The organism is Mycolicibacterium helvum, from assembly GCF_010731895.1.
GTDB classification, from domain to species: domain Bacteria; phylum Actinomycetota; class Actinomycetes; order Mycobacteriales; family Mycobacteriaceae; genus Mycobacterium; species Mycobacterium helvum.
In genome coordinates, this window is sequence record NZ_AP022596.1 from 4,129,111 (window position 1) to 4,244,453 (window position 115,343).

A 115,343-nucleotide genomic window follows, 5' to 3' on the forward strand; every position below is an offset into this window, starting at 1 on the left:
TCTTCGACCACGTTCCCAGTGGGGGCGATGCCTACCTACTCAAGAACGTCATCCATGACTGGGCGGACGACAAAGCATTGCAGATCCTGCGCAATGTGCGGGCGGCAGCCAAGCCGGGAGCCACCGTGCTGCTGGTCGAGATGGTCGTTCGCGAGAATGGCCGCGACGGCCCGGAGAACTGGGTGGATCTGGAGATGCTGCTGAATTTGGGATCCCGCGAGCGAACCGCGCAGGAGTACCGGAATCTGCTGCAGCAAAACGGCTTCCGGATGACCCGGGTGGTGCCGACCGCCTCACCGCTCAGTGTGGTCGAGGCTGTCGTCGACGATGCGTCACCGGGCTAGGCGGTGGCGCTGATGGATATCGCAACCATGCCGCGCGGCGGGTTCGACGCCTCATGGCTGGACCGGCGCCTGCAAACCGACCGGCCGGAATACCTCGACCGCGACGACGTCGACGATCGCGTCAAGCGGCAGGTGATCTGGTCGCTTGACTGGATGGGCCGGATCCTGCGCGATCACGACCACCTCGCCGCCCGGGCCCTGCCGCTGGTCGCAGGCATCGGCGACCCGAAGATTCTGGAACTGGGCGCCGGCCACGGCGCGTTGTCGCGCGCGGTACTGAAAATGCACTCCACCGCGCAGGTTACGGTGACCGACATCGATCCGGTGTCGGTCTCGAATATCGCTGCCGGCGACCTGGGCCGTCATCCGCGCGCCGCCGTGCGTAGGGTCGACGCCACCGACATCGATGCCCCCGACCGGTCCTACGACCTCGCTTTGTTCGCCCTGTCGTTTCATCACCTGCGGCCCGCCCAGGCGGCCCGGGTGTTGACCGAAGGAACCCGGGTGGCGGACAAGCTGGTGGTGTGCGACCTGCGTCGGCCACCGGCCCCGGTGCACGTGCTCCGGCTGGTGTCGATGCTGCCCTTCGTCTTCCTGCCATTCGCTCACGACGGCTTGATCAGCTCGTTGCGCGCGTACAGCCCCTCGGCATTTCTGGCGTTGGCCGCGCACGCCGACCCGGCGATTCGCCTCGAGTTCAGCCGACTCGGGCGTAACCAGGTCGTCGTGGCGTCGAGGGTGACGTGAGGGCGGCGTCGACGGTGGCGGCGCTGGGCCGGGCCGCCTGGGCCGGGGTGGACCCGGAAGGATTCTTCCGCCGCCACGCGTCCGACAGAAAGCCGTTCGGAGTGCGGTTCCCCGGACTCGGCGAGGTGCTGTTCTTCTCGACCGCAGACGGTGCGCGCGACATACTGACCGCTCCGGGCTCTCAGTGCCGGGCGCCACTGCCCAACCCGATCGAACCGGTCGTCGGACAGAACTCGCTGATCCTGCTGTCCGGTGAGGCTCATCGGCGGGCCAGAAGCATCCTGACGCCCCCGTTTCGCGGTGAACTCGTGCGCTGCTACGCCGATGTGATCGCCGAGGTTACCAACGGCGAGATCGCGGGCCTGCAACCCGGCGAACAGTTGCTGGTCGGCCAAGCGGCCCAGCGCATCACCCTGGATGTAGTGATCCGCGTGGTGTTCGGCGTGACGGACAGCGCCCGCCGCAGTGAGTATGCCCGGGTGACAACGCAATTACTACGATCCGGCAGCGCGGCGCTGATGCTGGTGCCGTGGTTGCGCCGAGATATCGCTGGGCGGGGTCCGTGGGCGCGGCTGGTTTCCTTTCGCGCGGAGCTCGACCGGTTGCTGTCAGATCAGATCGAAGAGCGAAGGCGCAGCGGCGAACACGGCGGCGATGTACTAGGCCTGATCCTCGCCGCTACCGACGAGGTCGGCAGCCTGCCCGGCGACGAAGTGCTGCGTGACCAACTGCGGACAATGCTCGCTGCCGGGCACGAAACCAGCTCGACCTCGTTGGCGTGGGCACTGTTCCACATTCACCGTGACGACAGGATCCGCGGACGAGTCATCGAGGAGTTGGCGACGGCGGCCACGCCGGCGGAGATCGCTACGCTGCCTTATCTGGGCGCGGTGATCCACGAGACGCTGCGCATGCATCCGACGGTGCCGATCGTGTTACGTCGGCTCACTGCACCGCTGACGGTGGACGGCGTTGTCTGCTCGGCCGGTGATGTGGTGGGAATCGCCTTGCCCGCATTGCATTTCAACCCCCGGATGTGGAGCGATCCGGAGTCCTTCGTGCCGGAGCGGTTCCTGGACGCCAAGCCGTCACCATTTCAGTACGCGCCGTTCGGCGGCGGGTACCGTCGTTGCATCGGTGCGGCCTTCGCGCATAACGAGTTGGCGGTGGCGATCGGCACCGTTATGAAAACACTCGACTTGCGGCTGCCGGCGCACCAACGCGGCAGCCTGCCGCGAGCGGTGCCCCGCGGCATTGCCACCAAGCTCAGTCGCGAGATCACCTTGGATGTGATCGCGCGACGGTGATCACTGGCGATAGGTCGCCAGAAACTGCCCGATTCGCTCGATGGTGGATCCCAGTTCGTCGGCATGGGGCAGGGTCACGATCCGGATGTGGTCGGGCTCGGGCCAACTGAGGCCCGTCCCAGGGATGATATGAATCTTCTCCTGCAGCAACAGATCGAGGACGAACTGCTCGTCATCGCGGATCGGGTACACGCTGAGGTCGATCTTCGGAAAGGCATACAGCGCGCCTCTGGGCTTGACGCACGAGACACCTGGAATCGCGTTGAGGGCGACCCACGCGCGGTCGCGTTGCTCGTGCAATCTACCAACGGGCAGAGTGAGGTCGATGTCCGACTTCTCGGCATCCAGCGCAATCCGAATCGCCTGTTGGGCCGGCACATTCGCGCAGCGGCGCAATCCAGCCACGGTCGCCAGGCCGTCGAGGTAGCTCGTGGCGTGGTCGGTCGGTCCCGACACCGCAAGCCAGCCGGCGCGAAACCCCGCACAGCGGTACGCCTTGGACAGACCGTTGAAGGTCAGACAGAGCAGATCCGGCGCCAGGGACGCTGTCACGGTGTGCGTGGCGTCGTCGTACAGGATCTTGTCGTAGATCTCGTCCGAGCAGACGACGAGGTTGTGTTCCCGTGCGATCTCGAGGATCTCGGTCAGTACTTCGGGCGGGTACACCGCGCCAGTGGGATTGTTGGGGTTGATGATCACAATCGCGCGCGTTCGGGCGGTGACCTTCGCCGCGATATCGGCGACGTCGGGGTACCAGTCCGATGATTCGTCGCAACGATAGTGAACGGCGCGGCCACCGTTGACGTTGACTGCGGCGGTCCAGACCGGGAAGTCGGGCGCGGGCACCAGGACTTCGTCGCGATCTTCGAGCAGCGCGGTCATCGCCATCGTGATCAATTCGGAGGCGCCATTGCCGAGGAACACGTTCTCGACGTGGACATCCGGGACAGCACGGGCCGAGTAGTACTGCGTGACGGCGTGCCGCGTCGACAGCAGCCCTTTGGGCCCGGTGTAGCCGGCCGATGCGGCCAACGTTGCGGCGATCTCGCTAACCAGTTCGGCGGGTGCCTCGAAACCGAACGGATGCGGATCGCCGGCATCCAGTCGCATGACATGGTGTCCAGCCATTTCCAGCCGGGCCGCCGCTTCGGCGATCGGGCCCGGGGTTTCGTGCGACAGGTTGGACAGCCTGCTCGACTGCGCGAACTTCATGCGGTTCCTTTCCCGCTGGAAGCATCGCAGACGGCGGTGCGCTAAGTGCGGTTAAGCGATGGCCGATGTGCTCGCCGGTTGTCTGCCGGTCAAATTCGCAGGTCATCTGGGGTGGTGAACCTATTAACGAGGGCGTCAGAAGCCTAATGCCCAGTTCCTGCCCTGATCAATTAATCAGTGGGTGTTGCCCCGCCTGCGAACAGGGGAGCGTTTGCGGTTTCCTCGTCGGGGCTAGCCGGAGAGGCGACAAGAAGCGCGGGTAGATCTGGTGCGCTTTCGAGTCCCGTTGGTCGGTAATCGCCGGTCAGCGGGCCATCCGGCGCTAATATCTACTCGCTGTGCGGGGGAGCCGTGCGCCGCACGGAAGAGCGCTACGAGGGAAGGCTGGCCTGCCATTGAACTGGCCGTTCGTTGCCCGGTCGGCGGAGATCCACCAAGCGATGGACGCCGTCGACAACTCGTCTTTCAGCGGCGTCGTTTTCGTCGGGGAGGCCGGTGTCGGTAAGACCGCGCTGGCACGTCAGGTAGCTGAACGGTTCAGCGGCCGCGGGATGCGGACCCATTTCGTCCTGGGGACTCAGACATCTCGGGACGTGCCGCTGGCGGCCTTCGCGGGCATCGTGCAGATCCCGGGTGCACTTGAACCGATCCGCCTGCTCGCCGCGGCCCACGCCGCGCTCGACGACGTGGAGAACCTGCTGCTGGTCGTCGATGACGCGCATTTGCTCGATCCGCTTTCGGCGATCGTCGTGCACCAGCTCGCCGTGCGCGGGGCGGCCACGCTGATCGTCACCATGCGCACGGAAACCGAGGTCCCCGACGCCATCACCGCGTTGTGGAAAGACCAGTACCTTCGCCGCATCGAGGTCGGCGCGTTCTCGCACGCCGACACCGGGCGGCTGCTCACCGAGACGTTGGGTGGCCCCGTCTCCGGCACCGTCGTCGACCAGCTTTACGAGTTGTCGGCGGGCAGTCCGCTGCTGTTGCGTGGCCTGATGGACACCGCGGTGGACGACGGTGCGCTCACCGACGACACGGGCCGGTGGCGGCTCACCCATTCGCCGCGGCTTAGCTCAGATATCGAGGAACTGCTGGAGTCTCGGGTTCGCGGCCTGCCGCCAAACGAGCGTGACGTTCTCGAAATCGTCGCAGCCGCAGAAGTTCTGGACTGGAACGCGCTCCGGTCGATGTGTGATATCGACGCGATCAGCGATGCTGAACGTCACGCTGTCATCCACGTGATCAGCGACCCGCTACGCATGCGTGTTCAGGTGGCGCACCCGGTACTGGCTGACGTCGTGCGCAAGAACTGCGGTGTGGCGCGGCTGCGGCAGATCAACACGTCTCTGGCGCAGAAGTTTTGGTCGCTGGTCGGTGATTCGGACCCGAATGCGGCGCGGGACCCGCGGCTGGTCATCGAACTCGCCCGGCTGATGATGAACAGTGATGCGACACCGGACGTCAGCCTGGTGATTGATGCCGCCGAGAGTGCGATGACGATGTCCAGTCTCGCGCTCGCCGAACAGCTGGCGCGGTTCGCCTACGAGCATGGCGGGGGATTGCGCGCGGCCATCGCGCTTGCTGATGCGCTGGGCTGGCAGGGTTTCAACGAGCAGGCTGAAGAGCTCTTGGCGTCCTTCGATCCGCGCGACGAGGTCATGCTTGTGCGTTGGGGGTGCCTGCGGGCCACCAACCTGTTCTTCGGCTGCGGGCAGCGAGTGGAAGCCGAGGAGGTATTGGGCACCGTCCGCTCCCGCGTCACCCTTCCCGCCCTGCGCAGCTACGCGCTGGCGGTCGAGGCGTCCATCGCCTACTTCGCTGCCGACCTCGACACCGCCGACGCGGCAAGCGCGGCCGTCATCTCCGATCCGGACGCGATGCCGATGGCAGTTCTGTGGGCGGCAGTCCCGGCCGCGGCGTCCGCGAACCTCCGAGGTCGGCCCGAGGTGCTGGCGGCCGCGGCCAGCCGTGGCGCCGACGCCGCACTGCACTGTGCGTCCGGGCCACACCAATACGCCATCTCGTTGTCGGAGGCGCTCTCGGCGCTCAACCGCGGTGACATCGCCGCCGCCGCGGCGATCGTCGACCGGCAGCAGGCCCAGGCTCACGGGGCCCCGCACGCCGAGGCCATCGTCGCCGCAATGGCAGGCCGCGTGCAGCTTGCGGCCGGGCACCCGCAGGCCGCCTGCGACTGGCTGCAGCGTGCGTTGTCCGCGATGGTGTCCACCCTGTCTGGTGGCTGGGTGCCTCTGGTTGCGGCCTGGACCGTCCAGGCCGAGGTACTGCGCGGTGACAGCGGTGCGGCCGCCCGAGCACTGAGCATGGCCGAAGGCGCGTGGGGACCCGCGGTGGAAGTGTTCCGGCCATTGCTCGAGCTGGCCAGGGCGTATCTCGGCGCCGCCACCGGCGCGACCGCCGAAGCCCACAGCGCGATCGAGCGGGCCGCGGAAGCCGCCCACCGCTCCGGTGGCACCACCGGCGAGCTGGAAGCGCTCTATACCGGCTTGCGGTTCGGGATGGAACCCGACGTTGCCCGATTCAAAGCCCTTGCAGAACAATTGAATACGCCTATTGCCACGCTTGCGGCGGAGCAGGCGCAAGCGGTCACGACCGGCGACGGGGAAGGCCTCGACCGGGTGGCCACTGAATGGGAATCCCTAGGGATGGCGGCGCATGCGGCCGACGCCTTCGCTGCCGCGGCGCTGGCACACCGGCGAGCGGGCGCACGGCTGTCGGGGCTTCAATCCTCGACGCGGGCGCACTGGCTGGTCAGTACCTTCGGGCTGCATACTCCTGCGACGGCAGCCGGCGGAGTTCCGTTGCCGCTCAGCGGTCGTGAGCGTGAGATCGCGACCCTGGTCGCGGACGGGCTGACAAACCGGCAAATCGCCGAACGGCTGGTGGTATCGATCCGCACCGTTGAAGGCCACCTCTACCGGGTGTTCAAACAGCTCGGAATCAACGAACGCGAGCAGCTGATCCGTCTGATGCGCAACGCCGATCCTGACACACCGGTAAACGGCTAGCGGTGGGAAAACTCCGGGTTCTCAACCGGTGTCGATGATTGGTCCTCGTCCTTCGACGTGGCGGATTGGGCTTGGACAGGATGGGAAAACAGTGGGTCCATGAAGTGTCCCCTTTCAGGCACAGGCTGATTCGAACTGGCCGCCACTGGCCATCGGCAGTTCGTTGAACGGATCACAGATGTTCACGACGCGTGACATGCACGGCGCCGCTTGGATCATCCACGTGACATTGGCCTGCTGGCAACGCTCGTCGATGTTGGCGAGCGCCGAAAATCCAGCGCAGTCAAAGAACGTCACTCGGGTCATATCGAGAGTCAGGAGCTTGCAGTTGCCTGCCCGGCGGAATACATAGTCACTGAGTTGCTGGGCCGTGCACATGTCGACGTTGCCGGCGACGGTGATCCGAACGTCAGTGGTGCTCAGCCATTCGGTGACGAGTTGCAGTGGACTTCGGGTTCCGCCGTCGATAGGCGAACCGGACATAGAAGAAGACATTGAGTCGGCTCCAAGTGAGCACTAGAAGGAAAGCAAAAGCTTCTGTGGAACACGCACGAAAGGCTTCGCATAGCGGGTGGGAGGCACACCGCTCGCCTGCGACGAATACCGCGGCTGGAAAGTCAACCTTCGGCCAGCTTACACCTCGGGCGCCGATTCGCGTACTGGCTCAGGTGCAGGGGGCGTCGCCAGGCGTGTAGAACGTCGAGCCGTCGGGGGCGAAACAAGGCTCTCGTCCAGCCGCGGCTTGGGCTGCTGCATCGAGCGGGTCGGCGAAAGTGATGCCGGGACCGACCTCGACATTCGGGCCGACGACGACGTTGGGGCCGAACACGTCATCGGCGTGAGCCGACGGGGCCAACAGCAGCGCCGCGGCCGTCATCCCGGCGGCGAACAGTGTCTTCATCTGCTTAGTTGTAGTCGAAAGCGCGGCGGGATTTGCGTTTCTCCGCATCAATTCCGGTGTATCTGGGCGCATGGCACCGAAGACGATGTCTCTTGTCACGATTTTCCTCACTGGTGCTGCGGCCGCTGCGATCGCGGGCGCTCCGCCGGCCGGAGCCGAACCGGGTTGCGTCAACCCAGATGGCAGCCCCTGCGGGGTAGCCACCGCTGGTCCGAATGGCGCTTCCGGCAGCATTCCGTACCTGGGTTGCGCTACGGTCGACAGATAGGCCGAAATCCGGCTAGCCCCAACGGTTCTCGCTGACGAACTCGGCGAGCGGGCGGCCGAACGTCCACTCGTCGATCTCCAGAGCGGGCCGATCGGGGAAGTCGGGTACCGGACCAAGGCACAGGATCGCCACCGGCTCGGCGTCGACCGGCATTTCGAGTAGTTCGCCGAGGCGCCGCGGATCGAAGATCGAGACCCAGCCCATGCCGAGACCTTCGGCGCGGGCGGCAAGCCACATGTTCTGAATGGCGCACGACACCGAGGCCAGGTCCATGTGGGGCATCGTGCGTCGGCCGAAGACGTGCTCGTCGCGGTCATCACCGAGGGCGACCACCAGCAGTTCGGCGCAGTCGAGGATGCCTTCGACCTTCAGCGCCAGGAACTCCGCGGATCGCGTGCCCAAGGCAGCCGCCGTCTGCTGACGTTCCTCGTCGACCAGGGCGTGAATCGTGCGCCGTAGACCGTCGTCGGTGATCCGCAGGAACCGCCAGGGCTGCATCAGACCAACACTGGGGGCGGCATGAGCGGCCGCGAGTAGCCGGGCCAGCACCGTTTCGGGCACCGTGGCGCCGGGGCTGAACCTGCGCATGTCCCTGCGTTCGTTGATCACCCGGTAGATGGCTCGGCGTTCCGCGGCGGTGAACGCGTGGTCGGTCACCGGGTCATCCTAAAGAGCGGCACGGAGCGGTAACGACGGGCGCGGTCTACCAGATCAGCCGGGTGCTGACAGCTACTCTGATAGTCCCGGTGGGGCAGCGTCGCCGCGCCGAGCAAGGGGGAATCATGTCGATGTCCCATGCGGCCGTTCTCAGCGGACCCACGTTGCCGCCCAGTCAAACCCTCGAGGTCAAGGCCGCCGACGGTACCCGCCTGCACACCGAGGTCTTCGGCCCCGATGACGGCTACCCGATCGTGCTGGCGCACGGCATCACCTGCGCCATCCGGGTCTGGCACGAACAGATCAATGACCTGTCGCGTGACTACCGGGTGATCGCCTACGACCATCGCGGGCATGGCCGTAGTGGGTTGGCCCCTCGGTCGTCGTACAGCCTCGGCCACCTCGCCAGTGATCTGGATGCCGTCCTGTCGGCCACCCTGCGACCGGGGGAGCGGGCCGTCATCGCCGGACACTCGATGGGCGGGATCGCGATCAGCGCCTGGTCCGACCGCTACCGGCACCGGGTTGCACAGCGTGCCGACGCCGTCGCCCTCATCAACACCACCACTGGTGACCTGCTCAAAGAGATCAACCTGTTGCGGGTGCCGCCCATGTTGGCCGGCGGCCGGTCGCTGGCCGCGCGCCAGGTGATCAGGGCGTTCGGCGGGGCACCGTTGGTACGGGGCGCCCAGCCCGGCAGCCGCTGGTTCGTCGCGATGATGGCCGTCGGCGCGGGGGCCGACCCTGCCGTCGCCGACCTCATCCATGAGCTCTTCGCCACCACCCCGGCGGCTGGGCGTGGGGCCTGGGCGCGCGTGCTTGTCGACGAGATGGGGCCCCGCCACATCGACCTCACCGGTCTGACCGTGCCGACCCTGGTCATCGGGAGCAGCAAAGACCGGTTGCTGCCGATGTGCCAAGCCCGCAAGATCGCCGACGCCGCCCCCAACCTGGTCGAACTGGTCGAGATGCCGGGCGGGCACTGCGCCATCCTGGAACACCCTGAGGCGGTCAACGCGCACCTGCGGACGCTGGCCGAATCAGTGTCCACGCAGCGGCGCATCAGCTCCTGAGGGTCGCGGCGACTTCGGCCGCCGCGCGCTGCCCGGAGCGCACCGCGCCATCCAGGAACCCCGTCCACTCATCGGCGGTCTCGGTGCCGGCCCAGTGCAACGGACCGACCGGCTCGCGCAGCAGCGGCCCGAATTCTGTCCACGCCCCCGGCGGCACCGCTGCCGTCGGCCCGCCGGCAGCGAAAGTCTCTGCGCCCCAACAATGGTCGAGGTACTCGATAGGGCTCTCGGCGTCGGGGCCGAACAACGCGGCGAATCCCTTGAGCGCGGCTTGGCGGCGCTGGTCCGGGGGCAGCGCGTCGAACCCGCGGGAGTCGACGAAGCCGAGCAGGACTCCTGGACCGTCGTCCCCGGGGCTGACATCGAAGGTGATGAACACCGGCCCCTGATCGGACAGCGCCTGACCGGACAGGTGTTTGTCCCGCCAGAATGGCCGGGAATAGGCGGCGTAGGCCTTGCTCAGGGCGCCCTGTGGCCAGCGTTGGGCCAGCTGCTGATAGCCGAGCGGCGGTGCGGGGGCGATGTCGATACCTTGGCGGTGCGCCGGCGGAATCGCCAGGATTGCGCGCCGTCCCTCGACCACACCACCTGAGGACATCACCGCCACCGCATCGTCGGACCACTCGATTCGGGAGACGACACAGTCGAGCCGGACCCGGTCACCCAACTCGGCAGCCATCTTGAGTGCGATCTGTTGAGTACCGCCGGGGAAGTGGTCCTGCTGGGCGCCGCCGACCACGTCGAGCATGCGATCCAGACCGCCCGCGGCCTTCACGTAGCGCACGGCGTGCAACATCGACACGTCGTCGGGCTCGGCGCCCCAGGTCACCCGCGCCATGATGGCCAACAGGTCCCGGGAGGAGGCGCTGGCGCCCACCGAGTGCAACCAGCCCGCCAACGTCGTGCCGTCGAGCTGTTTGGCTCTGGGGGCCTCCCACGGCCTCGTGATGTCGACGTCCCTGCCGAGCCGCCCGACCTGCCACTGGATCCGGGCGATGTCGAGCAGCTGAAACACCGACAGCCGGGGAACCGTGCCGCGGTACGACCGCACCTTGCCGCGCCACCGGATGACGTTGGCGCCGTCGCAGTAAGTCGGTTCGGTGGGGCAGCCGAGTTCCTTGGCCAGTGCCAGGACCTCGTCCTGGGTGGGGCCGACGAAGGTGCCGCCGAGGTCGACGGGAACGCCGGCCAGCGTCGTGGTGCTCGAACGTCCGCCGACGCGGTCGCGGCCCTCCAGCACCACGACGTCGAACCCGCTTTTTACCAGCTCACGCGCCGCCACCAGGCCTGCGAAGCCCGCGCCGACGACCACAACGTCATAACCCACCCCGCCCATGGTGCCCGTCCCGGCTTCTCAGCGGGCCAGTTCGTCGACGATCTCGGCCAGTGTGTCGATCGCGATCGGGCTCGACTCGCTCGCTGATCAGCCCGGCCATCTCCAGCCATTTGCCTTGTTTGGACATCGAATTCAGCTCCGGCTGCAGATCGCCCCAGCCGTGAATGTCCAGCACCGGGCGGTAGGCCGGGGTGGACCCGTAAAACGCCAGCAACCGCCGCGTCGCGTCGTGATCCTCGCCGGCCGACAGAATGATCTCGGGCACCACCGCGAACGACGACTCCGTGCGCCCCGCGGCGGCCAGGCCATCACGCGTCGCGCAACGCCCGCGCGCGGTCGACGGCATCGGTCGGCCCATACAGGGCAGTCATGACTTTCACGGCGTAATCACGCCTTCCGGGATTGAAAGCTCTAGGGTGCGACCGTCAACCAGTCCGCGAAGCCGGACGGATCGTGACGGCCCAGCGCACCGTGTTCGAACAGCCCCCAGCCTTCGGCCGACGAGTTGCCGTCGTGGCAGACCGCGCGTCCGACGTGGTCGATCACCCCGAAGGCCGAACGCCCGATGATCGCCGGGTCGTTCATGTCGTAGGTGAGCCGCTCGGCGAACTTCTCGCCCTTCCACACGCCGTGGATCCAATCCGAGTCGCCGCCGTAGCCGCCACCCACGTGGATCGGGCAGGGGAGCTTGGACTCCACATCAAACCGCAACGGCGCACCCTTGGCGTCGGTCGCCTCGATGGTTGCCCCGGTAGGGATGCGGGTGCCCGAGCGGTAATGGATCTTCACCCGCGGCCAGCCCAGCTGCTCGACCCGGCCGTCGCGCCAGATCCGGGTGCAGTCGTTGAGTGAACGGAAGCCGTCCGGGGCCTCCTGGATAATGACCACGATCGCGTAGTCCTCGAAGGCCATCGGCACGTACAGCCACCACATGCCCTCGAATGGGGGATCGGCCGGCCGTCCCGCAGGCTCGGCTTCCCCGATCGGACGGATGCCCCAGGACCGGTCGCGGCTGCCGATCCAGACCGACGGGTCGACGGTGATTTCCTCACCGTCAATGGCGATATGCCCCGCCCACGAACCCAATTGGGCGAACCGCTGCGCATCCAGCGTCACTCGATTGCCCTGACGCATGATGTGCGGCTGCTCTTGCACGACCGGGAACAGGCCTTCCCAGGTGAGGTCGACCGCCATGCCTTCGGTCTCCTCCATCACGATCCGCACCTTCTGCAGCGGCTCGATGACCTCGATGCGGTAGCTGTTGACGTGCTGGTTGAGCCGGTCCTGATCGATGGCATCGGACACGTGCACCGCGGTCTGCGTGTCACCACTTGCGCCGTATTTGCCGCCTCCGCGGCGGGCGACCAGCACGTAGGCGTCCTTGACCCCGAGGTTCGGGTAGTAGCCAAGGCCGGTGATTAGGAAGATGTCCCCGGTGCGGTCGTGGGCGTTGAAGTAGCTGCGGTCGTAGAAGTTTCGGTCCGATGATCCCGGCCAGGCGATCGGCAGCGGCGCCTGGTGGACGGGATATTCGTCGAGCGGTCCGAGCATTGGCGCCTATGCCTCCTCGATGAGCCGGCGCAGCAGGCCGGCGTGGTAGAACGTCGACTCGACGTCTTCAGGCTTCTCGATCTCGCCGAAGTGCACGCGCCGCGCACCGGTGCGCATGAACACACAGCACCAGATCACCCCGGAATAGACGTAGAACCATCTCAGGTCTCCGAGTTCGACGCCGGTCAGCTTCTGATAGGTGGCGCGAACGTCATCCTCGCGCATCACATCCGGCAGCCCGGGCATCCCGGCCAGTCCGGCAAGTTCCTGGAACACCATGTGCGCGAAGATGATCCACGCCACGTCCAACTCGCGCGGACCCAGCGTCGCCATCTCCCAGTCCAGCACCGCGACGGGACGGAAGTCTTCGTAGAGGACGTTGCCGACTCGCGAGTCACCCCACGCCAGGACTGTTTCTCCGGCAGCGACGTCGGCGGGGAAGTTGTCCTCCAGCCAGCCCAGGGCGGTCTCGACCAGCGGTGAGCGACCGATGTCGGGGACGGCGAATTCGTACCAGCCCTTGAGCCAGTTCAATTGACGGCGCAATGGCGTGTCGCCCTCGGGCACTGCCTCGGTGAGGAAGCCGAATGTGTCGGCCGCGTTGGGGATTGAGTGCAGTTTGGCCAGAACCTCGACGGTCGTATCCTGCAGTGTGCGCTGTTGTTCGACGGGCGCATCGGCAAACCAGTTGCCGCCGAAGGTGTACGGCATCACATCCGGCGGAACGATGCCCGAGGCGTGGTCCATCAGGAAGAAGGGAGCGCCGAGCACCGTGCCGGTCGAATCGATCCAGCGCACCTTCGGAACCGGCACGTCGGTCAGTTCCCCGACCAGCCGGATGACGTCGAACTGATGGTCCATCCGGTAGGTGATGAACACCGGAACGTCTTCCTCGGTGGGTGCCACCCGGGCCACCCACTTCTCTTCGACCTTCTCGCCGTCTTCTTCCCAGCGGCCGGTCAGGATGATCGTCTCCGACGACATGCCATTGGAGTCGATGCCGCTCTCGACGGTCACCTCCGGTTTCACGCCGCCGGGCATGACGGTGGACAGCCACTGCGAGAGCACCGCGGGAATGGTGCTGACGTCACGGCCGGATCGCTGTAACCGCTCGACGTCGGTTTCTACGGTCGGTTGGTTGGTCACCTTTGTCCTCTCCAACCCAATTACGATACGGTGGGTAGCGTTATGAAAGCAGACGCGTCTTCGCTTGACAAGACCGCGGTCCCGGGGCGGCCCCGCGATCCGCGTATCGACGCTGCCATATTGCGTGCGACCGCGGAGCTGCTTGTCGAAATCGGTTATCCGAATCTGACTTTGGCGGCGGTCGCCGAGCGGGCGGGGACGACGAAGACTGCCTTGTACCGGCGCTGGTCCAGTAAGGCGGAGCTGGTTCACGAAGCCGCCTTCCCAACCGCGCCCACCGCCCTGGCAACACCCGCGGGCGATATCGCCGCCGATGTGCGTGCCATGCTCGCCGCCACCCGTGACGTCTTCACCAGCCCGGTGGTGCGCGCCGCGCTGCCCGGTCTTATCGCCGATATGAGCGGCGACGCGGATCTGAACGCTCGGGTGATGGCCCGGTTCACCGACGTGTTCGCCGCGGTGCGTGATCGCCTGGTGGAGGCGGTGCACTGCCGCGAAGTTCACGCCGACGTCGACCCCGAACGGCTCATCGAACTGATCGGGGGTGCGACGATGATGCGGTTGTTATTACGCCCCGAAGACGTTCTCGACGCGAGCTGGGTAGACCAAACGGCGGCCATCCTGGTGCACGGGGTGGCGCTCTAAGCGGAGGTATGGGATGACAGGACGACTGGCCGGCCGAACTGCCATCGTCACCGGAGCCAGCCGCGGACTCGGCCGCGCGACCGCGCTGGCTCTGGCCGCGGAGGGGGCCGCGGTGGCGGTGGTGGCTCGAACTGAACAGCAGTGGGATGAACGGCTGCCGGGCACCATCGGCGAGACCGTTGCGGCCATCGAAGCCGCCGGCGGACGGGCCGTGGCGATCGCCGCCGACCTGCTCGAGCGCGATGACCTTCCTCGACTGGTCGCTGAAGTCCGCGGGGCCCTGGGGCCCATCACGATCCTGGTCAACAACGCCGCGTTCACCGCTCCGGGCCGCCCGCCCAAGCCTGACGCCGCATCAAAACAGGCCAAACCGAAGGGCGCACCGGGTGCGGCCAACGCCGACTGGCCCGGCTTCCTGGCGATCCCGCCGAGTGCTTATCGCCGGCACTTCGAGATCGGTGTCTTCGCCTCCTACGAGCTGATTCAGCTGGTGTGCCCGGATATGTTCTCCGCGGGCGTCGGCTCGATCATCAACGTGACGTCGGTGGCTTCCCGGGTACCAGGCGACGGACCGTACTCGAACTTCGCGGGCGGAGTGCTGCCCGGCTACGGCGGGTCCAAGGCAGCGCTGGAGCACCTGACCTGGTGTGCGGCTTACGATCTGCAACGGCACAACATCGCCGTCAATGCGTTGGCGCCGTCGCGCCCCATCCCGACACCGGGCCTCTCGTATTACCGCAATGACTTCGCCAGTGTGTCACCGGAGGACGAGTTTGCCTGCGCGGCAACCGAACTTGCGCTGGTCGATGCGAATGTCGTGACGGGCCGCACCATCGGGCACCTCGAAGTGCTCGACGGCAGTTTCGCGCCGTTCACGAACACCGCCTCCGCATTGGGCTAGCGGTGAATCGCAGCTGCGGGCGCTAGTGGATCTGACGCTTGTTGCGCTCGGCGACTTCACGCTGGCGGGCGGCGAGCTGCCCGGTGTCCACCGAAGCCGCGCCGGCCACCGCGCGTTCGGCCTTCAGTGCCGGCCCGGTGACGGCCTCGGCTCCGGTGCGATAGATCTCCTTGAGGCCCGCCATGGTCGGTGCGGGCACCTCCGCGATCTGGCCGGCGAGTTCGAGAGCATGCGGCAGAAGCTGTTCGTGGGCAACTACTTCGGTGACCAGTCCAATCCGTTCGGCGCGGTGCGCATCGACCACCTCGCCGGTCATCGACAGCCGCCGCGCCATCCCGGAACCGACCAGCCGCGGCAGCCGCGCCGTCATCCCGCCGCCGGGCAGGATCCCTACGCGGGCATGGGTGTCGGCGAAAACCGCACGCTCCGAGGCGATCAGGAAGTCACACGCCAGTGCGATCTCCAGCCCGCCGGTGAATGTCGCGCCGTTGACCGCGCCGACGACGGGCTTGCTCAACGCGACGATGGCGTTCATGCAGTTCATCTTGTCGAACCGGCCGAAGTAGTCCATGCCCAGGTTCTGCGCCTGCTTGAGGTCGACACCCGCGCAGAACGCCGGATCGGTGCCGGTGAGCACCACGGCACGGACCGAGTCGTCGGCATCAGCTTCGCCAAGTGCGGCGTATAGCGCCTCAAACAGCTCGGTGCTCAACGCGTTGCGGACCTCGGGGCGGTTCATCGTCAAGACCCGGACGGCGCCGTGGTCATCGCTGAGAAGGATCATCAATTCAGGAATCTAGCCGCATGGTCGACGAGGTCGAGCAGCGGCTGCGGTAGCGCACCGAGCGCGAACGTGATGGCCGCGGTGAGCGTGATCGTCGCGACGCTGAGCGAACTGGGCGTGATGACCTCCGGGGCGTCCTCGGGCGGATCGGTGAAGAACATCAGCACGATCACCCGCACGTAGAAGTATGCGGCGATCGCCGACGCGATGACACCCACCACCACCAGCGGGATGGCCCCACCTTGCCCGGCGGCCTTGAACACTGCGAACTTGCTGACGAACCCGCTGGTGAGCGGGATGCCGGCAAAGGCGAGCAGGAACAGTGAGAACACCACGCCGACAAGGGGATAGCGACGACCCAGCCCGGCCCAGCGGGCCATGTTGGACTCCTCGACACCGTTGACGTCACGGACGACGCTGACCACCGCGAAAGCGCCCAGCGTGGAGAACCCGTAGGCAAACAGATAGAACAGCGTGGCTGACAAGCCCGCGGGGTTGGCGGCAATCACCCCGGTCAGGATGAAACCGGCATGTGCGACAGCGGAATACGCGAGCATCCGTTTCACGTCGGTCTGGGTCACCGCGGTGACGGTGCCCACGGCCATGGTGAGGATGGCCACCGCCCACAGCACGGGCCGCCAGTCGTGGTTCAGGCCGGGGAGCGCGACGTAGAAGATGCGCAGCATGGCGCCGAAGGCGGCGACCTTGGTGGCCGCAGCCATGAAGGCGGTGATGGGAGTCGGTGCGCCTTGGTAGACGTCGGGGATCCAGGAGTGGAACGGGACGGCGCCGACCTTGAACAGCAAGCCGACCGCGACCAAGGAGCCACCGAGCAGGGCCAACGTCGTGTTGTCAGTGCTGGTGTCAATCGCGCGCGCGATACCGGTCAGGCTCAGCGTGCTGGCGTAGCCGTAGAGCAGGGCGATGCCGTACAGGAAGAATGCCGATGAGAAGGCGCCGAGGAGAAAGTACTTCAGAGCAGCTTCCTGAGACAGCAGCCGCCGCCGGCGGGCCAGCCCGCACATCAGGTACAGCGGCAGCGAGAACACTTCCAGGGCAACGAACATCGTCAGCAGGTCGTTGGCGGCGGGGAAGATCATCATGCCGCCGATGGCGAACATGGTCAGCGGAAAAACCTCGGTTTGCACCAATGCGGCCTTGGTGGCGATCTTCTCCGCGATGCTGCCCGGCACCGCCGAGGCGTCGGGGGTGAAAGCATCCAAACCCGCTGCGCTGTCGGACTCGGCTGGCACTCGTCGTTCCGCGATCAGCAGGACGCCCAGCACGCCGATCAGCAGAATGGTGCCCTGCAGGAACAGCGCGGGGGCATCGACGGCCACGGCGCCGACGACGACGGCCTGCCCGACCCCGCCATGCAGATCGCGGGCCAGTAGCACCACGGCGACGAAGGCGGCCACCAGGCCGGCCAGACTCAGGGTGACCTGGGTGGGATAGCGGCTCTTGCGCGGCAGGAAGGCTTCGACCAACACCCCGGCGACGGCCACCCCGAGGACGATCAACATCGGGGATAGCTGGGCGTATTCGATGCTGGGCGCGTTCATGGGCGTGTTCCCTCCGCGACGGTGGGTGCCGGGTCGGGTTGGTGAATCGACGTCAGGGTCGCGGTGACCGCGGGGTTGATGACGTCCAGGGCGATCTTGGGGTACACCCCGAGCCCGATCAGCAGCGCGATCAGCGGTGCCACCACGAGCAGCTCACGTGGACGCAGATCCCGAACCTTCTCGTTGCCGTCGGTGACCGATCCGGTCATCATCCGCTGATAGAGCCACAGGATGTAGATCGCCGAAAGGACCAGTGCGGCGGACGCGATCACGGCGAAGGCCGGGTAGCGGGTGAATGTGCCGATGAGAACCAGGAATTCACTGATGAACGGTGCCAGCCCGGGTAGCGACAGCGTCGCCAGACCTGCCACCAGGAACGTACCCGCCAAAATGGGTGCGACTTTCTGGATCCCGCCGTAGTCGGCGATGAGCCGGCTGCCGCGGCGGCTGACCAGGAATCCGGCGATCAAGAACAGTGCGGCCGTGGAGATGCCGTGGTTGACCATGTAGAGGGTGGACCCGGCCTGGCCCTGGCTGGTCATGACGAAGATGCCCAGAATGATGAAGCCGAAGTGGCTGATCGAGGTGTAGGCGATCAGCCGCATGACATCGGTCTGGCCGATGGCCAGGACGGCGCCGTAGACGATCCCGATAACCGCCAGCGCAATGATCAACGGCCGGAACAGCGTTGCCGAGTCAGGGAACAACGGCAGGCAGTAACGCAGCATCCCGAACGTGCCGACCTTGTCCATCACCGCCATCATCAACACCGCCGACGCGGGCGTGGCCTGCACTGCGGCATCCGGCAGCCAGCGATGGAACGGCCACAGCGGGGCCTTCACCGCGAACGCGAACATGAAGCCGAGGAACAGTGCGTTGGCGATGCCGGGGCTCATGGTGAACTTCCCGGTGGCGACGGCGTCGACGATGGCGCGGAAGTCGAATGTGCCGGCGTCGAACGCCTTACTCGCGGCGGTGACCACATAGAGCCCGATGACGGCGGCCAGCATGATCAACCCGCCGAACAGGTTGTACAGCAAGAACTTCACCGCGGCTTTGGACTTGTTCTCGGCGCCGAACCCGCCGATCAGGAAGTACATCGGGATCAACATGGCTTCGAAGAAGACGTAGAACAGCAGGATGTCGAGCGCGACCAGCGACATCATGACCATGCCCTCGACGGCCAGCATCAGCGCGATGTAACTGTGCGGTGCCCGGCCGGACAACCCGAGCCGGTCGTCGGCGTCGTTCCAGCCGGCGATCAGCAGCAGCGGCATCAGGACAGCGGTAAGCACCACCAGCGCCAGGGCGATACCGTCGATGCCGAGGATGTAACCCGTGCCGAATGACGGTATCCACGGATGGTTCTCGACGAATTGGAACTGCGTGCCCGCCGGGTCAAACCGCACGGCGAGCAGAAGCGACAGCGCCAGCACCGCCAGTGAGACGACCACCCCGGCGTACTTCGCGAACTTCCGTAACGAGGCGGGGAGCACGATGATCACCGCCGCGCCGACCACGGGGATCGCCCACAGCACCGTCAGCCAGGGCATGTTCGTCATGGTGCTCACCTCCACGCCGTGAACAGGACGACGGCGATCACCAGTGCCGTACCGGCCAGCATGGACAGGGCATAGGAGCGGGCGAACCCGGTCTGCACCTGACGTAGTCGCTCCGAGATGCGGCCGACTGCGTAGGCAAGCCCCTGCGTCACACCGTCGACGCCCTTCTCATCCACGACCACAAGGCCTTTGGTCAGCTCCTGGCCGCTGCGCATGAACGCCACCTCGTTAAACGCATCGCCGTAGAGATCGTTGCGTGCCGCGACGGTCAGCGCGGACACATCGAGCGGGGCGGTCTCGGGCACCTTGTGCATCGCGTATTGCCGGTAAGCCACCGCGATCCCGATGGCGACCACCCCCAGCGCGGTCATAGTGATGATCCAGGCCGGGATCATGTGTTCGGCCTCATGGCTGCCGACCACCGGTTCGAGCCAGTGTTGCAGCGTATTGCCGAGGGCCAGTAGGGCGCCGGCGCCGATCGAGCCGACAGCCAGCACGATCATCGGACCGGTCATTGTGGCGGGAGATTCGTGAGGGTGCGTATTGGGTTTCCAGCGGCGCTGGCCGAAGAACGTCAAGAGCATGACGCGCGTCATGTAGAAGGCGGTGATCCCGGCGCCCAGCAGCGCCGCGCCGCCCAGCAGAAAGCCTTTGACGCCACCGCTGTTGAATGCGGCTTCGATGATGGCGTCCTTGGAGAAGTATCCGGCGAACGGCGGCACGCCGATGATCGCCAGATAGCCGAGCCCGAAGGTGACGAAGGTGATGGGCAGCAGGGTGCGCAGGCCACCGTAGCGGCGCATATCGGTCTCGTCGTCCATCGCGTGCATAACCGAGCCGGCCCCCAGGAACAGGCCGGCCTTGAAGAAACCGTGGGTCAGCAGATGCATGATCGCCACCGCATAGCCGGCCGGCCCGAGCCCGGCGGCCAGCACCATATAACCGATCTGGGACATCGTGGACGCGGCGAGCGCTTTCTTGATGTCGTCCTTGGCGCAGCCGATGATCGCCCCGAACAACAGGGTGACCGCACCCACGGTGACGACGGCGATCTGAGCAGCAGGCGCGGCGTTGAAGATCGGGCCCGACCGGACGATGAGGTAGACACCGGCGGTGACCATGGTGGCGGCGTGGATCAGCGCCGACACCGGGGTGGGGCCTTCCATGGCGTCGCCGAGCCAGGACTGCAGCGGCACCTGCGCGCTTTTGCCGCAGGCACCCAGGAGCAGCAGCAAGCCGACAGCGGTGAGCGCGCCCTGACTCATGGCCGGCACTTCAGCGAACACGGTGGCGAAGGTGACCGAGCCGAGGCTGGCGAACAACACCATCAATGCGATGGCCAGGCCCATGTCGCCGACGCGGTTGACCACGAAAGCCTTCTTGGCAGCGGTAGCCGCCGACGGCTTGTGGGACCAGAACCCGATCAGCAGATACGACGCGAGCCCGACGCCTTCCCAGCCCATGTAGAGACCCAGATAGTTGTCGGCCAACACCAGCAGCAGCATTGCGGCCACGAACAGGTTGAGGTACCCGAAAAACCGCCTTCGGCCGGGATCGGACTTCATGTAGCCGATCGAGTAGATGTGGATGAGGGCACCCACCCCGGTGATCAGCAGTACGAAGCACATCGACAGGGCGTCGAGCTGAAGGCCGAAGTCCACCCGCAGGACGCCGACCGGCACCCAGGAGAACAGCACGTCGTGCACCACCCGGTCGTCGCCCGGCAGCCCGAGCAGATGGGTGAACAACACCGCCGCACAGCCAAAGGCGCCGAGCACGGCGGCACAGCCCAGAAGATGTCCCCACGCATTGGTGGCCTTGCCGCCCAGCAGCAGGACCACCGCCCCGGCCAGGGGCAGCGCAATGGTCAACCACACCAGTGTGTGCATCAGTGCCGCAACAGGTGGGCGTCGTCGACGTTAGCGCTGCGTCGGGTGCGGAAGATGGTCATGATGATCGCCAGACCGACCACCACCTCGCAGGCGGCCACCACCATGGTGAAGAACGCAACCACCTGACCGTCCAGCTGGCCGTGCATGCGAGAGAACGTCACAAACGCCAGATTCGCGGCGTTGAGCATCAACTCCACGCACATGAACATCACGATCGCATTGCGCCGCAACAACACCCCGGAGGCGCCGATCGTGAACAACAACGCCGACAGGTACAGGTAATTGGCCGGGTTCATCGTTGGCCGTTCCCGTTGTCGGGCCGCGCAAGGATTGTGCTCACCGACGATTCCTCCTTTGTGCCGTCGGGTAGTCGAGCGAGCGTGTTCACGGCGTTGTGCCGGGCGTACACCCCGGGACTGGGCAGCGGGGTAGCGCGGGCGCCGGTCTGGAAACGCTCGACGACCAACTCGCGCTGGGTCTTTCGCTGCTCGAAACGTTCCCGGTGCGCCAGGACCATCGCGCCCAGTGCCGCGGTGATCAGCAGCGCGCTGGTCAACTCGAATGCCCACAGATCGCGAGTGAAGATCAGCATTGCCAGACCCTGCACGTTGCCGCCCGCATTTGCCTCAGCCAGCCCGACGAATCCCGTCGTGGTCACCGTGCCGATCGCGGCGATCAGCAGAATGCCGAATCCCAGGCCGGCCACGATTGCCGCAACGCGTTGGCCCCGAATCGTTTCCACCAGCGACTCGGCCGAGTCGACGCCGATGAGCATCAGCACGAACAGGAACAGCATCATCACCGCGCCGGTGTAGACCACCACCTGCACGACTCCCAGGAACAGTGCGTCCTGCGCGACGTAGATCATTGCCAGCGCGATCATCGTCGTCGCGAGAAAGATCGCCGCATACACCGCCTTGGGGGCAGCGACGACGCCGATCGCACCCGAGACCGCGATGACGGCGAGGATCCAGAACACCACCGCCTCCGTTGTGGATGTGCGGCTGAGGGTTTCGGCCGCCAGCAGGGTCATGGTCACCCAGCCACCTCCTCGCTTGACCTATGCCCCGGGTCGCTGCGCTCCTGCCCGCCGGAAGGGGTGATCCGCCCCAGGTAGTAGTCGTCGTCGGTGGCTCCCGGTGCCATGGCGTGTGGCGGGGGGCGCATCCCAGGCTGCAGTGGTGCCAGCAGTTTGTCTTTGCCGTAGATCAGGTCGGAGCGGTTGTCGTCGGCCATTTCGTAGACGTTGGTCATGGTGAGCGCACGGGTGGGACAGGCCTCGATGCACAGTCCGCAGCCGATGCAGCGCAGGTAGTTGATCTGGTAAACCCGCCCATAGCGTTCGCCCGGGGAAAAGCGCTCATCCTCGGTGTTGTCCGCACCTTCGACGTAGATGGCGTCGGCAGGACACGCCCAGGCGCACAGTTCGCAGCCGATGCACTTCTCTAGCCCGTCGGGATAGCGGTTGAGCTGGTGGCGGCCGTGATAGCGCGGTGCGACCGGTCCGGGCTTCTCGGGATACTCCTCGGTGATGGGAGGTTTGAACATCGTCCCGAACGTCACGCCGAAACCCTTGATCGCATCGAGGAAGTTAGGCATCGGCTGTCTCCTTGCGTGATGCCGCCGTGCCGGGCAGCGGGGGTATCGGGAATGCCCGGGCATCCGCCGGTGGCGGTGGTGGCACGGTCTTGCGTTGGATGAGCCTGTGCCGCAGGGCGTTCGCCGCGAGCAGGACGAGTAACAGCGCAGCCGCCGCGATCACATTGGGAATGATGCCGACGTGGCCGGTGGTGTGCAGGATGGCCACGATCATGATCCAGACCAGCGAGACCGGGATGAGCAGCTTCCAGCCGAGTGCCATGAACTGGTCGTAGCGCAGCCGGGGCAAGGTGGCACGCAGCCACATGAAGATGAACAGGAAAGTCCACACTTTGGCCACGAACCAGATCAGCGGCCACCATCCGGTGTTGGCGCCGTCGATCAGGCTGATCGGCCACGGGGCATGCCAGCCACCGAGGAACAAGGTGGTGGCCAGAGCGGAGACGGTGGTCATGTTCACGTACTCGGCGAGCATGAACATCGCAAACTTCAGCGAGGAGTATTCGGTGTGAAAACCGCCCACCAGTTCGCCTTCGGCCTCAGGCAGGTCGAACGGGGCCCGGTTGGTTTCCCCGACCATTGACGTCACATACACCGCGAACGACGGCAGGAGCAGGAAGATGTACCAGGTGTGTTCCTGGGCGGCCACGATCCCCGACGTGGACATGGTGCCGGCGTAGAGGAACACCGCAGCGAATGACAGCGCCATGGCGATCTCATAGGAGATCACCTGCGCGCTTGAGCGCAACCCACCCAACAAGGGGTAGGTGGAGCCCGAGGACCAGCCCGCCAGCACGATGCCGTACACCCCGATCGAGGTGACCGCCAAGATGTAGAGCACCGCGACCGGGAGATCGGTGAGCTGCAACGGAGTCCGGTGCCCGAAGACCGAGACCACCGGACCCAGGGGAATCACCGCGAAGGCCAAGATCGCCGGGACCACCGAGATGACCGGGGCCATCAGATAGATGGGCTTGTCCACCCCGGTTGGCGTCAGCCCCTCCTTGAGGGCGAGTTTGATGCCGTCGGCCAGGGATTGCAGGATGCCCCACGGTCCGACCCGGTTGGGCCCGTACCGCATCTGCATGCGGCCCAGAATCTTGCGTTCGAGCAGGATCGCCACCAACACGGTAAGCAACAGGAAGGCGAAGACGGCGACCGCTTTAACGATGATCAGCCACCACGGATCCAGGCCGAACACCGTCATATCCGGAGGGATCATGCGCCGCTCCTCCTCATCGCTTCGCTCTGCATCGTCGCCGGCGGCCTCATGCGGTCCCCTCCCGCTCGATGCACACCACGGCACCCGTGGTGACTCCGAGTTGCTCGTGCACCGCGCTACCGGGTGAGTTCAGCGGCAGCCACACCACGCCATCGATCATGTCGGTGACAATCAGCGGCAGACTGATCGCGCCGCGGCCGGTCGACACGGTGACCACATCCCCGTCGGCCGCCCCGATCCCGGCTGCCGAAGCGGCAGACAACCGCACCACCGCTGGCCGCGCGGTGCCAGCCAGGTACGGCTCACCGTCTTGTAACCGGCCGGAGTCCAACAACAATCGCCACCCCGCCAAGACCGCCTCGCCGCGCTCCAACGGTGGCAGCTCCTTCGGCGCGACGGATGGGGGAGCGGCGCGATCGCCGTCCCACCGTCCCAGCGTCGCGATCTCGGCGCGGGCGTCCTCGGCGGTGCGGAACCCCAGGTCCACACCGAGTTCGTCGGCCATGATCTGCAGCACCCGCAGATCGGGGAAGGAGTTGGCAGGCAGTGCGGGTTCGAAGGGACGAAACCGGCCTTCCCAGTTCAGGAATGACCCGGCCTTCTCGACGACGGGGGCGATCGGGAACACCACGTCAGCCAGAGCCGTCACCGTGGACTCACGCAGTTCGAGGCTCACCACGAAGCCGGTCGACTCGATGGCCGCCAATGTGGCGTGCGGCTCGGGCAGGTCGGTCGGGTCCAGCCCGCCGATGAGCAGCGCGTCGAGCTCCCCGTCGGCCGCGGCGGACAGGATTGCGGTGGTATCGCGGCCCGGCTCCGCGGGAAGATCGTCGACATGCCATGCGGTTGTGAGCTGTTGGCGCGCAACAGCATCAGCTACAGGCCGTGCACCGGGCAACAGGTTGGGCAGGCAACCGGTATCCACGGCACCGCGGTCACCGGCCCGGCGGGGGATCCAGGCCAGCCGCGCACCAGTTTGGTGGGCGAGTCGGGCCACCGCCGACAGCGCGCCGCGGCTGGTAGCCAGACGTTCCCCGGCCAGGATGACGGCCGAGGACGGCAGTTCGGTGGCCAGGCCGTCGAGGGCAGCGGCCTCCTGCCCGGGTTCGGTCGGCACCACCCGGGCGGCCAGCTTGACCGATCCCGGCGAGGCGAACGGCGCGATCGTCACCACGCGCAGGCCGTGCTTGCGGACCGCCTTGCGCAGCCGCAGGAAGATGATCGGCGACTCCTCCTCGGGCTCGAACCCGACCAACACCACCACCGGGGCGGCCTGCAGATCGGCGTAGCCCACGTCACAGCGGCCCGCCACCGCAGCGGCCAGAAAATCCTGTTCCTCCACCGAGTGCGGCCGAGAACGGAAGTCGATATCGTTGGTGCCCAACGCTATCCGGGCGAACTTAGCGTAGGCGTAGGCGTCCTCGACCCCGACCCGGCCGCCCACCAGCACACCGGTCCGCCCCGATGTCAGCCCGGCGGCCGCCACCGCGATGGCCTCCGACCAGGACGCCGAGCGCAACGCGCCGTTCTCGTCGCGCACCAGCGGGGTGGTGAGGCGATCGCCGACGCGGGTGTAGGTGAACGCCCAGCGGCCCTTGTCGCAGTTCCACTCCTCGTTGACGTCGGGGTCGTCACCGGCCAGTCGGCGCAGCACCACGCCGCGGCGATGATCGGTGCGCTGAGCGCACCCCGACGCGCAGTGCTCGCACACACTGGGACTGGACACCAGGTCGAACGGGCGGGCCCGAAAGCGATACGCGGCACCGGTCAGTGCCCCGACCGGACAGATCTGCACGGTGTTACCGCTGTAGTAGGAGTCGAACGGCTGGCCCGGGGCGATGCCCACCTGCTGCTGTGCACCACGCTCCAGCAGCGAGATGAACGGATCCCCGGCGATCTGCTCGGAAAACCTTGTGCAGCGGGCACACAACACGCAGCGCTCCCGGTCCAGCAGGACCTCAGTGGACAGGTTGATCGGCTTGGGGAAGGTGCGTTTGATATCGGTGAAGCGCGTTTCGACCCGGCCGTTGGACATCGCCTGGTTCTGCAGCGGGCATTCACCGCCCTTGTCGCATACCGGGCAATCCAGCGGATGGTTGATCAGCAACAGTTCCATCACGCCGTGCTGGGCTTGGTCGGCGGCCTCGGAGGTGTATTGGGTGCGGACCACCATGCCTTCGGTCACCGTCGTGGTGCAGCTGGCCATCGGCTTGCGCTGGCCTTCCACCTCGACCAGACATTGCCGGCACGCCCCGACCGGATCCAGCAGCGGATGGTCACAGAACCGCGGGATCTGCACCCCCATCAATTCCGCGGCGCGAATCACCAGTGTGCCCTTGGGCACGGCGACGTCGACATCATCGATGACGAGATTGACCATCTCCACTGCGGGAGCTGCCGATGAGTCTGTATCTGAGGTCTGTGTCATCAGGCTCCCACGCCCTCCGGTGCGGCCAGCATCGAGGCGTACGGGTCGAACGGACAGCTGCCGCTCAGGTGAGCCTCGTATTCGGCGCGGAAATACTTGATCGACGAGATGATCGGCGAGGCGGCGCCATCACCCAACGCGCAGAACGATTTTCCGAAGATGGTGTCGGAGATGTCGAGCAGTTTGCCGATGTCCTCTTCGGTGCCGCGGCCGGTCTCGAGCCGTTCGTAGATCTGACTGAGCCAGTACGTCCCTTCGCGACACGGTGTGCACTTGCCACACGATTCGTGAGCATAGAACTGGGTCCAGCGCCGTACGGCACGCACCACACAGGTGGTTTCGTCGAAGATCTGCAAGGCCTTGGTGCCCAGCATCGACCCGACCGAGGCCATGCCTTCGTAATCCAATGGCACGTCGAGGTGTTCGGTCGTCAACAATGGGGTCGACGAGCCACCAGGGGTCCAGAACTTCAGTTCATGACCGGCGCGGACTCCGCCGGCGTACTCCAGCAACTCGCGCAGGGTGATGCCCAACGGCGCCTCGTACTGTCCGGGGTTGGTGACATGCCCCGATAGCGAATAGAGCGTGAAGCCAGGGGATTTCTCCGAACCCATGGACTTGAACCAGTCCACGCCGCCCAGCAGGATTGGCGGCACGCTGGCGATGGACTCGACGTTGTTCACCACAGTTGGGCAGGCATACAGTCCGGCGACGGCCGGAAACGGCGGACGCAGCCGGGGCTGGCCGCGGCGGCCTTCCAGCGAGTCCAGTAGCGCGGTCTCCTCACCACAGATGTAGGCACCCGCGCCGGCGTGCACGATGAGGTCCAGATCAAAACCCGAGCCCTGGATATCGGTGCCCAGATAGCCCGCCGCGTACGCTTCGGCCACCGCGGCCTGCAGTCGCCGGAGCACCGGCACCACTTCACCGCGCACATAGATGAAGGCGTGGCGGGCCCGGATGGCGTATGCGGCGATGATGGCGCCCTCAACCAGGAAATGGGGTGTGGTCAGAATCAGCGGAATGTCTTTGCAGGTGCCGGGTTCCGACTCATCGGCGTTGACCACCAGATACTTCGGCTTGGCGCCGGCCCCGGTCGCATCCTGCGGGATGAACGACCATTTGGTGCCGGTCGGAAAACCCGCCCCGCCGCGCCCGCGTAACCCGGACTCCTTGACCGTGGCGATGACGTCATCGGGTTTCATGCTCAGCGCAGTGCGCAACGCCTGATAACCATCATGGCGCACATAGGTTTCCAGCGTCCACGGTTCGGGCTCGTCCCAGAACCGGCTCAGCACCGGTGTCAGCGGGGTCGCAGGCGTCATGACCCCTCGCTTTCTCCGAACCGGGGTGCTGACATGCCGAGCTCGCGGGCCACCCGCAGACCGGCCAACGTCGCCCCGCCGGGTGCGCCGCCGCCGGGTGCGCTGTCCGCGGATAGCCCGGCCAGTGTTCGCGCGGTGTCCCGGAACGAGCAGACTTGGGCGCCGCGGGTGGCGTGCGGGACCCCACCGGAGCGGATCTGATCGACGAGTTGGCGGGCAGTGGTAGGGGTTTGGTTGTCGAAGAACTCCCAATTGACCATGATGACGGGGGCGTAATCACACGCGGCGTTGCACTCGATGTGCTCAAGCGTGATGCGTCCGTCGCTGGTGCTGTCCCCGGCATGGACACCGAGTTCGGTCTCCAGGACGTCCAGGATGGCGTCACCGCCCATGATGGCGCACAGCGTGTTGGTGCACACTCCGACCAGGTACTCGCCGGTTGGGGTGCGGCGGTACATCGAGTAGAAGGTGGCCACAGCAGCCACCTCGGCATCGGTCAGATCGAGTTGCCGCGCGCAGAAGGCGATTCCGGCTCCCGTGACATAGCCGTCCTCGGATTGAACCAGATGCAGCAGGGGCAGCAGCGCGGAGCGGGCCTGCGGGTAACGAGCGATGATCAGCGCCGCATCAGCGACCAGGCGTTGTTCCACCTCAGCTGGATAGCTGGTCGGACCGCCGATGGGCGGTCCGGGTTCGTCGGGCCGCGGGCCTAACACCAGATCGATGCTCACCTGTCGACACCTCCCATGACCGGATCGATGGACGCGACGGCAGCGATGACGTCGGCGACCATGCCGCCCTCGGACATCGCGGCCACCGCCTGCAGATTGGTGAAGCTCGGGTCTCGGTAGTGCACCCGGTACGGGCGGGTGCCGCCGTCGGAGACCATGTGCACCCCGAGCTCGCCACGCGGGGACTCCACCGCGATGTACACCTGGCCGGCAGGCACCCGGAAGCCCTCGGTGACCAATTTGAAGTGGTGGATCAGGCCCTCCATCGAAGTGCCCATGATCTTGGCGATATGCGCGGGGGAGTTGCCGAGCCCGTCGGGGCCAAGTTGCAGGTCGGCCGGCCAGGCCAGCTTCTTGTCATTGATCATCACCGGGCCCGGCTCCAGCCGCTCCAAACACTGGGTGACGATGCGTAGCGACTGGTGCATTTCGCCGACCCGGATCAGATACCGGCCATAGCAATCCGCTCCGGTGTCGGTGACGACGTCGAAATCATAAGTCTCATAGCCACAATAGGGTTGGGTCTTGCGCAGGTCATGCGGCAGGCCGGTGGAGCGCAATACCGGGCCGGTGATACCCAGCGCCATACAGCCGGTCAGATCCAGATAACCGATTCCCTGGGTGCGGGCTTTCCAGATGTAGTTCTGCGTCAACAGGTCTTCGAGTTCTCGCAATCGTCCGGGCAGAGTCTTGAGCAGGTTCCGCACTCGGTCTTCGCCGTCGTCGGGGAGGTCGGCGGCCAGTCCGCCGGGACGGATGTAGGCGTTGTTCATCCGCAGGCCGGTGATCGCCTCGAACACACTCAAGATGAGTTCCCGTTCGCGGAACCCGAAGAACATCGGCGTCATCGCCCCGAGTTCCATTCCACCGGTGGCCAACGCCACCAAATGACTGGAGATACGGTTGAGTTCCATCAGCATCACCCGAACCACGCTGGCCCTGGCCGGGACGTCGTCGGTGATGTCCAGAAGTTGTTCCACGCCAAGGCAGTAGGCGGTCTCGTTGAAGAACGGTGACAGATAGTCCATCCGGGTCACAAATGTGACGCCCTGAGTCCAGGTTCGATACTCCAGGTTCTTCTCGATCCCGGTGTGCAAAAATCCGATGCCGCACCGGGCTTCGGTGACCGTCTCGCCCTCGATCTCCAGGATCAACCGCAACACCCCGTGCGTCGAGGGGTGCTGTGGGCCCATGTTCACCACGATCCGTTCGCCGGCCTCGCCCTTGCGGGCCGCGGCGACGATTTCCTCCCAGTCCTGGCCGCCCAGGACGATGACGTTCTCTTCGGTACTCATCAGTGATACGACCTGCGCTCGTCGGGCGGGGGGATCTGGGCGCCGTGGTACTCGACCGGGACGCCACCCAGCGGGTAGTCCTTGCGCTGTGGGTGGCCCACCCAGTCGTCGGGCATCTCGATGCGGGTCAAACCGGGATGCCCGTCGAAGACGATGCCGAAGAAGTCGTAGGTCTCCCGCTCATGCCAGTCAGAAGTCGGATACACCGAAAACAGCGACGGCATATGCGGATCGGCGTCCGGACAGGCCACCTCGACCTGCACCCGCCGGTTGTGGGTGATCGACATCAACGGGTAGAACGCATGCAGTTCCCGGCCGCTGTCGTCCGGGTAATGCACACCCGATACACCACAACACAATTCGAATCGCAGACGCTCGTCATCACGCAGGGCCTGTGCGACGGCCGGCAGATGGTCACGGCGGATCTCCAGGGTCAGTTGGCCTCGGAAAACGACGACGCGTTCGACGGCGGCACTGAACGCATCCGGGCCCAACACTTCGGCCAGCCGGTCGACGAGTTCGTCAAAATAGCCGCCGTAGGGGCGCGGAGTGCTGCCGGGTAATGCGACTTCACGGACCAGTCGGCCGTACCCGGAGGTGTCGCCTGTGCCGTTGATGCCGAACATGCCGTGGCGAACACCGATGCGTTCCTCGCCGTTCGGGTCTTGCCCTCCGGTTACATTTCCCGGGTCGCTTCGCTCCTGCCCTCCGGTTCCATTTCCCGGGTCGCTTCGCTCCTGCCCTCCGGTCACCGCAGCAGCCCCTTCAGTTCCAGGGTGGTAGGGGCGGCCAGCGCTGCTTTTTCAGCCGCCGCGATGGCCTCCGCGCGGTGCACGCCCAGCGGCATCTCGGCGATCTTGGCGTGCAAGGCCAGGATCGCGTTCAGCAACATTTCGGGACGCGGCGGACACCCGGGGAGATAAATATCCACCGGCACCACGTGATCGACGCCCTGGACCACGGCGTAGTTGTTGAACATCCCGCCGCTGGAGGCGCACACCCCCATGGCCAACACCCATTTCGGCTCGGCCATCTGGTCATAGACCTGTCGCAGCACCGGGGCCATCTTCTGGCTCACGCGACCGGCCACGATCATCAGATCCGCCTGCCGCGGGGTGGCCGAAAACCGTTCCATGCCAAACCGGGCGATATCAAACCGCGGCGAAGCGGTGGCCATCATCTCGATGGCACAGCAGGCCAACCCGAACGTCGCCGGCCACAGCGACCCTTTGCGGACAAACCCGGCGACCTTTTCCACCGTCGACAACAGGATGCCGCCCGGCAGCTGCTCCTCTAATCCCATTCCAGGCCACCCCGGCGCCACACATACCCGTACGCCACGAACACCGTGCCCATGAATATCAGCATCTCTACCAGCGCGAATGTCCCCAACGCGTCAAACGAGACCGCCCATGGATAGAGGAACACGATCTCGATGTCGAACACGATGAACAACATCGCGGTCAGGTAGTACTTGATCGGGAACCGCTGACCGGCCGACTCCCCGGCCACCGGTTCGATCCCGCACTCGTAGGCCTCCAACTTGGCTCGGTTGAATCGCCGGGGGCCGATCACCAATGCGATCACCACCGACACGATCGCGAACCCCGCCGCGATCACCCCCAACACCAAGATGGGTGTGTAGAGACTCATAGGGCTGTGTCACTCCTCGCTTGGGCTGGAGATGTGAGCTACGACACAGCCTAGCGATCTTGAGACCTGCTGTCGCGATTTCGTTAGGATGGCTCGAAGAGCTGAACGCGGCCCCATCTCCCCCCGAGAGGGCAAGGGCGACAGCCTATTTGGCGTTTTAAATCACTGCGCTGGAGCGCGTAGCAAACCAACGACCGCGTCGCCCAGCCGGATCGGGTCGATCGGCTGCGGGACCGCTGCCTCCGCGCGCGACCAGTTGGCCAGCCACGCATCGTCGGGCCGGCCGGTCAGGACCAGCACCGGCGGGCAGTCGTCGATCTCGTCTTTGAGTTGTTTGGCAATGCCCATCCCGCCGACTGGGGCCGCCTCACCGTCGAGGATCACCAGATCGAATCCGCCGGCGTCCATCAGCTGAATCACCATGGGGCCGGTGGCGACGTCGGTGTAGGTCAGCTCCGGCAGTTCGGGATGGACGCGCTTGCCCAGTGCCAGGCGCACCTGCTCCCGGGTGCGGGCATTGCTGCTATACACCAGAACGTGCAGGGGCTGTGCACCGGAGCGAGACACGCCGCCGATGCTACTGCGAAAACGCCTGCCGCCTAGGGCGTTCGGCAGGTTCTATCAGGCCTTGGCAAAGACGACGTCGGCAAGCAGCGTGGTGGTTGCCGGCATCATCCCGGCCATATTGCCGCTTACGCCGAGTTTCGTGCGGTCGATCGTCGTCTGCGTCCGCAGGTGCACTGTGCCGTCGCCCAGCTGGTCGACGGTGACCGGCACGGACAGTGGCTCGGTCGTGCCCCGCACGGTCAGGGTGGCGCGCGCCGTGGCGGTGTTCGTGCCGGTGGCGTCCAGCCCCGTCACCTCGACGCGGATCACCGGATTCTGCTCGACGTCGAAGAAGTCGGCCGAGCGCAGGTGATCGTCGCGTTTCTTGATTCCGGTCTTCAGTGACGCCGCCCCGATGACGAGCTCGCCGGAGACCCCTCCGTTCGCAGTGATCTGGCCGGCACCGCGTACATCGGTGAACTCGCCGGTGACGGTTGCCAGGCCCCAGAATGTCTTGTTCTTGAACCGCACCGAGGACTGGGCGGGCACCAATTGCCATTGCCCGGCTGCGGTGGGGTCTGCCAGTAATGCCTGAACCGCCGTCATCCGATCTCCTTTTCCCAAGAACCCTTAGAGCAGCGGCGCCAAGTCGGCGGGATCGAGGTATTCGTCGATCCGCCTCATGAGGCCGTCGTCTCCAATCTTCACCACCAGGCATACCCGCAGGGCCAGCTGTTCACCACCGGCGGTGGTGCAATGCAGGATGTGCTGCTGTACGAAGCCGCCCTCGAACACCTGCCGGTCGAGCACTTCGTAGCGGCGATCGGTGGTGGCACCGACGTACCACCGGATCACCTTGCCTGCGCGCGCCTTGTCATTGTCACGCTCGTCGCCCTGGTGCCACACCGTGATGTCGTCGGACCACAGTGCTGTCACCGCCTCGACGTCGCCTGCTGCGATGGCGGCGAACAGCCGATCGGCAGCGTCGACGATCTGGTCGTGGGCGATCATCAGCGCGTCCCTTCGTCGGGTCGGTCGTATCCGGGATGGGCGATGGCCAACCGGTGACGGACCAAGGCTCGCAGGCTGGCCGTGATGTCGCCCGCGTGGTCGTCGAGGTCGCCGGCGCGGATCGCGGCGGCCAGGGCGTCTTCGTCGGGGAAGCCGAGTTGCCCCAGTGCGGCCAGCGGTTCGGCGGAGGTCTCGTCGAGCAGCTCCCGTTCGACGGTGCGCAGCACGTTGGCGGCGACGAGGGCATGGAAATTGACCGACCCAGTGGTGTTGGCCCTGACATCGCCCTCGAGGAATTCGGCGACGGCGGCGACCAGTTCGGCGGCCGTGGGCCGTCCGTTCAGCCCGGTCATGATGCCCCCTCCAGCAGGTCGAGGAGATCCCATTCGGTCTCGCAGACCCGCCGCCCGATCGCCGCGAGCTCGACCGAGCGGGTTTGGCCGCTCAGGTGACGTTCGGCCTGGAACCGGCAGATCACCCCCCAGCGCAGGGTGGCGACCACCAGCCACCAGCGCAGCGCCGCGCGGTCGACGCTGGCGCCACCGGCGTCCTCGTAGGCCGCGACGAAGTCGTCGATGCTGCCCAGACCGCCGGCGGCCATACTGGCCGGGGCACCGAAACGCCAGGCCCGGATGCAGAACCAGGCGAGGTCTTCATAGATTTCGCCGATATGGACCAGCTCCCAGTCCAGCACGGCCGCCAGGTCCGAGCCGTCCACGATCAGGTTGCCCATCCGGAAGTCCCCATGTACCAGCCGCAGGGGTGACGGCGGCGGCCGATGCTCCGTGAGCCACCGGAATGCCCACTCGAATGTCGCTGTGGTGTCGCCCATTTCGTCGAGGCGTTGCCGCCACTGCGCCAGGTCGTCCTGCTGGGCGAGACCGGGAGCGTCGGCTGCGCCGCGATGGATCGCGGCCAGCGCCTGGGCACACTGGCGCAGCAGCTTGGCCCGACCATTGTCATCGAGTTGGCGTTGAATGCGCCGGACGATGGTCTCACCGGTGATCTCGTTGCAGATCAGGAACGGATTGCCCAGTATCTCAACGGAATCAGAGGCGATCAGCACATCGGGCACCGCAGCGCCGGCCGCGGCGGCGGCCTTCTGGACGGCCGCCTCCAACTCCATGCCGGCGTGCACATCGTCGGGCGGCCCGGTGCGCAGGATCAGCGCGCGCCGCTGCGATCCGGTCACTGCGTCGAAGGCCCACGTGGTGCGGCTGGCGCCACCGGTCAGCGCGCGCAGGTTGTCGATTTCGGTGGCCGAACCGAGGAGGGGGCGCAGCAGCCCGGCCAGATCGGCGGATAGCGTCTGGGTGGCCACGTCAGTGGGCCGGCTTGCCGAACTTGAACATCCGTTGGGCCACCCGGCGCATCTGAATCTCCTCGGCTCCCTCGGTGATCCGGTAGCGGCGGTGGTGGCGATAGATGTGCTCGAAAGGCTCATGACGGCTGTAGCCGATGCCGCCGTGCACCTGCATGGCCCGGTCGGCCGCCTCGCACACCAGCCGATTGGCACGGTAGTTGGCCATCGACACCTTGTCGGACACCTCGAGGTGATGGTTGCGATCGAGTTCCCAGGCCGCGTAACGGACCAGCAGCCGAACCATTTGCGCCTCGGTCTGCAGTTCGACCAATGGCCACTGCACCGCCTGGTTGACCGAAAGTGGCTTACCGAACGTCACCCGCCTGCCCGCGTAATCCACCGCGCGGTCGATACAGTACTGGGCGGCGCCAAGGCTGCTGGCCGCTTGTCGAATCCGGTTCTCGTGCAGGAACGTCTGCGCGACTTGCAGCCCGTGATCGAGCTCGCCGAGCACCGCGTCGGCGGGCACTCGCACGTCGCGCAGTTCGACCTCAGCGTGGTCGGTGGGCATATTGAACGTCCACCAGTAGAACGGCACCTCGAAGCCCTTGGTATCGCAGGGGACCAGGAAGGCGGTGATGCCGCGGGCCTGGCCGGGCTCACCGGAGGTGCGGGCGAACACCAGATCGTGGGTGGCTCGGTGGACGCCGGTGTTCCAGCGTTTGGATCCGTTGATCAGCCAGTCCCCCCTTCCCGCACCGTCGCGCACTGCTGTGGTTTCCAGCCAGGTGGCGTCCGAGCCGTGGTCGGGTTCGGTGAGGCCGAACGCCATCGACCGCTTGCCGGTCAGCATCGCCTCGATCCACTCGCTCTTCTGTGCGTCGGTGCCGAACCGGTCCATCATGATGACCTGCGGGAAGTTACCGACGATCGACGATTCGTCCTGAAGGTCGTTGTGCAGTCCAAGCCCCTTGTGTGCCAAGTGCTCCCGGATCACAGCCATGTCCAGATTGCTGCCATCACGGCCGCCGAACTTCGATGGCAGCCCGTAACGCAGCCAGCCCGCCGCATCAGCGCGGCGGCGCATCTCGTCGAGCAGGTCCTCCCATTCCCGGCGCGGGATACCACCGTTCTCGACGTCCGTGCGGGCGAACTCGCGACGCTGGTCGAAATATTGCATGTGCTCACGCTCGAGCGGTTTGATCTCGGCCTCGATGAACGCGTCCATTTCCGCTAGCAGTGCCGGAAGGTGTTCGGGCAGAGTGAAATCCACGTTGATCTCCTTGCGTGTTAGAAACCGTAGAGCGTTTTCTTCCAGATGGTGGACAGGGTCGTGATGGCTTCGCTGTCCGACAGTCGCAGGCCGAGGCCGGCGCTGTCGGGACGCAGGCACACGGTGGTGAACTGCTCGAATAGCAGCGCGATCGCCAGCGCGGTGTGTTCAGGCTGCAGGCCGACCGCGTAGCCCTGTTCCTGGGCGCGTATCACCGATGCGGAGACGATGTCGATACCGAACTGGCGGAACTGATTCTGCAGGCCGGCAAATCGGGGCTCGGTGGCGGCGAGTTGATCCACCGCAACCATGACCCCGATGCTCTGCTTGAACATGTCCCAATAGGCGGTGACGACGGTGACGAAAAACCGGGTGTCGTCTGGGGATTCAGCCAGATGCAGGCGCAGGCCCGACGGCAGCACGACCTCGTGCAGGAAGGAGTCGGCCAGCGCGGCCAGCAGATCCTCTTTGTCGGTGTAGTAGCGATAGAAGACGGCCGGTGACCTACCGGCCGCCGAGGTGATGTCCACCAGCGTGGTTCCGTGAAAGCCTCGCTCGGCGAACAGTTTCCGGGCCGCATCTTCGATCGCCTGCCGGGTTTGACGACCTTTGGAGGTCAGTGCGCGCGGGCCGTCGCTGGCCCCGTCCGCTTTGTGCGAACGGCTGGACGGTTCCATGGTTGGCTCCCGTGTTTGCCGGCGAGAAAACTAAACCTGACGTTACTTTTTGTTCTGATGGTTGGCAAGACCATCACGGTCGGGTCATGCTGCTCGATCTGACGCAACGCTGGTGGATGCGGTTCGAGGTTCCTGGCAACGGTTCTTAACACCGTTGAGTAGGCTTGTCGGGTCGGGGAGGCTCTTGAACAGACTGGAGCTGCGCAAACATACAGCCAACATCGAAGGCCCTTCCCTTGTTACCAGCAGCGAGCACTACATCAGCCCTAAAGCCGCACTTCGAGGACGTTCAGTCCCATTACGACCTCTCCGACGACTTCTTTCAGCTCTTCCTCGACCCGACACGGACGTACAGTTGCGCATTCTTCGAGCACGACGATATGACGCTCCAGGAAGCGCAACTCGCGAAGATCGACTTGTCGCTGAGCAAACTTGGCCTGGAACCCGGAATGACCCTGCTGGACGTCGGCTGCGGTTGGGGTGCCACGATGCGCCGGGCGATCGAGAAATACGACGTCAACGTCGTCGGGCTGACGCTGAGCCGTAACCAGCAGGCACATGTGGAACGAGCCTTCGCCGAGATGGATACCAGCCGGGCCCGCCGGGTCTTGTTACAGGGTTGGGAGCAGTTCACCGAACCGGTGGACCGGATCGTGTCCATCGGGGCCTTCGAACACTTCGGGGCAGATCGCTACGACGCTTTCTTCGATTTTGCTTATGATGTGTTACCCGCAGACGGCGTGATGATGCTGCACACCATCGTGCAGATCCGGCGGGCCGACATGGAGGCCCGTGGGCTGCCCATCACGATGAGCCTGTTGAGATTCTTCAAGTTCCTTTCGGTGGAGATATTTCCCGGGGGCCATCTGCCGACCGCGGACCTGGTTGTGGAGCTTTCCGGAAAAGCTGGCTTCACAACCGATCTCGTGCAACCGCTGCAGCAGCACTACGCCAAGACCCTCGACTTCTGGGCGGCGGCGCTGGAATCGCGCCGGGACGAGGCCATTGCGATCCAGTCCGAAGAGGTCTACGACCGCTACATGAAGTATCTGACGGGGTGCGCGAACCTGTTCCGTGACAGCTACACCGACGTCTGCCAGTTCACTCTGACGAAGTAGCGCGCCGGCCGGCTCAGCACTGGCTCGCGCGCCACTTGTCCAGGGCTCGGCGCTCGCGTTTGGTCGGACGGCCCGCCCCGCGATCGCGGGCTGCCAGCGGCACCGCTGATGCCGGTGGCGGAGCGGGTGTTCGGTCCAGGTAACAGGTGGCGGCATCGACCGCTCCGACCCGCTTCTGGATGACCCGGACTACCTCGACAATCCGCGTTGTGTCGCCCACCCGGGCGCGCACCTCATCACCGGGCGACACCACCGTGGCGGGCTTGGCCACTCGATCGTTGACTCGTACGTGCCCACCCCGGCATGCCGCGGCTGCGTCCGGCCGGGTCTTCGTCAGCCGGACCGCCCATAACCACCGATCCACGCGGGTCGAGTCCATGAAGTCCAGCCGATCCAGATCAGTTCAGGATCCGGTCGCCAGCACGCAGCAGCGCGCTGGGTAGATCGTGACCGATCAACGATCGCGCGACGGCCGCGGCACGGATAGCGGCCTCCAGGTCGATATCGACGTCAATCCCACTGTCGCGCAACAGGTACACGAGGTCCTCGGTGGCGATGTTGCCGCTGGCGCCGGGTGCGAATGGACAACCGCCCAGGCCGCCGACCGACGAGTCGAGCCGCGTGACCCCTGTCGCGACTGCGGCGTATGCGCTAGCCAGTCCGGAGCCGCGGGTGTTGTGGAAGTGCGCACCCAGCGGTAGGTCGCCGATGCGGGGTTTCACCTGGTTCATCAGCGAGGTGACGCGCCCGGGGGTGGTGGTGCCGATGGTGTCGGCGATAGCCAGCCGGTCGACGCCGGATTCGCATGCGGCGTCGACGATGTCGAGCACCCGCTGGACAGGAGTCGGGCCGTCGAACGGGCAGTCCCAGGCGGTGGCGATGATCACCTCGACACTGACGTCGGAGTCGTGGGCGATCGCCACGATGTCCGCGATCTGCGCGGTGGCTTCGGCGCTGCTGCGCCCGACGTTGGCGCGGCTGTGCGCGTCAGCGGCTGATACCACGTATTCGAGCGAGTGCAGACCGGCCGCGATCGCGCGCTTGGCTCCGTTGGGGCTGGCTACCAGTGCAGAGAATTCGATGTCGGGGTAGTCGGCCAAGCGGGCCGCCAACTCCGGCGCGTCAGCCAGGGCGGGAACCTTCGACGGGGAGACGAATGCCGTCGCCTCCACTTCGCGCACCCCCGTGGCGGCGATGGCGTCCAGCAGTTCCAGCTTGGCCGACAACGGAATTGGCTCTTCGATCTGTAAACCGTCGCGCAGGGCGACCTCCCGGATCGTGACGTGTTCCACTGGCCCGCTCACAGCACCCCCTTGGACTCGAGGTCGGCGATCTTCTCGGCCGGCAGGCTCAGCAGGTCGCCGTAGACCTCGGCGTTGTGCTGACCGGGGCGTGATGATCCCGCCGATCGGATGGTGCCCGGCGACTCGGACAGTACCGGGACCACACCCGGACCCTTGACGTTGCGGTCGATGCGCTCGTCCCAGTGATCGGCGATCATGCCCCGTGATACCAGCTGTGGGTCGGTGACGACTTCGGCCACGGTGTTGATCGGACCGCTGATGACGCCGGCCTCACTCAGGGTGCTGATGATGTCGGCGGGCTCGCGGGCCGCCGCCCAGTCGCCGATGATCTTGTCGAGCTCGTCCTGATTGCGGCCGCGGGCAACGTGATTGACGAACCGGTCATCGTCGGCGAGTTCGGGTTGACTCATCGCCGTGCACAACCGGCGGAACACGGTGTCCTGGTTGGCGGCGATCACGACCCAGCTGCCGTCGGCGCTGCGATAGATATTGGACGGCGCGATACCGTCCAGTCGGGTGCCTGACGGGCCGCGGACCACACCGCCGATGTCGTAGTCGGGGATCGTCGACTCCTGCACCGCCAGGCAGGATTCGGTCAGTGCCGCATCGACGATCTGACCCTCACCGGTAACGGTGCGCCGGTACAGCGCGGCCAGCGCGCCCTGCGCGGCGAACATGCCGGCCAGGCTGTCACCGAGCGACAGGGCCAGCCGGGGTGGGGGACCGCCGGGGAAGCCGTTCATATGACGCAGCCCGCTGGCGGCCTCGGCGACCGAAGCGTAACCGGCCTTTTTGGCCTCCGGTCCGGTCTGCCCATAGCCGGACACCCGGACGAGGATGATGCCCCGATTGCGTTCGCGCAGAACGTCGTAACCGAGGCCCCACTTCTCCAGCGTGCCGGGCCGGAAGTTCTCGACGATAACGTCGGACCGCTCGACCAGGTCGAGGAACAGATCGCGGCCCCGGGCTTCGCGCAGGTTGAGGGTGACGGACTTCTTGTTGCGGGCGTGCACCGTCCAGAAGAAGTGGTGGCCGTCCAGCTCGGCCTGCCCCCAGGTGCGCAACGGGTCGGGGGCGCCCGGCGGCTCGATCTTGATCACCTCGGCGCCCATATCGCCCAGCAGCCGGCCCGCGAACGGTCCCGAGATCAGCGTGCCGACCTCGATCACCCGAATGCCGTCCAAAGGCCCGGTCGGCCGTGTCGTTTCTCGGGTCGCTTCGCTACTGCCCTCCGGAGCCATCTAGTCCGCCTTTGCGAAGTCGTGCCGAATCAGCCAGTCGGTGACGATCCCGACCGCCTGGCGCAGCGTCTCGCGCTGGTCTGGCCCGGAGTAGTAGTGGTTGGCGCCGGGGATCTCGTACATCTCCTTGTCAGGATGCCCGATCGCCCCGAACAGCCGCCGAGTGTGGCTGGGCGTGCAGGCGTCATCGGCCAGATTGCCGATCACCAGCGCGGGCACCGCGATGTCCGGGCCGGCCTTCACGGCGTCACCGTTGGCGTCGTCATAACTCCACTGTGACAGCCAGCTCCGCAGTGTGCAGAAACGTGCCAGCCCGACCGGGCTCATGTTGACCACTCGGGGATCGCCGAGGTAGCAGGTGCCAGGCGCGCGCTCGTTGGGGTCGACAGTCGGGTCCAACCAGCGCGGATCAGCCATGGTGCCGTGCACGACAAAGGCGAACTCGTCATCGGGCCTGCCTGACGCCTTCAGCTCGGCGAGCTTTTCTTTGACCCACGTGGTGATCCGCCGGTTCCGGGCAATCTGCGCCGCGTGATAGCGCTCCAGGAATTCCGGGGTGTAGGGCGGCTGGTTAGGGTTATCCGGGTTGTACAGGTCGAGTTCGGGATCCCGCTTGGTCGGGTCGCTTTCGTCGAGGATCGAGGCGTCCATCCACTCGGTCATGGTGCCGTGCCTGCTGATGTGTGCGGCCAGCAGCATGATGCCGTCGGCGGGCAACAGACCGAGCGTGGTCAGATCCGGACCGTCGCCCGACGGGCTTGCGGTGATCGTCGGGTGCTGCGCCTGCTGCTGGTAGAACACCGACAGCGAGCCGCCGCCACTCCACCCGGCCAGGACCACCTTGGAATAGCCAAGCCGGTTCTTGGCGTCCTTGATGCACTCGCCGAGATCCTCGACGACCTTCTCCATCAGCAGTGCCGAGTCCGTGCCGCGGAAGCGGCTGTTGCAATAGATGACGTGATGCCCCGCGCGCGCCAGTGCGTTGATCATCGGCAGGTAGGCGCCACCGCCGATCGGGTGCATGAACACCAGCACGGTATCCGCTTGCGTGGTCGGTTTCAGCAGGTAACTTTCCAGCACGACCAGCTCCGCCACCCCACCGTAGACATCGCGGACGGCCGAATTGTTCTGGTAGGCAATCAGATACGGGATGCGCTCGTAGGTCCGTTTGACCGGAGTGGCCATTAGTGTTGCCCCAGATCGTTGGCCAGAACTTCCGGTGAGGGAACCAACCGCTTGCGGGTGTCGATGGCGATGACCTGCCAATCCACATGGGCGAAGTCGTCGAATTTTCGTCTGGCCCGTTCGCGCGCCTTCTCCGGCGCACCGTGGTGCACGCCCTGCGGGGCGTGGCTGATCAGTCCGGGTGGCATCGGGATGCCGTAGAGGGAACCGCCGTGGAAGAACGCGATCTCGTCGAAGTCCACGTTGCGGTGATACCAGGGCGTGCGTTCGGTGCCGGGCACCGATTCGGCCGGCTTGGGCAGGAAGTTGCAGACGTACACCCCGGTCGCCTCCATGAACAGATGGACCATCGGCGGCAGGTGCACGCTGTCGGAGGTGATGACGTTGTAGTCGTCGATATTGAAGGTGAATGCATAGTTGTCGCCGCGCCAGCCCTCGACGTCGATCGGATTGTGCGGATAGATCAGGGTCGTGGTCTCGACGCCGTCGATTGGCCGGTGATAGAGGCGCACCTCATATTCACCGTCGCGGTGGGGGCCGTCGCCGTCGTCGATGGCGACCGGATCCGGGATGACCGCCTGCGACGGGTCGAAGGGCCAGTGCCGGCCGAGTGGGCCGGCCGGCGGCACCCGGAACTCGTCGGTGGCCTCGATGATCAGCCAGGTGCTTCCCGCTGGGTCTGTCCCCGAGTCGCTACGGTCCTGCCCCGAGGATGGATTTTGCCGCCACGTGCATGCCTTGGGTATGTAGATCCAGTCGCCGACGCGGTAGGAGAGCGGGCCGAACTCGGTTTCCAGAGTTCCGCTGCCCTGATGGACGAAGCAGAGCAGGTCACCGTCGATGTAGCGCACGTAGAACGGCATCTCCGCCTCACGCCGGCTCAACGAGATGCGGCAGTCAGGGTTGCTGAACAGCACCAGCGGCGCACCGGCCGGGTCGGTCATATCGCTCGGTTTGAGCTCGTTGGAGAGCACGTCGAGCGGCCGCAACGGGCCGCTGGCCCGAAATGTGGTGGGATCGTTGCGGCGGTAGATATTGGCCGTCCGGCCGGCGAATCCACCCCGGCCCAACTCGTCGTCTTTGAGGCCGTCCAGGTCGGCGTGCAGCCGCCGTGGAGTCGTGCCTTTGCGCAGGTGAGTGAAGGATTCCATGGAATCTCCCGAGATCGGCGTGGCGGTGCGGGCATGCAGAAAACTAAAAGTGACATTAGTTTTGGTTTGGCCCTCTGACAAGGCCGGAAACACGTATGTGTAACGTGGCGGACTTTCACAGGTTCAAGACGACGTGTTTTACTCAACCTTGAAATCCGAGTGCCGGGGTCATAGAAAGCTGGGTGGGTTTGTGAAGTCCTTGTTTGACAAGGTGCGCGGGTGGCCGCGCCGATTCGCGGTTGCCGCAATCGTGACGGCGGCCCTTCCGGGCCTGATCGGCCTCGTCGGGGGATCCGCAACTGCGGGCGCATTCTCGCGCCCCGGCTTACCAGTGGAATACCTGATGGTTCCGTCGCCCTCGATGGGGCATGACATCAAGATCCAGTTCCAGAGCGGTGGCCCTAACTCTCCTGCGGTCTACCTGCTCGACGGCCTGCGGGCCCAGGACGACTTCAACGGCTGGGACATCAACACCCAGGCGTTCGAGTGGTACTACCAGTCCGGTCTGTCGGTCGTCATGCCGGTCGGTGGCCAGTCCAGCTTCTACGCCGACTGGTACTCGCCGGCTTGCGGCAAGACCGGTTGCCAGACCTATAAGTGGGAGACCTTCCTGACCTCCGAGCTGCCGCAGTGGCTGGCCGCCAATCGGGACGTCAAGCCCACCGGTAGCGCCGTGATCGGTCTGTCGATGGCTGGTTCGGCATCGCTGATCCTGTCGGTCTACCACCCCCAGCAGTTCATCTACGCGGGTTCGATGTCCGGCTTCCTGAACCCCTCCGAGGGTTCGTGGCCGTTCCTGATCAACATCTCGATGGGTGATGCCGGCGGCTTCAAGGCCAATGACATGTGGGGCCCGACGCAGGATCCCAACAGCGGTTGGAAGCGCAACGACCCGATGGTCCAGATTCCGACCATCGTCGCCAATGGCACCCGCATCTGGATCTACTGCGGTAACGGCCAGCCCGATGAGCTGGGTGGCGGCGACCTGCCGGCCACCTTCCTCGAGGGCCTGACTATTCGCACCAACATCACCTTCCGCGACAACTATCTCGCCGCGGGCGGTAAGAACGGTGTGTTCAACTTCCCCGACAACGGCACCCACAACTGGGCCTACTGGGGTCGCGAGCTTCAGGCGATGAAGCCCGACCTGCAGAAGCACCTGGGCGCTGCCTAAACAGTTCAACGAAAAGCGGGTCGCCGGTCTCAGTGCCGGCGGCCCGCTTTTTTCGTTGTTGATGGGCTAGAACCCGCCGGCGACCCGCACCACCGCGCGGCCGGAGTACTTTCCCGCGCGCACGTGGTCGATGACCGCGACGACATCCTTGACGTCGATCTCGTGGGTGACGTCGTCGAGGTGGCGGGGTTTCAGGTCACCGCCCAGTCGTTCCCACAGCGCCCGGCGCGGGCCGATGGGCAGTTGCACCGAGTCGATGCCTAGCAGCGAGACACCGCGCAGGATGAACGGCATCACGGTGGTGCTGAGGCCCGGGCCACCCGTCAGACCGCTGGCTGCGACGGCGCCGCCGTATTTCAGTGTGCTGATCACATCGGCCAGGGTGGCTCCGCCGACACAGTCGACAGCGCCGGCCCAGCGGGTCTTGCCCAGTGGGCGCGGCTTGGCGTCGGGGTCCTCGGGCAGCCGGCCGATAACGTCGGTGGCGCCCAGCGCCTTGAGGTGCTTGGTGGCCTCTGCCTTGCCGGTAGATGCCACCACGTCGTAGCCGGCAGCGGCGAGGATGTCGACGCTGACGGATCCGACGCCGCCGGTCGCGCCGGTCACCACGATCGGACCATCCTGCGGCGTGACGCCGTGAGCGATGAGCGCTTCGACGCTCATCGCGGCGGTGAAGCCGGCTGTGCCGATCGCCGCGCCTTCCCGTGGCGTCAGCGCGCCGAGCGCGACAACTTGGTCGGCGGGCAGCCGGGCGTACTCGGCGTAGCCGCCGTGGTGTCCGGTGCCGATGTCGTAGCCGTGCGCCAAAACCTGGTCGCCGACCGCGAATTCGGGGGATCGGGATTCCACGACTTCACCGGTGAGGTCGATGCCGGGCACGATCGGATACTGCCGGACCACCCCGCCCCGCGGGGTCAACGCCAGCGCGTCCTTGTAGTTGACGCTGGAATAGGCGACCCGGATGGTTACGTCGCCGGGTGGCAGCTCGGCCGCGTCGAGAGTCTCGATCGCAGCGGTGATCTGATCGCCGTCCTGACGTGCCAGCAGTGCTGTGAAGGAATCCATAGCCAAGACGGTAGCCCCCGTCGACGCCACAGCGGCGATCTCTTGGGTAAGACCGGTAAACCCATTGCGTGCGGCGCTCAGCGCGGGAAGCATTGCCCAGCATGCTCATCCATCCCTGGGACGCCGCACGTGATGCCACCGAATGGCGGGACTGGTTGGCGACGACCGACCGGTTCGGCGTGCTCGCGGTCAACAATGTGGACGGCACTGGAGCCCCGCTGCTGCTGCCTACCCACTTCACCCTGGCCGCCGACGAACTGTTGATCCATCTGGCACGGCCCAATCCGGTCTGGCCGCACCTGGAGGCCGCCGTCGAGGTGCGGCTGGCGGTGATCGGTGACTACGCCTACATCCCGACGTACTGGCGGGCCAGGGCCGGCGGTCCTGACGAAGACGGGGTGCCCACCAGTTACTACGCTTCCGTTCAATTCGTTTGCCGTCCAACCATTGTCGACGATCCGCAGGGCAAGGTCGAGATCCTGACGAGCCAGCTCGACGACTTCCAGCCCGAGGGCCGTCATGCCGAAGTCGCCGTCGGGGAAGACCCCTACGGCCGGATGTTGCCGGGCATCCGCGGCGTGCGGCTTGCCGTGGTGCGGGTGGAGGCCAAGTTCAAATACGACGACGCCAATCCCATCGAGCATCGGCAGCGGGTCATCGGCAGTCTTGAGGAGCGCGACCGCGGGCTCGACGCCGGGGCCGCCGCCCAGCAGCGGCGGCGGCTGTCGATGATCGGCGACTGGCGCACCCGTCGCGACCAGTCCTGACCATTGTGCTGGCTTCCGCCGCGTGTCCGCGCGGCCGGCTGAGCCTCAGTCGTCGACAGAGTCGGCAAGGCGGTGCAGCAGGTCGGTGAGGACCAGTTGCTCTGCGGCGGACAGGATGGAAAACAGTTCGTGCGCGGCGGCGGTGTAGGCGGTCGCCCAGGTTTCGGCCTGGCGCCGCCCCGCGGTGGTGGTCTGCAACCGGGTGACCCGGCGATCCGAGTCGTCGGCGAAGCGCTCGACGAGACCCTCGCGGACAAGCGCGTCGATCAGCGTCGATGCGGTGCCTTGGGTGATGCCGACCGCGCGAGCCAGATCGGTGAGGCGCACCGGACCGCAGCGATTCACCTCGAAAAGGACCTTCGAGCGGGGGGTCGATACTCCCTGGTCGCCGAGTCGCTCGTCGAGGGCGCGGACGAGTGTCTTACCGGCGCGGCCGAACGCGTCGGCAAGTTCGACGGCCTGCTGACGGGAATCGGAGTCGCGGGCTGAGCTTGAAATCTGGCGTCACCTCCCAGGGTTGACAGGAGCCTATCGCGCCAGCAATATAGTTTGATATCGAACAATTCGATCTCAACCTATTTCGTGAGAATGGAGTGACTGGCATGCAACGCTTTCCGCTGGCCGGCTACAACGTCCATCGCGTCGGATTCGGCGCCATGCAGCTTCCCGGGCCGGGTGTATTCGGACCGCCGCGCGACCGCGAGCAGGCACTGGCCGTGCTGCGCCGGGCCGTCGATGCCGGCGTCGACCACATCGACACCTCACAGTTCTACGGCCCGGACGTGGCCAATGAGCTGATCCGGGAGGCGTTGCATCCCTATGCCGACACCCTGGCGCTGGTGAGCAAGGTCGGCGCCCGCCGCGACGACCAGGGAGGCTGGCTGCCCGACAACGATCCCCACCGGTTGCGTGCGGGCATCGAGGAGAACCTGCGCACCCTCGGCGTCGACCGGCTGGCCGCGGTCAACCTACGGGTGATGGAGTCCGAACCCGATGCGTTGTTCACCGACCAGCTCGGCGCCATGATCACCGCCCGCGACGAGGGGCTGATCGCCGGGATCGGGCTGAGCAACGTCAGCCACGAGCAACTGCTGCATGCCCTGGAGCTCACCGACGTCGTGTGCGTGCAGAACCCGTTCAACCTCGTGGACCGCACATCGCAGCCCGTGCTCGATGAGTGCATCGCCCGTGATATCGCGTTTGTGCCGTTCTTCCCGCTCGGCTCGGCGTTCCATGAGGTGAACCCGGTGTTGACGCATCACCTCATCGAAGGCGCCGCCAAGCGGCTGGGGTACACCCCGGCGCAGATCGCGCTGGCGTGGACGCTCGGTGTCGCCGACAACGTGCTTCTCATCCCGGGCACGTCGTCGCTGGGGCACCTGGAGGAGAACCTTGCGGTCGCCGACATCGAACTCGACGAGGAAACTCAGCGCGAGCTGACCGCCGTCGCCTGATTACTTCAGCTCGGTCGACGACAGCCCGAGCAGCCGGCGGGCCACCACCAGCTGCTGGATCTGCTGGGTGCCTTCGAAGATGTCGAGGATCTTTGAGTCGCGAGCCCATTTCTCCAGCAGGGTCTGCTCGGAATAGCCTGCCGTTCCGGCCAATTCGACGGTCTTGAGGGTGATGTCGCTGGCCACCCTGGCGGCCTTTGCCTTACCCATCGACGCTTCTTTGGAGTTCGGGATCGCGTTGTCGGCTTGCCACGCTGACCGCACGGTCAAGAGGTAGCCGGCCTCCCAATCGGCCTCCATGCGAAGGAATTCCGCGGCGGCGGCGCTCTGCGCGTGGGCGGGCTTATCGTAGGAGATCTCCACACCAGCTTCGGTGAGTATCGCGCGGAGTTCCTCGAGTGCGGCCCGCGCCACTCCGACGGCCATCGCCGCCACGATCGGCCGGGTGCTGTCGAAGGTCTCCATGACCCCGGCAAAACCCTTCTCGACGTGGATCTCTGGGTCGCCGAGCAGATTCGTTTTCGGGATGCGGGCGTTGTCGAAACGGATCACCGCGGTGTCGGAGGCTTTGATGCCGAGCTTGTGCTCGAGGCGCTCGACGGTGACCCCCGGGTGCTCGCGCGGGACGATGAACGACTTGATGGCCGCGCGGCCCTTGGACTTGTCCAGCGTCGCCCACACCACGATATGGCTGGCCCGGGATCCGGCGGTGACGAAGATCTTCTCACCGTTTATCACGTATTCGTCGCCATCGAGGACCGCAGTAGTGGACACCGCCGCCGAGTCCGAACCGAACGACGGCTCGGTGATCGCCATTGCGGCCCAGACATTTTTGCCCAGGCTCTCCAGCTGCTCGTCGGTCGCCACCCCTGAGATGGCGGCATTGCCTAGGCCTTGGCGGGGGACCGACAGCAGCAGTGCGATATCTCCCCAGGAGATCTCTAGTGCGTTGAGCAACGCGGACATGTTGCCGCCGTTGACATTCCCCTTCGGTCCATCGTCGCTGTCGCGGAAGGCTTCCGTGCCGGCGAATGAAATCGTGTTGGCCTCCGACATCCCCTCGAACAGGGTGGCCAGCGTGTCCAGCTCGACGGGATAGGCATGCTCGGCGACGTCGTACTTGCGTGAGATCGGCCGCAGCATCTCGGCGGCAGCCTGGTGCGCCTTCTCTATCACGGCTTCGAGCTTGCGCGGCATTTCGAGATTGATTGCCATGACGGTCTTTTCCGTTCGTTGAGCGTGAGATTTACAGGACGACGACACCCTCGGCGACGCCGAGGGCCCGCAGGTCGCGGTACCAGCGCTCGACCGGGTGCTCCTTGGTGTAGCCGTGGCCGCCGAGTAACTGCACACCGTCAAGGCCAATCTGCATCCCCTTGTCGGTGCCCAGCTTCTTGGCGAGTGCGGCCTCGCGTGCGAACGGCAGTCCGCGTTCTGCGCGGGCGGCGCCGCGCCAGGTGATCAGCCTCAGGCCATCGAGTTCAATGGCGATATTGGCGCACATGAAGGCGACTGCCTGCCTGCGAGCGACAGGCTCACCGAAGGCCTCGCGTTCCTTCACGTAGGGAATCACGTAGTCGAGCACTGCGTGCGAGGTGCCGACGGCGAGCGCGGCCCAGCCCAAGCGCGACAACGCGATTGCCTCTGAATAGATCCGGGCGTAGTCGGCGTCGGTGCCATCTTCCTCACCCAGGCGTGCCGACAGCGGTACCGAGACCTTGTCCAGCTGCACCCGGCCGAGCGCGGCGGCGCGGATGCCCATGCTGGGATCGGCCTTCACCGACAGCCCCGGTGTGGCGGCCTCGACGATGAACAGTGCCGGCTTGCCGTTGAGTTGTGCTGCGACAATGAACAATTCGGCGTCGGCGGCGGCCGGGACCAGTGATTTGACCCCGTCGAGGCGATAGCCACTGGGGGTGCGCACCGCGGTGGTCTTCAACGCGGTCGGATCGAACAGGGCGTGTGGCTCGGCGATGGCAACACATGCTTGCGGGACGTTGTCGCCGGCGAAGTCATTGAGATAGGTGGCCTGCTGGTCGGCGCTGCCCCAGTGGGTCAGTGCCGATGCGACACCACCGGGCGCCAGGATCGGCAGGGCCAGTCCCATATCGCCGTAGGCCAGCGCCTCGGCCACCAGTGCGTTGGTGATCGTGCTGCGGTGCTCGGCGATACCGTCGAAGTCCTCGGGGACGTTGATCGCGGTGATCCCCAGCTCAGCGGCCTTGGCGATCAGGTCGGGGGGATAGGTCGCTGCGGCGTCGGCGTCGTGAGCGGCCGGACGCAGAATCTCCTCGGCGAATTCATCGACGGTCGCGACGATCATCTTCTGATCGTCATCAGGGGTGAGGTCGAAATAGTCGGCCCCACTGGGGCGTAGGCGGGTGGGCGGCTTGCCGATGCCTTGGATTTTCTTGAACTGCCGAGTGGCTGCACCGGCGGTCGAGAATGCCTGTTTGACGCCGTATTTCACGCCGCGGTTGAGCGGATCGCGCAGGTGGTAGCGGTCCAGGAAGTCCTGGCCGACCAGGGGCGTGATGAGCGCCAGCCCGACATCGGTCATGGACCGCTTGTGTTTGAACTGCCCGACCGCGCTATCGCGGGCCCGGGCGCTCGTTGATGGGGACGGGAGGGTGTTTGTCATTTTTTCATCAGCCTCGTCGACGGTGGGCGGTGCTGGTCAGATGCCGCTGAGCCTATCTTACTCCAAAGTAAGGTAGATCTCGGACCCGTTGTCCATGTTGGGTCTTGTCGGTTAGGTCACAGCTCCGCGTTCGAGGCCGGGTACTAAGTGCCGGCTAGGCGCGCCAGGGTCTCGTCGTGCAGCAGTCCGTTGGTGGCGACGGCGTGCCCGCCGTGCGGGCCGGGCTGCCCGTGGAGGTTGGTGAAAGTGCCGCCGGCCTCGCGCACCAGGATGTCCAGCGGGGCCAGATCCCACAGCTTGACCTCGGGTTCGGCGGCGATGTCGACGGCTCCCTCGGCGACCAGGCAGTAGTTGAAGAAGTCGCCGTAGCCGCGCACCCGCCACACGGCGTCGGTCAACTCGATGAACTGTTCGCGCAGGCCCAGTTCGGCCCAGCCCGACAGGCTGGAAAAGGACAGGCTGGCAGATCCCAGGTCGGCGACTGCTGACACCGATAGTTTGCGGGCCGGCCCGCCGCCGGTACTGGCGAAGGCGCCGAGTCCGCGGCCGGCCCACCAACGCCGGTTCAATGCGGGTGCGCTGACTACACCGACGATCGGCACGCCGTCTTCGAGCAGTGCGATCAGGCTCGCCCACACCGGGACACCGCGCACGAAGTTCTTCGTGCCGTCAATCGGGTCGATCACCCACTGCCTGCCGGCGAAGGCCGCTGTCCCGCCATACTCCTCGCCGAGAACGGCGTCGTCGGGGCGTTGACGGGACAGGATCGCCCGCAGGTTGGCCTCGACGGCCTCGTCAGCGTCGGTGACCGGTGTCAGGTCGGGTTTGGTGTCGATGCGCAGATCCAGCGCCCCGAACCGGTCGAGGGTGATTGCGTCGGCCCGGTTGGCGAGTTCGACTGCCACCGAGAGGTCCGCCTGTACACCGTGGCTGCTCATGGCAGCAGTCCTACCATGGCCGCATGTGGGAATTCGCGGTGATACTGCTGATCGTCGGTGCGCTGGTCCTCGTTGTGGGCCCGCGCTTCATGCGTCGCGGCCCACGGGGCGAGGTGGTGCAGGGCACGCTGCTGGTGACGGGGGTGAGCCCGCGCCCGGACGCCACCGGTGAGCAGTACGTCACGATCAGCGGCGTCATCAACGGTCCCACCGTCAACGAGCACGTGGTTTATACGCGGATGGCGGTCGATGTGAACAGCTGGCCAACCATGGGACAGCTCATTCCGGTTGCGTATTCACCGAAGAATCCGGACAACTGGTCCTTCGCGCCGGCCCAGCCGCCGCAGCCGTACTAAGTCCGCGGCAGCCTCAGTCGGCTTCGGCGAAAAAATGCCCGGCTCATTGAGATCGACGCTGGCGCGGCCGCTTGTCGAACGTGTGCACTTCGGCGTCGATTTCGGCGGAGCGATTCGAGAACGCGGTTGGCGCTCAGGGCCGGGCAGCGATCCCGTGCCGGTGTTGGAGAGGTTTTCTAGGCGCGCGGTGCGTCCACGTGCTGGTCGATGATGCGGTCGATCACCGCGAGCAGCCCCTCGTCGAGTTCGGTCCGTGGCTGGCCGCCGAGCGCGCTGAACAGCGCGTGGTGATAGAGGCCGTCACCGATCAGCTTGATCGTGCGTGCCACGTCACGGTCGCCGAGCGCCTCGGTCAACACGCTCAACCACTGATCGGAGATCGTCTCGATCGCCGCCCGGGCCTGAGGATCGCCGGCCTGCTGCAGCCGGGCGACCGCGACGAGGGTGCGGTCCAGGGGTGTGTTCGCGTAGTGCGATGTGCGGATGTAGTGCCGCGCGGGTCCGTCGGGTGCGTTGCGCATTTTCTCGACATCGTCGGCCGCCAGGGCGATCAACCGATCGCAGAGCGCCTCGGCGAGCTGATCCTTGGCGGGGAAGTGGTAGAGCAGGCCGCCCTTGGACACCCCGGCTCGGGCCGCTACGGCGTCCAGCGTGGCGTGACGCTCTCCATCGACGGCCAGCGCGTCGGCGTAGGCATCAAGAATGCGCTCGCGCGAGGTCGACATTCGCCGAGTTTATCGGTTTCCCACTGTACCGTCTGGACGGTACAGTGGGAGAACTAGAACTAATTGAGGGAAGTGATATCCGTGCGCGCCTATATGGAGCTCTTTCGGGTTCCGGGCGTGGTCAGTGTGACCACCTCACAGCTGTTTGCCCGACTGCCGCTGGGCATGCTGTCGCTGGCGATCCTGCTGCACGTGCAGGCCCAGACCGGGTCGTACGCGGTGGCGGGTGCGGTGGTGGCGTTCACCAGCATCGGCGAGGCGGTGGCGATGCCGATGACGGCCCGCCTGCTCGGCCGGATCGGGATGGCGCCGACCCTGGTGTGGGCCGCCTTGGTCAACGGCATCAGCATGCTGGCGCTGGCGTTCGTCCACGTCCCCACCGCGTACCTCATGGTCTTGGGCTTCCTGATCGGTGCCTCGGTGCCGCCGCTGTTGCCTGCGGTCCGTGCGCTGTACCCGCAGATGGTCCCAGGAACCGGGCTGCGCGCGCTGTTCGCGCTCGATACCACTGCGCAGGAACTCATTTGGGTGATCGGCCCGGTGGCCGCCACATTCCTGGCATCGGCGATATCGACCGCGATCCCGCTGCTGTTCTCCGCGGCGGTCACGGTGGTGGGGACCATCTGGTTCTTGCTCAGTGCTCGCCAGTTCCGGCCGAACATCGTCAACAACAGGGTCGCGTTCGGCAAGGTCCTGGCCAACCAGGCCGTGATCCTGGCCATGGTCGCCAGCCTTGCACTGGTCGCGTCGTTCACGGCACTGGAAGTCGGCGTGCTCGCCCTGTTCGGCAACCACAACCTCTCCGCCGGTATTGCGCTCGCGGCGACCGGCGTCGGCTCGCTACTCGGCGGCGTGTTGTTCGGGCATCGCCACCTGGGCGTGCGCGGCTTGGCCCTGGCGATGGCGGTCGTCGCCGCAGGCACGGCACTGTTCGGGCTGGTTGATGGGTACGGACTGCAACTCGCCGCCTTGTTCGTGTCCGGGCTCGGCTTCGCGCCCGCGCTGGCCGCGCTCTACGTGATGGTGTCGCACGAGATCGCTGACCACTCCACCGCCGAGGCGTTCGGATGGCTCAACAGCGGCGCCCTTGTTGGCGGCGCGCTGGGCACCGCGATCGGTGGCGTGGTCGCCGATAGCTACAGTCCGTTCGCGGTCGTCATGGTCTCGGCCGCCTTGGCCCTGGCCGCCGCATCCACGCCGCTCATCGCACGCACGGCTGGTCCCGTTAGTGGTCTGTCTCGTGAGCCGGTGACCTGCGAGGTCTGATCGCTAGCCGTGGCCGATCCGCAATAGCTCGGCGACGTTGGCGACCTTCACCCGCGGCCGGCCGTGCGGTTCGCCGGCGGTGCGTTCGTAGGCGTCGATGGCCTGCCAGTGGTCGTCGGTCACCAGCTTCGGCTGCCGGTCCACCAGCCACCGGACCAACTCGTCGGCGTAGTCCGGTCCGACCTCGGCCAGCTGCGCGCCTTCGAGGTCAGCCAGCAGGGTGTCGACGGTGTCCTGGGAGTCCTTCTTGTTGGTGCCGATGATTCCCGACGGGCCTCGCTTGATCCAGCCCACGACGTATTCGTTGGTGCTGCCGGCGATGCGGCCGTCCTCGTGCGGGATGGTGCCGGCACCTTCGTCGAATGGCAGGCCAGGCACCGGGACGCCCTTGTAGCCGACCGCGCGCACCACAAGTTGGACGGGCAGCGCCTCGCGCTCGCCGGTGTCCTTGGCGACGACTCGCCCGCTCTCGTCGGAGACCAGCTCGTTGCGGCCGAGCACGATCTCTTCCACCCGCTGGTCGCCGTGGATCTCGATCGGCGACGTCCGGAAGCGGAACACGATGCGACGGTGCCCGGCGGTGTGCTCCCGCTCGGCGTAATCGCGCAGCACCTTGATGTTGGCCTTGGCGATCTTGCCCGCCGCTTCGGCATCCTCGTCGGTGATGTCGGCGAGATCCGCCGGATCAATCACCACGTCGACGCCCTCGAGCTCACCGAGCTCGCGCATCTCCAGCGTCGTGATGGCGGACTGCAACGGACCGCGGCGACCCAGAATGATCACCTCCTCGACACCCCGGTCGTGCAGTGATTGCAGCGCGTGGTCGGCGATGTCGGTGTTGGCCAGCGCGTCAGGATCGGTCACCAGGATGCGGGCGACGTCGATGGCGACGTTGCCGTTGCCGACCACGACGGCCCGGCCGCTGGTGATGTCGGGGGCCATCTCCTCGAAATGCGGGTGCGCGTTGTACCAGCCGACAAAGTCGACGGCGGCCACGCTGCCGGGCAGCTCCTCGCCCGGGATGCGCAGCGCACGGTCGGACTGCGCGCCGACCGCATAGACCACTGCGTCGTAGCGCTCGGTCAACTCGGCGGCCTGGACGTCCCTGCCGACGGTGATGTTTCCGAAGAAGCGGAACCGCGGATCGTTCGACGTCTTCTCGAAGGTCTTGCTGATCGACTTGATCTTCGGATGGTCGGGCGCGACCCCGGAGCGCACCAGCCCCCACGGGGTGGGCAGCATCTCGAGCATGTCGACGCGAACATCCGGTCCACCGGCGCCGACAGAGCCGTCGGCGAACCTCAGCAGCGACGCCGCCGCGAAGTATCCCGAGGGGCCAGCACCGACGATCGCGACATAGTAAGGACGCATTCTCGCGCTTTCTGTCCGGACTCGGCTGCGCGCAAGGGGCTGTCGCGTCGTAGTCGAGAAGCACCGCGATGGGCTGCGCGGCGCACAATCCTGGTTACGAAAGTGATGTTAGACGCGCGATCGGCACAACCACCCCAGAAGGCCCAGCAGCCGCTGTGGATCACAACGTGTCGCGACGCCGGTACCCTGAGGACCCGTGGACCTCGATCGTCAGTCAGATATCGCCGCCCTCGATTCCACCTTGACGACGGTGGAACGAGTGCTCGACGTCGATGGTCTGCGCGCCAAGATCGAGAAGCTCGAGCACGAGGCCGCCGATCCGAATCTGTGGAACGACCAGAGCCATGCTCAACGCGTCACCAGCGAGCTGTCCCATGCTCAGGGGGAGCTGCGCCGGGTCGAAGGCTTGCGGGGCCGTCTCGACGACCTGCCGGTGCTCTACGAGATGGCTGCCGAGGAAGAAGGTGACGGCGCCGCGGACGCCCTCGCCGAAGCTGACGCCGAGCTGAAGTTACTGCAGACCGACATCGAAGCGCTGGAGGTCCGGACCCTGCTGTCCGGTGAGTACGACGAGCGCGAGGCGCTGGTGACCATCCGCTCTGGCGCCGGTGGTGTGGACGCCGCGGACTGGGCCGAGATGCTGATGCGGATGTACATCCGCTGGGCCGAGCAGCACAAATACCCGGTGGAGGTCTTCGACACCTCCTACGCCGAAGAGGCCGGCATCAAGAGTGCGACGTTCGCGGTGCACGCGCCGTACGCGTACGGCACGCTGTCGGTCGAACAGGGCACCCACCGGCTGGTGCGGATCAGCCCGTTCGACAACCAGAACCGCCGCCAGACGTCGTTCGCCGACGTGGAGGTGCTTCCGGTGACCGAGACCACCGATCACATCGACGTTCCCGAGCAGGATGTACGCGTGGACGTCTACCGCTCCAGCGGCCCCGGCGGTCAGTCGGTCAACACCACCGACTCGGCGGTCCGACTCACGCACATCCCCACCGGCATCGTCGTCACCTGTCAGAACGAGAAGTCGCAGCTGCAGAACAAGGTGTCTGCGATGCGCGTGCTGCAGGCCAAGCTCCTGGAACGCAAACGCCGGGAGGAACGCGCCGAGATGGACGCACTCAAGGGCGACGGCGGCAGCTCCTGGGGCAATCAGATGCGCTCCTACGTTCTGCACCCCTACCAAATGGTCAAGGATCTGCGCACCGAATACGAGGTGGGCAGTCCTTCGGCGGTCCTGGATGGGGACATCGACGGATTCCTGGAGGCAGGGATCCGGTGGCGTAACCGACGAGATGACGAAGACGACTAGCTACCTGGCGTTCCCGTTCGCCGATCGCTGGCATGACTTCTGGCATGGCACGATCGGCGAGTGGATCCTGACCAGGGGTCTGCGGATCACGCTGCTGGTCCTCGGCGGCCTGCTGGCTGCCCGGTTCATCAACTGGTTGGCACAGAAGATCTCCCGGCGCATCGATGCCGACTTTCGGGAGAGCGACGCACTGGTCCGCTCGGAAAGCGCCAAGCACCGCCAGGCCGTGGCGTCGGTCATCTCCTATGTGGCGATCGCGCTGCTGGCGGTGATGGTCGTCGTCGAAGCCACCGATGTGCTCGAGGTTCCGGTCAGCTCGCTGGTCGCACCCGCGGCTGTTCTGGGTGCGGCGCTGGGCTTCGGCGCCCAGCGCATCGTCCAGGACCTGCTGTCTGGTTTCTTCATCATCACCGAAAAGCAGTACGGGTTCGGTGATCTGGTGTCGCTGACGGTGGCCGGCATCGCCAAGGAGGCGACGGGCACCGTCGAGGACGTCACGCTGCGGGTGACCAAGCTCCGATCGTCGGAAGGCGAAGTGCTCACCATCCCCAACGGGCAGATCGTCAAGACCCAGAACTTGTCCAAGGATTGGGCGCGAGCCGTCATCGACATCCCGGTGCCGACCACCGCAGACCTCAACCGAGTCAATGACGTGCTGCACGGGGTATCGGAAAAGGCGATCGCCGATCCTGGGCTGAAGGACCTGCTTCTGGACGCCCCGCAGCTGATGGGAGTGGAAAGTATTGAACTCGACACCGTCAACCTGCGCATGGTGGCGCGCACGCTGCCCGGTAAGCAGTTCGAGGTCGGCCGCAAACTTCGTGTCCTGGTGATCGCCGCGTTGATGCGGGCGGGTATCGCCAGCCCGTCCGACGGTTCGCCGATGGTCGAGGCCATCGTGCACCCGGCCACCGCAGGCGGTGCCGAACAGACCCAGGGCCCGGTGACGCCGAAGTGAGGTTGATCCCGACTCGGCGAGAAGGCCGCGGCTGGCCGCAGTACATCCTGTGGGGGCGCGTCCGTACGTCCACCGCAGCCCTGCTTGCCTCGTTCATCGCCGTCTGGTGGCTGTATGCGACCTACCAGCCCGCGCCGCCAGCCCCGGAACCGGCCAACCAGGTCGTCCCGCCGGGCTTCATTCCCGATCCGTCGTATACGTGGGTGCCGCGTACCGAGGTTCGGCAGCCGGTCACGACCACCACCACGACGACGACGACCCCGACGACCACCACGACGACGGAGACGACCGAGCCGACCACATCGGAGACGTCTCCAACATCGCCCACGTCCCCGACCTCGCCGACAACGACCACGTCGGTCGCGCCGCCGCCGTTCCAAGCACCTGGACTACCGACGCCGACACCCACGTCGGTTCCATCGCCGGCGCCGGTGCCGGGGCAGGGGCCGATGGTCACGCCAGCGGCTCCCACGCAGTAATCGGCCGGACGGCTACACTGGCGTGCCGTGATGATCACCCTCGACCATGTCAGTAAGCAGTACAAGTCGTCGGCGCGGCCTGCCCTCGACAATGTCAGCGTCAAGATCGACAAGGGTGAGTTCGTCTTCCTCATCGGCCCGTCGGGCTCGGGCAAGTCGACGTTCATGCAGCTGCTGCTGGCCGAGGAGACGCCCACCTCCGGTGAGCTCCAGGTGTCGAAGTTTCACGTCAACAAGCTCTCGGGTCGGCATATCCCCAAGCTGCGACAGGTGATCGGCTGCGTGTTCCAGGACTTCCGGCTGCTACAGCAGAAGACCGTGTTCGAGAACGTGGCCTTCGCGCTCGAGGTGATTGGCAAGAAACCAGACACCATCAACCGGGTGGTTCCCGAAGTGCTCGAGATGGTGGGTCTGTCGGGCAAGGCCAACCGGCTGCCCGCTGAGCTGTCCGGCGGCGAGCAGCAGCGGGTGGCGATCGCGCGGGCCTTCGTCAACCGCCCACTGGTGCTGCTGGCTGACGAGCCCACCGGCAACTTGGACCCGGAAACCAGCAAGGACATCATGGATCTGCTCGAACGGATCAACCGGACGGGCACCACCGTCGTGATGGCCACCCACGACCACCACATCGTCGACTCCATGCGGCAGCGTGTGGTGGAGCTGTCCCTGGGCAGGCTCGTCCGCGATGAGAAGCGTGGTATCTACGGAATGGATCGTTAAGTGCGCTTCGGCTTCCTGATCAACGAGGTCTTCACCGGACTTCGCCGCAACGTCACCATGACCGTGGCGATGATCCTGACCACGGCGATCTCGCTCGGCTTGTTCGGCGGCGGTCTGCTGGTTCTACGCATGGCCGAGCAGTCGCGCCACATCTATCTCGACCGCGTCGAGAGCCAGGTGTTTTTGACCGACGACATCTCGTCCAACGATCAGACCTGCGACGGCGACCTCTGTAAGGCGTTGCGCGCCAAGATCGAGGCCCGCAACGACGTCAAGTCGGTGCGGTTCCTCAATCAAACGGACGCCTACAACTTCGCACTGGTGAAGCTCCCGCAACTCGCAAAAGACGCCACGAAGGACAAGTTCCCGGCATCGTTCATCGTCAAGCTCGACGATCCGGACAAGCATGAAGATTTCGACAAGGCGATGCAGGGCCAGCCCGGCGTGCGCGGCATCCTCAATCAGAAGGACCTGATCGATCGACTGTTCGCTGTGCTCGACGCGATGTCGAAGGTCACGTTCGCGATCGCGGTGGTGCAGGCAGTCGGCGCGGTTCTGTTGATCGCCAACATGGTTCAAGTGGCGGCCTACACCAGGCGTACCGAGATCGGCATCATGCGGATGGTGGGTGCGACGCGCTGGTACACCCAGCTGCCGTTCCTGTTGGAGGCCATGCTGGCCGCGTTCATCGGTGTCGTCATCGCAGTGGTCGGGCTGGTCCTGGTGCAGGCGTTTTTCTTGGATGACGCCCTCAAGCAGTTCTATACGGCGAATCTGGTCGCCCGCGTCGATTGGCGAGATATCGCCGTGTATGTCGCGCCGTGGATGACCGGTGTCGGTCTGGCGATGTCGGGTCTCACTGCCTACGTCACGCTGCGCCTATATGTGCGGAAATAGCCGTGGCCAAGAAAGCTGACCGCAAACCGGATCGGACGATCGTCGCCACCAATCGCAAGGCACGGCACAACTATTCGATCCTCGACACCTACGAGGCCGGCGTGGTGTTGCAGGGCACCGAGGTCAAGAGCCTGCGTGAAGGTCATGCGTCACTGGCCGACGCGTTCGCGACCGTCGACGACGGCGAGATCTGGCTGCGCAACCTGCACATCCCGGAGTATCACCACGGCACGTGGACCAACCACGCGCCGCGGCGCAATCGCAAGCTGCTGCTGCACCGCAGCCAGATCGACACGTTGGTGGGCAAGATCCGGGACGGCAACCTGACGTTGGTGCCGCTGTCGCTGTACTTCACCGACGGCAAGGTCAAGGTCGAGTTGGCGTTGGCACGCGGTAAGCAGGCACACGACAAGCGGCAAGACCTGGCCCGCCGCGACGCGGAGCGTGAGGTGATCCGGGAGCTCGGCCGCCGGGCCAAGGGCAAGTTCTGATCGGGGTCCTGCTCGCGCTGGCATCCGCAATCGGCTACGGCGTCAGCGATTTCGTCGGGGGCATCGCGTCGCGGCGGGTGGCCGCCCTGCGCGTCGTACTGGTCTCTTACCCGCTGGCGATGGTCCTGCTCGGCATCCTGGCCGTCGTCGTCGGCGGCACGATCTCCACCCCGGCGGTGGTGTGGGGTGCGCTGTGCGGAATCAGCCAGGCGTTCGGCGTGTGGTGGTTCTACGCCGCGCTCGGTTCCGGCCCGATCTCGGTGGTCTCGCCGTTGACGGCGGTGCTCGTGGCCGGCGTCCCGGTGAGCGTAGGACTGGCGTTGGGGGAGCGGCCCGGCCTGATCGCCGGAATCGGCACCATGCTGGCGCTACTCGCGGTCGTCTTGGTCAGCCGCGAGGCCACCGACGAGGACGTGCGTCCGCACCGGTTCACCGCGACGGTCGCTTGGCTGACCGTCGGCTCGGGTCTGGCGTTCGGACTCAACTTCGTGCTGATCCACCAGGCCCCGGTCGATGCCCACCTCTGGCCGTTGTTCTTCGCGCGGGTGTCGGCGACGGCGGTCGTGCTCCTGGTGGCCGCGTTCACCGGGAACTTCCATGCGCCGCGCGGCTTTCCACTGACGATGGCGGTGGCGGCGGCGCTGTTGGACACCGGCGCCAACGTGGCGATGCTGCTGGCGTTGCAGGCCTCGATGCTGTCACTGGCCAGTGTGCTGATGTCGCTCTATCCGGCGGCGACGGTGCTGCTGGCCATCGTGGTGCTGCGTGAGCGTGTCACTCGCTGGCAGGTGCTCGGCATGGTGCTGGCACTGGTGGCCGTGGGGATGATCTCGATCCGCTAGCGAAAGAATCGCAGCTGTAGACAATTTCGCGGGCGTAGATCACGATCAGCACGTGTTGTCGAAGCCCCGCGGAGTGCTTGCCGTGTCGTTGGTCGCGCTGATGGTGGCCGGGTGCAGTGATCCCGAGACGCCGCCGACGGCGGAACCCGAGTCAACGGCATCGGCGGTCATCGCCTCACCAGGACGCGCCACGCTGAACCAGTACCTGGATCAGGACATTGAGTGGAGCACCTGTCCCGAGCGCCCCGATGCCCAATGCGGATCGATCACCGTTCCGATCGACTACGCCAATCCCGACGATGCGTCGATCGCAATGCCTGTCATCCGGGTACCGGCAACCGACCCCAACAGCCGACTCGGCGTGCTCACGTTCCCGCCAGGCGGACCCGGGTCATCCGGCTTCGACCACGTCCTGAACTCTGCCGACGATCCGGCGATGATGCGTCTCGGTGAGCGTTACGACCTGATCGGATGGGATCCCCGCGGCTTCGGTCGCTCAGCGGCAATCCAGTGTCTGTCCGATGACGAGATGGACGACTATCTCGCTACCGATTTCGTGCCGACTGACGACGCGGGCGTCGACCGGGTGATCGCGGCTCACCGTGAATTCGCCGACGGCTGCGCACGCAACGCGGGCCAACTGCTCGGCTTCGTCGGCCCGGAAGTTGTCGTCAAAGACATGGACATCCTTCGATCGGCACTCGGTGAGGAACGCCTCAACATCCTGGGCATCTCGTACGGCACGTCCTTGGCCCAGCATTACGCCCAACAATTCGGCGACCGGCTCGGCAGAATGGTGCTGGATTCGGTTGACAACCCGGCAACGGATGCTGGCGTCGACTCTTATGATGACGACGCCAATGCGACTGATCCCCAAGCTGATTCCGACCCGGGGTTCTCCAGCGAGATCGATGACCCCGACAAAATTGTCACTATGATTCTCGCCAGATGCACTGAGCAGGAAGACTGCGCACTCGGACAAGATCATGATGCCGCCCAAGCCGCACTCAGTGCTCTGATCGACAAGGTCACCGCAAAACCGATCCCGCTGCCCGATGGCCGCCAGCTGGGGATCAGCATGCTGCTGACCGCGGCCTTCCAGGCGACGTATGCCGAAGAAGAATGGCCCGACCTCACCCGCGGAATAGCCGACGCCCTCAACGGCGACGACGGAACCAAGCTGGCTTCACTCGCCGACTACTTCGACGGTCGAGATTCCTCAGGCCACTATAACCACAAGCGCGACTACTTCTGGTCGGTGCTGTGTCTAGCGGGTGATCCTAGCGCCTACCGGAAGAGGTCGGACCAGGAAATCACGGCACATCTGAATCGCGATGCCAGCCAGAGTGCTTCTCGTTCACCACTGTTCGGCGCGTTCGACGCCTACAGCAAGTCCGTCTGCAGTTTCTGGCCGCTACCCCCGACGGTCGCTCCCGCACCCATCGTCCTCGACAACCTTCCGCCGATCCTGCTGGTCAACAACACCGGTGATCCGGCCACGCCCGCCGCAGACGCTCAGGTGGTGGCCGACGCGCTGAAGGGCTCGGTTCTGGTGCTCAGTCAGCGTGACGACCACGATGCCTTCGGGCACGGCTCGCAGTGCATCGACGATATCGTCGTGAACTACTTCTTCGAGGGAACACTGCCGCCCCCCGGCACCCGGTGCGGCTGAGATCAGCGCAGCGGCTCGCTGGGCACGTCGTAGCGCTCCTGGTAGGCGCTGACCTTCTCGCGCAGCTCGGCGGCATTCAGTCCGGTATCAGCCCAGGTGTAGCGGTTACCGCCGCCGTCACCCGGATTGGCCGAAAGGTGTTCGCGCATGCGCTGTTCGGCGACCGGTGTCAGTTCCCGGCCTAATCGGTCATAGATAGTGCTGATCGTGTCGAACGGATCGCGCATGAAGTCGGCGAACCGCACATTGATGATCCGGTCGGGTCCGATCACCCCGTCGTCGATCATCTGCATCGACCGCTCGAGCCCTAACAGGATCTCATCACTGCACAACCCGGCGGCACGCTGAACGGATGCACCGTCGCTGGCCAGCTTCTGCAGGTGAGCGATCAGCGCGCTGATCGAAGAGATCACCACCAGCGGATCACGATGTGTCTGAACCAGAATCGCGTCGGGATACTCGGCGACGAGCTTGTCGAGCTGCCAGAGGTGAGCCGGAGTCTTCAGCAGCCACTGGCCGGGTACACCGGATTGCAGGTGCTGGAGGAACTTGTGGTGATAACGGTAGGCGGCGGTGTGATCTGCTTCGTGCATCAACCAGTGGGCGTAGTTGGGCAGTCGGTACTGCGTGCTGTAGATCATGCTGCAGAACGTTCCCGCGGTGATTCGCACGCACTCTTGGCCGAAGCGCGCACTCATCGGATGCCACTTCATGAACCCGGGCATCAGCTGTTCGGTCATCTCCAGCTGTGCCTGGATCTCGTCGATCCGCGGATCGGTCGCATAGGTCTCGGGCTGGGGGACCGGGAACGGTCGGTCGACCTCCCAGGTCAGAGGAGCCCGCAGATCGGGGTCCTCGGCGAGCAGGTCGTAGAGGATCGTGGTGCCGGTGCGCGGCTGGCCCATGATGATGATCGGCCGCTCGATCCGCTCGTCAGCCACCTCGGGATGGTCCTTGCGCCAGCCGGTGATCTGCAGGCGATTACGCAGCGGCACCAGGATGTCGGCGGCGGCGACTTCGGTGCCCAACGGCGACAGATCGGCCTCGGCGACGAAGTCGTCGACCAGTCGGTCCAGGTTGTCGCGCCAGCCGTCGTCGTCGCCGAAGTCGTCGCATCCGGCGAGTTCACATGCCTGTTCGATCATCTTGTCCGGATCGAGCCGGGCTGCCACCGCACTGGTCATCGCTGACACTCCTTTTCCAGTAGGCGAACTGAAACATCGGGTGCGTTCGGGTTGTCCAGCCACCGGACGATCACGAAGCCGCGTCCGCGTCCGCCGGTGTCCAGCCAGTAGCCGTCGCCGATGTCCTCGGCGCCGATCGTCAGGCGGACATTGCCGTCCGGGTCGGCGGCCACACCCTTGTTGGTCACCGAGCTGGTGCGTACCCGCGGTTCGAGGCATTCGTGCCAGATGCTCTCCAGAGTGACTGACCAATACCGGGTTTCGGGCGGTTGGAAGGTCAGTTGCAGGCTCTGGTGTGGCTCGAGGTCGAACATGCCGAGCATGTAGAGGTTGTCGGGAGTGGTGTTCTCGCCCCCCAGGTTCTCCGCACCTGACGTGATGAGGATGTTGGGGGAGTCCAGCAGGTCGGGCCGCACGGTGCGGTGCAAGGTGGTGAGCTTGACGATGGTCCAGCCCATCGCGGTGAGCTGGCCGGCCAGCGCCTCATCGGTGAGCGCCGCGGGTGGCGGTGCCTGGCCGAGTAGCGAGATATGAAGTTGCACAGGGATTTCAGTGGTTGGATCGCCCACGTAATCGCGCACCACGATCGAGGTGGCGTCGTCGGGGATCTCGATCCACTGGGCGCCGGCCAGGTCGCTGTCGGCCGGGCGGGCGGCGGAGAAGACGACGTTGAACCGCCCGCCGTCGTCGAGGACCAGATCACGATCGGACAGGTAATTGCTCATCCGGCGCGGGTTCATTCCGGTGCCGGCCAAGACCTGTAGGCCCAGATAGGCCGACGTACCCCTGGTGCCGGTCACGCGGTAGGCCCGGTCGCCGCTGATCATGGCCAGCGGGTAGGAGCCGTGCGGATTGGGTCCGCCGACGAGGCGGACCGGGGTGCTCATGTCGACGAAATGCGGGTGGTCGGGGTCGACGTCCACCGACAATTCGGTGCACAGTGCGCTCACGCGGTTGAGCACGCGCAGCCCCTCGAGCAGCTCGCGTTCGTCGCGGGCGTCTTCGGTGATCTGGCTGGTCAGGTCGTCGAGGACCTTGCGGACGAATCCCCAGGCCTCTAGCGACTTTTCGCCACTCATGCGCTCCTCATTCCTTGATTGGGCACGTGGCCATGGAGTTGACCGCGCGGGAGATCCGATCGGACAGCGATCCGCCATCCCGTAGCCAGTCGTCGATGGAGATCCGGACTGACGCCATTGCCAGGGCACCGATCAGCCGCGGGCGCGGGTCGTCGACGACCAGGTCGGGGAGCCGGGGCGCGATCACCTCGGCGATCGCGGTCTCGAAATTCAGGTAGCACAGCAGTGTCCAGGCGCGCAGGCTCAGTGAGTCGCGGGTCTGGCGCTCGATCTCGGCGATGTTCTGCTCGACGAGGGCGAAGCCGGGAGTGAGCTCCGCGAAGGCCGCGGTGAGGGCCTCGTTGACGGATAGTTCGGGGGGCTGGCGGCGCAGTGCGTCGGTGATCGCGGCGATCCAGGTAGCGGTGAAGCCCTCGGCGACGGCGTATTCCTTGGACTCGAAGTACCGGAAGAACGTCGCGCGGGCGACGTCGGCCGCTTCAGCGATCTGGTCGGCGGTGGTGGCACTCAGCCCGTTTTGGGTGACCAGCTGGGCGGCCGCGGTGGCGATGCGCTCACGTGTTCGCTGCCGCTTCCGGACCCGCAGACTGTCAGACACCGTCTCACTCTAGACAGAGTCTCATTTTGTTGAGGCGCTTTTGCGCAGCTCGGCGAGCAATCTGGCCGAGCCTGGATTAATGCACTTCAGTCCGCGGTTAGCAGTCGCGTACCATGGGATGTCCGGCCGTACCTCGGCCGGGGTGCGAGGGGCTGAACGGTTTCGACTTCGCGCATCGAATCAAGGGAAGCGTGCCGGTGCAGGCAAAGACCACCGTAAGCGTCGTTGCAACCAATTAAGCGCCGATTCCAATCAGCGCGACTACGCTCTCGCTGCCTAAGCGATAGCTGGTCCGTCAGACCGGGAGAGCCCTCGACCCGGACCCTGGCGTCATCTAGAGGGACAAACCGTTAAGTCCGGTCGCGGGACTCAGCGGGACATCAAACAGCGACTGGGATCGTCATCCTGACTTGTTCGCGTGAGCAGGAGATCCAAGTAGAGACATAGCGGACTGCGCACGGAGAAGCCTTGAGGGAATGCCGTAGGACCCGGGTTCAATTCCCGGCAGCTCCACAACTAAATAGCAGGTCAGAGGGCCAAATCTGACCACGCAGAGGCCACGTCAGCACAAAGTCAGCACATGTTGCGGCTAGGATGCCCGGCGTGGCCTTTGTTCGTGAGCGACCCAAGAGGGACGGCACAGTCGTCTACGCCGTGACCTACCGCATCGGCGGACGGGCGGGGCGGCAGTCTCAAACGTCATTCCCGGACAAGAAGCAGGCCGACCGGTTCTGCGCTTTCGTTGACGCGTTTGGGCCTGTCGAGGCGTTGGCAAAGGCCGGTATCTCGGACACCAAACCGGCCATGTCGAAGTTGACTGTGACCGAATACCTGACGCAGCACATCGCCAGCCTGTCCGGTGTCGAACGTAAGACGGTTACCGAATACAACCGGTACCTGAACAACGACATCGGGCCGGCGTTCGGCGTGGTGCCGCTGGACAAGCTGACCCGTGCCGACGTAGCCGCGTGGGTCAACGCGATGGCTGAGGCCGGGGCCAAGACGGGCACGATGCAGAACAAGCACGGCTTTCTGTCCGGTGCGCTGAAACAGGCTGTCAAGGATGGGCTTCTAACTGCCAACCCGTGCGACGGTGTGAAGCTGCCGCGCACCGAGGAGCGCGAAACCGTGTTCCTGACCAAGGACGAATTTCAGCTTCTGAGAGCGGCATTCTCTGAGCACTACCAGCCGCTGGTGCAATTCCTCGTTGCGTCAGGCTGTCGGTTCAACGAGGCCACGGCGCTCAAGCCGTCCGACGTTGACCGAACTCGCAACACGGTGCGGATCGCCCGTGCATGGAAACAGGACGGCACCCGCTACACGATGGGGCCACCGAAAACGCAGAAGTCGAATCGGACGATCAACGTGCCTAAGGCCGTGCTTGACGGATTGAACTACTCGCACGAGTGGCTGTTCTCCACTACTAAGGGCGAACCGATCCGGCTGTCGTCGTGGCGCACGAACGTTTGGAACAAGTCACGCGCCAAGGCGCAGGAGACGGACCCGCAGAACGCGGATAAGCCCGTGCTGGTGAAGTCTCCGACGCCGCACGATCTGCGTCATACGTGTGCTAGCTGGATGATCCAGGCCGGTGTGCCGCTGCCAGTGATCCAGGCGCACCTTGGGCACGAGTCCATCACAACGACGGTGGACAGGTACGGGCATCTGGACCGGAGTAGCCACGAGGCTGCGTCGGAGGCGATAGCGCAGATGCTTACGTGACAATTTTGTCCAATTCTCTGGACCTCCCAGGTCCGTAATCCACAGGTAGACCGCATTTTCTGTGCGGGCATTCAACGTGGAGGCGCTGCCGCGACCTATTCTAATGTTTGGGAAACGAGACTCAATGAGGAAATGTGTCTCTCAGAGGCACCGGGGTGAACCGCCCTCTGAACGGCACGAATCGCGTGCCGTACCTGCATTCACCAGATAGAACCATGCAGCATGTCAAAGCCCATCCTCTTGGGATACGAACAAACCTCTGAACTCACCGGCATTCCCATTAACACTTTGAAGGACTACCGCGCTAAGGGTAAGGGTCCACTCTCTGCGGTCATTTGCGGGCATGTGAAATACACCCGCGAAGATATCGACGCTTGGATTGCTGAACAATTCGAGCGGTCTGGTAAGGGAGGTAAGGCTGCCGCCGAGCTTGTATTCACTCCATTGGGTAGGCGCTCTAGGGTTAACGCCGCTTAGCTCAGGTTAACGCTACTAAGAAAAGAGGTGGAAATGGATAATAAACCGAATATCTCGACTCAAGAGTTCTTTTTGAACTCCGGTAGCGAGCAGTTGCTAAAGATTCACCAATTTGCGCGTGCCCGCTACGTGGCACCGTGGGCGGTGTTCTTCGGGGTGCTGCTGCGGGTCGCGGCGAGTGTGCCGCCGCATGTGCAGTTACCGCCGGTGGTTGGGCGTCCTGCGAGCTTGAACCTACTTTGTGCCTTCGTGGGGAAATCCGGTGCAGGTAAGGGCAACACCACGGGTGTAGCGCGTGAGGCATGGCCGACCGATGTTCTGGAGCTACCTATCGGGTCGGGTCAGGGAATCGCGGCGCAGTTTGCCAGTGATCCTGATTCGGCGGTTATTTTCGATATTCCAGAGATAGACATATTGACCGGTCACGCCGGTCAGCACGGCAGTATCTTGTTGGCGACGATCAAGAGTTTCGCTATGGGTGAGCAGATAGGCCAAACGAATGCTACGCGGGACGCCCGCCGTATTGTTGATGCGCACACCTACCGGGGGTGCTTGTCGGTGGGTACGCAACCCGGACACGCGAATGTGATCTTCAATGATGCGTCTGGAGGTCTGCCGCAAAGGTTCCTGTGGGCTCCCGTAGTCGATCCGAATACTCCTGGCGGCAAGTTCCCTATCCCTGATCCGTTGGTGATGGACATGCCGGATTGGGGCACCAAAGGCGACGTGGTAAAGGTTGCCTACGGACACCCTGATATTGAGACCACCATTGTTGATACCCATCTTGCGAATGTGCGCGGAGAAGGGAACCCACTCGACTCGCACGCAATCCTCACGCGGTGCAAAGTGGCGGCGTTGTTGGCGATCATGCACGGGAGTCTTGAGGAACGCGGTATGGCGCGGGCGATTGAGAAGGACGGGTTCGACGCTGGGCGGCTGGAATCGGTTATTCGCAGCATCCTCGATCAGTTGCGTAGGAACGGCGAGATGCCGGGTAGCGAGCTGCGCACGAGCCTAACGAGTGAGAACCGGAAGTGGTTTGATCAGGCGATTGCACAATTAGCTGAGGATGGCCGGATTGTGGTTACAAGGGCCGGTTCAGGGTTCCGTTACCGTCTGACAGACGACCGCCAGGGTGGCGACTGCCGCCAGGGTGCTTTAACGCAGGTCAGAGGGGGTGGCGAAACTCGCCAGGGTGGCGGTGCGGATTCGCCTATAAGTTTGGAAAACCACAGCTCACGCGAGGATCAGGTTAAGAAGATGTCGTGTCGGGCGTGGGTTGAGGGGTACCTTGCCGAACTGGTCAAGCAGGGTCATACCACTGCTGATCCGGTTGCTGTGCGTGACGCTGGTGTGGCGGCGGGATACAACCGGAACCAACTGCACAACGCTGGTAGCACGTTGGGGCTTACCGGGGCGGTCTGGTCCCTCGCGGCGTGACAATTCACGGAGAGAGAGCAGTCGCTGGCCGTACGAGGATGAGCAGGAGGGGTGCGTGGGGGCACCCCCCCCAGGGGGGTCAGCTCGCGTAGTTGTAGACCGTTTGGCGGGAGATTCCGTACTCACGGGCAAGGGCAGTGACGGACTCACCGCCCGCTAGGCGGTCCCGGAGCTCTCCGGCCTGTGCATCGGTGAGGGACGCCTTGCGACCCTTGTACTTGCCAGCGGCCTTGGCAATGGCGATGCCCTCACGCTGACGTTCGAGGATCATCGACCGCTCAAACTCCGCGACAGCTCCGAGCATCGACAACAACAATGTGTTCATGGGCGAGTCGTCACCGGCGAACGTCAGGTTCTCTTTGACGAACTCGATCTTGACGCTCTGGCCCGTAAGTTCCCTTACGAGGCGTCGGAGGTCTTCGAGGTTGCGGGCGAGTCGGTCCATCGAGTGCACCACGAGCGTGTCACCCTCACGGACATACTCGACGGCACGGGCTAGCTCCGGGCGGTCGGTGTTCTTACCGCTGGCCTTGTCGGTGAACACCTTGTCCAGCGCGACGCCATCGAGTTGCCGGTCGGTGTTCTGGTCGACGGTGCTCACTCGTTGGTAGCCGATTCGCTGACCCATGCCCATCTCCCTCGCTGGCCCAAACTGTCAAATTAGACTCTAAAAAGTTGACAGACAGTTGTCAATGAATGCTCCGTATGACCCCAGTTTGACATCATTCGGGGATGTGACGAGTGTCGAGTACGGGTGTAGCCCAACTCGGCGCGCAGGCAGCGTGCAAATAGATCGCGCCCAATGAGTTCGCGCGTAGTGAGTCGTCTGGTGTGGAGTGCTTACTACCTCAGACTTGTCGGCCTCGACTTGTAGTGTTTGGGCAAGCATCAACGGCCCTTCGGAGGTCTAAGTGATTTCAGCCGACCGGTTTGCAAAAGCGCTGCGCGAACTCGATGGGAGTAAGTGGCGGCTATTCGAACGCCTAGCCGCGACCTTCCTCGCGAGCGAGTTTCCTGAGCTTCGCCCGGTTGCTGATCCGTCTGGCGACGATGGGATCGACGCACTCCTCTACCAGCCCGTTGACGATACGAAGACGGTCGTGCAGTTCTCGGTGCGCAAGGACTGGCAAGACAAGCTCCACGAGACCTGTCGGCGAATCAAGAAAACCTGTCCCAGCGCAAACGTCCTCATCTTCGCTACGAATCAGACGATGGGGTCCAAGGTGGCCGCCCAGCGTAAGTCTGTCCGGGAGAATCATGGCCTGTACCTCGACCCTAGAGATTCTGAGTGGTTCATCTCAACACGGAATGCGACCGCCGCTAACACCGCCGAGGCCGAGCAATTGGCTCAAAACATTGTGGATCCGCTTCTGAATTCCGGCTCGATAATCGAGACGCAGGCCCAAGCGCTCGACGATTTGGAGGCAAAAGCGGCATTCGTACACCTGGGCCTCCAGTGGGAGGATGACAACCGCGAAAAAGGTTTGACGAAGGTCTGTTTCGAAGCGATTGTGCGTTCCGTATTGCGAGATACCACAAGTGAAGCGCGAATGTCGCGCACCGAAATACATAAAAAGGTGAAAGATCTCCTGCCTGCACACCCGTCCGAACTTTTGGATGGCAAAGTCGACGGTGCGTTGGGTCGACTGGATAAGAAATTCATACGTAATTGGAGAAAGGAGGACGAATTTTGCCTTACGTGGGACGAGCGGCAAAGGCTACGTGACCGCGTCACCGAGTTGAGCTTGTTAGATGGCATACTCGTATCCGAGTTGGAGGCCGCTTTATCGGCCTCGCTAGACGAAGCGAACGCGGAGGAACTCGAAACTAGCGAGCTTGAGGCAACGACCGGCGTCGCTCGAATGGTGCTTGAACGTATATTCTTGGAGCGGGGTGAAGCATTTGCTTCAGCGATTACCCGTGGTCGGAGTGGTGAGGTTCGATTCAACGACATCGAAGCCGTATTGGACTCGGTCGTTTCAGCCTCGGGAATCAAATTGCCCGTCCCATCGGACATTCTGGTTGCAACCATTCAAGGCGTGTTGTTAGATCCTCCCGACGAGGTGAGAGCATATCTACGGGGACTGTCCGACACATATACCCTTTTTGCTTTCCTCCGCGAGACACCTGATGTTCAGTCCGCCGTTGTGAAGATTTTCTCGGACGCAGATATTTGGCTCGACACTTCCGTCATACTCCCTTTACTTGCCGAGGAATTACTCGACGAAAGCGCACGAAACCACACGGCTCTTTTGCATGCAGCCACTGAGGCGGGTCTCCGACTTTATGTCACACCTGGCGTTATTGAGGAAGTTGCTTATCACCTCAGGGGATGTCAGGGATATGCCCGGGCGGTAGCTCGGCAAGGCGCATACGGGGATCCTCCCTTTTTATACAGCGCCTACAGAATGTCAGGGCGAAGTCTGGAAGATTTTGACCGGTGGCTCATGAATTACGTGGGGAACAATCCCGAGGAAGATATCCTGCAGTATTTCGAAGAGGTTCATCAAATAGACGAGAATGATCTGAAAGACTTCGCGAATCGCGCGGCCATCGAATTTCGTGCAGGTGTGGCCGAGGTATGGCACAGAAAACGTGATCAGAAAGACCAGCGCCTGATAGCCCTCGGTCTCGACCCGATGGACTCACAAACGCGCACGCGGCTGGTAGACCACGATGTTGAGAATTACGTGGGCATTGTCATGCGCCGGATCGAACGTCGGGAACAACGATCAGCATTCGGTTATCGAAGCTGGTGGCTGACGTTGGACGGTACCGCTTTCAAGATTGGCACGGTACTAAAGACGGAGCTGAACGGAAGCGTTCCGCCTTCACCGGCGATCAGCTCTGACTTCATGATTAACTACCTTTCCGTCGGACCGATCCGATCCAAGTTGACTAAAAACTCGGAAAAAATGCTGCCGTTGATGCTCAACATGCACGCGCTTGACGCAGTTCCGCAGGACCTGCTGGACCTCGCTGACGAAATCCGAGCAGATTTGGCAGATCTGCCGTCACGTGTCGTACGGCGAAAAATCAAGGAAACTCTGGAAGATGCGAGGCGGTTGCTGGGTCCCGTGACTGAGACGGGCGAGGTCGGTTTGACTGAAGAGATCAAGCGAAAACTACGTGAGCACGCCCGCAGAGCCTGAACGACAGTAACGATCCGGGCGTGGCGCAACCGGCTAGGCGATTGTCGTCGAGATGCAATCCGCCACCTCTGTCAGCGCCTGCTGGCGTGCTGACGGCGGTCAGCACATTTTCGTTTCGGGTCATGTTTCCCCATGTCGGTCCGTGCTGACCCATAGAGTAAACATGCAGGTCAACGGCGTTATATGCGGCTTCAATTCCCGGCAGCTCCACCTATAACTGTAGTTCAGAGCGTTAAGGAAGACCCCCGGGCGCCTTGTCAAGAGTTTGTCAAGGTTCCGGGGGTTGTCCTGTTCCGGTGATAACGTCCGCGCATGTGGAACAGGTCGCGTGCTCGAGCGGATGAGCTTGAGAAGACGCCCACGCCGCACGACCTCAGGCATACGTGCGCGTCGTGGATGATTCAAGCAGGTGTGCCGCTGCCCGTGGTGCAGGCGCACCTGGGCCATGAGTCGATCACCACGACCGTGGACCGCTACGGACATGTGGACCGCACGAGCCATGAGGCGGCTGCCGCCGCTATCGCCGCCGCGCTCGCTTCCTGAGGCGGGGACCGCAACGAAGACGAGAAGCACTATTTCCTGCAGCCGGTGGCTGAACATGTAACCGGTGGCGAACTCGTTCAACCACGTCTACATGTGGTTGCGGGAGAACCCGGAGTACGCCAAGAACTACCAGGGACGGCAAGGAGTTCGTACCGAACTTCTTGAAGGTCGCTTGATGGTCGCCGAATCGAACATTCACACGTCGGCGCTGTTGGACATGGTGGCTGTTGAGAGCCGCATGGGCGTCTACGACATGATGGTTTGTGCGGGATTCGTCGATTGCGACTGCTACGCGGTCTACAGGGGCGTCGCTGCGTAAGAACTGCGGATGAGCGGGCCGTGCTTTCGGCGGGCGTCGTCCGGGCCGGATTTTGTCCACACCGCATGCGACCGTTGCCGGCATGGATTCCACTTCAAACGTCGAGCCGATGGCTCGTCGAATCAAAGACCTTGTCCCGCCGTTCCCTTCAGAGGACTGGCTGAGCCGCCGGTTGAACAAGGGCATCATTCCCGGCGCCAAGCCCGGCCGCACATGGGTGATGACCGATGGTGACATCCGTGTAGGGCTGGAGACCTTCCGGAACACACCGCGCCGGTGCGCCCGCGGTGACGACCTCGACACCGGGCTCACCGAGGCCGCGTTGCGAAAGCGGCAACAGGAAAGACCTAAGACCCACGCGGCATCGCCCGACATAGTCGGCAGTTATCAGAAGGCAGTGCGAGAAACTCCAGGTGCCGGGTTTCACGTCGAATGTCGTCGGTGAAGGCGCTGGCGATGTCGGCTGTCGCCGCATCGCGATACTTTGATCCTGGCCTTCCGACGCTTTTCAAGCAGTGCCGCGGACATGTCCGAACGCCAACGACCTCACCGATGCGACATGAAATCCTCTCCATTACAGGCGATCTGAAATTAGGCCCCGTTCATGCCGCCTGCTACCGCAGGTATGCCCAGGCGTGTTTCCAGGATGTCCATCAACGCGGTAAGTCGTCGACGGAGATCGTCGAACGATGTGCGGCGCTGCGCCCAGGATACGATCTCGCCTGTCCAAACGTCGGCTAGGAAGGTTGCAAGAGCGTGGCGGCGATCTTCGCTAAATTCCTCGCCTAGAAGCATTTTGAAAATGTCGATCGCCTGCCACCGAATCTCGTAAGCCTCGTCGAGGCCGTTCGCGTGCGCCGCGATATAGGCGAGCATCAGCGTTTCGGTTACCGACTTCGTGCGTTCCATCTCCGACGCGATGCGATCGAAGCCGATCCTTAGACGCTGATATCCGCCGGGGATAGGACGCAGTTCGCGGTCAAGAGCGAGTTCGAGACCCGCCAATCCTTCCTCGAGCGTGCTGATCAGGAGATGCACTTTGGAGGGGAAGTATCGGTAGAGGGTGCCTGTCGATATGTCGGCATCGGTTGCGACGTCGCGCATGTTGAGGTCATTGAGACCTACGCGCGCCGCGACGTCCAGGATGCGCAGCCGGCGCTCACTCTGTAACTCCGAGCTAGGTCGTGCAGATGAATGCCTTTGACGTTGCGGCAGATTTTCCGCGTTGCTCTCGGCTGCATCATCATCGGAACTCAACGACATGTCGGCAGGCTGCTTTTTGAAGCCGGCGCGGTTGGGCCAACATCGTACGGAATCCATGTCGGTGGCCGCGATGTCGTTGGTCCACGGCGGCCGGATCCGCTCGGTCGAACTTGTCGACGGCGGCGACCTCTTCCTGCGCCCGCCTTGTTTATATCCAGATCTGGCGCGCCCGTGGCAGAGTCACGATCCTCTTCGATGCGAGGTATCACAAGATTTAAGATCCTTGTCGCTTGTAGTAGCGGACGCGGGCTTGTTGGGCGAGTTGGACGACCATCTTGGAGTGGTCGTTGTGGTAGCTCTCGGGCGGCTGTGCCATCTCGAACTCGTACTCGCGCAACAGAACCGAGAAGATCGCCTTGATCTGCATCTGGGCGAACGCCGCCCCGACGCAGCGGTGCCTGCCGGCGCCGAACGGAATCCACGTCCAGCGGTTGACGATGTCCTCTTGCCGGGGCTTCTCGTAGCGGTCCGGGTCGAAGGAGTCCGGATCGGGGAAGTCCTCGGGGATGCGGTTGGAGATCGCCGGTGAGGCGGCGACCATCTGACCCTTGTGGATCGGATAGCCCTGCACTTCGAACTCGTCCTGGGCCACCCTCATCAGGATGATCAGCGGTGGGTGCAGCCGCAGAGTCTCCTTGAGGGCGTTGTCGATCTTCGGAATCTGGCGCAGCGCATGGAAACTCACCTCCTGACCGTCGGAGTACAGGTCGTCGAGTTCCTGCTGGACCTGGGCATAGTAGTCCGGGTGGCGCAGCAGTTCGATGAGCGTCCACGACGAGGTGCCCGAGCTGGTGTGGTGGCCGGCGAACATCAGCGAGATGAACATGCCGGTGACCTCGTTGGCCGAGAAGCGAGGGTTGCCCTCTTCGTCCTTGATGGAGACCAGCACGTCGAGCAGGTCACGGTCGGTCTTATCGGTCGGCGGGTTGGCGATGCGCCCGTTCATGACCTCTTGAACCAACGCCACCAAGTTGACCCTGTCGCCCCAGTTCTCGATCATCTTGCGGACTTCGCCCTCGATGGTGGCGGCGTGGCCCTTCATCTGCTCGCCGCGCAGCGCGGTGTTGTGCAGCATCTCGGCGCGACGCTCGGGGTCGGCGTCGAACACCACCCCCTCACCGAAAATCGGCGTCATGAATGGGTAGGCCTCGGCCTGGTTGAGGTCGGCGTCGGGGGAGCGGAAGAAGAACTCGTTGGCCTCCGTGCCGGTCAGCAGGATGACCTGCTTGTCGGCGAGCTGGAACCAGCCGAGGTCACCGCACTCCTCGCGAATGCGCTTCATCAGGCCGATCGGATCGGTGCGGAACTCCTCCAGGTGGCCGTGCTCTTCCTCGCCACCAGAAACACGCGGAACGCTAATCGGGTTCAACGCGTACCCGAAACTACTGACGAATTCACGACCCGCTGCACCGCCCGATCGAGGTGGTCCGCCTCGGCACTATAGCCACCAACCGAGAAGGGTGCCTGCACCATCGCGCCGGAGAAGAGCATGTGCAGCGTCGTCGCCAACTTGGTCGAACTCCCTGGCCCGAGTGCTGCTTTGATTCGGCTGCCAACTTCGGCCGCGATCTGCGTGCGGATCTTGTTGACCACCTCGTCCTCACCCATCAACGCGGTCGTGCACGCGTGGACGAGACACGGCCGGCCGGCGACCAGCAGCATTAGCTCACGTAGTTGTGCTCGAATCGGTGACTCGGCGTTGTCGTTGATATCGACGAATGTGGGGGCATCCCGCAGTATCCGTAGGTAAACCTCGGCGATCAGGGCATCCTTGGACGGGAAAGAGGTGTACGCGGTGGTTGGCGATACGGCTGAACTCGCAGCCACGCCGCGGATGGTTAGTTCGCTGTACGGAGTGTCCAGGAGCGCAGCTGCGGCAGCATCGAGCAGCTTTCGAACACTGTGCTCGGACCGCGTGTTTCTTCGCCTGTGGATGGGCTGGACTTTTGTCATTGAGACCGTTACTCCGGCCATGTGTCCAGAATAACGAGTGATGGGTGAAGGAGCAAGATGGAGGGCGGATCTAATTGGCTTCTAAGCTTTTTCGTTCTCTGAGGAAACCGCGTCGGCCAAGGCTCATCGACGGGCGTTGCGGCGTGTAGTCGACTAATCCGGACGGGTGTACAGGTGGGTGCAAATCATCTCGGGTCCGATGCGGCATGCCGTACACGAGTGAAATCGCACGCAGCCGTCCGCGCCGAGCTCTGTCGTTCGATGACCTTCTTCGTTGGGCCGCAGGGGATTTCTGGCTCCCGAGCCGACCCCTTTTCCAGCTACCGGTTGCATTCACCCGGCGTCGGTGTTGATCCATGAAATGGACACCCGTCCAGAACAGTGCCGTGAAAGATGGCCGATGACACCCGCCCAGATCGACTTGCCAGGGATTGTGATCGTCAAAATAGCTCTCCCATATGCAGTTTAGATACGACTTGCGCCATGCAGCGTCACCGCTGTAAACTGGACACGTGTCCAGCAATTGAGCGAGGAGCGAGACGTGGCCTACGTGATCACGCAGAACTGCTGCAAGGACGCCAGCTGCGTTCCGGTGTGCCCCGTCGACTGCATCCGCCCCGTCGGCGGCGCGGGATCCTTCACCGGCACCGAGATGCTCTACATCGACCCGAACTCCTGCATCGATTGCGGTGCCTGCCAGGAGGAGTGCCCTGTGGGAGCGGTGTATTACGAAGACGACGTCCCCGCAGGCCTGGAGTTCTTCCGCGACATCAATGCGCGCTATTTCGAGCAGCACCCGCTCGAACCGGACCACTCGGCCCCACCCGCTGAGCATGGCCGCGTCAGCCCGGGTGCGCTGCGAGTCGCTGTCGTCGGCGCCGGCCCGGCCGGCTGCTACGCGGTCGACCAACTGCTCGGCGTCGATGGCGTCGAAGTCAGCCTGATCGACCGGCTGCCCACCCCGTTTGGCCTCGTTCGCGCCGGGGTGGCACCCGACCATCAGCACACCAAGTCGATCACCAAACTGTTCGAGCGCGCGTTCACCAACGAGCGACTTCGTTGCTACTTCAACGTCGAGGTCGGTCGCTATCTCACCCATGTCGACTTGCTGGCCCATCACCACGCTGTCATCTACGCCGTGGGCGCCTCGCGCAGCCGATCGCTCGGGATTCCGGGTGAGGAGCTGCCCGGCCATCATGCCGCGTCCGAGTTCGTCGGCTGGTACAACGGCCACCCCGATCACGTGGACTGGGCGTACGACCTCTCCGGCGAGCGCGCCGTCATCATCGGCAACGGCAACGTCGCACTCGACGTGGCCCGGGTTCTGTTGGCCTCGATGGAAACCTTGGCCGACACCGATATCGCCGAGCATGCGCTGAATGCCTTGGAAAACAGCAATATCCGCGAGGTCGTGGTCTTGGCTCGGCGCGGACCGCGCCATGCCGCCTTCTCGATCGGCGAGTTCCTCGCTCTGGGCGCGTTGCCGGATGTCGACATCATTGTGGCCAGCGATGATCTGGAGCCCGAGCCGGACGATGACGTCGAGACTATTGTCAAGCTGGAGGTTGCTCGTGACTACGCCCAACGCCCTGCGACTCCGGGGAATAAGCGGATCGTCTTTCGGTTTCACGCGACGCCCACCGAGATCGTCGGCGACAGCCACGTCGAGGGAGTGCGGGTCAGCCCTGGTATGCCTGACGCAGCTGCGGAGCTCATCGAAGCGTCGATGGTCTTGCGCTCCACGGGCTACCGAGGCTCCGCGATCGCGGATGTCCCGTTCGACGACGCCAGTGGCACCGTGCCCAACGATCGTGGCCGGGTGATCGGAGGCGTACCGGGGACCTACGTCACCGGGTGGATCAAGCGCGGCCCTCGCGGCGTGATTGGCACCAACCGCACGTGCGCCGAGCAGACCGTCGCGCGTGTGTGGGAGGACTTCGACGCCAACGTGATTCAACGCAGGCTGCCCGAGCGGGCGGATCTCGATGCGCTGCTGGCCGATCGTGCAGCAGGTCCCCTGGGATGGCAGGACTGGCGCACGATCGACACCGCCGAACGCGATCGGGGCAGGCAGGCGTCGAGACCGCGGGTGAAGTTTGTCGCCGTCGACGAGATGGTCGCTGCGGCAAGAAAATCCTAGAGCGACGCTGTGCATCTGCGATCCGCTTCTGGCCCGCGCGATGTCAGATTCAAGCTCTAGGCGATCTCGCATAAAGGGGGCTTCCAATGATCCTCCCGGGCGATCGTCGGACAAGCCAACGGATGTGGGTACGCCGGCGGCACAGCGCCACGTAATTGGAGGTTCCCTTTGCTGAGCCAATCACAGGAAGTGTTCTCCCTGCCAACATGGTTCGAGTCAGCGTTGAATCACAAGGCCGAACTCACCGACATTGAGGTCGACGGGCGCAGGATCCATGTCCGTGCTTGGGGCTGCACAGATCAGCCCCCGCTAGTCTTTGTTCACGGTGCTGGCGCGCATGGGGGCTGGTGGGAACACATCGCTCCGTTTTTCGCGGATTCCCATCGAGTTATCGCACCGGATCTCAGTGGACACGGCGACAGTGAATTCCGTGACAGATACGCCCTACGTACCTGGGCGCGTGAGGTCATGGCCGCAGCGCAATTCGGCACGTCAGGCTTGCCGACCATAGTCGGGCACGGCATGGGTGGCTGGGTCGCGACACGCGCTGCCCAGCAGTATCGAGAAGGTGTCGATGCAATTGCCGCGATCGACTCACCGTTGCGAGCCCACACTCCCAAGGCTTCGCACCTGCGACGTCACTCTCCACGCACGGCGACGTTTCAAGGGCGAGAAGATTTCCTGGCGCAGGCCGAATCTGTACGCGAGCAAAAGACCGTGCTGCCCTACATCGGCCGACACATCGCGGCCACATCTGTACGCCGGACGATCTCTGGCTGGGACTGGAAAGTCGATCGCGCGGTGTGCACGACGCCTCTGTTCGGCGATCGCGAAGCTGATCAAGAACTCATGGAGCGCATTTCTGCCGAAATGCCCTGTCGGGTCGCCTATTTACGGTGCGGGGACGGGTGCGTACCGCTCGATGCGGCGGGAAAGATCCGGTCAGCGATGCAGCTGCGCGGGCCCTTTATCGAACTTCCCGAGGCGGGCCACTACCCCATGCTGGATCAGCCACTACAACTGATCACGGCACTGCGGACTCTGCTGGAGATGTGGTCGATCACCTAATAAGCGGCGAGCAAGCCTCCGCATTGCGCGCCCACCGGAGAGGTCAGCCACCGGGAACCCCTGGAGACGTCCGGCGGTCCGGTGCCGAGTTCTTCACTTGCTGCCGCCGCACGACTGGTTATGAGTCTGGTGTCGGCGGGCGCTCGGACGCGGGTGAGGCGATGGTGAACAACGTGGGTCTGGTCCCGTCTATGCCGCGGCCGACGATGCTTACGAGTACAACCAGATTCGCGCACCCCACGCCCATCGCTGACACCGAACAGATCGACGGCCAGCTCGACCCGTGGTTCTTGCTGAGGATGTAGGGGTCGCGGGTCAGGCAGTCCACGACGAACGTGGCCGCCACCCTTGGATGCGGTCTTGCGGGCCAACGGCCTGGTCAGTACGAGCACCTCTGCTGAGGCGTGGAGCGGGGAGAAGCAAATACGCAACAAGTTTGGGCAGTCGAAGAAATATTGTAATTTTCTGGACAGTTGCCTAAATTCGTGCGTAGTGTCACACGCAGCGCGTTGGCGTGCGGTGAACCGCTGCGGCAGAAGGAGTGGCATGGCTCGTAGAGTCGTTCAGTGGTCGACGGGAAACGTCGGCGCGGTGGTGCCGTGCATCGAACCGCAAGACGTTTCCAACGCGGTGGTGTTCCTCGCCAGCGACGATGCCGGCTACATCACCGGCACCCAGCTGCGAGTGGATGCCGGGGGGTACATCAAGAATGTGCCCTGGAGCGGGTGATCGCGCGGCGAGCGCCGAACGGTCGGAATGAAAATCATTGCGGAGAGGAGAATGTGGTGCGGATCAGCGTCGATCACCAGCTGTGTGAAGCCAACGGAGTGTGTGAGGGTATCGCGGCTGACATGTTTCGGCTTGACGACTCTGACCGGCTGACCGTATTGCAATCGTCGGTTCCCGCGGGTGATGAGCAGCTTGCCGTTCAAGCCGCCCGGATGTGTCCCCGGCAAGCCATCGCCGTCGAGGACTGAGGGTGGGACGCTCCCGCCCCACCGGCTAGGCCCGGTCGAGCCTATCGAGCCAATTATTCAGCGCCTCAGATACTTCCGGCGCATCGCGCTGCAAATTCAGCATGTGGCCGGTGTCCGGGACGACTTCGAATTCGAAGTTGGAACCGATCCCGACGGAAGCCCGCTTGACCGTGCGCCACGCGGGAAGTGTTGACGGTTGTCGCTCCGCTCTGCAGCGACCGCGTTGCCGTGGGAGCCTAAACCTGAATCCTTTCAAGAAATTCCGTTCACACAGTGCTAACGCACGAAGGTTCTGGAGCGCCGAAAACTGAGCGTCGGAAAACTCGACGGCCGAACGGCGCAGGGGGCAGTGGCGCTCGAACAGTCGACCCTCACCACTGATCTCACCTCGCCATCAACCTCTGAAAAGCATTCGTTGACAACAGCCTTGGATCGCCAATCCGGGCTGCGTGGCCTTGACGCTGAAGCTTCCGGCGGATTTGCCGATGACCTCGATGGCGAACCCGACCAGCTTGACGAACTCGGCGATGGCGATGAGCCGCCGCTGGAGCACGGCAGCTTCTATGACAGCGTGTTGGAGGTGCAATGACAGGGAAGGTCTCGCGCGGTCGAAGCAGACGACCGCCGGACGAGCCCGCAGCAAATCAGACGCACAGAACCCCCGCGAATGGGATGGCGCGCGATGGTCGAAACGCCGCCCTTTCGCGACCAGAACCATTGTCTAACAGTGGGGGTGGTCAAATCGGCGCGGTAGCTGCAGGAGACCGCGACGATCAGCGCCGCCATTGGTCGGTGGGCCAGTCTGGCGAGGGCCGAGAGACTTGGACGCCCACATATTGGTCCGGTCGGTACGAGTACCTCTGCTGCGGCGTGGAGCGAGGGGAAGCAGACATGTGACAAGTTTAGGCAGACGAAGAAATATCGAGATTTTCTGGACACTTGCCTAAATTCGTGCGTAGTGTCACACGCACAGCGCGTTCGCAGGTTGTGAACCGCCGCGGCAGAAGGAGTGTCATGGCTCTCAGAGTCGTTCAGTGGGCTACGGGAAACGTCGGCTCGGTGGCGGTACGTAACATCGTCGAGCACCCCGAGCTCGAGCTCGTCGGAGTGCACGCCCACAGTGAGCACAAGGTCGGGAAGGACGCGGCGGAGCTGGCTGGGCTCGACACGCCCACCGGAGTCATCGCCACCAACGATGTGGACGCCCTCATCGCCTTGAAGCCCGACTGCATCCACTACAGCCCCATCGTCAGGGACTTGGATCTGATCTGCCGCTTCCTTGAGGCCGGCATCAATGTCGTGGGTACGGCGCGCTTCATCACAGGCGCCTACATCGGCGAAGACTCGACTAATCGCCTGGAGCAGGCTTGTAAGGCCGGAAACAGTTCCATCTACGGGACCGGCCTCAACCCAGGCACGACCAACGCCGTGGCCATTCTCGCCGCGGGGATGTGCGACCGCATCTACTCGATCGACATCAGCGAGGGTGTCGACGTCACGAGGTACGCGTCCAAGGACACCTGGGAGAGCTTGGGGTGGGGTCAACCCCTCGGGTCCGTCCACCATGACACGAGCGCTCAGGAGTTCGAGACGACCGAGATCCGTGAGGCCATGGAGATGACAGCCGAGGCACTCGGCATCGAGATCGACGAGGTTCGCTTCGAGACTGAGTTCGCGATCGCGAACGAGGACATCGAGCTCTCCTTCATGTCGATCCCCAAGGGGACGGTAGCCGGCCAGCGATCGACGTATCACGGCATGCGCAACGGTCGCAGCGTCGTCCGCCAGCACATCGCTTACAGCATGGGAACCAACATCACGCCGTCCTTCCACCTGGGTGGCTACCTGATGGAGGTCGAAGGCGAGCCGTCGGTTCAAGCCACCCTGTCCTTCCCGAAGCCCAAGGTCGACGGAGTGTGTCGCCCGAAGCATTCGATGGACCGCGGAATGGTGGTTGTCGCCTCCGCTGGGGTGAACGCGATTCCCCTTGTCTGCGCGGCCCCAGCAGGCATTCGCAAGGTCTACGAGCTGCCGCTGATCACGGCCCGGGGCCTGGCAGTTGATTGATCCGCGCCGCGAAGAACACCAAATCGAAAGGACTTCAAATGGATAGCATCGAGGGCGAAGCACGAGAGGCCTACGCCGCCTTCGTGGCGGCGCGCGACGAGGCCGAGGCTCTTAAGCGTGAGTGGGGAACACTCGCCGACTTCTACACGGAGGACGGCGTGACGATCGACCCTGCGTGGGGCCGATTCGAAGGTCGCGAAGCCATCCGCCAGTACATCGTCGACTCCATGAAGGGCCTGACGCAGGGCGGCATGTGGAGTCGCGAGAACTGGACGATGTTCGAGGGGAACCGGGTCGTCAGCCAGTGGGACCAGATCTTCGGGACCAACGACCAGGGTGAGGAGATCCTCACGCCGGGCATCTCCGTCCTCTACTACGCCGGCGACGGCCTGTTCGCTTATGAGCTGCAGCTGCTCAACATGGGCGACCTCGGTCTGATCGTCAAACAGGGCAAGTGGACTCCGCCTTCCGACGCCAACGTGCCGCCGAAGAACCCGGACATGTCGGCTCACCTGCCGGCCGCCTGGGCGCACCTGGCGACGCCCAGCAAACTCCGGGCTTGAGGGCCGATCACATGACGACACACGAGATCGACTTCAACATCGACTTCACGGATCCGGAGCTGTGGGGCGAACGCGTCCCCACGGAGGAGTTCGCACAGTTGCGCCGATCCGCCCCCGTCTGGTGGTGCGAACAATCCGACGCCGCGAGCGGCTTTGGCGACGGTGGCTACTGGGTGGTGTCCAAGCACGCCGACGTGCGTGCGGTCTCGCGCGACTCCGGGCTCTTCTCATCGGAGTTGAAGACCGCGATCATCCGCTACCCCGAGGGGTCGACTCTAGAAGACATCGACTCGACGCGGGCCCTGCTGGTCAACATGGATGCGCCCAAGCACCCGGCTCACCGCCGCATCATCTCCCGCGGATTCACCCCGAAGTCGATCAACGCCCTGCGCGAAGCCTTGACCACCCGAGCGCACGCGATCGTGGAGGAGGCGAAGGCTGCTGGCGAGGGTGACTTCGTCGATCAGGTGGCCCGCGAGTTGCCTCTGCAGGCGATCGCAGAGCTCCTCGGTGTGCCGCAAGAGGATCGCTTCAAGCTCTTCGAGTGGTCCAACCAGTGCTTGATCTGGGACGATGAGGAGTTCGACGCCGACCCGAGGGTTGCCTCAGCGGAGCTGGTCGCATACGCCTGGCAGATGGCCGAGGACCGGCGCAATGCACCGCTCAACGACATCGTCACGCAACTCGTGACGGCCGATGTCGAGGGGAAGGGGTTGGAGTCCGACGAGTTCGCCTTCTTCGTCATGCTCCTGGTTATCGCGGGGAACGAGACGACCCGCAACGCGATCACCCACGGGATGAAGGCGTTCGTCGACCACCCTCAGCAGTGGGAGCTCTTCAAGAAGACCAGGCCGACAACGGCCGCCGACGAGATCGTGCGTTGGGGCACCCCCGTCAGTGCGTTTCAGCGGGCCGCCACCAGGGACACCGTCCTCAATGGGACGGAGATCAAGGCAGGGCAGAGGCTGGGCTTGTTCTACAGCTCGGCCAACTTCGACGATGACGTCTTTGCCGATCCGTTCAAGTTCGACATCACCAGAGACCCGAATCCGCACCTGGGCTTCGGCGGAACAGGTGCTCACTTCTGCGTCGGTGCGTCGCTCGCTCGCCTCGAGATCGACATCATGTTCAACGCCATCGCCGATGTGCTGCCCGACATAACGCAGGTGTCTGAGCCGCTGCGGGTCAAGGCTCCGTGGGTCAACGGGATCAAGCACTGGAACGTCCGTTATTGACCTTGTCCAACCCCATCCCAGCAAACTTTAAGGAGACTTGAACCCCCATGACTTTGAAAGTCATCCAGTGGGCGACCGGATCAATCGGAAGCGCCTCGCTCGAATGCATCATCGAGCACGCCGACCTGGAACTCGTCGGTTGCTACGTGCACTCCGATGCCAAGGTCGGCAAAGACGTCGGTGAGCTGATCGGACGCGAGCCGATCGGCGTTCTTGCCACGAATTCAATCGACGAGATCGTCGCGATGGAAGCGGATGCAGTCATGTACTCGCCCCTGGTCCCGCGGCGCAAGGAAGTGATCGCTCTCCTGAAGTCCGGCAAGAACGTCGTGACCCCTCTCGGTTGGTTCTACCCCGACCAGACCGAGATGGACATCATGGAGCCGATCTGTATCGAATCCGGGGTGAGTCTGCACGGAACCGGTATGGACCCGGGCGCCATCACCGAGGTGCTTCCTCTCATCTTGTCGGCGATGACATCGGGAGTCACGTTCGTCCGCGGTGAGGAGATCTCGGACATTCGTGGCTATGCCTCCGTCGATGTTGTTCGCGACATCATGCTCTTCGGTGCTACTCCTGAAGTGGCGAAGAACGGTCCCATGATGGACCTCATGGATGCCGGCTACCGGCAGTCGTTGATGATGATCACCGACACGTTGGGCCTGCCTCGTGAGTCGCTACGGATCGAGCGGACGCTGGATGTGGCTGTCGCAACGCAGGAGATCGACACTCCGATCGGCATCATCGCACCCGGTCTTGTGGCCGGCGAGAAGTTCTACTGGGATGCCTATGTCGGGGATCATCACGCTGCCCGGGTCGGCGTCACGTGGCTCATGGGCGAGGAGCACATGGACCCGGACTGGAACTTCGGGGAGCTGGGCGAGCGGTTCGACATCGAGGTGCGGGGCCTTCCCGACACCGTTCTTGCGATCACCTCATGGCACCCGGTGGACATGGAACAGGCGATGACGCGGAACCCCGGCATCTTTGCCACGGCGGCGCACGTCGTCAACGCGATTCCCTACGTCTGCGCGGCAGAACCGGGCATCCGCACGTCTGTCGATCTACCTATGGTCGCTGGTCGCGCGCACCGGAAGCTGCTGCAGGGCTGAAAGGCTGGTGATGCGAGCGGCCAGGCGACGGCGGGCACGTGTGTCCGCCACGCTTGGCCGCCGCTTCACGCGCCGATCGTGACGCCGCGCAGCGTCAACGAGCGGTCATCGTTCCTGTCACACGGGTTCTCCGGAGGTCTCCACCAGATGCAGACGCAGTTCAACCTCGCCACCGTCTTCGCAACGGTCGCCGCTACCGTTCCCGAGCGAGACGCCATCATCTGGGGGGATCGCCACTTCACCTATGGCGAGCTCGATCGACGCATGGACGGACTCGCGCACTATCTGGTAGGCCAAGGACTCGGGTGCCGTCGCGAGAGGGGCGAGCTCGAGCGCTACGAGTCTGGACAGGACCACCTCGGCATCTACCTGCGCAACGGTAACGAGTACGTCGAGTCGATGGTCGCCAGCTACCGGGCCCGGATCGGGCCGTTCAACGTCAACTACCGATACGTGGCTGACGAGCTCGCCTACCTCCTGAAGGACGCCGGCACCCGGGCGCTGATCTATCACGCCGAGTTCGCGCCGCAGGTCGCCGCCGTGCGACACCTGCTACCCGAGCTCCAACTACTGATCCAGGTGCAGGACGACAGCGGAAACGCGTTGCTCCCGGGAGCGGTGGACTACGAGGCGGTCGTGCAGACCGCGAGGCCCCAGCAGGGCATGCCGACGCCGGACGCGGACGATCTCTACCTCATCTACACAGGTGGGACGACCGGCATGCCGAAGGGCGTCATGTGGCGCCAGCACGACATCTTCGTCAGCTCGATGGGCGGCCTGCCCCAGGGAGCTGTCGAGCCGCTCCCGACGTACGAGGCGATCGCGCGACGAGCTGCCGAGGGCAAGGAATCGCCGGTCCTGTTGAACATGCTGCCCTACATGCACGGCGCCGCGCAGTGGTCGTCGTTCACCGTCTTCGCCGGCGGTGGCTGCGTCGTACTGCCCGCCGACGTCAGGAGCTTCAACCCGACCCAGACGCTGGAGGCGGCCGAATGCTATGGCGTGCAGGCGATCCCCGTCGTGGGCGATGCTGTCGCGCTGCCGCTGGTGGAGGAAATCGAACGCGCGACCCGGGCGGGCACGCCGTATGATCTCTCGGCCCTGGTGGTCATCGTCAACGGCAGCGCGCCCCTGACGCCCGGTGTCCGCACACGGATCCTCGAAGCGCTGCCGCACATCGTGCTCCTCGACAACGCCGGCGCGTCCGAGTCCGGTAACCAGATGTCGTCGGCGTCGTTCAAGGGAGCCGAGGCCGACGCGGGCACGTTCACGCCGCTGGGCGACACCGCCGTTCTCGATGACAGCCTGACGCGCGTCCTGGCGCCTGGCGAGGTCGGCGGGTGGCTGGCGCGGCGCCAGTACGTGCCCCTCGGCTACCTCGGCGACCCCGAGAAGACCGAGCGGACTTTCCCGATCGTCGCGGGCGAGCGGTGGTCCGTCCCCGGCGACCGTGCCGACGTCTTGCCAGACGGCCGGATCCGGCTCCTCGGCCGGGAGAGCGTCACGATCAACTCCGGCGGAGAGAAGATCTTTGTCGAAGAGGTTGAGCGCGCAGTCGCGGCCCATCGAGCGGTCCGTGACGTCGTCGTGGTCGGACGACCGTCGCAGCGATGGGGGAGCGAGCCCGTCGCAGTGGTCGAGCTGCACGCGGGCGACGACGCGACGCCCGAGGACCTCCTGGAGGAATGCGACCGGCATCTGGCGCGCTACAAGCTGCCGCGAGCCGTCCTGTTCGTCCCGCGGATCCAGCGTTCCCCCTCGGGCAAGGCCGACTATCGATGGGCGAGCGAACAGGTCGCCCAGGCGGCATCGCCTGGTCGGGCCTGACTCGACGACACGGGGCAGGTGCGCGATGCGCGACGGCTGGGTGTGGTGCCAGCGGCATGGGGCCGTTGTCCCCAATCACGCCCAGCCCGGCCACTGAATAACGTCCCACGCGCCGCGCGAGGGCCATCAACAAAGGCAGATCACATGGAGCGAAGAGTGGCCGACACGATCGAGGCCGAGTACGTCGTCGTCGGGGCAGGCAGCGCTGGGTGCGTGATCGCGTCCCGCCTCGCCGAGCAGCAGCGCACCGTCGTGCTGATCGAGGCGGGCGGATCCGACCAGCGCCGCCTGGTTCGTCGCCCGGGACTCACCGCCCCGATGCACACGGTGCCCTCGATCCAGAGGACCTTGGACTGGGGCTACAAGACCACTCCGCAGGTGCATGCGCTCGACCGGATGATCCCTCAGTACCGCGGTCGCATCATGGGCGGATCGTCCTCGGTCAACGGAATGCTCTGGGTCCGCGGCAACCGCGCCAACTACGACGAGTGGGCGGCGCTGGGCAACAAAGGCTGGGATGCCGACACGGTCAACGACCTGTTCCGGCGCATTGAGGACTTCGAGGACGGGCCGGACGACTACCGCGGCGCCGGCGGGCCCGTCGGCGTGACGCGCTCGACGACCCCGACGGAGGCGTCCCTGCAGTTCATCGAGCAGACCAGCTCGGTGCTCGGCGTTCCCGTCCTCGCGGACTACAACGGGGCGCAGCAGGAGGGTGCCAGTCGATTCCAGGTGAACGTGGCGAACGGCGTGCGGCAGAGCTCGTCGCACGCCTACCTGAGCGGACGTGAGCTGCCGACGCTGACGATCCTGAAGCGCCGGCAGGCGGCGAAGATCGTCATCAGCAACGGGCGTGCCGTGGGAGTCGAGACCTTCGACAAGCGTGGACGCAGGCTCCAGGTCCGGGCGTCGCGAGAGGTCATCGTGTCGGCCGGCGTGTTCGGCTCACCGCAGCTCCTGATGCTCTCTGGCATCGGACCCCAGCAGCATCTCGCCGAGCACGGGATCCGAGCCGTCGCCGACCTCCCGGTCGGTCAGAACCTCCACGACCACATGTTTGTGCCGGTGACGGCGCACGCCGATGTGCCCGGCAAAGGGATACCGGGATTCTTCGCGGCCGCCGTCGTCCGTGATCTGTTGGGCCGGGAGACGTTCTTGCGGACATCAATGTTCGAGGCCGTCGCCTTCGTGCGGTCCTCGCTGGCCACCAGCCTCCCGGACATCCAGCTCCATGTGCTCCCGTGGTCATATCCTTCCCCTAACTCCGACTCGTTCGACGTGTATCGCGACCCGGTACCGAGCATCACCGTCCACTCGACGCTGATCTATCCGAAGAGTCGCGGTTCGCTGCGCCTGGCCTGTGCGGATCCCCGCGAGAGCCCGCTGATCGACTTCAACTACCTTCAGCATCCCGACGACGCCGAGGTGTTGGCGCAGGGGATCGAGCGGGTCAGGGAGGTCATGGCGTCCCCGGGGATGAGGCGCCTGGTCCGACCCGAGCTCCACCCGGGCCGCACGTTGACGGGCGACGCGCTCCGCGACGAGATGCGACTGCGTGCGACGACGGTGTTCCATGGCGTCGGGACGTGCCGCATGGGGGTCGACGAGCGGTGCGTGGTCGACCCGGAGCTGCGGGTGAGAGGCGTCGAGGGCCTGCGGGTCGCCGACGCGTCCGTGATGCCCACCATCACTGGTGGCAACACCAACGCTCCGTCGGTGATGATCGGCGAGAAGGCGGCCGAGCTCCTGGTGGCTTCGGCGTCGAGGAGTGCCGCGTGATCCCGGCGCAGGTTGCTCGCGCTCGTGAGGCGTTCGAGCGCGGAATGACCAAGCCGCTCGCATGGCGCCGATACCAGCTGCAGGCGCTGGTCCGCATGCTCGACGAGCAGGGGACGGCCATCGAGGAGGCGGTCGCCGCAGACCTGGGACGCAGCCACATCGACGTCCACCTGTCCGACGTCAGGACGACCAAGACCGAGGCCCGGTTGGCTTTGCGGCGGCTGAGGTCCTGGACGCGGGATCGCCGCGTCCGGACCATCCTGCCTCTCGCCCCGGCGCACGCAAGCATCCACCGCGAGCCGCTCGGGACGGTGCTGATCATCAGCCCGTGGAACTATCCCGTCTGCCTGCTGCTCGTCCCGCTGGTCGGAGCCATCGCGGCCGGCAACAGCGTCGTCTTGAAGCCGAGCGAGCTCGCGCCAACGACCGCTTCGCTCCTCGCCCGCATCGTGCCTGAGTACCTCGACGTCGACGCGGTGCAGGTCGTCGAGGGTGGCGTGGAGGAGACGACCCTTCTCCTCGCTCAGCCTTTCGACCACATCTTCTACACCGGCAACGGTGACGTCGGCCGCATCGTGATGAAGGCGGCCGCGGAGCACTTGACTCCCGTCACCCTCGAGCTCGGCGGCAAGTCGCCGGTCTGGGTCGATGACTCGTTCCCGCTCCGGGACGCCGCCAAGTGGCTCGCGTGGGGCAAGTTCGCGAACTGCGGACAGGCCTGCGTCGCTCCGGACTACGTGCTCACCACGCCCGACCTGGTCGAGCCGCTGGCTGAGGCCGTGGCCGCGGAGGTGACGCGACTCTACGGAGACGACCCGGCGCAGTCGCCGGACTATGGGCGCATCGTCAACCAGCGACACGTCCAGCGACTCACCGCCCTGCTGTCCTCGGGACGTGCCGTGTGCGGCGGGACGGCCCGGCCCGACGACAGATTCGTGGCCCCGACGGTGCTCGTCGATGTCGCGCTGGACAGCCCGGTCATGCAGGACGAGATCTTTGGTCCGATCCTCCCGATCGTGTCGGTATCGAGTCACCGCGACGCCATCGATATCATCCGCGAGCACCCCAAGCCGCTGGCCATGTACGCGTTCACCACCCGGCGCGAGGTCAAGCGCGACCTGCGCGACCGCACCTCGTCCGGCGGTCTCGTGTTCGGCGCCACGCTGCTCCATCTGAGCGTCCCCACCCTGCCGTTCGGCGGCGTAGGAGCCAGCGGCATGGGCGCCTATCACGGCGAGCACTCCATGGAGACGTTCAGTCACGAGCGCGCCGTTCTCACCAAGGGTCGACGGCTGGATCTGGTCGAGCTGACTCGTCCCCCGATGACGGCGAAGAAGGCGTCGCGGCTTCGTCGTGGCTGACGCAGCCCTCTTCGGTGTCGACGCGACGCGGGAAGACCTCTTGTGGGACGGCTGTAACAGAGATTATTTAGTCATATACGTAAATCTAGTGTGGAGGGCCGATGTGGAATCTGCCTCTTTCTAGGCGTCGCGATCGCGGCGCTAGCCTGGACCGTCAGGGCCCCTGCGAACGAGTCTTCAAGGCCCCGACGTGGGGCGCAGGGTGGGCGCAGTGTGTCACGACCTAGCTGGCGGATGCGAACCATCCAAGGGGCGCTGGTCCTCTCCTCGAGGCTCTCGCGGAAGCCGAAATTGTCCTTCGTCCGCCGGGTGACCGGCCTGCTCGAGAAACTGATTCGGCTCCCGGCTGGTGTGGACGAGCGCGTTGACGTGATCGCCGGCGTACCCGTCCGCCGCCTTACTCCCTCCGGTTCCTCGGCGACGGCCGTCATCCTCCACATCCACGGCGGCGCCTACGTCTCGGGGAGCTCGCGGGCCGCTCGGGCCCACGCTCGGTTGTGTGTCGACGCGGGCCTCGAGGTGATCAGCGTCGACTATCGGCTGGCGCCCGAGGCGCCGTTTCCGGCCGCGTTGGAGGACACGATCGCGGTCTATGCCGCGCTGTGTGATCGACCCCTCGTCGTCGTGGGAGAGTCGGCAGGCGGCGGCCTTGCCATGAGCACTCTCCAGCTAGCCGGCAGCCGGGGGCTCCCGATGCCGCAGGCGCTCGTTGCCATCTTCCCGTGGGCGGACCTGACGCAGACCAGCCGCAGCTTCGAGGTCAACGCCGGACGTGACGTCCTCACGCGCAACGGACTCACCGCAAACGCTCTCTACTACGCCGGGGACGTCCCTCTGGACGACCCGCGGCTCTCGCCGGTGCGCGGCAGCTTCGAAGGCTTCCCGTCGACCATGGTGATAGTGGGCACGTCCGACTCGCTCTTCGACGATGCACGGACAGTCGTGAGTCGGTTGCGGGCTGCCGACGTCGACACCACCTACATCGAGGTTGAGGGGGGTATCCACGGCTTCATCGCCCTCCCGATGCCGGAAGCGGCCCGGTCGATGGACCAGGTCCGCGACTTCGTCATGAACATCGTGATCGGCCGGTCCGCGCGGTGAGGTGGACCGTGCCCCGGAGGCTGGTCCCGGAGGCTGGTCGCCGGTCGCCGGTCGTCGCAGAACCCGTAGAGTGCTGACGTGGACAAGAAGCGTGGCCCGCGCGTAGATGTCGACGTGCCATCGCTGCTGCTCGACACGGCTGAGGCGATGTTCAGCGAGGAGTCGTGGGACGGGTTGTCCCTTCGATCCGTCGCCCGGCGGGCGGGCGTCGCTCCTGCTGCCGTAACCTACCACTTCGCCACGAAGACCGACCTGCTCGCTGCGGTCTTCCAGCGACGAGCGACGGGCGTGGGAGATGATGCGCGGCGACGCCTGATCGAGGTCCTCGAAGATCCGGGGGAGGTCGGCGCCCGGCAGCTCGTCGAGGCGGTGCTCCAGCCGTTCTTGACGCTGATCAATGAGACTCCGACCGCAGGCCGAGCGTGGATGTCGATATTCGCCCGGCTCGCCCTCACGAACAGCCCTATTTACGTCGCCGAGATGAACCGACAGCCGAACCTCAACTCGCTCTACGTGGACACGGTTTTCCGATTCATGCCCCCGACCGCGGCAACTCTGGACCGATGCCGAATCGCCATGCTCGCTATGGTCAGTGTGATGTCCAGCTCGGATCACTTCGGCTTGTCGGGGCCGATCGGAGCCGACGGTGTCGATCCGGCTTTTGTTGAAACCCTCATCAGCTTCATCGCCGCCGGTCTTGCGGGCTCGGCTGAGACCGCGAAGCGCCCTCGTCGGAGGGGGAGAGCGGAAACCGCGAGGTAGCACAGAGCGACGAGCGCCGTCGTCGCCGTCGCCGCTGAGATCAGCGGGATCCGTGGCGACACGATCGACCGAGGACCCACCGCCGGCGTCGGTCGAGGTGCGGGCAACGGGGCCGGACAACGGTCGCCGTCGACTGCGGTTACCTCAACGCCGCCCAAACCAAGAAGCTGCCGAGCTGGGAAGTGTTCGTGCCGCAGGGCGCGGTGCTCGGCGGCTACTACTTCCATGCCTAGCCATCGCGTCCGCCCGAACGCTGGCCGAACACCGGCCGCTGCGCTACACTCTACATATTCTGTTGTATGTAGCGAGGAGACCGGAGATGACCACCGCCAGCCCCGTATCGGTCCACCCTGACCTCGAAGGGGTGCCGCTCGGCGCCCTGCCGCCGAACGGGGTCTTTGTCCCGGACCTGTACGACCTGCTCCGTGGCGTGCAAGAGCGTGGAGGGGTGGAGCAGGGCTGGTTCGCCGATGGATTGCCGTGCTACTTGATCACCAACTACGAAGACGTCCGGAACGGGTTCGTCGACACTGCGACGTACTCACCTCGGGCGACCCAGGAGCTGCTGACCTTCCCGTTCCTCGGCCCGACCTTCCTCGGCTACGAGGGCAAGGAGCACGAGCTCCACCGCAAGGTCGTGTCGCCCACGTTCACCAAGCGACGGACCCGGGCTTACGTGGAAGAGATGCTCGTACCCCAGGCGCACGCAGTCGTCGACACCTTCTGCGAGGACGGCGAGGCCGAGCTGATGGAGCAGTTCTGCGAGCGGTATCCGCTCGCGATCATCGGCGACCTCCTCGGCCTTCCGGTCGACGACTGGCACAAGATCGCCGGTTGGGCCCGCGCGCTCATCCTCGGCGAGGGCGGCACCCCAGAGGAGACCCGCGCCCGGCAACGAGAGGTGGCGCAAGAGTTCCGGAACTACGTCTTTCCCCTGCTGGCTGAGCGGCGGACCACCCCCACCACCGACATTTTGAGCCAACTCGTCCACGGCTCCATCGAAGGGAAGCCTCTCACCGACGAGGAGATCCTCAGCTTCATGCTGCTGCTGTTCCCCGCCGGAGTCGACACCACCTGGATGGCGATCGGGGCGATGATGACTGCGGTGCTGGGCACCCCTGGCGTGGTCGAGGCGGTGAAGGCCGATCCGTCGTTGGTCCCGGGAATCGTCGAGGAGGCGCTGCGCTGGGGATCGCCGGTGGTCCTGCAGAGCCGGCTCACTGTGAAGGACACCGAGGTGGGCGGCGTCCGGATCCCTGCGGGGTCGTTCGCCTTGCTCGGCATCGGCGCCGCCAACCGAGATCCGGAGCGCTTCGACCGACCGGACGAGTTCATCTACGACCGGAACCCGGCCGGCCAGATGGCCTTCAGCTTCGGTGAGCACTTCTGCCTCGGCTCGCACCTCGCCAGGGCCGAGATGGCCACGGCGCTCACCGTCATGCTCGAGCGCCTGCCGAACCTCCGCCTCGCGGAGGACGTCCGCTTCGTCGGCTGCTCGGTCCGAGGCCCCGACACCCTCCGGGTGAGCTTCGACCCGTCGCCCGCGTTGGGGGCAGCTCGATGACGAGCACCAGCAACGAGCCCCGGCTGCTCATCGTCGGCGCGTCGTCAGGGATCGGACGATCGCTCGCCGAGCACGCCTTGAAGCGGGGCGCCCACGTCTGCGTGTCGGCCCGTTCCGCCGACGCTCTCGATGAGATCTGCGCGGAGGGTGGTGGCCGTGGGCACGCCATCGTCGCCGACCTCGCCCGTCCGGACGACTGCCGACGGATGGTCGACGCGGCGGCCGGCGCCATGGGAGGCCTCGACGCGGTCGTCATCGCCGCCGGCTGGGGGACCCTCTCCATGATGACCGACGCCGACCCCGATACGTGGCGGCATGCCTTCGAGGTCAACGCGATCGGTCCGACCCTCGTCTGCGGCGCTGCGACAGAGCATCTCGCCCCGAACGGGATCGTCTCGTTCATCTCCTCCGAATCCGCGTCAGAGGTCCGTTGGGGACTCGGAGCCTACGCGGCGTCGAAGGCCGCTCTCGACGCCTCCATCGAGGCCTGGCGACTCGAGAACCCGGCGCTGCGTTTCCAGCGGGTCGTCATGGGCGCGACCTCCCCGACGGGTTTCTGCGCCGGTTTCGACAGCGCCCTGTTCGATGCGGCCCTCGAGGCCTGGGTGAGCCAAGGGATCCGCGGCGACTTGATGGAGACCGACGACGTCGGGCGGCAGATGGCGGACCTCCTCTGGTCCGCGTTGGACAACCCCGGGCTCGTCGTCTCCGACGTCCGCCTCGTACCGGTGGCAAGCGGCGTCCCGTCTCCTACCTGATCCATGCAGGTCGCCGGCGGGGATCACTCGTTCGGTCGCGAGGATCCTCGTCCAGCTGAGACGGTCAGGACCGACGCCCCCAGGTTCCATCGAGCGGGCTGCGCCTGCAAAGATCCGGATGTGACCCCAGCTCGCCCCGCCGATCCCCGTCCGAACCCGTCGGACGACGACACCGACGTCCGGAACCGCCTCATCGACGCGGCCGAGACCTCGTACCTCCGACGGGGGGTTACGCGAACCACCGTCGAAGACGTCGCAAAGGTCGCGGGCGTGCATCGGACGACTGTGTACCGGTACTTCCAGACGAAGAACGACCTGCTGGCCAGCGTCATCCTCCGAGGGTCACGGGAGATGTTGATCCAGGCCCGGCGGGAGCTCGAAGGCGAGGGCCGGTTCGGCGACCGGCTCCTGGCAGCACTCGACGGGGCCATCGAGTCCGTGACCCAGTCGAGGTGGTTCGAATCGATGTTTACCGCCGACAACCTCGGAATGACGGTGGCCGGCACCGCCGCCGAGGAGGTCCTGAACAGTGTTGCCGACCTCTTGACCCCGTTCATCGAGGACGCTCGACAGCGAGGTGAAGTCCGAGCCGACCTCGACTCGAGGCAAGCAGTCGAATGGCTGAACAGGATCGCGCGGATGATGCTGCTCGAGCTAGCAGCGGACGCGCCGGATGCGCTTCGGGGTGCGGAGCGGCGCGATGTCCTCCGCCGCTTCGTGCTTCCTGCCTTCCTCCCCTGACGACGGCGGCTCGTTCGCCATTTTCGACCGTGGGGAAGGCCGAGAGCCGCTCCTCGAAGAAGACGTGATCGACAACGGTCTCGACGGCGGATTTCAATGCATGATCGGGACGAACGGCGGCGCGATCAGGTCCGCCACCTTGGCCCAGGCCACCGTAATCACCTTCAGCCCGCGCCCGAATTGGTACTCGGGAAAGTGCAGTTCGATTCCCTCCGCGGTCGGAATCCAATACTTGAAATTGATATCCATCGGAGCTAACTGGCCGCTGTGTTGCCACTCAGTCGGGTATGCCGGCGGGCGCACGGTCGGCAAAATCGCTGCGGTCTGTTCAGACAGCCGAACCAAACCTGCTTGCTTATCGCGGAACAGGTTATCCCAGGTAATGCGAATTCCGCTGCGGCTGTCGAATACGACTGATGCCAGGTAATCGATCGGCATGTTGGGCTCGGCGACGTTGTACTCGCCGACAAAGAGCTCTGAAACCGTGATGGGACGCACGAAGGCGGTCCCCGTAGCGTTGAACGTCCATGGGCGTTTCGTCGATCCATCCCACGTCATGGTCTGGACTTGTCGCATCGCTTCGGCGTCGATGCCGCCGTTGATAACTTTAGCTACCTCCGGATCGCCGCCGTTGATGCGTTGATAGTGAACGCTCCAGGTGCCCAAGCCATCTGGACTGGTACCCGCGATCACACCAGGCACGGCCATAAACCCGAGGCCGTTTGCAGCCGGCTCGGCCTGGGCCGGGTGCACCGCCGACAGGGCGATCGACCCTACCGCTACCAACGCCAAGACAAGTCGGTTAGTGAGCTTCATGGCCGCCCTTCCTGAAGGTCTCAAAGGCCTTGGGGCACAAATCCTGATGTTTGTTTTGTTTGAGGTGCGGCTTTTTGGCTCCCCAGTCCGCTGGAGTTGATTCGGCTATTTGATGTCCACTTTGCTTGCTAACCACTTGCCATCGATGAGTTCCATCGTCATCGCGACTCGGCTGCGGTCGATGCGAGGCTGGGGATTCACGGAGTTGCTGACCGATTGATCGACGAAGAGCAGCACGTCGACCTTGGTTTTGGAGGCGGATTTGATGGCGGAGTCGACTACTACGCCCTTGCTCGTCGCTTTGTTGTCGATAAGCAGCTGGCGCAGTTGGGTGGCCGACTGGCTATACATGTCTTTGAATTCGCCGGTGGCGCCGTTGAGCACCTGAGTGAAATTCTCATCGATTTTGCCGCTATCAACCGTAGTCAGGGTGACGGCGTAATTCCGAGCTACCGCCAGAGCGGCGCTGGCCGCCGCATCTGTGTCCCTGCTCTGCTTGAGTTGCCAGCCCAAGAATCCCGACATTCCCAGCGCCGCAACGAAGACGAGCGCCACAGCCGCGGCGAGGACGCGGCGAGCCCAGCGCCTGAGCCGCGAGTGCTTTGGTGTCTCTTCGGTTTCGGCATGAGTATCTGGCGACTCGGTCGCTTCAGGGGTGTCGGCGTCTGGTTGGCTACCTTCTGGTTCGGTCGGTTCAGCGGCGTCAATTGCTGGTGTGCTGTCCGGCGTCTTGGTGTTCGTGGGTTCGTCTTGTTGCTGGAGCTTTTCGAAGACGTCCTTGGAATTCGTCCGCTTGAATAGTTGTGTCGCCATGGAGACGTCTCCTAACTCACCGGTGTCCGATATCCGGGCGGGGGCCCGCCGTATGGCATCGGGATTGTGTTGGGGTAGATCGGGGTTGGGGTGGCCGTCGCCAACGGGTTAGAGCCTGGGGGCGGGCCCGCGGTGTCATCGCCGGGTGGGCGTGGTGCATTGCGAGCGCCGCGGACCAATATGGAGGGGTCCGGGTTTGTGCAGTAGGTGTAGATGTAGGGCTCGAAGTAATCGGGCACGGAGACCGGCCGTCGCGGAAGGTTGTAGTCGCAGCTGTAACGGGGGTAGATGTCCGCGATCGCCCAGACAGCGCCGTCGTGCATGATGGACCCGAGGGCGTCAAATGCCGAACTGCGGGGTGCGTTCAGCATGTGATGTATGGCCGGTACACGGTCATTCAACAACTGCGCGGTGGTCGTGAGCTTGCCTAGCAGTTGGACCATTGTTTCGGAGTTGTCAGCAATGATGGCGTCCAGGGCAGTCAACGGTGCACTACCGCGATCGACAAGGGTGCGAAAGCCGCCGTCCATGGCGTTGACTCCGTGCAGGATGCCCTGCAGCTGCTGGGAAGTGGCGCGCAGACCGGGGCTGACGTCGGCCAGTGTGGTCAACACGGTGCGGCTGGTGCGCAGCACGCTGACGGTTTGGGGGAGCACCGAGTTGAGGGTCGAGATCAGGAACGCCCCGCCGTCGAGCAGCGCGGCCAGTTTCTGCGGCCCCTGGTGTCCGACCCGCAGCTCGTCGGATATGGCAGCAAGCTTGTTCGGATCCAGCTGAGCCAAGACGCCATCGCCGTTAGCCAACAGACGCGGCAAAGACACGGGGATGGATGTCTGGTTCTGCCCGATCACGGAGCCGTTGGTCAAGTTCGGGCCGTGGTCGCTCAGCGGCCGAAATTCCAGGTACTGCTCGCCGGCCGCCGACAGGGCGGACACCCGGACCGAGCTGTCCAGCGGCACCGGCACATCGGAGTCGATCGCGGCGGTAGCCACCACACCGGTGTCGGTTAACTTCACAGATTCGACACGCCCGATCGGCACTCCGCGCAATGTCACGTCTTGGTTCGGTAAAAGCCCACCGGATTCTGGCAGCATCACCCGCACGGCATAGGCGGAGCGTGCCGGGTTGATCCCGAGCGAATCCGCCAGAATGAAAGTGGTTGCGGTTAGCAGCGTTAGGACAAGACCCACCACTGACATTGTCAGACGATGGCGCGCCAGCCAGCGTATGGCGATGACGATCAAGCGCGCCGATTGCTCCAGCGGATTCCGCGACATTGTCATCACCGTGGCCTGTGCTCAGGTCCGTAGACCCTGCTCAACAACAGGTTGTACTCATATCTGAGGCTGGCGATCATGGCGTGATAGTCGGTGCCGTCGGCGCCATGGAATCCCGGATCACCGGGATAATTCATGTCGGGCAGTGCGCCGAATGCGAGTTGGGTAATAACGCCACTGCCTGAAAGAGCGGCCCCGCCTGTCACTGCGACGAGGCTTTGTATCGCCCTGTTCAGCACGTTCAAGTCGACGGTGGGGTCGAGGACAAGTTCGTTGAAGAGGGCCGACAGGTCGTTGAGGTCTTTGATGATGCTGCGGCTGTCTGTGCCCTGCACAGAGGGAAACCGGTTGAGCTGGCGGGTGATTCGTGCGACGCCGTCCGTCAGGTCGGCCAGCTGGCTGGTGTTGTTGCCGATTACGGTCATGGCCGGGCCGGCCGCCGCGATCACCTCGTTGAGGGTGTTTTGGCGTTCGGAGATTCTTGCAGTTAGCTCGGAGGTGCTGCGTAGGGCCGTGTCGATTTCGCCTGACCGGCTATTCAACCGCGCTATCAATGTGTTGGACTGCTGCAGGAGTTCGGCGAGCTTCTCGCCGCGTCCGCCCATCGCCGAACCGGCACCGTTGACAATCGATACCAGGTGACGGATGGTGCCTCCGTTGACCAGTAACGCCGCCGACCCGAGCACTTGTTCGATGGTCGCGGCTGCGGACGTGGAGTTTGATGTGAGGTTGTCTCCGTCACGTAGCAGTGGAGTGCCCGGAGCTGGGTTCGGGTTGGTCCGGATGGCGACGAAGACATCACCGAGGGGGGTGGCCGAACGCAGTTCAGCGGTGGTACCGATGGGCAACGGGACATCGGCACGAAGACGCATAGTCACCAGGGCGTTGAAGTTCTGCGCGCGAATCGACTCGACTTGACCGATGTCGGCGCCGTTGAGTCTGACCTTCGCCTGCGCAGGCAGATTCAACGCATTGGAGAATTCGGCGGTTAACGAGATGCCGTGGTCCGCCTTGCCCGGTGCCGGCAGCGGGAGACTCGTCAACCCGGTTGCGCACCCCGCCAACAGCATGGTCAGCCCGGCAGCTGCAGCGCCCCGGCACGCGCGGCGGACATTGCCTGTGCCGCGCCGCCTCACCGGGCTCCCGCCATCGTTTCGAGCATGCCGGCCACGCCGTCGGCCAGGAAATTCACGCCGAAGTCCGGGCCGTAGTCGGCAATTGTGCCCGTTGCGCATCCCAAGTCTTTGATCCCGGAAAGGTTGCAGATCTCCTTGACCATTTGTTGGTTGGCGAGGAGCTTGTCGGCGAGGGCGTGCGCGCGAATGGCGCCGACGTTGGTGTCGATTGAGTTGTACACGTTGTCGCCGAGCATCGGTAAGAGGTCCATCATTTCTGCCACGCCGCGGCGATTGTCGTCAACGGCGGCCAACAGGGTCTGAGAATTGGCAACGGTGGACTTCAGCCCTTCGCGGTTGGTCTCCAGTAGCGACGCCGCTTGGCCCAGTATCTGGTTGATCTTGGCGCCGGTGTCGCCGGCGCCAAGATCCTGCTCTGCCAGGATGGCGCTGAATTGGCGGATGTTCGAACCGAATTCGCGTATCGTCGCATCGTTGTCGGCGGCCGCTCGCGTCAATTCCGCAAGATTGGTCGAGATCGCCTCGATGTTCTGCTTGGTACCTGCGCCGTTATCGGCACCGAGGCGCAGCGCTTGAGACAGCTGATCGAGGGTCGCTGCGATGTTGGGGCCACTGTCGGACCCGATCTGAGCGCCGATATCGACGAGGTCTGCCAGCGGGCCGTGCCCGTGGTCGTCACCGCGCAAGGCGCTCGAGAGTTTGTCGACCATCGCGAGTGTGCGGTCGAACTCGACGGGTGTACGGGTGCGCGGCAAGCCCAAGAGGTCCCCGGTCCGCAACTTCGGTCCGCTGCGGTAGGCCGGGGTCAGTTCGATGTGCCGATCGGTAAGGATCGACGTCGATACGGTGACCGCCTGAACATCGGCCGGTAGGTCGACGCCGCTGTCGATCGCCATTTTCACTTCAACGTAGTTGGACTTGGGGACGATGCTCGTTACTTTTCCGACGGGCATGCCCAGCACCGAGACGTCGTTGCCCTCGTAGAGCCCGATAACGTCCTCGAACTGGGCCGTCACCGTCATCGGCTGGTCAGCGCCGCGGGGAACCACGACGAAGGCCACGACGGCCAGCCCCGCTGCGAGCACCGCGGTGACGGCTAGGGCAGTCCGGCGGCTCATCGCGGCGCCCTTGCGGGATCCGGCGCAGGCCATCCGGGATACGGATCTGGTGATGGCGCGCACTCCTTGTAGTACGGAGGCAGATTGAACTGGTCGGCGCGAGCGCTGAGCGCGCACATCCATGAGTCGATCATCATCCCGGCCGGAAGGTTGACGTCGATCGCATTTCCACTGCCCGTGGCGTTGGCAAGGTTGCGGAGGGCCACCGGCGCGATTTGCAGAAAGTTGCGCAGCAGATCTTCCTTTTTGCCGATCGCGCGGGTTAGCTCCTCAAGGTTCGCGAGCATTTTGTTCATCTCCGGCTGATCGTTGAGAGTTGTCTTGAGGGTGTTGATCATTGCGGTGGCACTGGCGAAGAGCTGGCGCACCGCGTCGCGCCTGGAGACGATCTCAGCCAAGAGGTTTCGGCCCCGAACCACGAGGGTGCCGAGATTGGCTTGCTGTGTGTGGATCATCGCGGTGATGGTGTCGACACTTTTGAGCAGGGAGCTGATTTGGTCGCGCCGCCCGGAGATGATCGCGGCAAGCGATTTGACGTTGTCCAGCGCCCGCGGCAGGGCTTCGGGCACCCCGGCGAGGCCCGCAGACAAAGTGGTCAGCGATTCGGCGACGCGGTCGGCATCGACCTGCTCGAATGTGGTCGTAGCATCTGCGAGTGTTTTCTGTAGATCGTAGGGGACGGATGTGTTCGCCAGGCTGACCGTGCGGTGGTCGAGGTCGCCGCTGCCGGCGGGGGACAACTCGAGGTAACGAGATCCCAGCATGGTGGTCAGCTTTATGGCGGCTCGTGTGTCGTGGCCCAGGTGAACTTTGCTGTCGACCTTGAAGTCGACGACGACGCGATCACCGGCCAGTTTGACACCATTGACGGCACCCACGTTGATCCCAGCGACGGTGACTTGGTCGCCCGGCCGGATCTGGGCCGCCTGAACGAATTCGCCGTGATAGATCGTCTGCCCCAAAGGAAGTCGGCCGACAACGAGGACGGCGGTCACGACGATCGCGGTGAGAGCCGCGGCGACGGTGCCGACCCAGATCTTGTTGTATCCCTCGATCGGGCGTTTGAGGCGATTGAGCATGGCGACTACCTGCACATCGGTGTGTGTTGGATGACATTTCCCGGTGACGCCAGCCGGACGACGGCGGGAATCAGCCGGCTAAGGAACGCGAATATCGTGGAGTTGACGTCGCATAGATAGGCATCGGCGTATGTTCCCCCCTCGGTAATTCGCGCGAAACCCTTGAAGAAGGGGCTGATGTTCGATCCCATGAACGACCAGCGCTCCCTTCCCGGGCCGACAATGTTCGCCAGGAAGCCGGGCTCGCGCTCGAGGAGGTCATGCAGCGGGGGGTAGATGTTGTCGGTGATCGTCGCCAATCGTGTGACCGCGGCGTTGATTGAACCCACCGATGCCACCAACTGATCGCGCCGGTCATCGAGCGTGACCATAACGTCATGGGTTTGGTTGATCAACGCCTCGAGATCGGTGTCTCGGGCGGCAAGGTTGGTGGCGACGTTGTTTAGGCCGGTGACGAGCTCGTCGAGCACCTGGTCAGGGCCGGCGAGTGTCTCCGCAAGTGCGGACGTTTGAGTGATCAGTGTCAGCACCGAACCCGAATCTCCTTGTAGGGCCTTGATTACCGCGTTCGTCAGGTTGTCCACCTGCTGCGGGTCCATCAGGCCGAACAATGGCTCGAACCCATTGAGCACATAGCTGATGTCAAAAGACGGTCTGGTGTTTTCCAGCGGGATCTGGGCTCCACTCGCCAGGGGTGTCCGGTCGGCCGATGATCCCTGCGAGAGGCCGAGATACCTTTGGCCGATGATGTTTTGATACGTCACCGAGGCGATCGTGCCCTTGTAGACGGCTTGGTCCTTTTGCACCTGGAACGTGACTTTGGCCAAGGTGCCCTCAAGATCGACTCTGTCCACGCGTCCGACACGAACTCCGGCAATGCGAACATCGTCGCCGGAGTGCATTCCGGACACATCGGTGAACATCGCCGAGTATTCGTTCGTCGGGCCTACGACGTCACGGCGAAGCGTGACGAGCACCATCCAGGTCGTCGCCATCGCCACCACCAGGAATAGGCTCAGGCCGATCACGGCGTTGCGGTACTTCACCGCTCACCTCCGGTGGCTGTTGCGAGATGTACGGTGGCTCCGCGCGCCAGCGGTCCCAGCAGGACCTCGGTGGCGGAATTCGCTTGGGCACCAACGATGAAGCTCAGTTGGTCTTTCTCCTGACTGCTCCCGACGGGACCGACGTTGCCGCCGATGACCGCCGATTGCGGTTGGACAGTCGGTGGGGGGCCGGGTTCGGGAGATGGAATAGGTTGTGCTGGCGGATCGGGTGCGGCCGGTGGCGGGGATTCGGCCGGCAGTAACGGTGGCGGGCCTTCGGGCGGCGGCCCCGCTGGTGGCAGGGGAGAATAAGCTTCGGGCGGCAGCACGGAACCTCGCGGCGGAGCCAGGTTGGGGCGATTCTCCGAGACGCCCGGAGGCAGCGGGAGCCCCCGAGATCCCAGTGCCGTCGTCAACGCGGGCGCGACCGGCACCTCAGGGGCTGTCTGGCAACTGGGACCCTCTAATGCACCGTAGCGAGGGCAATCGGCGCGCACGTAAGTCCGAGATGGGGTGAGGGAGATAATTGCGTTGGCCCGAATCACTCCTGCGTCGAGATCGATTGTGGTGGATGCCTTCTGGCTGAGCCCAACGAAGTTTTTGATCAGGCCGCTGACCACCTGGGGCCGAGCTCCCAACTCACCGATGACCGCAGTCAGGTTGGTGCTGATGTTGATAAGCCTGTCGGTCTGGTTGTCGAAGGCAGCACCGAGCGTTCCCACAGTGTTGTTCGCGGCGAATAGAAAGTCCGCCAATTCTGATCGTTTTTCGGCGAAGGTTTGTAGCGGCTTGACGGCGGGAGCGAGTGCGTCGAAGAGTTCTGGCGCAGCGGATCGCAACCCTTGAGCGGCAGCGGTGAAGGCAGATAGCGTGGACGGTCCCGGCTCAGTTCCGACTACCGTATTCAGTTGGGCGACAATCTCATTCAGGTCACGTCCGGCCTTCTCCAGTCGGTCACCGCGCCCCTGAGTAGCCTCGCCCAAGGCGGCAACCCAGCCGATCCGGTCCCCGTTCGGCTCGCGGCCCACGGCCACCAGCACCTGGCGCAGCTTGTTCAATGTGGTTTGAAACAGCACCGTCGGCAGACTTTGGTCCTCCTGGATAACGGCGCCAGGCCTCAGCTGAGCCCTGCTCTGCCCGTTGTCCACCAGCTGCACCGACGACACCGCGAAGACGTTGGACGGGACTACTCGGGCGGTAACCGTATTGGGGATACCCGAGAGGTATTCGGTCTTGAGCTCGATATCAACGATGTTGGGCCCGCCGGCCGATGCCGGAACAACTTCAGACACAAACCCGACCAATACACCGCGGAACTTGACGTCAGACTTGGCGGGCAGGCCATCACCCACGTTGACCAGCTCGGCGCGGACCCGCACGATCGGATCGAATTCGCCGTTGTACTTGCCAAGCAAGAGCGCGACGACCACAGCAAGCACTAGCAAAAACGCGACACCAGCCAGATAGAGGCGGCCGGTTGACGGGCCGCGGGCGTCTGTATCGAAGGAATTCGGCATCGCTAGCCACCAAACCTGACGCCAGCGTCGACGCCCCACATGGCCATCGTCAGCAGGGCGTTCAGCATGATGATCGCGGTGATGCTAGCGCGCATTGCATGCCCGGCCGCTACACCGACTCCTTCAGGGCCGCCGGTCGCGAAATAGCCGTAGTAGCACTGAATCACCGCAGCGACGAAGGTGAAGACGACTGCTTTGATCGTCGCGTACACGACGTCCCTGCCACTGCTGAACAATGCGAAATAGTGTTCGTATGTCCCCAGAGACGTGGGGGTAAAACCCACCACGGCCTCAGCGGCCAAGTACGCCGCGGCCAAACAAGCCAGGAACAACGGAATCACTGCAACAACCGATGCGACGACGCGCGTCGTGACGAGATAGGGGATGGGGTTGATGGCCATGGTTTCCATCGCGTCGATCTCCTCGGAAAGACGCATAGCGCCCAAGTGCGCGGTAAAGCGACAACCTGCCTGGGTGGTAAACGCGAGGGCGATCATGATCGGCGCCATCTCGCGCGTCGATCCCCATGAGGCGAGCATGCCGGTCGCCGGACCGAGACCAAGCAGGTTCAGCGAGTTGTAACCTTCGACGGCAAGCAGCGCACCTGCTGTGACTCCCAAGACCAACGCGACACCGACAGTGCCACCACCGACCACAATCGACCCGTTGCCCCACGCGATGTCGGACAGATTTCGTAGGAATTCGCGGCGGTAACGGCGTAGCGCGACAGGGGTCGTCACCAACACTCGGCCAAAGAAATACAGCATGTGACCGCTCCGGGCCACCGGCCGCCCCACCGCAGCCGCGGTTTGGGTCAATTGGTGGGTGCCGACGGCACGAAATGTTGAGGCTGCCATAGCCCTAGAGGCTCACCTTCGGGAAGATCATGAAATAGAGCTGACTCATGACGACATTGACGATCATCAGCAGGAGCATCCCCTCAACCACCGCCGCGTTCACCGAGTTCGCCACCCCAGCGGGGCCACCACGCGTGGATAAGCCCTTGTGGCAGCTGACAATTGCCACGATCGCGCCGAACACCACCGATTTCACCAGCGCCAGTACGAGGTCGTCCACGGTGGCGAACGAGGAGAACGTTGCCATGAACGAGCCCGGGGTCCCATGCTGCATATACACGTTGAAGAGGTAACCCATGATGAAGCCGGCGAAGGTCGCCAGTCCGGTCAACGCAATCCCAACTACGACGACCGCGGCGAACCGAGGAACTACCAGGCGCTGGATCACCGAGACCCCCATCACCTCCATCGCGTCGATTTCTTCGCGCATCGTCCGCGAGCCCAGATCAGCGCTGACCGCCGAGCCGACGGCAGCCGCGAGCAGGATCGCCGCCACCAGCGGAGCGCCCTGTCGGATCACCACCAGCCCGTTCGCCGCGCCGGCCAGCGACTCCGCACCGACTTGCCCAGCAAGCACAGAGAATTGGATCGAGAGAGTGACACCGACCGGAATCGTCACCAAAAGTGTCGGCACGATTGCCGTGCCAGCCATGAACGCCGCCTGTTTGACGAACTCGCCCGCGTTGAATCGGCCGGTGAATAAATCGACGAAGAAGTACTGAATAGTGCGTATGCCTAGAACTACCTGGCCACCGAAGGTGTCCAGCGACATCAACGGATGTGACCGTAGATACCGGCGCCCCCAGTCCCCAATATCGCCTAGGGCCGAGCGCTCCGGACATGGTGGCTGCGGCTGTTCTTCAGAAGCAGTCACCACTGCGGTGTTCTCTTGCTGCGTAGTGTCAGCCAGCGTCGTCACTGGACCCGCTGGCCACCCTTCCGTCGGTGTGCCGGTCAAAATGACTCGCTCCAATATCCACATCGGGACATTGGTCTGATGGCGACCACGCCGGTCTGGGCCCGGTGCGTACGCACTGACCTCAGGACCAACACCGAGTCGACCCCTTCGACCTCTTGCTCACCGCGGGCGTGCACTACGAGGGACACGAGCTCGGGGTGCACGACGATGTTGCGACCGCCGACGTTTGCCGTAGGCCACTGAACGACTCTGAGAGCATGACACTCTTTCTGCCTCGGCGGTTCACGGCCTGCGAACGCGCTATGTGTGACGCTGACCACGAATTTAGGCAAGTGGCCAGACAATGTCAATATTCGGCGTGCATCTCCCGTGCCGAGATCACCGCGACGTTCGCCAAGTCCTATGGGAAGGCGTCGAAGAAGTGCAGGGCCCTCATTTCGGATCAGGTGATGCCGGTGACGGGCTAGTCGCTGGACGATGCTTGGTGCCGATTGACGGCTGCGGCCCAGTCGCCGAGAGCGGGCCGGCGGGTCTCTAAATAGAGTCGGCAACAGTGCAATTCAAAGTACCTCCACGATGCGCTCAAGCGCTTCAGAAGGCTTGGACGGTCTCGCGTGGGCAGTGCGGGCGGTATCTTGCCGCCTCCGTGGCCCTGCAGCTGGCGACGCTGAAACGCCACGACGAACTGACGCCGAGCCGGGACCGTTCGGCCCGCAGCTGCGTGCCGAGCTGTTAGCGATGAGCGTCGTCGGATGCGCATCCGATCAAAAAGGTCTACCCCACGTTAAGCGGTGACCGGGCGACGACCAACGGCATCTGCCGCGACGAGGCAACAGTGACCAGCACGTGGATCATCGAATCCGCGTGCACGTATCCTGAGGTTTGCGAAGGGAATGTGACCAGCGAATTGGGTTGGACCGCAGGAGTTTCAACAGATGTGGCCTCTGGTACATCAGGCGTACTATGCCCGGTTGGCAACCGTGCCCATGGCTGGCGATCAGGATGCCGTTCACATTGCCGAGTATTTCCTGACGTACCAACGATATTCAGTTGCCGTCGGCGTGGCCGCCGACGATCCGGTCAACCGCCCTGTCGAGGTGTGCAGAGATCTGCTCGTAACTGAGCCACGATGTCGCACGGCCAACCCGGACCCAGGGCCGCCGAGATCCGGTGCGGAACTTCCACGACGATCTTCCGGCGCGCAGGATAGACACCAGGGTCGCCCGCGATCAACGCACTCGCGCATTCGGCAGCCATCTCAGGGTGGTCAGCGACGACGAACGCGATCCCCGAGACGTCGCCCGAACCCGTTCACACACAGGCTGATTCACATCGACAGACATCGGAACGTCTTGTGGCTGGCGAAAGTACGCTTCGGCGACAAGCGCGTTCTTCGACGGGAAGTGTTTGTGGGCGCTGGCTGGAGATAGTCGGGCGCGAGCTGCGACGGCGCGTACGGTCAGATCCGCATATGGTGATTCACACAACTCGTCGCTGGTCGCTTCGAGCAGCTTGCGAATGGTCACCGTGCGCGGTTGTTGCGCCGCCGCCTCATGACAGGTGCAGTCGGTGGCTTCGACTCACCTCGCTCGCAAAAGCCGATCGACCATCGCGCGGGCCTGCGGTATCAGCAGGGAATCCACATACTCCGGGGACGATGTTTGCTGAGTTCGTTGCACCACTCTCCGGTGCACGTAGTGGTACGGCCCTCATACGAGGAACGTCGGCCCCATCAGCGGGAACGACATGGCTTCCTGGGTAGCGGCGGGTCAGAACGTTTAGGTGTCGAGAAATGCCGCTTTCACATCGTCGTAGCGCGTCAAAATGTGGGCCGGTATCGGTTCGAAGAACCATCCGCGGGCGACCCCGCCTCGCTGATCGATGTGGTGCAGGACATCGAAGAGGTCGGGGATCTCGATGCGCATCGGTTGTACCGCTCCGAAGGAATCTGGGCGCAGGCGGGCTCCACCGCCAAAGGGCCGTTATCGCGATAGTCGTCATGTCTCGCGCGCTCGCCGTAAGTGCTAGCAACGATTTTCTGCCGAAAAGCTGTCGATCGGTGGCCGGCTCCTGCTACATTCTTCCGAGTTTGTAGTGTGATGCCCGCCACACCTAACGGGGTGATTGATGGGGGCGACATTGAGAGACAAATGGAGGCGACGTTGAGAGACAACAGGAACCGCTCGAACAGCCCATCGCGGCAGAGAGGTGCCGGTGCTGCTGCCCAAGGCTGCCCCGGGGGGGTAAGCACGCCCTCCGCTCGTGGCCCAGCAAAGTACATCGGCCGTGTCGGTGGGCTGGCGGTGGCGTTGGGCATCGGAGTGGTGATCGCCAACTCGGCTCCGACAGCCTGGGCGGACGCGGACACCTCGGGCGGGCGGACACACCAAGCCGCCTCGTCGGCCACCGCGGCGAAATCGGCGACCGCCACGAAGAAGCCACGAGAAGTTTCCTCGGGCCGGGCTAAGCCGGCAACGTCCAAATCCGGGCGCTCGGGGGCAGGCAACAGTTCGACTGAAACGACCAAAGACCCGGTTCGACCGTCCAGCGCGCAGACCCGCGGCACGTCGGCGACGATCACCATCGCCAAGCCGGCCGATAGCGGTTCGTCTACCCCAGATGCCGGGGACACCGCATTTGCCAGCGCGGCCGGGAATGCCCCAGCCTCCGACAAGGTCGACTCGGTCACTGCGGTGTCGTCGACGCGGTCGGTTCAACCGGCCGCAGCGAGTGTGTCAGCTCTGGCCGGATGGAATCCGATCACCGCAGACAACTCGCCGATCAAGCAGCTGTCGGTCACCTTGATGGCAACCCTGGAGGCGGCCCGCCGCCAATCGGACGCTGTCGAGTCACGGGTGACCGCCGCGCTCACATCGATCACCGCACCGTTGAATCAGCTCTTCCACAATCTGTCCGACAGCACCCCGACTCTCACGTACGACGCATCCACCAACACACCGGGTCAGTACGGAGCCGTCAACGGCCAGGTCATCGGATCCGACCCCGACGGCGACACGCTCACCTACTCGGTGCGCAGGTCCCCTAAGAGTGGTTCGGTAGTCCTGAACTCCGACGGTTCATTCACCTACACACCCGATGCCGCTATGCGAGCCAGCGGCGGGGTCGACACCTTCACCGTCACCGTTAGCGACGCACGGAATAACCCGCTTCACCTCCACGGGATAGGCACCTTGCTCGCCGCGGACTTCGGTCACACCGCGAGTGTGCAGGTGACAGTGCTGGTGCAACCGGCGCAGGCGGGCGAAATTAACCCCCTCGCAACGCCCCAGGAACTCGAATTCGAAAAACGTGTCGCCAGGATCGTGAATTCGCCTCTCGTACAACTGGCGAAGATCGTCCTCAAGATCGCGTGGCCGATGACTGCGAAAAAGTTCTTCGCCAACGTCAACGGGCCCGACCAAACCAACCTCGACCAAATCGATGCAGCGATTAACTCGTTCGCCGCATTCGCGGCGATGACCTCCCTGAATCGCGACCCTTACAACCCGAAAATCAACCCGAACGAGCTTCCCCAGCACACGTGGTACGGCGTGACGGGTAGGGATATCCGCGCCCTCTATGACAATCCGGACACCACCTACCGCATCATCCCGATGAGCTCCGACTCCGTCTATGTAGTCACCGGGAAATTCATCACCGGGCATATGCCCGTAGACACCACCTTCAGCGTGTTGGTCGGGACTGATGGCAAAACTGCTTCGACACTGTCGGCCAGCGACCTCGATATTGCACCCGACGGCAGCTACACGATCACGCTCGATTCGAATCCGACTGCGCCAGGCCAGAAGAACCATATCCAGCTCCCCTCGGGCGCCACCGGTATCGTTGTTCGCGACACTCTGTTGGATTGGGACACCGAGACCGCGACCCAACTGTCCGTCCAACGGGTCAGTGGCCCGGCCGACAACGTTTTCCATGAACTCGGCCTGACCTCACTGCCCGTGGTTGGGCGGGCACTGCAGGAAATCGGTGCCGCACTGGCTCGAGTCGGCGTCGCGCGTTCAGGGTCGCTGCCTGAGGTGTATTACAACGCGTATGCGGCCCTGATCACCCTTGTCAGCGGCGCCGTTTGGTATCAACAACGTTGGGCGGGCCTGACCACGACAGATCCGAGCACGGGAGAATTGAGACCGCCGAACGAACTCTCGCAGCCGGCCTCAGCCGGCTCGGACACCCTCGCGACCCAGTTGCAGAGCCTCGGCTACTTCCAGCTCAATGATGGCCAGACGCTGGTCGTGACGGTCGATCCTGGCAATGCCGGATACTTCGTTGTTCCCGTCACCAATGAATGGACTGTCACGAACAACTACTGGGACTACCAGACGAGCCTGAATAATTCGCAGGCCGTGGCTAATCCAGATGGAACCTATACCTTCGTGATCTCGAAGACGGATCCCGGCGTCGCCAACTGGGTCTCCACCGGCGGTCTCGATCAGGGGACGCTGTTTCTCCGGTTCCAGGCCCTCGACCCGAACTCTACTGATAAGCCTGCTGTTTCAGCTCAGGTTGTGCCGATCGACGGGCTGGGGACCGTACTGCCGCCTACCACTGTGTACGTAACGCCAGAAGAGCGCGCCGCCCAGATCGCTTCTCGCCAAGCGGGTTTCAATCGTCGGTTCGCACCTTACCCACAGGTGTAACGGCAATCCTGACCAATCGAACGAAAGGTGAAGCGGCTGCAATGCAGCCGCTTCACCATTCGCATGGAGTCAAGCTAGTGCAACGATCGACCGTACTCGACTGTGAGTTCCGCGGCAGCATGCAGCCACGCCGAGGTCTGGCGGACCCAGGACCTTGATGTCGGGAACGACATCGGCAATTGCATTGAAGATCAGTTTCAGTCCCAAGCGGGCCAGGTTGGCGCCGACACAGTTGCGGGCCCCATGTCCGCCGAAGCCGACGTGCAGATTCGGGTCGCGCAGGATGTCGAACACGAAGGGGTTGTCGAAGACTTCCTCGTCGAAGTTGGCTGATCGGTATAACATTCCGGCGCGCTGGCCCCCCGCAATCTGCACGCCGCCCAACTCGAGATCACGCATGGCCGTGCGCTGAAATACATTGCTCGTAGTGGACCACGGACAACTCGTTCACCGCGGTTGCGGCCGTCCTCCCAGGCGCTCCGAGTAGATCAGCGATGGACAGCAACGGCAGCCGGGCCGCGATATCGCCGACGAACTCGCCCAGTCCCTTCTCCGCGGCTCGCTCGACGATCGTGCGGGCCGCTGCCTGCAGCTGCGGTCGAAGCGCCTCAATGGACCGTGGTGTGAAGGCCCTCGAAACAAGCTTCCGCAGTCGGGTGTTGGGCGCATCCTGATTGACCAGGAGCGCCTTCGAGATTGCGCGGCATCATCGCCTCATATCCTGAGACCGAACAGGCCATCTCGGACTCCCTGACTCCGCTATGTGGCCGGACCCCGTGAACTGGTCCACGGGACCACTACGCGGGGCTCACCTCAACGGCACAACGGGTTTGCGGCGTCAGCTAGCGCATCGGCGGCCGAGCGGGCAGGCGGTCGTCCGTCACACTCCAGATAAGACAGATGTGTCGGCGGCGTCTTGGGATTAAGAGCACAATGCGGCTAGGGATCGCCGAGGGGTAGGACAGCCGATGGGTGGAGTCACTCCCCATCTGGGTGTCGAAGTGAATTTGGCGCGATGGGGCCGCGCCGTTGCAGTGGTCGTGCTGGTCGTTGCTGCCCTGGACTGGGTGGGCTGGGCGACCGGTATCGAGAGTTTGACGCGGGTCTATCGGACCTGGCCGCACATGGTGCCGTGGACCGCTCTATGGCTGGCCGCGCTGGCGGCGGCGATCCTGGTGCAGACTGGGCAGCCGGCTCGTGGGCGGGTCTGGGCCGGACGTGGCATGGCTGTGGTGGTGGGTATCGGTGCTGTTGTCGTCATTGCCGAGTACGTATCCGGTCGGTCGTTGGGCCTGGACCAGGTGTGGTTCGGAGACGCGGTGCGCACGTTGCAATCGTCCTGGCCGGGCCGTCCGAGTCCGTTGACGGCATTAGCGGTGCTACTCCTGGCCGCTGCGGTCGCGCTGACCCGAGTGGATCGTGGCCGGATCTGGGTGGTCTGGTCGGTGTGTGTCGTGGGTAGCGCGGCCATTCCATCCGTCGGCGTCACGGCCTACGTGTTCGGTGCGATGGCGCTGGTGGACGTGACGCCGTCCACCGGTATGGCGATGTCGACCGCCGTGGCGCTGCTGCTGCTCGCTGTGGCGACGCTCGTGGCGCGTCCTGACCGGCTTCCGCTGGCCTGGCTGATCGCCCGACCCGACTGGGTCGCACTGGTGCGGTTGTACGGTCTGGCCGTCGGCTTTGTGATCCTCGTGGCGCTGTCGAGGCTGACGTTCCTGGCCCTAGGCAGCAGCCAGAATGCGGCCTTTGTCCTCTCGCTGGTGGTGGGCACGGTTTTGGCGGTGGTGGCTGGGTTCCGATTGCGCCACCAGGAACAGAGTCTGCTGAAAGATCGCGCTGAGGCTGAGACGCGCTACCACATCCTGGCCGACAACGCCGTCGACATCATCGTTCACCTACGTGGCAGCCGGGTCGTGTGGATCTCGCCGTCGGTGGAGTTCGCGCTGGGCGGGCCACCCCAGTCGTGGATCGGTGCGGGCTTTCGCGGCCGCATCCACCCCGACGACCTCGACCCACTCGCCGACGCATTGCACAAGATCGCTAACGGCGACTCGGTGATGCACAGGTTCCGGGTGCGCTCCCTGGACGGTGGTTACCAGTGGGTCGACGGCCACGGAAAGCCCTATGTGGACGCTGAGGGCAACGTCGACGGACTGATCGCGGCGCTGCGCGTCGCCGATGATCGGGTCAAGGCCGAGCAACTACTCGAACGGTTGGCCCGGTTCGACACATTGACCGGGTTAGCGAATCGGGCCGAGGCGATCAGCCGCCTTGAGTCCGCATTGGCGCAGCCGTCCACTGGTGGAGACCACCTCGGCATTCTGTTCTGCGATGTCGATCACTTCAAGACCATCAACGACACCTGGGGACACGGCATCGGCGACGCAGTCCTCGCAACGTTGGCCACCCGTATCAGTGAATCTGTCCGTCACGGAGACTCGGTCGGGCGGACCGGAGGTGACGAGATGCTCGTCGTGCTGCCCGGTGTCCACAGCATCGACGAGGTCGCCCAGATCGGTGAGCAGATTCGCCGTCGGGCCGCCGAACCTATCCACGAATCCGGGATCACCGTCTATGCGACGTTGAGCATCGGTGCCACCATCGCTGACCCCGGCGAGTCTGTTGCCGTGATCACCGCCCGCGCCGATGCAGCTATGTACCAGGCCAAGTCAAGCAACAGGAACGTTGTCGTCCAGGTCGAACCAGCCCGGAGACCGCGGCCAACAGTTCGGTAATCGGCTCCCCTGGCTATCGTTGGATACGAGGACCTGGAATTTTCATCGGTCTCAAGGATGCAGAGGAACCCCCGGATGATGACGTCGACGCGAATTGTCTTGTTGCGAAACAGTATTCGGTAGATGGTCGCTGCGCTAACGTCAAAAGCCCTAGCGATGGTCGTGACAAGCTTGCCGGACGCCTGCATCCCGCGGGCCAGCGCGCCCTAGAACTAGGGCTATCACCGATTCCACTGAAAAGTCTTGGCCTGCTTTGTCCTAGATGCTGCCCGTCGGTTTCGCCATGAGCTGGCCACCGGCAGCCCCGCGAGTGGGTGGTGCGCTCAGAATCCCTCGGGCGCGGGCCTTTTCGACCCAACTGACCACCGTGCGTGGGGACACGAAGTACTCGTGGGCCAGGCTTGCTGCGTAGCCGCGGCGCCGGGCGAGGTACTCACGGGCGATCGTGGTCAGGAATTCGTCGCTGAGGAATCCACGGCGCCGGAGGGGTTGCACGGCAACGGCGGGGAATCCGGTGACCGGAAGATCGACGGAATACGGGTCTGATCCTGCCGCGATCAACCGGGGCAGGATTCCAGTCACGACCGTCAGCGGGGAGGCCCAGCGGAAGTCGCGCTGGAGCTCCACCAAATCAAGTCCGGCATGCGAAATTAGTGACATTTCCACGACCTCGGGCTTGCCTGCGACGAGGTCTATCCGCGCCGCCACCCGCGCTTGCTGTTCGCCGCTCGCCGGGTCCATCTTGACCCAGTCGACAATGACCGGCAGGTCGACGGTGACCTCGCCGGTCAGCCACGGGTGCCGGGGTCCGTCGGCGCGAGTGATTCGCGACGACACTCCGGGAGGCCGTGATTCGGTGTCCATAAGGCCCGATTCTGCTAGACCGGGTGACCGTCAACCTTCCATTTCAGCCCCCGCACGTTACATGTGCGAATTGAAAGCCGACGGCACGCACTTCAGTGTGACACCTTTTGGACACCGCAGGGGTGTCGGTTGGTCGCCAGCTCAACGCTGGTTTGAATCGGGGGATGTCATGTCCAAGTGCGACGCTGTACATGGTGAGAAGCCAACCGCCGGCGCCCGAGCCGGTTACGCACGTTACGTGGGCCACGTGGGAGCGCTGGCAGTCGCGCTCGGCGTTGGCTCAGCGGTTGCCGCGATGCCGGCGGCATTCGCTGACACAGGCAAATCCTCGGACTCGACCGGCTCAAGCTCCCACGCGCCGTCGGCCTCGGCTGGCCCAGCGACATCATCCGCACCGTCGCGTGGTTCGCGCGCGGCTGCTCGTAGCGCTCGAGACGGGAAAGGCTCTTCGCCAGGCAGCGGCAGCTCCCATCGCTCCAACACCTCGTCGGCCGCCGCTGGCAAAACCGCGGTGCTCAGGGTTGTTTCGTCCTCGAATGCGTCATCGTCAACTGTCTCTGCCTCCGCGTCTTCAGCTCCGGTGAGCGGAACGGCGTCGGCTCTTTCGGTGTCCGGCCCGGCAGCGTCTTCGGTGAGCGGTTGGTATCCGGGCGCACTCCTGCGGTTCTTCGTCGGTGACGGCACCGCCTCGAACCCCAACGGCGGCATCCTGATCGGCAACGGCTACAGCTGGACCGCGCAGAGTTGCCCGACGGGTTCCTGCACCGGCGGCCGCGCCGGCCTTATTGGCAGCGGAGGTGCCGGATACAACGGTGGCAACGGCGGTTCGGCGGTCTTGTTCGGCAGAGGTGGGGACGGCGGCGCGGGTATGTCGGCCGGCGTCAACGGCGGCAACGGTGGCCACGGCGGCCTGATCGCGGGGAACGGCGGTGACGGTGGCGTCGGTGGCGTGGGCGCCAACGGCGGCAACGGCGGCGGCACCGGCCTGCTCTCAGTGTTCGGCAACGGCGGCGCCGGCGGCCGCGGCGGTAGTGGCACCAACGGCAGCGACGGCGCCGACGGCACGGCCGGCACCGACGGGACCGGCGGGTCCAAGGATGGCGGCAGCGGTACGGCCGGCACCAACGGCGGCAACGGCGTCAAGGGCGGCAACGGGGGTAATGGTGGCGACGGCAGTTGGATCTGGGGCCAAGGCGGGGCGGCTGGGTCCGGCGGCTCCGGCGGAACCGGTGGCGACGGCGGTAAGGGCGGTGCCGGCGGCACCGGCTACTCCGCGCTACTGACCGGACCAGGCGGCGCCGGAGGCGATGGCGCCCAGGGCGGCAACGGTGGCACCGGCGCCGACGGTGGCACCGCGGGCAGTGCGGGCACCGGCCGCCTCCTCCTTTTGTTCGCCCTGGCGGGCGCCTCGGGCAGCGCGGGCAGCGCGGGCACCGGTGGCGACGGCGGCAACGGCGGTCTGGGTGGGGCGGCCGGATCCGGGTACGGCCTCGGCGGTTTCAACGGCGGTAAGGGCGGCGCCGGTGGCGACCGCGGTGTCGGCGGAACCGGCGCTGCCAACGGGATTGGCGGAAACGGCGCCAACGGTGGTGCCGGCGGCAGCGCCACCGGGATAAACGATGTCGCCGGTGCCGGTAGCGGTGGCGCTGGCGGCGACGCCGGCCTCGGCGGCCTGGTGGCCGGAAACGGCGGCAAGGGTGGCGACGCGACGGCCACCGGCGCTAGCGTCTCGTCGTCCGCTGGTACCGGCGGTCATGGCGGCAACGGTTCAATTGGCAACGGCGGCAACGGCGGTGGCGGTGGTAATGCGACATCGACCGGAGACGACTCCACCGCGTTTGGTGGTAAGGGCGGCGATGGTGGCCAATCCACTCAAGCCAGCGGCGGCAACGCCGGCGCCGGCGGTAGCGCCACGCTGGTCGGAAAGCTCGTCTCCGGCACTGGCGGCAAAGTCGCGGCGACTGGCGGCGATGGTGGCATCGGAGGTGCCGGCACGGTGGCCGGCGGTATTGGCGGTAACGGCGGTGCGGCGTCGTCGACCGGGAATGACACCATTGCGGGGGCCGGCAATGGCGGTAACGGTGGTGCCGGCGGTGTCGGTGGTGCGGCCGGTAGCGGCGGCAACGCCACCATGGTCGGTGACTCGAACAATTACTTCTACACCGGTTCATTCGGCGGTTACGGCGGTATCGGCGGCGCCGGCACGACCGGGAACGGCGGCGCCGGCGGTGCCTCTGGCAACGCGACAACGACCGCTGTGACCGCCACGAGCACTCAGCCCCTCAACGCCTTCGCTGGTGGACCCACTTACCTAAACCCCGACCGTGCCAAGGGCGGCGACTCGACCAGCGCCACCGGCGGTGCCGGTGGCGCTGGCGGTGTCGCCACCCTGTTCGGCTTGTCGCCGGGCGGCGTCAGCTTCGGCGGTACGGGCGGCAACGGTGGTAACGGCGGTGGTGCCGGAGGTGTCGGTGGTGGTGGCGGCAGCGCGGTGGCGACGGCCACCGGTACCGCCGAAGTCCACGGTGGTGCGGGCGGCGGTGGCGGCAATGGTGGCACCGGTAACGGTGGCAACGGCGGTGGCGGCGGCGCTGCGACAGCGGTGGC

At 64.6% G+C, this 115,343-nt stretch carries 108 protein-coding genes, 1 other RNA gene and 4 pseudogenes (2 of these 113 only partly in view); 47 read left to right on the forward strand and 66 right to left on the reverse strand.

Annotated features, from left to right (window positions below; translation table 11 throughout):
• The 3 genes in view from G6N38_RS19360 to G6N38_RS19370 are tightly spaced (at most 12 nt apart) and all read left to right on the forward strand, a layout consistent with a single transcriptional unit that may run on beyond the window.
• Positions 1-344, forward strand: partial view of a methyltransferase gene (locus tag G6N38_RS19360; protein ID WP_163749680.1) — the 3' portion only. It extends 763 nt beyond the left edge of the window; only the last 344 of its 1,107 coding nucleotides appear in the window; the start codon falls outside the window, past its left edge; the stop codon is at positions 342-344.
• A 12-nt stretch (positions 345-356) separates the two neighbouring features.
• Positions 357-1,091 carry a class I SAM-dependent methyltransferase gene (locus tag G6N38_RS19365; protein ID WP_163749681.1) on the forward strand — a complete coding sequence of 245 codons (735 nt, stop codon included), beginning with the start codon at positions 357-359 and terminating at the stop codon, positions 1,089-1,091.
• Positions 1,088-2,398, forward strand: a complete 1,311-nt coding sequence (locus tag G6N38_RS19370) for a cytochrome P450 (protein ID WP_163749682.1) — start codon at positions 1,088-1,090, stop codon at positions 2,396-2,398. The genes G6N38_RS19365 and G6N38_RS19370 overlap by 4 nt, the downstream gene beginning before the upstream one ends.
• On the opposite strand, the gene G6N38_RS19375 is transcribed toward G6N38_RS19370, so the two are convergent.
• On the reverse strand, positions 2,399-3,610 hold the full coding sequence (locus G6N38_RS19375; RefSeq protein WP_163749683.1) for a pyridoxal phosphate-dependent aminotransferase: 1,212 nt from the start codon (positions 3,608-3,610) through the stop codon (positions 2,399-2,401).
• 395 nt (positions 3,611-4,005) lie between these two features.
• Between G6N38_RS19375 and G6N38_RS19380 the strand changes: the two genes are divergently transcribed.
• On the forward strand, positions 4,006-6,636 hold the full coding sequence (locus G6N38_RS19380) for a LuxR C-terminal-related transcriptional regulator (protein ID WP_163749684.1): 2,631 nt from the start codon (positions 4,006-4,008) through the stop codon (positions 6,634-6,636).
• Positions 6,637-6,750: 114 nt separating this feature from the next.
• Here the strand turns inward: G6N38_RS19380 and G6N38_RS19385 are convergent, their stop codons facing one another.
• From G6N38_RS19385 to bluB, 3 genes are all read right to left on the reverse strand, one after another.
• The gene (locus tag G6N38_RS19385) at positions 6,751-7,119 is read right to left on the reverse strand and encodes an STAS domain-containing protein (RefSeq protein WP_163749685.1); all 369 of its coding nucleotides are present in this window, start codon (positions 7,117-7,119) and stop codon (positions 6,751-6,753) included.
• A 181-nt stretch (positions 7,120-7,300) separates the two neighbouring features.
• Positions 7,301-7,537 (reverse strand): hypothetical protein, encoded by a 237-nt coding sequence (locus G6N38_RS19390; RefSeq protein WP_163749686.1) that lies wholly within the window; start codon positions 7,535-7,537, stop codon positions 7,301-7,303.
• A gap of 280 nt (positions 7,538-7,817) precedes the next feature.
• Positions 7,818-8,462, reverse strand: a complete 645-nt coding sequence (bluB, locus tag G6N38_RS19395; protein WP_163749687.1) for a 5,6-dimethylbenzimidazole synthase — start codon at positions 8,460-8,462, stop codon at positions 7,818-7,820.
• A gap of 125 nt (positions 8,463-8,587) precedes the next feature.
• Here bluB and G6N38_RS19400 point away from each other — a divergent pair, with 125 nt between their 5' ends.
• The gene (locus G6N38_RS19400; RefSeq protein WP_163749688.1) at positions 8,588-9,535 is read left to right on the forward strand and encodes an alpha/beta fold hydrolase; all 948 of its coding nucleotides are present in this window, start codon (positions 8,588-8,590) and stop codon (positions 9,533-9,535) included.
• Here the strand turns inward: G6N38_RS19400 and G6N38_RS19405 are convergent.
• The 4 genes and pseudogenes from G6N38_RS19405 to G6N38_RS19420 form a co-directional block, all read right to left on the reverse strand.
• Positions 9,525-10,871: a flavin monoamine oxidase family protein gene (locus G6N38_RS19405; protein ID WP_163749689.1), complete on the reverse strand. Its 1,347-nt coding sequence runs from the start codon at positions 10,869-10,871 to the stop codon at positions 9,525-9,527. The two genes, G6N38_RS19400 and G6N38_RS19405, sit on opposite strands and share 11 nt — an antisense overlap.
• A gap of 73 nt (positions 10,872-10,944) precedes the next feature.
• A pseudogene (locus tag G6N38_RS19410) lies at positions 10,945-11,190 on the reverse strand (LLM class F420-dependent oxidoreductase); the annotation flags it as partial.
• A 92-nt stretch (positions 11,191-11,282) separates the two neighbouring features.
• A complete protein-coding gene (locus G6N38_RS19415; protein ID WP_163749690.1) occupies positions 11,283-12,422 on the reverse strand; it encodes an Rv3169 family protein in 1,140 nt (379 codons plus the stop codon).
• 6 nt (positions 12,423-12,428) lie between these two features.
• The gene (locus tag G6N38_RS19420; protein WP_163749691.1) at positions 12,429-13,568 is read right to left on the reverse strand and encodes a phosphotransferase family protein; all 1,140 of its coding nucleotides are present in this window, start codon (positions 13,566-13,568) and stop codon (positions 12,429-12,431) included.
• 42 nt (positions 13,569-13,610) lie between these two features.
• On the opposite strand from G6N38_RS19420, the gene G6N38_RS19425 reads away from it, so the two are divergent.
• A complete protein-coding gene (locus tag G6N38_RS19425) occupies positions 13,611-14,213 on the forward strand; it encodes a TetR/AcrR family transcriptional regulator C-terminal ligand-binding domain-containing protein (protein ID WP_163749692.1) in 603 nt (200 codons plus the stop codon).
• A 13-nt stretch (positions 14,214-14,226) separates the two neighbouring features.
• Positions 14,227-15,114 (forward strand): SDR family NAD(P)-dependent oxidoreductase, encoded by an 888-nt coding sequence (locus G6N38_RS19430; protein WP_163749693.1) that lies wholly within the window; start codon positions 14,227-14,229, stop codon positions 15,112-15,114.
• Positions 15,115-15,136: 22 nt separating this feature from the next.
• On the opposite strand, the gene G6N38_RS19435 is transcribed toward G6N38_RS19430, so the two are convergent.
• From G6N38_RS19435 to G6N38_RS19535, 22 genes are all read right to left on the reverse strand, one after another.
• On the reverse strand, positions 15,137-15,898 hold the full coding sequence (locus tag G6N38_RS19435) for an enoyl-CoA hydratase (protein WP_163749694.1): 762 nt from the start codon (positions 15,896-15,898) through the stop codon (positions 15,137-15,139).
• On the reverse strand, positions 15,898-17,460 hold the full coding sequence (gene nuoN / locus G6N38_RS19440) for an NADH-quinone oxidoreductase subunit NuoN (protein ID WP_163749695.1): 1,563 nt from the start codon (positions 17,458-17,460) through the stop codon (positions 15,898-15,900). Before nuoN ends, G6N38_RS19435 begins: the two co-directional genes overlap by 1 nt.
• The gene (locus tag G6N38_RS19445) at positions 17,457-19,022 is read right to left on the reverse strand and encodes an NADH-quinone oxidoreductase subunit M (protein ID WP_163749696.1); all 1,566 of its coding nucleotides are present in this window, start codon (positions 19,020-19,022) and stop codon (positions 17,457-17,459) included. The genes nuoN and G6N38_RS19445 overlap by 4 nt, the downstream gene beginning before the upstream one ends.
• Positions 19,023-19,027: 5 nt before the next feature.
• Positions 19,028-20,911: an NADH-quinone oxidoreductase subunit L gene (gene nuoL, locus G6N38_RS19450; protein WP_163749697.1), complete on the reverse strand. Its 1,884-nt coding sequence runs from the start codon at positions 20,909-20,911 to the stop codon at positions 19,028-19,030.
• Positions 20,911-21,210, reverse strand: coding sequence for an NADH-quinone oxidoreductase subunit NuoK (gene nuoK, locus G6N38_RS19455; RefSeq protein ID WP_163749698.1), 300 nt, complete (start codon positions 21,208-21,210; stop codon positions 20,911-20,913). The genes nuoL and nuoK overlap by 1 nt, the downstream gene beginning before the upstream one ends.
• The gene (locus G6N38_RS19460; protein WP_163752122.1) at positions 21,207-21,947 is read right to left on the reverse strand and encodes an NADH-quinone oxidoreductase subunit J; all 741 of its coding nucleotides are present in this window, start codon (positions 21,945-21,947) and stop codon (positions 21,207-21,209) included. Before G6N38_RS19460 ends, nuoK begins: the two co-directional genes overlap by 4 nt.
• 2 nt (positions 21,948-21,949) lie before the next feature.
• Positions 21,950-22,513 (reverse strand): NADH-quinone oxidoreductase subunit NuoI, encoded by a 564-nt coding sequence (nuoI, locus tag G6N38_RS19465; RefSeq protein WP_163749699.1) that lies wholly within the window; start codon positions 22,511-22,513, stop codon positions 21,950-21,952.
• Positions 22,506-23,735 (reverse strand): NADH-quinone oxidoreductase subunit NuoH, encoded by a 1,230-nt coding sequence (gene nuoH, locus G6N38_RS19470; RefSeq protein ID WP_163749700.1) that lies wholly within the window; start codon positions 23,733-23,735, stop codon positions 22,506-22,508. The genes nuoI and nuoH overlap by 8 nt, the downstream gene beginning before the upstream one ends.
• Positions 23,736-23,781: 46 nt before the next feature.
• Positions 23,782-26,163, reverse strand: a complete 2,382-nt coding sequence (locus tag G6N38_RS19475; protein ID WP_163749701.1) for an NADH-quinone oxidoreductase subunit G — start codon at positions 26,161-26,163, stop codon at positions 23,782-23,784.
• Positions 26,163-27,488 (reverse strand): NADH-quinone oxidoreductase subunit NuoF, encoded by a 1,326-nt coding sequence (gene nuoF / locus G6N38_RS19480; RefSeq protein ID WP_163749702.1) that lies wholly within the window; start codon positions 27,486-27,488, stop codon positions 26,163-26,165. The genes G6N38_RS19475 and nuoF overlap by 1 nt, the downstream gene beginning before the upstream one ends.
• Entirely contained in the window at positions 27,485-28,219 is a 735-nt protein-coding gene (gene nuoE, locus G6N38_RS19485; protein ID WP_163749703.1) for an NADH-quinone oxidoreductase subunit NuoE, read from the reverse strand. The genes nuoF and nuoE overlap by 4 nt, the downstream gene beginning before the upstream one ends.
• Positions 28,216-29,514, reverse strand: coding sequence for an NADH dehydrogenase (quinone) subunit D (nuoD, locus tag G6N38_RS19490; protein WP_163749704.1), 1,299 nt, complete (start codon positions 29,512-29,514; stop codon positions 28,216-28,218). The genes nuoE and nuoD overlap by 4 nt, the downstream gene beginning before the upstream one ends.
• Complete coding sequence (locus G6N38_RS19495; RefSeq protein ID WP_246228050.1) at positions 29,514-30,140, reverse strand: NADH-quinone oxidoreductase subunit C; 627 nt, start codon at positions 30,138-30,140, stop codon at positions 29,514-29,516. The genes nuoD and G6N38_RS19495 overlap by 1 nt, the downstream gene beginning before the upstream one ends.
• Positions 30,141-30,262: 122 nt before the next feature.
• Positions 30,263-30,817 (reverse strand): NuoB/complex I 20 kDa subunit family protein, encoded by a 555-nt coding sequence (locus G6N38_RS19500; protein ID WP_163749705.1) that lies wholly within the window; start codon positions 30,815-30,817, stop codon positions 30,263-30,265.
• Entirely contained in the window at positions 30,808-31,167 is a 360-nt protein-coding gene (locus G6N38_RS19505; protein ID WP_163749706.1) for an NADH-quinone oxidoreductase subunit A, read from the reverse strand. Before G6N38_RS19505 ends, G6N38_RS19500 begins: the two co-directional genes overlap by 10 nt.
• 162 nt (positions 31,168-31,329) lie before the next feature.
• Positions 31,330-31,734 (reverse strand): Rv3143 family two-component system response regulator, encoded by a 405-nt coding sequence (locus tag G6N38_RS19510; protein ID WP_163749707.1) that lies wholly within the window; start codon positions 31,732-31,734, stop codon positions 31,330-31,332.
• 54 nt (positions 31,735-31,788) lie between these two features.
• Positions 31,789-32,319 (reverse strand): YceI family protein, encoded by a 531-nt coding sequence (locus G6N38_RS19515; RefSeq protein ID WP_163749708.1) that lies wholly within the window; start codon positions 32,317-32,319, stop codon positions 31,789-31,791.
• A gap of 24 nt (positions 32,320-32,343) precedes the next feature.
• Positions 32,344-32,724: a nuclear transport factor 2 family protein gene (locus tag G6N38_RS19520; protein WP_163749709.1), complete on the reverse strand. Its 381-nt coding sequence runs from the start codon at positions 32,722-32,724 to the stop codon at positions 32,344-32,346.
• Positions 32,724-33,077 carry a DUF6285 domain-containing protein gene (locus G6N38_RS30260; RefSeq protein ID WP_170314135.1) on the reverse strand — a complete coding sequence of 118 codons (354 nt, stop codon included), beginning with the start codon at positions 33,075-33,077 and terminating at the stop codon, positions 32,724-32,726. Before G6N38_RS30260 ends, G6N38_RS19520 begins: the two co-directional genes overlap by 1 nt.
• A complete protein-coding gene (locus tag G6N38_RS19525; protein ID WP_170314136.1) occupies positions 33,074-34,045 on the reverse strand; it encodes a phosphotransferase family protein in 972 nt (323 codons plus the stop codon). Before G6N38_RS19525 ends, G6N38_RS30260 begins: the two co-directional genes overlap by 4 nt.
• Before the next feature lies 1 nt (position 34,046).
• Positions 34,047-35,300 (reverse strand): acyl-CoA dehydrogenase family protein, encoded by a 1,254-nt coding sequence (locus tag G6N38_RS19530; RefSeq protein WP_163749710.1) that lies wholly within the window; start codon positions 35,298-35,300, stop codon positions 34,047-34,049.
• A gap of 17 nt (positions 35,301-35,317) precedes the next feature.
• Entirely contained in the window at positions 35,318-35,977 is a 660-nt protein-coding gene (locus G6N38_RS19535) for a TetR/AcrR family transcriptional regulator (RefSeq protein WP_163749711.1), read from the reverse strand.
• Between the two features lie 236 nt (positions 35,978-36,213).
• Here G6N38_RS19535 and G6N38_RS19540 point away from each other — a divergent pair, with 236 nt between their 5' ends.
• Complete coding sequence (locus tag G6N38_RS19540) at positions 36,214-37,095, forward strand: cyclopropane mycolic acid synthase family methyltransferase (RefSeq protein WP_163749712.1); 882 nt, start codon at positions 36,214-36,216, stop codon at positions 37,093-37,095.
• Between the two features lie 13 nt (positions 37,096-37,108).
• Here the strand turns inward: G6N38_RS19540 and G6N38_RS19545 are convergent, their stop codons facing one another.
• Genes G6N38_RS19545 through G6N38_RS19565 form a run of 5 tightly spaced genes read right to left on the reverse strand, consistent with a single transcriptional unit; the run spans position 37,109 to position 41,976 of the window.
• Positions 37,109-37,474: an Hsp15 family ribosome-associated heat shock protein gene (locus tag G6N38_RS19545; protein ID WP_163749713.1), complete on the reverse strand. Its 366-nt coding sequence runs from the start codon at positions 37,472-37,474 to the stop codon at positions 37,109-37,111.
• A gap of 19 nt (positions 37,475-37,493) precedes the next feature.
• Entirely contained in the window at positions 37,494-38,399 is a 906-nt protein-coding gene (locus G6N38_RS19550) for a hydroxymethylglutaryl-CoA lyase (RefSeq protein ID WP_163749714.1), read from the reverse strand.
• The gene (locus tag G6N38_RS19555; protein ID WP_163749715.1) at positions 38,396-39,640 is read right to left on the reverse strand and encodes a CaiB/BaiF CoA transferase family protein; all 1,245 of its coding nucleotides are present in this window, start codon (positions 39,638-39,640) and stop codon (positions 38,396-38,398) included. Before G6N38_RS19555 ends, G6N38_RS19550 begins: the two co-directional genes overlap by 4 nt.
• Positions 39,641-40,825 (reverse strand): alpha/beta hydrolase family protein, encoded by a 1,185-nt coding sequence (locus G6N38_RS19560; RefSeq protein WP_163749716.1) that lies wholly within the window; start codon positions 40,823-40,825, stop codon positions 39,641-39,643.
• Positions 40,825-41,976 carry a homogentisate 1,2-dioxygenase gene (locus tag G6N38_RS19565; protein ID WP_163749717.1) on the reverse strand — a complete coding sequence of 384 codons (1,152 nt, stop codon included), beginning with the start codon at positions 41,974-41,976 and terminating at the stop codon, positions 40,825-40,827. The genes G6N38_RS19560 and G6N38_RS19565 overlap by 1 nt, the downstream gene beginning before the upstream one ends.
• A gap of 190 nt (positions 41,977-42,166) precedes the next feature.
• Here G6N38_RS19565 and G6N38_RS19570 point away from each other — a divergent pair, with 190 nt between their 5' ends.
• A complete protein-coding gene (locus tag G6N38_RS19570) occupies positions 42,167-43,150 on the forward strand; it encodes an esterase family protein (RefSeq protein WP_163749718.1) in 984 nt (327 codons plus the stop codon).
• A gap of 66 nt (positions 43,151-43,216) precedes the next feature.
• Here G6N38_RS19570 and G6N38_RS19575 read toward each other — a convergent pair whose 3' ends face one another.
• Complete coding sequence (locus G6N38_RS19575; RefSeq protein ID WP_163749719.1) at positions 43,217-44,215, reverse strand: oxidoreductase; 999 nt, start codon at positions 44,213-44,215, stop codon at positions 43,217-43,219.
• 101 nt (positions 44,216-44,316) lie between these two features.
• Between G6N38_RS19575 and G6N38_RS19580 the strand changes: the two genes are divergently transcribed.
• On the forward strand, positions 44,317-44,982 hold the full coding sequence (locus G6N38_RS19580; RefSeq protein ID WP_163749720.1) for an FMN-binding negative transcriptional regulator: 666 nt from the start codon (positions 44,317-44,319) through the stop codon (positions 44,980-44,982).
• Positions 44,983-45,027: 45 nt separating this feature from the next.
• Here the strand turns inward: G6N38_RS19580 and G6N38_RS19585 are convergent, their stop codons facing one another.
• Complete coding sequence (locus G6N38_RS19585) at positions 45,028-45,327, reverse strand: MarR family winged helix-turn-helix transcriptional regulator (protein WP_246227321.1); 300 nt, start codon at positions 45,325-45,327, stop codon at positions 45,028-45,030.
• A gap of 257 nt (positions 45,328-45,584) precedes the next feature.
• Between G6N38_RS19585 and G6N38_RS19590 the strand changes: the two genes are divergently transcribed.
• Positions 45,585-46,436 (forward strand): oxidoreductase, encoded by an 852-nt coding sequence (locus G6N38_RS19590; RefSeq protein ID WP_163749721.1) that lies wholly within the window; start codon positions 45,585-45,587, stop codon positions 46,434-46,436.
• Here G6N38_RS19590 and G6N38_RS19595 read toward each other — a convergent pair whose 3' ends face one another.
• The 3 genes from G6N38_RS19595 to hisN form a co-directional block, all read right to left on the reverse strand.
• A complete protein-coding gene (locus tag G6N38_RS19595; RefSeq protein ID WP_163749722.1) occupies positions 46,437-47,651 on the reverse strand; it encodes an acyl-CoA dehydrogenase family protein in 1,215 nt (404 codons plus the stop codon).
• Positions 47,652-47,682: 31 nt separating this feature from the next.
• Positions 47,683-49,077, reverse strand: coding sequence for an acyl-CoA dehydrogenase family protein (locus tag G6N38_RS19600; RefSeq protein ID WP_163749723.1), 1,395 nt, complete (start codon positions 49,075-49,077; stop codon positions 47,683-47,685).
• A gap of 143 nt (positions 49,078-49,220) precedes the next feature.
• Positions 49,221-50,015 (reverse strand): histidinol-phosphatase, encoded by a 795-nt coding sequence (hisN, locus tag G6N38_RS19605; protein WP_163749724.1) that lies wholly within the window; start codon positions 50,013-50,015, stop codon positions 49,221-49,223.
• Positions 50,016-50,038: 23 nt separating this feature from the next.
• Between hisN and G6N38_RS19610 the strand changes: the two genes are divergently transcribed.
• Positions 50,039-50,371, forward strand: coding sequence for a hypothetical protein (locus G6N38_RS19610; RefSeq protein ID WP_163749725.1), 333 nt, complete (start codon positions 50,039-50,041; stop codon positions 50,369-50,371).
• Between the two features lie 176 nt (positions 50,372-50,547).
• Here G6N38_RS19610 and G6N38_RS19615 read toward each other — a convergent pair whose 3' ends face one another.
• A complete protein-coding gene (locus tag G6N38_RS19615) occupies positions 50,548-51,096 on the reverse strand; it encodes a TetR/AcrR family transcriptional regulator (protein WP_163749726.1) in 549 nt (182 codons plus the stop codon).
• 81 nt (positions 51,097-51,177) lie between these two features.
• On the opposite strand from G6N38_RS19615, the gene G6N38_RS19620 reads away from it, so the two are divergent.
• Positions 51,178-52,362 carry an MFS transporter gene (locus G6N38_RS19620; protein WP_163749727.1) on the forward strand — a complete coding sequence of 395 codons (1,185 nt, stop codon included), beginning with the start codon at positions 51,178-51,180 and terminating at the stop codon, positions 52,360-52,362.
• Between the two features lie 3 nt (positions 52,363-52,365).
• Here G6N38_RS19620 and G6N38_RS19625 read toward each other — a convergent pair whose 3' ends face one another.
• Positions 52,366-53,733: an FAD-dependent oxidoreductase gene (locus tag G6N38_RS19625; RefSeq protein ID WP_163749728.1), complete on the reverse strand. Its 1,368-nt coding sequence runs from the start codon at positions 53,731-53,733 to the stop codon at positions 52,366-52,368.
• Between the two features lie 196 nt (positions 53,734-53,929).
• Here G6N38_RS19625 and prfB point away from each other — a divergent pair, with 196 nt between their 5' ends.
• Positions 53,930-55,051, forward strand: a complete 1,122-nt coding sequence (gene prfB / locus G6N38_RS19630) for a peptide chain release factor 2 (protein WP_163749729.1) — start codon at positions 53,930-53,932, stop codon at positions 55,049-55,051.
• Positions 55,035-56,009, forward strand: a complete 975-nt coding sequence (locus G6N38_RS19635) for a mechanosensitive ion channel family protein (RefSeq protein WP_163749730.1) — start codon at positions 55,035-55,037, stop codon at positions 56,007-56,009. Before prfB ends, G6N38_RS19635 begins: the two co-directional genes overlap by 17 nt.
• 121 nt (positions 56,010-56,130) lie before the next feature.
• Here G6N38_RS19635 and G6N38_RS31260 read toward each other — a convergent pair whose 3' ends face one another.
• Positions 56,131-56,466, reverse strand: a complete 336-nt coding sequence (locus tag G6N38_RS31260; protein WP_179968414.1) for a hypothetical protein — start codon at positions 56,464-56,466, stop codon at positions 56,131-56,133.
• Between the two features lie 52 nt (positions 56,467-56,518).
• Between G6N38_RS31260 and ftsE the strand changes: the two genes are divergently transcribed.
• The 5 genes from ftsE to G6N38_RS19665 are packed head-to-tail and all read left to right on the forward strand — an operon-like array spanning position 56,519 to position 61,110.
• The gene (gene ftsE, locus G6N38_RS19645; protein WP_163752125.1) at positions 56,519-57,208 is read left to right on the forward strand and encodes a cell division ATP-binding protein FtsE; all 690 of its coding nucleotides are present in this window, start codon (positions 56,519-56,521) and stop codon (positions 57,206-57,208) included.
• The gene (ftsX, locus tag G6N38_RS19650; protein ID WP_163749731.1) at positions 57,209-58,105 is read left to right on the forward strand and encodes a permease-like cell division protein FtsX; all 897 of its coding nucleotides are present in this window, start codon (positions 57,209-57,211) and stop codon (positions 58,103-58,105) included.
• A gap of 2 nt (positions 58,106-58,107) precedes the next feature.
• A complete protein-coding gene (gene smpB / locus G6N38_RS19655) occupies positions 58,108-58,596 on the forward strand; it encodes an SsrA-binding protein SmpB (protein WP_163694439.1) in 489 nt (162 codons plus the stop codon).
• On the forward strand, positions 58,593-59,438 hold the full coding sequence (locus tag G6N38_RS19660) for a DMT family transporter (protein WP_407663001.1): 846 nt from the start codon (positions 58,593-58,595) through the stop codon (positions 59,436-59,438). The genes smpB and G6N38_RS19660 overlap by 4 nt, the downstream gene beginning before the upstream one ends.
• A 52-nt stretch (positions 59,439-59,490) precedes the next feature.
• Positions 59,491-61,110 (forward strand): alpha/beta fold hydrolase, encoded by a 1,620-nt coding sequence (locus G6N38_RS19665; RefSeq protein ID WP_163749732.1) that lies wholly within the window; start codon positions 59,491-59,493, stop codon positions 61,108-61,110.
• 2 nt (positions 61,111-61,112) lie between these two features.
• Here the strand turns inward: G6N38_RS19665 and G6N38_RS19670 are convergent, their stop codons facing one another.
• From G6N38_RS19670 to G6N38_RS19680, 3 genes are read right to left on the reverse strand one after another with little or no spacing between them, the layout of a single operon-like run.
• Complete coding sequence (locus G6N38_RS19670; protein WP_163749733.1) at positions 61,113-62,294, reverse strand: sulfotransferase family protein; 1,182 nt, start codon at positions 62,292-62,294, stop codon at positions 61,113-61,115.
• A complete protein-coding gene (locus G6N38_RS19675) occupies positions 62,291-63,373 on the reverse strand; it encodes a DUF1214 domain-containing protein (protein WP_163749734.1) in 1,083 nt (360 codons plus the stop codon). The genes G6N38_RS19670 and G6N38_RS19675 overlap by 4 nt, the downstream gene beginning before the upstream one ends.
• 7 nt (positions 63,374-63,380) lie before the next feature.
• Positions 63,381-63,971: a TetR family transcriptional regulator gene (locus tag G6N38_RS19680; protein ID WP_163749735.1), complete on the reverse strand. Its 591-nt coding sequence runs from the start codon at positions 63,969-63,971 to the stop codon at positions 63,381-63,383.
• Positions 63,972-64,119: 148 nt separating this feature from the next.
• Here G6N38_RS19680 and ssrA point away from each other — a divergent pair.
• From ssrA to G6N38_RS19695, 3 genes are all read left to right on the forward strand, one after another.
• Positions 64,120-64,487, forward strand: a transfer-messenger RNA (tmRNA) gene (ssrA, locus tag G6N38_RS19685).
• Positions 64,488-64,574: 87 nt separating this feature from the next.
• Positions 64,575-65,693 carry a tyrosine-type recombinase/integrase gene (locus G6N38_RS19690; RefSeq protein WP_163752127.1) on the forward strand — a complete coding sequence of 373 codons (1,119 nt, stop codon included), beginning with the start codon at positions 64,575-64,577 and terminating at the stop codon, positions 65,691-65,693.
• Positions 65,694-66,203: 510 nt separating this feature from the next.
• Positions 66,204-67,610 carry a crosslink repair DNA glycosylase YcaQ family protein gene (locus tag G6N38_RS19695; RefSeq protein ID WP_163749736.1) on the forward strand — a complete coding sequence of 469 codons (1,407 nt, stop codon included), beginning with the start codon at positions 66,204-66,206 and terminating at the stop codon, positions 67,608-67,610.
• A gap of 79 nt (positions 67,611-67,689) precedes the next feature.
• Here G6N38_RS19695 and G6N38_RS19700 read toward each other — a convergent pair whose 3' ends face one another.
• A complete protein-coding gene (locus G6N38_RS19700; protein ID WP_163749737.1) occupies positions 67,690-68,238 on the reverse strand; it encodes a recombinase family protein in 549 nt (182 codons plus the stop codon).
• Between the two features lie 283 nt (positions 68,239-68,521).
• On the opposite strand from G6N38_RS19700, the gene G6N38_RS19705 reads away from it, so the two are divergent.
• From G6N38_RS19705 to G6N38_RS19720, 4 genes and pseudogenes are all read left to right on the forward strand, one after another.
• Positions 68,522-70,762, forward strand: a complete 2,241-nt coding sequence (locus tag G6N38_RS19705; RefSeq protein ID WP_163749738.1) for a hypothetical protein — start codon at positions 68,522-68,524, stop codon at positions 70,760-70,762.
• Positions 70,763-71,119: 357 nt separating this feature from the next.
• Positions 71,120-71,305, forward strand: a pseudogene (locus G6N38_RS19710) (tyrosine-type recombinase/integrase); the annotation flags it as partial.
• A gap of 64 nt (positions 71,306-71,369) precedes the next feature.
• Entirely contained in the window at positions 71,370-71,624 is a 255-nt protein-coding gene (locus G6N38_RS19715; protein ID WP_163749739.1) for a hypothetical protein, read from the forward strand.
• Positions 71,625-71,706: 82 nt separating this feature from the next.
• Positions 71,707-72,069: a hypothetical protein gene (locus G6N38_RS19720; RefSeq protein ID WP_163749740.1), complete on the forward strand. Its 363-nt coding sequence runs from the start codon at positions 71,707-71,709 to the stop codon at positions 72,067-72,069.
• Between the two features lie 146 nt (positions 72,070-72,215).
• Here G6N38_RS19720 and G6N38_RS19725 read toward each other — a convergent pair whose 3' ends face one another.
• From G6N38_RS19725 to G6N38_RS19735, 3 genes are all read right to left on the reverse strand, one after another.
• Positions 72,216-72,887, reverse strand: coding sequence for a TetR/AcrR family transcriptional regulator (locus G6N38_RS19725; protein WP_163749741.1), 672 nt, complete (start codon positions 72,885-72,887; stop codon positions 72,216-72,218).
• 214 nt (positions 72,888-73,101) lie between these two features.
• A complete protein-coding gene (locus tag G6N38_RS19730) occupies positions 73,102-74,256 on the reverse strand; it encodes a cytochrome P450 (protein ID WP_163749742.1) in 1,155 nt (384 codons plus the stop codon).
• Positions 74,253-74,861: a TetR/AcrR family transcriptional regulator gene (locus G6N38_RS19735; RefSeq protein ID WP_163749743.1), complete on the reverse strand. Its 609-nt coding sequence runs from the start codon at positions 74,859-74,861 to the stop codon at positions 74,253-74,255. Before G6N38_RS19735 ends, G6N38_RS19730 begins: the two co-directional genes overlap by 4 nt.
• Before the next feature lie 520 nt (positions 74,862-75,381).
• Between G6N38_RS19735 and G6N38_RS19740 the strand changes: the two genes are divergently transcribed.
• Complete coding sequence (locus G6N38_RS19740) at positions 75,382-76,980, forward strand: FAD-dependent oxidoreductase (protein ID WP_163749744.1); 1,599 nt, start codon at positions 75,382-75,384, stop codon at positions 76,978-76,980.
• Positions 76,981-77,148: 168 nt separating this feature from the next.
• Positions 77,149-78,048, forward strand: coding sequence for an alpha/beta fold hydrolase (locus G6N38_RS19745; protein ID WP_407662770.1), 900 nt, complete (start codon positions 77,149-77,151; stop codon positions 78,046-78,048).
• A 118-nt stretch (positions 78,049-78,166) separates the two neighbouring features.
• Here the strand turns inward: G6N38_RS19745 and G6N38_RS19750 are convergent, their stop codons facing one another.
• Positions 78,167-78,394 (reverse strand): hypothetical protein, encoded by a 228-nt coding sequence (locus tag G6N38_RS19750; RefSeq protein ID WP_163749745.1) that lies wholly within the window; start codon positions 78,392-78,394, stop codon positions 78,167-78,169.
• Positions 78,395-78,642: 248 nt separating this feature from the next.
• On the opposite strand from G6N38_RS19750, the pseudogene G6N38_RS19755 reads away from it, so the two are divergent.
• The 15 genes and pseudogenes from G6N38_RS19755 to G6N38_RS19825 all read left to right on the forward strand — a co-directional run.
• A pseudogene (locus G6N38_RS19755) lies at positions 78,643-78,777 on the forward strand (SDR family oxidoreductase); the annotation flags it as partial.
• A gap of 56 nt (positions 78,778-78,833) precedes the next feature.
• Positions 78,834-79,025 (forward strand): ferredoxin, encoded by a 192-nt coding sequence (locus G6N38_RS19760; protein WP_163749747.1) that lies wholly within the window; start codon positions 78,834-78,836, stop codon positions 79,023-79,025.
• A 349-nt stretch (positions 79,026-79,374) separates the two neighbouring features.
• The gene (locus tag G6N38_RS19765) at positions 79,375-79,614 is read left to right on the forward strand and encodes a hypothetical protein (protein WP_163749748.1); all 240 of its coding nucleotides are present in this window, start codon (positions 79,375-79,377) and stop codon (positions 79,612-79,614) included.
• A gap of 425 nt (positions 79,615-80,039) precedes the next feature.
• Positions 80,040-81,092 (forward strand): NAD(P)H-dependent amine dehydrogenase family protein, encoded by a 1,053-nt coding sequence (locus G6N38_RS19770; RefSeq protein ID WP_163749749.1) that lies wholly within the window; start codon positions 80,040-80,042, stop codon positions 81,090-81,092.
• 38 nt (positions 81,093-81,130) lie between these two features.
• Positions 81,131-81,655, forward strand: a complete 525-nt coding sequence (locus G6N38_RS19775; RefSeq protein WP_163749750.1) for a nuclear transport factor 2 family protein — start codon at positions 81,131-81,133, stop codon at positions 81,653-81,655.
• Positions 81,656-81,666: 11 nt separating this feature from the next.
• On the forward strand, positions 81,667-82,890 hold the full coding sequence (locus G6N38_RS19780) for a cytochrome P450 (protein ID WP_163749751.1): 1,224 nt from the start codon (positions 81,667-81,669) through the stop codon (positions 82,888-82,890).
• A 47-nt stretch (positions 82,891-82,937) separates the two neighbouring features.
• On the forward strand, positions 82,938-84,002 hold the full coding sequence (locus tag G6N38_RS19785; protein WP_163749752.1) for an NAD(P)H-dependent amine dehydrogenase family protein: 1,065 nt from the start codon (positions 82,938-82,940) through the stop codon (positions 84,000-84,002).
• 147 nt (positions 84,003-84,149) lie between these two features.
• On the forward strand, positions 84,150-85,829 hold the full coding sequence (locus G6N38_RS19790; protein ID WP_163752129.1) for an acyl-CoA synthetase: 1,680 nt from the start codon (positions 84,150-84,152) through the stop codon (positions 85,827-85,829).
• A 156-nt stretch (positions 85,830-85,985) separates the two neighbouring features.
• Positions 85,986-87,608: a GMC family oxidoreductase gene (locus tag G6N38_RS19795; protein WP_246227326.1), complete on the forward strand. Its 1,623-nt coding sequence runs from the start codon at positions 85,986-85,988 to the stop codon at positions 87,606-87,608.
• On the forward strand, positions 87,605-88,969 hold the full coding sequence (locus G6N38_RS19800) for an aldehyde dehydrogenase family protein (protein ID WP_163749754.1): 1,365 nt from the start codon (positions 87,605-87,607) through the stop codon (positions 88,967-88,969). The genes G6N38_RS19795 and G6N38_RS19800 overlap by 4 nt, the downstream gene beginning before the upstream one ends.
• 234 nt (positions 88,970-89,203) lie before the next feature.
• The gene (locus G6N38_RS19805; RefSeq protein WP_163749755.1) at positions 89,204-90,070 is read left to right on the forward strand and encodes an alpha/beta hydrolase; all 867 of its coding nucleotides are present in this window, start codon (positions 89,204-89,206) and stop codon (positions 90,068-90,070) included.
• A gap of 78 nt (positions 90,071-90,148) precedes the next feature.
• Complete coding sequence (locus tag G6N38_RS19810) at positions 90,149-90,832, forward strand: TetR/AcrR family transcriptional regulator (protein WP_163749756.1); 684 nt, start codon at positions 90,149-90,151, stop codon at positions 90,830-90,832.
• A gap of 319 nt (positions 90,833-91,151) precedes the next feature.
• Entirely contained in the window at positions 91,152-92,396 is a 1,245-nt protein-coding gene (locus tag G6N38_RS19815) for a cytochrome P450 (protein ID WP_163749757.1), read from the forward strand.
• Positions 92,393-93,154: an SDR family oxidoreductase gene (locus G6N38_RS19820; protein ID WP_163749758.1), complete on the forward strand. Its 762-nt coding sequence runs from the start codon at positions 92,393-92,395 to the stop codon at positions 93,152-93,154. Before G6N38_RS19815 ends, G6N38_RS19820 begins: the two co-directional genes overlap by 4 nt.
• 120 nt (positions 93,155-93,274) lie before the next feature.
• Positions 93,275-93,895, forward strand: coding sequence for a TetR/AcrR family transcriptional regulator (locus tag G6N38_RS19825; protein WP_163749759.1), 621 nt, complete (start codon positions 93,275-93,277; stop codon positions 93,893-93,895).
• 93 nt (positions 93,896-93,988) lie between these two features.
• On the opposite strand, the gene G6N38_RS19830 is transcribed toward G6N38_RS19825, so the two are convergent.
• From G6N38_RS19830 to G6N38_RS19885, 13 genes are all read right to left on the reverse strand, one after another.
• Positions 93,989-94,711 carry a DUF3298 domain-containing protein gene (locus tag G6N38_RS19830; RefSeq protein WP_246227328.1) on the reverse strand — a complete coding sequence of 241 codons (723 nt, stop codon included), beginning with the start codon at positions 94,709-94,711 and terminating at the stop codon, positions 93,989-93,991.
• A gap of 105 nt (positions 94,712-94,816) precedes the next feature.
• Positions 94,817-95,524, reverse strand: a complete 708-nt coding sequence (locus G6N38_RS19835) for an Rv1363c family protein (protein WP_246227330.1) — start codon at positions 95,522-95,524, stop codon at positions 94,817-94,819.
• An 11-nt stretch (positions 95,525-95,535) separates the two neighbouring features.
• The gene (locus G6N38_RS19840; RefSeq protein WP_163749760.1) at positions 95,536-96,807 is read right to left on the reverse strand and encodes an MlaD family protein; all 1,272 of its coding nucleotides are present in this window, start codon (positions 96,805-96,807) and stop codon (positions 95,536-95,538) included.
• Positions 96,807-97,844, reverse strand: coding sequence for an MlaD family protein (locus tag G6N38_RS19845; protein ID WP_246227331.1), 1,038 nt, complete (start codon positions 97,842-97,844; stop codon positions 96,807-96,809). Before G6N38_RS19845 ends, G6N38_RS19840 begins: the two co-directional genes overlap by 1 nt.
• An 89-nt stretch (positions 97,845-97,933) precedes the next feature.
• Complete coding sequence (locus G6N38_RS19850; protein WP_163749761.1) at positions 97,934-99,055, reverse strand: MCE family protein; 1,122 nt, start codon at positions 99,053-99,055, stop codon at positions 97,934-97,936.
• Positions 99,052-100,050: an MCE family protein gene (locus G6N38_RS19855; RefSeq protein WP_246227332.1), complete on the reverse strand. Its 999-nt coding sequence runs from the start codon at positions 100,048-100,050 to the stop codon at positions 99,052-99,054. Before G6N38_RS19855 ends, G6N38_RS19850 begins: the two co-directional genes overlap by 4 nt.
• A gap of 89 nt (positions 100,051-100,139) precedes the next feature.
• Positions 100,140-101,180: an MCE family protein gene (locus G6N38_RS19860; protein WP_163749763.1), complete on the reverse strand. Its 1,041-nt coding sequence runs from the start codon at positions 101,178-101,180 to the stop codon at positions 100,140-100,142.
• A complete protein-coding gene (locus G6N38_RS19865; RefSeq protein ID WP_163749764.1) occupies positions 101,177-102,697 on the reverse strand; it encodes an MlaD family protein in 1,521 nt (506 codons plus the stop codon). Before G6N38_RS19865 ends, G6N38_RS19860 begins: the two co-directional genes overlap by 4 nt.
• 2 nt (positions 102,698-102,699) lie before the next feature.
• Positions 102,700-103,554 carry an MlaE family ABC transporter permease gene (locus G6N38_RS19870; RefSeq protein ID WP_163749765.1) on the reverse strand — a complete coding sequence of 285 codons (855 nt, stop codon included), beginning with the start codon at positions 103,552-103,554 and terminating at the stop codon, positions 102,700-102,702.
• Between the two features lie 4 nt (positions 103,555-103,558).
• Positions 103,559-104,428, reverse strand: coding sequence for an MlaE family ABC transporter permease (locus tag G6N38_RS19875; RefSeq protein ID WP_407663002.1), 870 nt, complete (start codon positions 104,426-104,428; stop codon positions 103,559-103,561).
• 1,091 nt (positions 104,429-105,519) lie between these two features.
• Positions 105,520-105,687, reverse strand: coding sequence for a hypothetical protein (locus tag G6N38_RS30770; RefSeq protein ID WP_246227333.1), 168 nt, complete (start codon positions 105,685-105,687; stop codon positions 105,520-105,522).
• Between the two features lie 15 nt (positions 105,688-105,702).
• Positions 105,703-105,999 (reverse strand): TetR/AcrR family transcriptional regulator, encoded by a 297-nt coding sequence (locus G6N38_RS30775; RefSeq protein ID WP_246227334.1) that lies wholly within the window; start codon positions 105,997-105,999, stop codon positions 105,703-105,705.
• A gap of 252 nt (positions 106,000-106,251) precedes the next feature.
• The gene (locus G6N38_RS19885; protein ID WP_163749767.1) at positions 106,252-106,398 is read right to left on the reverse strand and encodes a hypothetical protein; all 147 of its coding nucleotides are present in this window, start codon (positions 106,396-106,398) and stop codon (positions 106,252-106,254) included.
• Between the two features lie 807 nt (positions 106,399-107,205).
• Between G6N38_RS19885 and G6N38_RS19890 the strand changes: the two genes are divergently transcribed.
• Complete coding sequence (locus G6N38_RS19890) at positions 107,206-109,134, forward strand: Ig-like domain-containing protein (RefSeq protein ID WP_163749768.1); 1,929 nt, start codon at positions 107,206-107,208, stop codon at positions 109,132-109,134.
• Positions 109,135-109,208: 74 nt separating this feature from the next.
• Here G6N38_RS19890 and G6N38_RS31295 read toward each other — a convergent pair.
• Positions 109,209-109,569: pseudogene (locus tag G6N38_RS31295) on the reverse strand (cytochrome P450); the annotation flags it as partial.
• Positions 109,570-110,102: 533 nt separating this feature from the next.
• Here G6N38_RS31295 and G6N38_RS19900 point away from each other — a divergent pair.
• Positions 110,103-111,872, forward strand: coding sequence for a sensor domain-containing diguanylate cyclase (locus G6N38_RS19900; protein WP_163749769.1), 1,770 nt, complete (start codon positions 110,103-110,105; stop codon positions 111,870-111,872).
• A 258-nt stretch (positions 111,873-112,130) separates the two neighbouring features.
• On the opposite strand, the gene G6N38_RS19905 is transcribed toward G6N38_RS19900, so the two are convergent.
• Positions 112,131-112,736, reverse strand: a complete 606-nt coding sequence (locus tag G6N38_RS19905; RefSeq protein ID WP_163749770.1) for a hypothetical protein — start codon at positions 112,734-112,736, stop codon at positions 112,131-112,133.
• A 607-nt stretch (positions 112,737-113,343) separates the two neighbouring features.
• On the opposite strand from G6N38_RS19905, the gene G6N38_RS31025 reads away from it, so the two are divergent.
• Positions 113,344-115,343 carry the 5' portion of a PE family protein gene (locus G6N38_RS31025; protein ID WP_220101371.1) on the forward strand. 151 nt of this gene lie beyond the right edge of the window, so the window shows 2,000 of its 2,151 coding nt (coding positions 1-2,000); the start codon lies at positions 113,344-113,346; its stop codon lies off the right edge, out of view.

Coding starts and splice junctions, on each gene's coding strand:
- G6N38_RS19365 (WP_163749681.1), top strand. CDS start 357: ATGGATATCGCAACCATGCCGCGCGGCGGGTTCGACGCCTCATGGCTG.
- G6N38_RS19375 (WP_163749683.1), bottom strand. CDS start 3,610: ATGAAGTTCGCGCAGTCGAGCAGGCTGTCCAACCTGTCGCACGAAACC.
- G6N38_RS19385 (WP_163749685.1), bottom strand. CDS start 7,119: ATGTCCGGTTCGCCTATCGACGGCGGAACCCGAAGTCCACTGCAACTC.
- G6N38_RS19390 (WP_163749686.1), bottom strand. CDS start 7,537: ATGAAGACACTGTTCGCCGCCGGGATGACGGCCGCGGCGCTGCTGTTG.
- G6N38_RS19400 (WP_163749688.1), top strand. CDS start 8,588: ATGTCGATGTCCCATGCGGCCGTTCTCAGCGGACCCACGTTGCCGCCC.
- G6N38_RS19405 (WP_163749689.1), bottom strand. CDS start 10,871: ATGGGCGGGGTGGGTTATGACGTTGTGGTCGTCGGCGCGGGCTTCGCA.
- G6N38_RS19415 (WP_163749690.1), bottom strand. CDS start 12,422: ATGCTCGGACCGCTCGACGAATATCCCGTCCACCAGGCGCCGCTGCCG.
- G6N38_RS19425 (WP_163749692.1), top strand. CDS start 13,611: ATGAAAGCAGACGCGTCTTCGCTTGACAAGACCGCGGTCCCGGGGCGG.
- G6N38_RS19430 (WP_163749693.1), top strand. CDS start 14,227: ATGACAGGACGACTGGCCGGCCGAACTGCCATCGTCACCGGAGCCAGC.
- G6N38_RS19435 (WP_163749694.1), bottom strand. CDS start 15,898: ATGATCCTTCTCAGCGATGACCACGGCGCCGTCCGGGTCTTGACGATG.
- nuoN (WP_163749695.1), bottom strand. CDS start 17,460: ATGAACGCGCCCAGCATCGAATACGCCCAGCTATCCCCGATGTTGATC.
- G6N38_RS19445 (WP_163749696.1), bottom strand. CDS start 19,022: ATGACGAACATGCCCTGGCTGACGGTGCTGTGGGCGATCCCCGTGGTC.
- nuoL (WP_163749697.1), bottom strand. CDS start 20,911: ATGCACACACTGGTGTGGTTGACCATTGCGCTGCCCCTGGCCGGGGCG.
- nuoK (WP_163749698.1), bottom strand. CDS start 21,210: ATGAACCCGGCCAATTACCTGTACCTGTCGGCGTTGTTGTTCACGATC.
- G6N38_RS19460 (WP_163752122.1), bottom strand. CDS start 21,947: ATGACCCTGCTGGCGGCCGAAACCCTCAGCCGCACATCCACAACGGAG.
- nuoI (WP_163749699.1), bottom strand. CDS start 22,513: ATGCCTAACTTCCTCGATGCGATCAAGGGTTTCGGCGTGACGTTCGGG.
- nuoH (WP_163749700.1), bottom strand. CDS start 23,735: ATGATCCCTCCGGATATGACGGTGTTCGGCCTGGATCCGTGGTGGCTG.
- G6N38_RS19475 (WP_163749701.1), bottom strand. CDS start 26,163: ATGACACAGACCTCAGATACAGACTCATCGGCAGCTCCCGCAGTGGAG.
- nuoF (WP_163749702.1), bottom strand. CDS start 27,488: ATGACGCCTGCGACCCCGCTGACACCGGTGCTGAGCCGGTTCTGGGAC.
- nuoD (WP_163749704.1), bottom strand. CDS start 29,514: ATGAGTACCGAAGAGAACGTCATCGTCCTGGGCGGCCAGGACTGGGAG.
- G6N38_RS19495 (WP_246228050.1), bottom strand. CDS start 30,140: ATGTTCGGCATCAACGGCACAGGCGACACCTCCGGGTACGGCCGACTG.
- G6N38_RS19500 (WP_163749705.1), bottom strand. CDS start 30,817: ATGGGATTAGAGGAGCAGCTGCCGGGCGGCATCCTGTTGTCGACGGTG.
- G6N38_RS19505 (WP_163749706.1), bottom strand. CDS start 31,167: ATGAGTCTCTACACACCCATCTTGGTGTTGGGGGTGATCGCGGCGGGG.
- G6N38_RS19515 (WP_163749708.1), bottom strand. CDS start 32,319: ATGACGGCGGTTCAGGCATTACTGGCAGACCCCACCGCAGCCGGGCAA.
- G6N38_RS19520 (WP_163749709.1), bottom strand. CDS start 32,724: ATGATCGCCCACGACCAGATCGTCGACGCTGCCGATCGGCTGTTCGCC.
- G6N38_RS30260 (WP_170314135.1), bottom strand. CDS start 33,077: ATGACCGGGCTGAACGGACGGCCCACGGCCGCCGAACTGGTCGCCGCC.
- G6N38_RS19535 (WP_163749711.1), bottom strand. CDS start 35,977: ATGGAACCGTCCAGCCGTTCGCACAAAGCGGACGGGGCCAGCGACGGC.
- G6N38_RS19545 (WP_163749713.1), bottom strand. CDS start 37,474: ATGGACTCGACCCGCGTGGATCGGTGGTTATGGGCGGTCCGGCTGACG.
- G6N38_RS19555 (WP_163749715.1), bottom strand. CDS start 39,640: ATGGCTCCGGAGGGCAGTAGCGAAGCGACCCGAGAAACGACACGGCCG.
- G6N38_RS19560 (WP_163749716.1), bottom strand. CDS start 40,825: ATGGCCACTCCGGTCAAACGGACCTACGAGCGCATCCCGTATCTGATT.
- G6N38_RS19565 (WP_163749717.1), bottom strand. CDS start 41,976: ATGGAATCCTTCACTCACCTGCGCAAAGGCACGACTCCACGGCGGCTG.
- G6N38_RS19575 (WP_163749719.1), bottom strand. CDS start 44,215: ATGGATTCCTTCACAGCACTGCTGGCACGTCAGGACGGCGATCAGATC.
- G6N38_RS19580 (WP_163749720.1), top strand. CDS start 44,317: ATGCTCATCCATCCCTGGGACGCCGCACGTGATGCCACCGAATGGCGG.
- G6N38_RS19590 (WP_163749721.1), top strand. CDS start 45,585: ATGCAACGCTTTCCGCTGGCCGGCTACAACGTCCATCGCGTCGGATTC.
- G6N38_RS19595 (WP_163749722.1), bottom strand. CDS start 47,651: ATGGCAATCAATCTCGAAATGCCGCGCAAGCTCGAAGCCGTGATAGAG.
- G6N38_RS19600 (WP_163749723.1), bottom strand. CDS start 49,077: ATGACAAACACCCTCCCGTCCCCATCAACGAGCGCCCGGGCCCGCGAT.
- hisN (WP_163749724.1), bottom strand. CDS start 50,015: ATGAGCAGCCACGGTGTACAGGCGGACCTCTCGGTGGCAGTCGAACTC.
- G6N38_RS19610 (WP_163749725.1), top strand. CDS start 50,039: ATGTGGGAATTCGCGGTGATACTGCTGATCGTCGGTGCGCTGGTCCTC.
- G6N38_RS19615 (WP_163749726.1), bottom strand. CDS start 51,096: ATGTCGACCTCGCGCGAGCGCATTCTTGATGCCTACGCCGACGCGCTG.
- G6N38_RS19625 (WP_163749728.1), bottom strand. CDS start 53,733: ATGCGTCCTTACTATGTCGCGATCGTCGGTGCTGGCCCCTCGGGATAC.
- G6N38_RS19635 (WP_163749730.1), top strand. CDS start 55,035: ATGACGAAGACGACTAGCTACCTGGCGTTCCCGTTCGCCGATCGCTGG.
- ftsE (WP_163752125.1), top strand. CDS start 56,519: ATGATCACCCTCGACCATGTCAGTAAGCAGTACAAGTCGTCGGCGCGG.
- G6N38_RS19670 (WP_163749733.1), bottom strand. CDS start 62,294: ATGACCAGTGCGGTGGCAGCCCGGCTCGATCCGGACAAGATGATCGAA.
- G6N38_RS19675 (WP_163749734.1), bottom strand. CDS start 63,373: ATGAGTGGCGAAAAGTCGCTAGAGGCCTGGGGATTCGTCCGCAAGGTC.
- G6N38_RS19695 (WP_163749736.1), top strand. CDS start 66,204: ATGGATAATAAACCGAATATCTCGACTCAAGAGTTCTTTTTGAACTCC.
- G6N38_RS19700 (WP_163749737.1), bottom strand. CDS start 68,238: ATGGGTCAGCGAATCGGCTACCAACGAGTGAGCACCGTCGACCAGAAC.
- G6N38_RS19720 (WP_163749740.1), top strand. CDS start 71,707: ATGGATTCCACTTCAAACGTCGAGCCGATGGCTCGTCGAATCAAAGAC.
- G6N38_RS19725 (WP_163749741.1), bottom strand. CDS start 72,887: ATGTCGTTGAGTTCCGATGATGATGCAGCCGAGAGCAACGCGGAAAAT.
- G6N38_RS19735 (WP_163749743.1), bottom strand. CDS start 74,861: ATGGCCGGAGTAACGGTCTCAATGACAAAAGTCCAGCCCATCCACAGG.
- G6N38_RS19770 (WP_163749749.1), top strand. CDS start 80,040: ATGGCTCTCAGAGTCGTTCAGTGGGCTACGGGAAACGTCGGCTCGGTG.
- G6N38_RS19775 (WP_163749750.1), top strand. CDS start 81,131: ATGGATAGCATCGAGGGCGAAGCACGAGAGGCCTACGCCGCCTTCGTG.
- G6N38_RS19780 (WP_163749751.1), top strand. CDS start 81,667: ATGACGACACACGAGATCGACTTCAACATCGACTTCACGGATCCGGAG.
- G6N38_RS19785 (WP_163749752.1), top strand. CDS start 82,938: ATGACTTTGAAAGTCATCCAGTGGGCGACCGGATCAATCGGAAGCGCC.
- G6N38_RS19790 (WP_163752129.1), top strand. CDS start 84,150: ATGCAGACGCAGTTCAACCTCGCCACCGTCTTCGCAACGGTCGCCGCT.
- G6N38_RS19805 (WP_163749755.1), top strand. CDS start 89,204: ATGCGAACCATCCAAGGGGCGCTGGTCCTCTCCTCGAGGCTCTCGCGG.
- G6N38_RS19815 (WP_163749757.1), top strand. CDS start 91,152: ATGACCACCGCCAGCCCCGTATCGGTCCACCCTGACCTCGAAGGGGTG.
- G6N38_RS19820 (WP_163749758.1), top strand. CDS start 92,393: ATGACGAGCACCAGCAACGAGCCCCGGCTGCTCATCGTCGGCGCGTCG.
- G6N38_RS19830 (WP_246227328.1), bottom strand. CDS start 94,711: ATGAAGCTCACTAACCGACTTGTCTTGGCGTTGGTAGCGGTAGGGTCG.
- G6N38_RS19835 (WP_246227330.1), bottom strand. CDS start 95,524: ATGGCGACACAACTATTCAAGCGGACGAATTCCAAGGACGTCTTCGAA.
- G6N38_RS19840 (WP_163749760.1), bottom strand. CDS start 96,807: ATGACAATGTCGCGGAATCCGCTGGAGCAATCGGCGCGCTTGATCGTC.
- G6N38_RS19850 (WP_163749761.1), bottom strand. CDS start 99,055: ATGAGCCGCCGGACTGCCCTAGCCGTCACCGCGGTGCTCGCAGCGGGG.
- G6N38_RS19865 (WP_163749764.1), bottom strand. CDS start 102,697: ATGCCGAATTCCTTCGATACAGACGCCCGCGGCCCGTCAACCGGCCGC.
- G6N38_RS19870 (WP_163749765.1), bottom strand. CDS start 103,554: ATGGCAGCCTCAACATTTCGTGCCGTCGGCACCCACCAATTGACCCAA.
- G6N38_RS19885 (WP_163749767.1), bottom strand. CDS start 106,398: ATGCGCATCGAGATCCCCGACCTCTTCGATGTCCTGCACCACATCGAT.
- G6N38_RS19900 (WP_163749769.1), top strand. CDS start 110,103: ATGGGTGGAGTCACTCCCCATCTGGGTGTCGAAGTGAATTTGGCGCGA.
- G6N38_RS19905 (WP_163749770.1), bottom strand. CDS start 112,736: ATGGACACCGAATCACGGCCTCCCGGAGTGTCGTCGCGAATCACTCGC.